Annotated in this window: 116 protein-coding genes and 2 tRNA genes (2 of these 118 cut by a window edge); 53 read left to right on the top strand and 65 right to left on the bottom strand. The window is 59.8% G+C overall.

All coding sequences use genetic code 11. The features are described from left to right. The 5 genes from QD357_RS16505 to QD357_RS16485 all read right to left on the bottom strand — a co-directional run. Positions 1-211 carry the beginning of an alpha/beta hydrolase family protein gene (locus QD357_RS16505; protein ID WP_107107443.1) on the bottom strand. It extends 782 nt beyond the left edge of the window, so the window shows 211 of its 993 coding nt (coding positions 1-211); the start codon lies at positions 209-211; the stop codon falls past the left edge of the window. 90 nt (positions 212-301) lie between these two features. Beyond that, positions 302-1,939, bottom strand: coding sequence for a cisplatin damage response ATP-dependent DNA ligase (locus QD357_RS16500; protein ID WP_107107442.1), 1,638 nt, complete (start codon positions 1,937-1,939; stop codon positions 302-304). After that, a complete protein-coding gene (locus QD357_RS16495) occupies positions 1,939-2,949 on the bottom strand; it encodes a ligase-associated DNA damage response exonuclease (RefSeq protein ID WP_107107441.1) in 1,011 nt (336 codons plus the stop codon). Before QD357_RS16495 ends, QD357_RS16500 begins: the two co-directional genes overlap by 1 nt. 72 nt (positions 2,950-3,021) lie before the next feature. Continuing rightward, entirely contained in the window at positions 3,022-3,594 is a 573-nt protein-coding gene (locus QD357_RS16490) for a TMEM175 family protein (RefSeq protein ID WP_107107440.1), read from the bottom strand. A 93-nt stretch (positions 3,595-3,687) separates the two neighbouring features. Then, positions 3,688-6,006: an EAL domain-containing protein gene (locus QD357_RS16485; RefSeq protein ID WP_107107439.1), complete on the bottom strand. Its 2,319-nt coding sequence runs from the start codon at positions 6,004-6,006 to the stop codon at positions 3,688-3,690. A 238-nt stretch (positions 6,007-6,244) separates the two neighbouring features. Here QD357_RS16485 and QD357_RS16480 point away from each other — a divergent pair, with 238 nt between their 5' ends. Further along, positions 6,245-7,618 carry a TIGR03808 family TAT-translocated repetitive protein gene (locus QD357_RS16480; protein ID WP_107107438.1) on the top strand — a complete coding sequence of 458 codons (1,374 nt, stop codon included), beginning with the start codon at positions 6,245-6,247 and terminating at the stop codon, positions 7,616-7,618. A gap of 6 nt (positions 7,619-7,624) precedes the next feature. Here the strand turns inward: QD357_RS16480 and QD357_RS16475 are convergent, their stop codons facing one another. The 7 genes from QD357_RS16475 to QD357_RS16445 form a co-directional block, all read right to left on the bottom strand. Continuing rightward, on the bottom strand, positions 7,625-8,407 hold the full coding sequence (locus tag QD357_RS16475; protein WP_107107437.1) for a crotonase/enoyl-CoA hydratase family protein: 783 nt from the start codon (positions 8,405-8,407) through the stop codon (positions 7,625-7,627). Then, positions 8,404-9,273 carry a hydroxymethylglutaryl-CoA lyase gene (locus QD357_RS16470; RefSeq protein ID WP_107107436.1) on the bottom strand — a complete coding sequence of 290 codons (870 nt, stop codon included), beginning with the start codon at positions 9,271-9,273 and terminating at the stop codon, positions 8,404-8,406. Before QD357_RS16470 ends, QD357_RS16475 begins: the two co-directional genes overlap by 4 nt. Continuing rightward, entirely contained in the window at positions 9,270-11,258 is a 1,989-nt protein-coding gene (locus QD357_RS16465) for an acetyl/propionyl/methylcrotonyl-CoA carboxylase subunit alpha (protein ID WP_107107435.1), read from the bottom strand. Before QD357_RS16465 ends, QD357_RS16470 begins: the two co-directional genes overlap by 4 nt. A 9-nt stretch (positions 11,259-11,267) precedes the next feature. Further along, on the bottom strand, positions 11,268-11,651 hold the full coding sequence (locus QD357_RS16460) for a RidA family protein (RefSeq protein ID WP_107107434.1): 384 nt from the start codon (positions 11,649-11,651) through the stop codon (positions 11,268-11,270). A gap of 10 nt (positions 11,652-11,661) precedes the next feature. Next, a complete protein-coding gene (locus QD357_RS16455) occupies positions 11,662-13,269 on the bottom strand; it encodes a carboxyl transferase domain-containing protein (protein WP_107107433.1) in 1,608 nt (535 codons plus the stop codon). 35 nt (positions 13,270-13,304) lie between these two features. Then, positions 13,305-14,468 (bottom strand): isovaleryl-CoA dehydrogenase, encoded by a 1,164-nt coding sequence (locus QD357_RS16450; RefSeq protein WP_107107432.1) that lies wholly within the window; start codon positions 14,466-14,468, stop codon positions 13,305-13,307. Positions 14,469-14,547: 79 nt separating this feature from the next. Then, positions 14,548-18,021, bottom strand: coding sequence for an indolepyruvate ferredoxin oxidoreductase family protein (locus QD357_RS16445; RefSeq protein ID WP_107107431.1), 3,474 nt, complete (start codon positions 18,019-18,021; stop codon positions 14,548-14,550). 292 nt (positions 18,022-18,313) lie between these two features. Here QD357_RS16445 and QD357_RS16440 point away from each other — a divergent pair, with 292 nt between their 5' ends. Beyond that, positions 18,314-18,973, top strand: coding sequence for a glutathione S-transferase family protein (locus tag QD357_RS16440; protein ID WP_107107430.1), 660 nt, complete (start codon positions 18,314-18,316; stop codon positions 18,971-18,973). A gap of 27 nt (positions 18,974-19,000) precedes the next feature. Here the strand turns inward: QD357_RS16440 and QD357_RS16435 are convergent, their stop codons facing one another. Continuing rightward, entirely contained in the window at positions 19,001-19,897 is an 897-nt protein-coding gene (locus tag QD357_RS16435) for a LysR substrate-binding domain-containing protein (protein WP_107107429.1), read from the bottom strand. Positions 19,898-20,042: 145 nt separating this feature from the next. Between QD357_RS16435 and QD357_RS16430 the strand changes: the two genes are divergently transcribed. Together QD357_RS16430 and QD357_RS16425 are read left to right on the top strand one after the other, a co-directional pair. Then, the gene (locus tag QD357_RS16430) at positions 20,043-20,222 is read left to right on the top strand and encodes a hypothetical protein (RefSeq protein WP_107107428.1); all 180 of its coding nucleotides are present in this window, start codon (positions 20,043-20,045) and stop codon (positions 20,220-20,222) included. A 110-nt stretch (positions 20,223-20,332) separates the two neighbouring features. Next, complete coding sequence (locus tag QD357_RS16425) at positions 20,333-20,695, top strand: MmcQ/YjbR family DNA-binding protein (RefSeq protein ID WP_107107427.1); 363 nt, start codon at positions 20,333-20,335, stop codon at positions 20,693-20,695. Here QD357_RS16425 and QD357_RS16420 read toward each other — a convergent pair whose 3' ends face one another. Continuing rightward, the gene (locus tag QD357_RS16420; RefSeq protein WP_107107426.1) at positions 20,696-21,316 is read right to left on the bottom strand and encodes a glutathione S-transferase family protein; all 621 of its coding nucleotides are present in this window, start codon (positions 21,314-21,316) and stop codon (positions 20,696-20,698) included. Between the two features lie 118 nt (positions 21,317-21,434). After that, positions 21,435-21,791: a DUF4406 domain-containing protein gene (locus tag QD357_RS16415; RefSeq protein WP_107107425.1), complete on the bottom strand. Its 357-nt coding sequence runs from the start codon at positions 21,789-21,791 to the stop codon at positions 21,435-21,437. Positions 21,792-21,914: 123 nt separating this feature from the next. Between QD357_RS16415 and QD357_RS16410 the strand changes: the two genes are divergently transcribed. Next, positions 21,915-22,676, top strand: a complete 762-nt coding sequence (locus tag QD357_RS16410) for a DeoR/GlpR family DNA-binding transcription regulator (protein WP_107107424.1) — start codon at positions 21,915-21,917, stop codon at positions 22,674-22,676. A gap of 23 nt (positions 22,677-22,699) precedes the next feature. On the opposite strand, the gene QD357_RS16405 is transcribed toward QD357_RS16410, so the two are convergent. Further along, positions 22,700-23,290, bottom strand: coding sequence for a phosphatase PAP2 family protein (locus QD357_RS16405; protein ID WP_245407434.1), 591 nt, complete (start codon positions 23,288-23,290; stop codon positions 22,700-22,702). Between QD357_RS16405 and QD357_RS16400 the strand changes: the two genes are divergently transcribed. From QD357_RS16400 to QD357_RS16380, 5 genes are all read left to right on the top strand, one after another. Next, positions 23,289-23,765, top strand: coding sequence for a DUF2127 domain-containing protein (locus QD357_RS16400; RefSeq protein WP_107107423.1), 477 nt, complete (start codon positions 23,289-23,291; stop codon positions 23,763-23,765). The two genes, QD357_RS16405 and QD357_RS16400, sit on opposite strands and share 2 nt — an antisense overlap. Positions 23,766-24,097: 332 nt before the next feature. Then, positions 24,098-24,340, top strand: a complete 243-nt coding sequence (locus QD357_RS16395) for a hypothetical protein (protein WP_146143980.1) — start codon at positions 24,098-24,100, stop codon at positions 24,338-24,340. 241 nt (positions 24,341-24,581) lie between these two features. After that, positions 24,582-25,388: a DUF2092 domain-containing protein gene (locus tag QD357_RS16390; RefSeq protein WP_107107500.1), complete on the top strand. Its 807-nt coding sequence runs from the start codon at positions 24,582-24,584 to the stop codon at positions 25,386-25,388. After that, positions 25,385-25,597 carry a hypothetical protein gene (locus QD357_RS16385; RefSeq protein WP_107107421.1) on the top strand — a complete coding sequence of 71 codons (213 nt, stop codon included), beginning with the start codon at positions 25,385-25,387 and terminating at the stop codon, positions 25,595-25,597. The genes QD357_RS16390 and QD357_RS16385 overlap by 4 nt, the downstream gene beginning before the upstream one ends. Before the next feature lie 99 nt (positions 25,598-25,696). Continuing rightward, positions 25,697-27,019, top strand: coding sequence for a DUF2254 domain-containing protein (locus QD357_RS16380; RefSeq protein WP_107107420.1), 1,323 nt, complete (start codon positions 25,697-25,699; stop codon positions 27,017-27,019). Positions 27,020-27,025: 6 nt separating this feature from the next. On the opposite strand, the gene QD357_RS16375 is transcribed toward QD357_RS16380, so the two are convergent. Both QD357_RS16375 and QD357_RS16370 read right to left on the bottom strand, forming a co-directional pair. Next, positions 27,026-28,033 carry an asparaginase gene (locus QD357_RS16375; protein WP_107107499.1) on the bottom strand — a complete coding sequence of 336 codons (1,008 nt, stop codon included), beginning with the start codon at positions 28,031-28,033 and terminating at the stop codon, positions 27,026-27,028. Positions 28,034-28,143: 110 nt separating this feature from the next. Then, a complete protein-coding gene (locus tag QD357_RS16370) occupies positions 28,144-28,767 on the bottom strand; it encodes a helix-turn-helix transcriptional regulator (RefSeq protein WP_414124614.1) in 624 nt (207 codons plus the stop codon). Positions 28,768-28,867: 100 nt separating this feature from the next. Between QD357_RS16370 and QD357_RS16365 the strand changes: the two genes are divergently transcribed. After that, complete coding sequence (locus QD357_RS16365; RefSeq protein WP_107107418.1) at positions 28,868-30,292, top strand: MFS transporter; 1,425 nt, start codon at positions 28,868-28,870, stop codon at positions 30,290-30,292. Here the strand turns inward: QD357_RS16365 and QD357_RS16360 are convergent. The 4 genes from QD357_RS16360 to QD357_RS16345 all read right to left on the bottom strand — a co-directional run bounded on the left by QD357_RS16360 (position 30,273) and on the right by QD357_RS16345 (position 34,397). Next, positions 30,273-31,271, bottom strand: coding sequence for an NAD(P)H-quinone oxidoreductase (locus tag QD357_RS16360; protein WP_107107417.1), 999 nt, complete (start codon positions 31,269-31,271; stop codon positions 30,273-30,275). The genes QD357_RS16365 and QD357_RS16360 overlap by 20 nt on opposite strands. A gap of 79 nt (positions 31,272-31,350) precedes the next feature. Then, positions 31,351-33,156, bottom strand: coding sequence for a bifunctional diguanylate cyclase/phosphodiesterase (locus QD357_RS16355; protein ID WP_107107416.1), 1,806 nt, complete (start codon positions 33,154-33,156; stop codon positions 31,351-31,353). A 207-nt stretch (positions 33,157-33,363) separates the two neighbouring features. Beyond that, a complete protein-coding gene (locus tag QD357_RS16350; RefSeq protein WP_028750717.1) occupies positions 33,364-33,615 on the bottom strand; it encodes a type II toxin-antitoxin system ParD family antitoxin in 252 nt (83 codons plus the stop codon). Positions 33,616-33,848: 233 nt separating this feature from the next. After that, a complete protein-coding gene (locus tag QD357_RS16345) occupies positions 33,849-34,397 on the bottom strand; it encodes an HdeD family acid-resistance protein (protein WP_107107415.1) in 549 nt (182 codons plus the stop codon). Between the two features lie 147 nt (positions 34,398-34,544). Between QD357_RS16345 and betI the strand changes: the two genes are divergently transcribed. The 3 genes from betI (at position 34,545) to betA (ending at position 38,441) form a co-directional block, all read left to right on the top strand. Further along, a complete protein-coding gene (gene betI / locus QD357_RS16340) occupies positions 34,545-35,162 on the top strand; it encodes a transcriptional regulator BetI (protein ID WP_107107498.1) in 618 nt (205 codons plus the stop codon). Continuing rightward, a complete protein-coding gene (gene betB / locus QD357_RS16335; protein WP_107107414.1) occupies positions 35,159-36,628 on the top strand; it encodes a betaine-aldehyde dehydrogenase in 1,470 nt (489 codons plus the stop codon). Before betI ends, betB begins: the two co-directional genes overlap by 4 nt. A 163-nt stretch (positions 36,629-36,791) precedes the next feature. Beyond that, complete coding sequence (betA, locus tag QD357_RS16330; protein WP_107107413.1) at positions 36,792-38,441, top strand: choline dehydrogenase; 1,650 nt, start codon at positions 36,792-36,794, stop codon at positions 38,439-38,441. Between the two features lie 58 nt (positions 38,442-38,499). Here the strand turns inward: betA and QD357_RS16325 are convergent, their stop codons facing one another. After that, positions 38,500-38,946, bottom strand: coding sequence for an RrF2 family transcriptional regulator (locus QD357_RS16325; RefSeq protein WP_107107412.1), 447 nt, complete (start codon positions 38,944-38,946; stop codon positions 38,500-38,502). 490 nt (positions 38,947-39,436) lie between these two features. Here QD357_RS16325 and QD357_RS16320 point away from each other — a divergent pair, with 490 nt between their 5' ends. The 6 genes from QD357_RS16320 (at position 39,437) to QD357_RS16295 (ending at position 46,424) form a co-directional block, all read left to right on the top strand. Next, entirely contained in the window at positions 39,437-40,168 is a 732-nt protein-coding gene (locus QD357_RS16320; RefSeq protein ID WP_107107411.1) for a phosphoadenylyl-sulfate reductase, read from the top strand. Between the two features lie 128 nt (positions 40,169-40,296). Continuing rightward, entirely contained in the window at positions 40,297-41,250 is a 954-nt protein-coding gene (gene cysD / locus QD357_RS16315; protein WP_107107410.1) for a sulfate adenylyltransferase subunit CysD, read from the top strand. Position 41,251: 1 nt separating this feature from the next. Next, the gene (gene cysN, locus QD357_RS16310) at positions 41,252-42,736 is read left to right on the top strand and encodes a sulfate adenylyltransferase subunit CysN (protein ID WP_107107409.1); all 1,485 of its coding nucleotides are present in this window, start codon (positions 41,252-41,254) and stop codon (positions 42,734-42,736) included. 223 nt (positions 42,737-42,959) lie between these two features. Continuing rightward, complete coding sequence (locus QD357_RS16305; RefSeq protein WP_107107497.1) at positions 42,960-43,307, top strand: hypothetical protein; 348 nt, start codon at positions 42,960-42,962, stop codon at positions 43,305-43,307. Positions 43,308-43,735: 428 nt separating this feature from the next. Continuing rightward, on the top strand, positions 43,736-44,797 hold the full coding sequence (locus QD357_RS16300) for a porin (RefSeq protein WP_107107408.1): 1,062 nt from the start codon (positions 43,736-43,738) through the stop codon (positions 44,795-44,797). A 562-nt stretch (positions 44,798-45,359) separates the two neighbouring features. Beyond that, the gene (locus QD357_RS16295; RefSeq protein ID WP_107107406.1) at positions 45,360-46,424 is read left to right on the top strand and encodes a 3-deoxy-7-phosphoheptulonate synthase; all 1,065 of its coding nucleotides are present in this window, start codon (positions 45,360-45,362) and stop codon (positions 46,422-46,424) included. A gap of 106 nt (positions 46,425-46,530) precedes the next feature. On the opposite strand, the gene QD357_RS16290 is transcribed toward QD357_RS16295, so the two are convergent. Beyond that, positions 46,531-47,310 (bottom strand): class I SAM-dependent methyltransferase, encoded by a 780-nt coding sequence (locus QD357_RS16290; RefSeq protein WP_107107496.1) that lies wholly within the window; start codon positions 47,308-47,310, stop codon positions 46,531-46,533. A gap of 202 nt (positions 47,311-47,512) precedes the next feature. On the opposite strand from QD357_RS16290, the gene QD357_RS16285 reads away from it, so the two are divergent. Further along, positions 47,513-48,403, top strand: coding sequence for a LysR family transcriptional regulator (locus QD357_RS16285; protein WP_107107405.1), 891 nt, complete (start codon positions 47,513-47,515; stop codon positions 48,401-48,403). On the opposite strand, the gene QD357_RS16280 is transcribed toward QD357_RS16285, so the two are convergent. The 7 genes from QD357_RS16280 to QD357_RS16250 all read right to left on the bottom strand — a co-directional run bounded on the left by QD357_RS16280 (position 48,400) and on the right by QD357_RS16250 (position 52,809). Continuing rightward, positions 48,400-48,798 (bottom strand): DUF6314 family protein, encoded by a 399-nt coding sequence (locus QD357_RS16280; RefSeq protein WP_146143979.1) that lies wholly within the window; start codon positions 48,796-48,798, stop codon positions 48,400-48,402. The two genes, QD357_RS16285 and QD357_RS16280, sit on opposite strands and share 4 nt — an antisense overlap. A gap of 31 nt (positions 48,799-48,829) precedes the next feature. Continuing rightward, the gene (gene msrA, locus QD357_RS16275) at positions 48,830-49,360 is read right to left on the bottom strand and encodes a peptide-methionine (S)-S-oxide reductase MsrA (RefSeq protein ID WP_107107403.1); all 531 of its coding nucleotides are present in this window, start codon (positions 49,358-49,360) and stop codon (positions 48,830-48,832) included. Further along, positions 49,357-49,806 (bottom strand): peptide-methionine (R)-S-oxide reductase MsrB, encoded by a 450-nt coding sequence (msrB, locus tag QD357_RS16270; protein ID WP_107107402.1) that lies wholly within the window; start codon positions 49,804-49,806, stop codon positions 49,357-49,359. Before msrB ends, msrA begins: the two co-directional genes overlap by 4 nt. A gap of 188 nt (positions 49,807-49,994) precedes the next feature. Further along, positions 49,995-50,492, bottom strand: a complete 498-nt coding sequence (locus tag QD357_RS16265; protein WP_107107401.1) for a GAF domain-containing protein — start codon at positions 50,490-50,492, stop codon at positions 49,995-49,997. A gap of 44 nt (positions 50,493-50,536) precedes the next feature. Continuing rightward, positions 50,537-51,334, bottom strand: a complete 798-nt coding sequence (locus QD357_RS16260) for a pentapeptide repeat-containing protein (RefSeq protein ID WP_245407433.1) — start codon at positions 51,332-51,334, stop codon at positions 50,537-50,539. A gap of 815 nt (positions 51,335-52,149) precedes the next feature. Continuing rightward, positions 52,150-52,584, bottom strand: coding sequence for an IS200/IS605 family transposase (tnpA, locus tag QD357_RS16255; RefSeq protein ID WP_107107399.1), 435 nt, complete (start codon positions 52,582-52,584; stop codon positions 52,150-52,152). A gap of 148 nt (positions 52,585-52,732) precedes the next feature. Continuing rightward, positions 52,733-52,809, bottom strand: a tRNA-Pro gene (locus QD357_RS16250). A gap of 305 nt (positions 52,810-53,114) precedes the next feature. On the opposite strand from QD357_RS16250, the gene QD357_RS16245 reads away from it, so the two are divergent. After that, the gene (locus QD357_RS16245; RefSeq protein ID WP_107107495.1) at positions 53,115-53,510 is read left to right on the top strand and encodes a hypothetical protein; all 396 of its coding nucleotides are present in this window, start codon (positions 53,115-53,117) and stop codon (positions 53,508-53,510) included. A gap of 191 nt (positions 53,511-53,701) precedes the next feature. On the opposite strand, the gene ftsZ is transcribed toward QD357_RS16245, so the two are convergent. Next, the gene (gene ftsZ, locus QD357_RS16240; protein WP_107107398.1) at positions 53,702-54,724 is read right to left on the bottom strand and encodes a cell division protein FtsZ; all 1,023 of its coding nucleotides are present in this window, start codon (positions 54,722-54,724) and stop codon (positions 53,702-53,704) included. 193 nt (positions 54,725-54,917) lie between these two features. Here ftsZ and QD357_RS16235 point away from each other — a divergent pair, with 193 nt between their 5' ends. The 3 genes from QD357_RS16235 to QD357_RS16225 all read left to right on the top strand — a co-directional run bounded on the left by QD357_RS16235 (position 54,918) and on the right by QD357_RS16225 (position 56,365). Further along, positions 54,918-55,220, top strand: a complete 303-nt coding sequence (locus QD357_RS16235; protein ID WP_107107397.1) for a DUF2293 domain-containing protein — start codon at positions 54,918-54,920, stop codon at positions 55,218-55,220. A gap of 62 nt (positions 55,221-55,282) precedes the next feature. Continuing rightward, positions 55,283-56,011, top strand: a complete 729-nt coding sequence (locus tag QD357_RS16230) for a GIY-YIG nuclease family protein (protein ID WP_107107396.1) — start codon at positions 55,283-55,285, stop codon at positions 56,009-56,011. A 6-nt stretch (positions 56,012-56,017) separates the two neighbouring features. After that, complete coding sequence (locus QD357_RS16225) at positions 56,018-56,365, top strand: hypothetical protein (RefSeq protein ID WP_107107395.1); 348 nt, start codon at positions 56,018-56,020, stop codon at positions 56,363-56,365. A 104-nt stretch (positions 56,366-56,469) separates the two neighbouring features. Here QD357_RS16225 and QD357_RS16220 read toward each other — a convergent pair. Beyond that, positions 56,470-56,544 (bottom strand) — tRNA-Gln (locus QD357_RS16220). 158 nt (positions 56,545-56,702) lie between these two features. On the opposite strand from QD357_RS16220, the gene QD357_RS16215 reads away from it, so the two are divergent. Both QD357_RS16215 and QD357_RS16210 read left to right on the top strand, forming a co-directional pair. After that, a complete protein-coding gene (locus QD357_RS16215; RefSeq protein WP_107107394.1) occupies positions 56,703-57,002 on the top strand; it encodes a cupin domain-containing protein in 300 nt (99 codons plus the stop codon). Further along, positions 56,999-57,907, top strand: a complete 909-nt coding sequence (locus QD357_RS16210; protein WP_414124612.1) for an MBL fold metallo-hydrolase — start codon at positions 56,999-57,001, stop codon at positions 57,905-57,907. Before QD357_RS16215 ends, QD357_RS16210 begins: the two co-directional genes overlap by 4 nt. Before the next feature lie 6 nt (positions 57,908-57,913). Here QD357_RS16210 and QD357_RS16205 read toward each other — a convergent pair whose 3' ends face one another. Next, the gene (locus QD357_RS16205) at positions 57,914-58,846 is read right to left on the bottom strand and encodes a DUF1499 domain-containing protein (protein WP_107107392.1); all 933 of its coding nucleotides are present in this window, start codon (positions 58,844-58,846) and stop codon (positions 57,914-57,916) included. 234 nt (positions 58,847-59,080) lie between these two features. Between QD357_RS16205 and QD357_RS16200 the strand changes: the two genes are divergently transcribed. Both QD357_RS16200 and QD357_RS16195 read left to right on the top strand, forming a co-directional pair. Then, a complete protein-coding gene (locus QD357_RS16200; RefSeq protein WP_107107391.1) occupies positions 59,081-59,506 on the top strand; it encodes a hypothetical protein in 426 nt (141 codons plus the stop codon). Between the two features lie 123 nt (positions 59,507-59,629). Further along, the gene (locus QD357_RS16195) at positions 59,630-59,899 is read left to right on the top strand and encodes a hypothetical protein (protein ID WP_107107390.1); all 270 of its coding nucleotides are present in this window, start codon (positions 59,630-59,632) and stop codon (positions 59,897-59,899) included. Positions 59,900-59,926: 27 nt separating this feature from the next. Here the strand turns inward: QD357_RS16195 and ppdK are convergent, their stop codons facing one another. Then, the gene (ppdK, locus tag QD357_RS16190; RefSeq protein WP_107107389.1) at positions 59,927-62,593 is read right to left on the bottom strand and encodes a pyruvate, phosphate dikinase; all 2,667 of its coding nucleotides are present in this window, start codon (positions 62,591-62,593) and stop codon (positions 59,927-59,929) included. 181 nt (positions 62,594-62,774) lie between these two features. On the opposite strand from ppdK, the gene QD357_RS16185 reads away from it, so the two are divergent. After that, positions 62,775-63,002 carry a type II toxin-antitoxin system RelE/ParE family toxin gene (locus QD357_RS16185; RefSeq protein WP_245407432.1) on the top strand — a complete coding sequence of 76 codons (228 nt, stop codon included), beginning with the start codon at positions 62,775-62,777 and terminating at the stop codon, positions 63,000-63,002. Between the two features lie 71 nt (positions 63,003-63,073). Next, on the top strand, positions 63,074-63,406 hold the full coding sequence (locus QD357_RS16180; RefSeq protein WP_107107388.1) for a HigA family addiction module antitoxin: 333 nt from the start codon (positions 63,074-63,076) through the stop codon (positions 63,404-63,406). Between the two features lie 17 nt (positions 63,407-63,423). Here QD357_RS16180 and QD357_RS16175 read toward each other — a convergent pair whose 3' ends face one another. The 7 genes from QD357_RS16175 to QD357_RS16145 form a co-directional block, all read right to left on the bottom strand. Beyond that, complete coding sequence (locus QD357_RS16175; protein WP_107107387.1) at positions 63,424-64,749, bottom strand: hemolysin family protein; 1,326 nt, start codon at positions 64,747-64,749, stop codon at positions 63,424-63,426. Between the two features lie 142 nt (positions 64,750-64,891). After that, positions 64,892-68,353: a chromosome segregation SMC family protein gene (locus QD357_RS16170; protein WP_107107386.1), complete on the bottom strand. Its 3,462-nt coding sequence runs from the start codon at positions 68,351-68,353 to the stop codon at positions 64,892-64,894. Between the two features lie 102 nt (positions 68,354-68,455). Further along, entirely contained in the window at positions 68,456-69,193 is a 738-nt protein-coding gene (locus QD357_RS16165; protein WP_414124611.1) for a DsbA family protein, read from the bottom strand. Positions 69,194-69,380: 187 nt separating this feature from the next. Beyond that, positions 69,381-69,653 (bottom strand): type II toxin-antitoxin system RelE family toxin, encoded by a 273-nt coding sequence (locus tag QD357_RS16160; RefSeq protein ID WP_107107384.1) that lies wholly within the window; start codon positions 69,651-69,653, stop codon positions 69,381-69,383. Further along, on the bottom strand, positions 69,637-69,861 hold the full coding sequence (locus QD357_RS16155) for a DUF6290 family protein (protein ID WP_028750684.1): 225 nt from the start codon (positions 69,859-69,861) through the stop codon (positions 69,637-69,639). The genes QD357_RS16160 and QD357_RS16155 overlap by 17 nt, the downstream gene beginning before the upstream one ends. Before the next feature lie 77 nt (positions 69,862-69,938). Beyond that, on the bottom strand, positions 69,939-70,457 hold the full coding sequence (locus QD357_RS16150) for a DUF721 domain-containing protein (protein WP_414124610.1): 519 nt from the start codon (positions 70,455-70,457) through the stop codon (positions 69,939-69,941). Between the two features lie 57 nt (positions 70,458-70,514). After that, a complete protein-coding gene (locus tag QD357_RS16145) occupies positions 70,515-70,967 on the bottom strand; it encodes a hypothetical protein (RefSeq protein ID WP_414124609.1) in 453 nt (150 codons plus the stop codon). 112 nt (positions 70,968-71,079) lie between these two features. Here QD357_RS16145 and mutY point away from each other — a divergent pair, with 112 nt between their 5' ends. The 3 genes from mutY to QD357_RS16130 are packed head-to-tail and all read left to right on the top strand — an operon-like array spanning position 71,080 to position 73,172. After that, on the top strand, positions 71,080-72,192 hold the full coding sequence (gene mutY / locus QD357_RS16140) for an A/G-specific adenine glycosylase (RefSeq protein ID WP_107107381.1): 1,113 nt from the start codon (positions 71,080-71,082) through the stop codon (positions 72,190-72,192). Next, the gene (locus QD357_RS16135; RefSeq protein WP_414124608.1) at positions 72,189-72,803 is read left to right on the top strand and encodes an HAD family hydrolase; all 615 of its coding nucleotides are present in this window, start codon (positions 72,189-72,191) and stop codon (positions 72,801-72,803) included. Before mutY ends, QD357_RS16135 begins: the two co-directional genes overlap by 4 nt. Before the next feature lie 3 nt (positions 72,804-72,806). Beyond that, a complete protein-coding gene (locus QD357_RS16130; protein ID WP_107107379.1) occupies positions 72,807-73,172 on the top strand; it encodes a YybH family protein in 366 nt (121 codons plus the stop codon). Between the two features lie 170 nt (positions 73,173-73,342). Here QD357_RS16130 and QD357_RS16125 read toward each other — a convergent pair whose 3' ends face one another. The 3 genes from QD357_RS16125 to QD357_RS16115 form a co-directional block, all read right to left on the bottom strand. Further along, complete coding sequence (locus QD357_RS16125) at positions 73,343-74,473, bottom strand: site-specific DNA-methyltransferase (protein WP_107107378.1); 1,131 nt, start codon at positions 74,471-74,473, stop codon at positions 73,343-73,345. Between the two features lie 101 nt (positions 74,474-74,574). Next, entirely contained in the window at positions 74,575-74,961 is a 387-nt protein-coding gene (locus tag QD357_RS16120; RefSeq protein WP_107107377.1) for an antibiotic biosynthesis monooxygenase family protein, read from the bottom strand. Next, the gene (locus QD357_RS16115) at positions 74,958-75,287 is read right to left on the bottom strand and encodes an NIPSNAP family protein (RefSeq protein ID WP_107107376.1); all 330 of its coding nucleotides are present in this window, start codon (positions 75,285-75,287) and stop codon (positions 74,958-74,960) included. The genes QD357_RS16120 and QD357_RS16115 overlap by 4 nt, the downstream gene beginning before the upstream one ends. Before the next feature lie 71 nt (positions 75,288-75,358). On the opposite strand from QD357_RS16115, the gene QD357_RS16110 reads away from it, so the two are divergent. From QD357_RS16110 to QD357_RS16100, 3 genes are all read left to right on the top strand, one after another. Further along, positions 75,359-76,063 (top strand): ArsR/SmtB family transcription factor, encoded by a 705-nt coding sequence (locus QD357_RS16110; protein WP_107107375.1) that lies wholly within the window; start codon positions 75,359-75,361, stop codon positions 76,061-76,063. 205 nt (positions 76,064-76,268) lie between these two features. Beyond that, positions 76,269-76,610, top strand: a complete 342-nt coding sequence (locus QD357_RS16105; RefSeq protein ID WP_181316018.1) for a MarR family winged helix-turn-helix transcriptional regulator — start codon at positions 76,269-76,271, stop codon at positions 76,608-76,610. Between the two features lie 265 nt (positions 76,611-76,875). Beyond that, positions 76,876-77,568 (top strand): HAD family hydrolase, encoded by a 693-nt coding sequence (locus QD357_RS16100; protein WP_107107373.1) that lies wholly within the window; start codon positions 76,876-76,878, stop codon positions 77,566-77,568. Between the two features lie 651 nt (positions 77,569-78,219). Here the strand turns inward: QD357_RS16100 and QD357_RS16095 are convergent. Next, complete coding sequence (locus QD357_RS16095; protein ID WP_245407430.1) at positions 78,220-78,750, bottom strand: hypothetical protein; 531 nt, start codon at positions 78,748-78,750, stop codon at positions 78,220-78,222. 420 nt (positions 78,751-79,170) lie between these two features. On the opposite strand from QD357_RS16095, the gene thrC reads away from it, so the two are divergent. Genes thrC through QD357_RS16075 form a run of 4 tightly spaced genes read left to right on the top strand, consistent with a single transcriptional unit; the run spans position 79,171 to position 85,461 of the window. Continuing rightward, the gene (gene thrC / locus QD357_RS16090) at positions 79,171-80,568 is read left to right on the top strand and encodes a threonine synthase (RefSeq protein WP_107107370.1); all 1,398 of its coding nucleotides are present in this window, start codon (positions 79,171-79,173) and stop codon (positions 80,566-80,568) included. Positions 80,569-80,588: 20 nt separating this feature from the next. Further along, positions 80,589-81,887, top strand: a complete 1,299-nt coding sequence (locus QD357_RS16085) for a M16 family metallopeptidase (protein WP_107107493.1) — start codon at positions 80,589-80,591, stop codon at positions 81,885-81,887. Between the two features lie 50 nt (positions 81,888-81,937). Further along, positions 81,938-82,552 (top strand): GNAT family N-acetyltransferase, encoded by a 615-nt coding sequence (locus tag QD357_RS16080; protein WP_107107369.1) that lies wholly within the window; start codon positions 81,938-81,940, stop codon positions 82,550-82,552. Further along, a complete protein-coding gene (locus QD357_RS16075) occupies positions 82,549-85,461 on the top strand; it encodes a sensor domain-containing phosphodiesterase (RefSeq protein WP_107107368.1) in 2,913 nt (970 codons plus the stop codon). The genes QD357_RS16080 and QD357_RS16075 overlap by 4 nt, the downstream gene beginning before the upstream one ends. An 81-nt stretch (positions 85,462-85,542) precedes the next feature. On the opposite strand, the gene QD357_RS16070 is transcribed toward QD357_RS16075, so the two are convergent. The 3 genes from QD357_RS16070 to QD357_RS16060 all read right to left on the bottom strand — a co-directional run bounded on the left by QD357_RS16070 (position 85,543) and on the right by QD357_RS16060 (position 87,629). Beyond that, positions 85,543-86,595, bottom strand: coding sequence for a putative zinc-binding metallopeptidase (locus QD357_RS16070; RefSeq protein ID WP_107107367.1), 1,053 nt, complete (start codon positions 86,593-86,595; stop codon positions 85,543-85,545). A gap of 141 nt (positions 86,596-86,736) precedes the next feature. Continuing rightward, the gene (locus QD357_RS16065) at positions 86,737-86,928 is read right to left on the bottom strand and encodes a CsbD family protein (protein WP_414124607.1); all 192 of its coding nucleotides are present in this window, start codon (positions 86,926-86,928) and stop codon (positions 86,737-86,739) included. A 95-nt stretch (positions 86,929-87,023) separates the two neighbouring features. After that, the gene (locus tag QD357_RS16060; RefSeq protein ID WP_107107365.1) at positions 87,024-87,629 is read right to left on the bottom strand and encodes a YqgE/AlgH family protein; all 606 of its coding nucleotides are present in this window, start codon (positions 87,627-87,629) and stop codon (positions 87,024-87,026) included. Between the two features lie 140 nt (positions 87,630-87,769). Between QD357_RS16060 and QD357_RS16055 the strand changes: the two genes are divergently transcribed. Together QD357_RS16055 and QD357_RS16050 are read left to right on the top strand one after the other, a co-directional pair. Continuing rightward, positions 87,770-88,597: a protein-disulfide reductase DsbD domain-containing protein gene (locus QD357_RS16055; RefSeq protein ID WP_414124606.1), complete on the top strand. Its 828-nt coding sequence runs from the start codon at positions 87,770-87,772 to the stop codon at positions 88,595-88,597. Between the two features lie 82 nt (positions 88,598-88,679). After that, positions 88,680-89,165, top strand: a complete 486-nt coding sequence (locus tag QD357_RS16050; protein ID WP_107107363.1) for a peroxiredoxin — start codon at positions 88,680-88,682, stop codon at positions 89,163-89,165. Positions 89,166-89,209: 44 nt separating this feature from the next. Here the strand turns inward: QD357_RS16050 and QD357_RS16045 are convergent, their stop codons facing one another. Both QD357_RS16045 and QD357_RS16040 read right to left on the bottom strand, forming a co-directional pair. After that, complete coding sequence (locus QD357_RS16045) at positions 89,210-89,518, bottom strand: type II toxin-antitoxin system RelE/ParE family toxin (RefSeq protein WP_107107362.1); 309 nt, start codon at positions 89,516-89,518, stop codon at positions 89,210-89,212. Continuing rightward, entirely contained in the window at positions 89,519-89,764 is a 246-nt protein-coding gene (locus QD357_RS16040) for a type II toxin-antitoxin system ParD family antitoxin (RefSeq protein ID WP_107107361.1), read from the bottom strand. 301 nt (positions 89,765-90,065) lie between these two features. On the opposite strand from QD357_RS16040, the gene QD357_RS16035 reads away from it, so the two are divergent. The 5 genes from QD357_RS16035 to QD357_RS16015 all read left to right on the top strand — a co-directional run bounded on the left by QD357_RS16035 (position 90,066) and on the right by QD357_RS16015 (position 93,959). Next, positions 90,066-90,848: a metal ABC transporter ATP-binding protein gene (locus QD357_RS16035; protein WP_414124605.1), complete on the top strand. Its 783-nt coding sequence runs from the start codon at positions 90,066-90,068 to the stop codon at positions 90,846-90,848. Further along, positions 90,845-91,717, top strand: coding sequence for a metal ABC transporter permease (locus tag QD357_RS16030; RefSeq protein ID WP_414124604.1), 873 nt, complete (start codon positions 90,845-90,847; stop codon positions 91,715-91,717). Before QD357_RS16035 ends, QD357_RS16030 begins: the two co-directional genes overlap by 4 nt. Positions 91,718-91,736: 19 nt before the next feature. Next, positions 91,737-92,639 (top strand): metal ABC transporter solute-binding protein, Zn/Mn family, encoded by a 903-nt coding sequence (locus QD357_RS16025; RefSeq protein ID WP_107107358.1) that lies wholly within the window; start codon positions 91,737-91,739, stop codon positions 92,637-92,639. A gap of 142 nt (positions 92,640-92,781) precedes the next feature. Then, on the top strand, positions 92,782-93,276 hold the full coding sequence (locus QD357_RS16020; RefSeq protein ID WP_107107357.1) for a MarR family winged helix-turn-helix transcriptional regulator: 495 nt from the start codon (positions 92,782-92,784) through the stop codon (positions 93,274-93,276). Next, on the top strand, positions 93,273-93,959 hold the full coding sequence (locus QD357_RS16015; protein ID WP_107107356.1) for a GNAT family N-acetyltransferase: 687 nt from the start codon (positions 93,273-93,275) through the stop codon (positions 93,957-93,959). The genes QD357_RS16020 and QD357_RS16015 overlap by 4 nt, the downstream gene beginning before the upstream one ends. A gap of 30 nt (positions 93,960-93,989) precedes the next feature. Here the strand turns inward: QD357_RS16015 and QD357_RS16010 are convergent, their stop codons facing one another. After that, a complete protein-coding gene (locus QD357_RS16010) occupies positions 93,990-94,298 on the bottom strand; it encodes a Dabb family protein (RefSeq protein WP_107107355.1) in 309 nt (102 codons plus the stop codon). A gap of 514 nt (positions 94,299-94,812) precedes the next feature. Here QD357_RS16010 and QD357_RS16005 point away from each other — a divergent pair. Continuing rightward, entirely contained in the window at positions 94,813-96,429 is a 1,617-nt protein-coding gene (locus QD357_RS16005) for an arylsulfatase (protein ID WP_181316021.1), read from the top strand. Between the two features lie 94 nt (positions 96,430-96,523). On the opposite strand, the gene rnhA is transcribed toward QD357_RS16005, so the two are convergent. From rnhA to QD357_RS15980, 5 genes are all read right to left on the bottom strand, one after another. Then, positions 96,524-96,964: a ribonuclease HI gene (gene rnhA / locus QD357_RS16000; protein WP_107107354.1), complete on the bottom strand. Its 441-nt coding sequence runs from the start codon at positions 96,962-96,964 to the stop codon at positions 96,524-96,526. Then, a complete protein-coding gene (locus QD357_RS15995) occupies positions 96,961-97,926 on the bottom strand; it encodes a homoserine kinase (RefSeq protein WP_107107353.1) in 966 nt (321 codons plus the stop codon). The genes rnhA and QD357_RS15995 overlap by 4 nt, the downstream gene beginning before the upstream one ends. A gap of 191 nt (positions 97,927-98,117) precedes the next feature. After that, positions 98,118-99,125 (bottom strand): 4-hydroxy-3-methylbut-2-enyl diphosphate reductase, encoded by a 1,008-nt coding sequence (gene ispH / locus QD357_RS15990; protein WP_107107352.1) that lies wholly within the window; start codon positions 99,123-99,125, stop codon positions 98,118-98,120. 265 nt (positions 99,126-99,390) lie between these two features. Then, a complete protein-coding gene (locus QD357_RS15985; protein WP_107107351.1) occupies positions 99,391-100,137 on the bottom strand; it encodes an SURF1 family protein in 747 nt (248 codons plus the stop codon). A gap of 7 nt (positions 100,138-100,144) precedes the next feature. Beyond that, positions 100,145-100,582, bottom strand: a complete 438-nt coding sequence (locus tag QD357_RS15980) for a DUF983 domain-containing protein (RefSeq protein ID WP_107107491.1) — start codon at positions 100,580-100,582, stop codon at positions 100,145-100,147. Positions 100,583-100,782: 200 nt separating this feature from the next. Here QD357_RS15980 and QD357_RS15975 point away from each other — a divergent pair, with 200 nt between their 5' ends. Beyond that, complete coding sequence (locus QD357_RS15975; RefSeq protein ID WP_107107350.1) at positions 100,783-101,433, top strand: chloramphenicol phosphotransferase CPT family protein; 651 nt, start codon at positions 100,783-100,785, stop codon at positions 101,431-101,433. Between the two features lie 68 nt (positions 101,434-101,501). On the opposite strand, the gene QD357_RS15970 is transcribed toward QD357_RS15975, so the two are convergent. The 6 genes from QD357_RS15970 to coxB all read right to left on the bottom strand — a co-directional run bounded on the left by QD357_RS15970 (position 101,502) and on the right by coxB (position 106,814). Continuing rightward, on the bottom strand, positions 101,502-102,380 hold the full coding sequence (locus tag QD357_RS15970) for a cytochrome c oxidase subunit 3 (protein ID WP_107107349.1): 879 nt from the start codon (positions 102,378-102,380) through the stop codon (positions 101,502-101,504). Positions 102,381-102,442: 62 nt separating this feature from the next. Then, entirely contained in the window at positions 102,443-103,051 is a 609-nt protein-coding gene (locus QD357_RS15965; protein ID WP_107107348.1) for a cytochrome c oxidase assembly protein, read from the bottom strand. A gap of 9 nt (positions 103,052-103,060) precedes the next feature. Beyond that, entirely contained in the window at positions 103,061-103,201 is a 141-nt protein-coding gene (locus QD357_RS15960) for a hypothetical protein (RefSeq protein WP_034488087.1), read from the bottom strand. Beyond that, the gene (locus tag QD357_RS15955; protein ID WP_107107347.1) at positions 103,198-104,157 is read right to left on the bottom strand and encodes a heme o synthase; all 960 of its coding nucleotides are present in this window, start codon (positions 104,155-104,157) and stop codon (positions 103,198-103,200) included. Before QD357_RS15955 ends, QD357_RS15960 begins: the two co-directional genes overlap by 4 nt. 57 nt (positions 104,158-104,214) lie before the next feature. Continuing rightward, positions 104,215-105,909: a cytochrome c oxidase subunit I gene (gene ctaD / locus QD357_RS15950; protein WP_107107346.1), complete on the bottom strand. Its 1,695-nt coding sequence runs from the start codon at positions 105,907-105,909 to the stop codon at positions 104,215-104,217. Between the two features lie 14 nt (positions 105,910-105,923). Beyond that, complete coding sequence (gene coxB / locus QD357_RS15945) at positions 105,924-106,814, bottom strand: cytochrome c oxidase subunit II (protein WP_414124602.1); 891 nt, start codon at positions 106,812-106,814, stop codon at positions 105,924-105,926. A gap of 338 nt (positions 106,815-107,152) precedes the next feature. Here coxB and QD357_RS15940 point away from each other — a divergent pair, with 338 nt between their 5' ends. Together QD357_RS15940 and tldD are read left to right on the top strand one after the other, a co-directional pair. Next, positions 107,153-107,785, top strand: coding sequence for an invasion associated locus B family protein (locus QD357_RS15940; protein ID WP_107107490.1), 633 nt, complete (start codon positions 107,153-107,155; stop codon positions 107,783-107,785). 64 nt (positions 107,786-107,849) lie between these two features. Next, positions 107,850-109,265, top strand: coding sequence for a metalloprotease TldD (gene tldD / locus QD357_RS15935; protein WP_107107344.1), 1,416 nt, complete (start codon positions 107,850-107,852; stop codon positions 109,263-109,265). A gap of 9 nt (positions 109,266-109,274) precedes the next feature. Here the strand turns inward: tldD and QD357_RS15930 are convergent, their stop codons facing one another. Together QD357_RS15930 and QD357_RS15925 are read right to left on the bottom strand one after the other, a co-directional pair. Then, the gene (locus QD357_RS15930; protein WP_107107343.1) at positions 109,275-109,592 is read right to left on the bottom strand and encodes a pyrophosphatase; all 318 of its coding nucleotides are present in this window, start codon (positions 109,590-109,592) and stop codon (positions 109,275-109,277) included. 111 nt (positions 109,593-109,703) lie between these two features. Further along, positions 109,704-110,981 (bottom strand): serine hydrolase, encoded by a 1,278-nt coding sequence (locus tag QD357_RS15925; protein WP_414124601.1) that lies wholly within the window; start codon positions 110,979-110,981, stop codon positions 109,704-109,706. A 228-nt stretch (positions 110,982-111,209) separates the two neighbouring features. Between QD357_RS15925 and QD357_RS15920 the strand changes: the two genes are divergently transcribed. Continuing rightward, positions 111,210-111,901, top strand: the 5' portion of a protein-coding gene (locus QD357_RS15920) for a polysaccharide deacetylase family protein (RefSeq protein ID WP_107107231.1). Its footprint extends 355 nt past the window's final position; the window shows 692 of its 1,047 coding nt (coding positions 1-692); its start codon is at positions 111,210-111,212; its stop codon lies off the right edge, out of view.

Raw genomic sequence — 111,901 nt, 5'->3', positions numbered from 1 at the left:
TGGCATAATCGCCAACCAGAAGCGGAGGCTCGGCCACTGCGACGGCCGGCTTGCTAGTTTGGGGATCTATAACCTTGGCATCAACCGACTTGGCGACAGGAGCCGCGGTTTCGGCAGCCTTTGCGATGTTGGGAGCAAAAAGTGTTACGGCAAGACCGGCAAGAATGGTACGGCGACTGGGGCGAAATGCGTTGTCTTCAGACGTTGTCATATGATCTGTCCAAATATGCCCGGCGAATCGAAATCTGCACGGGTTGAAAGACGAGGCCAACTCACATTGTGGTGAGGAATCAACCAAGATCTATTCATCAACGGCAGGGGCCTTGGCGTCAATCAGCGCCACCAAATTTTCCAGCCGATCCGCCTCGTAGGGCGGCTTGTCGGGCCTGAGACGCGCAATTCGCGGAAAACGCATGGCGACACCGGACTTGTGCCGCGTCGAGCGATTGATCCCTTCGAAAGCGACCTCGAGGACGAAGCCGAAATCGCGATCGGCGCGCACCGCTCTTACTGGGCCAAAACGATCGATCGTATTGTTGCGCACGAACTTGTCGAGCACCTCCAGCTCGGCATCCGTGAAGCCGAAATAGGCCTTGCCGACCGGCACCAGTTGTTCACCCTCCGGTGTCATCGACCAGACGCCGAAGGTGAAATCGGAATAGTAGCTGGAACGTTTGCCATGGCCGCGCTGGGCATACATCAGCACGGCATCGACATTGTATGGGTTCCGCTTCCATTTGAACCACGGCCCCTTGGCGCGGCCAGCGAGGTAGGCGCTGTCGCGGCGCTTGATCATGACGCCTTCGATCACGGGATCCGGCGGCGCCGACCGCAAGCGGTCCAACTCTTCCCAGGAGGTAAAATCGACCAGCGGCGAGAGGTCGAAACGATCGTGGGGTGCGGCTTCGATAATTTCCGTCAGCCGTTCGCGCCGATCAAGAAATCCGCGGGCACGCACATCCTCTTCGCCGTCGAACAGCAGATCATAGGCACGGATAAAGGCCGGGTATTCCTCCAGCATCTTCGCAGTCACCGTCTTGCGGTTCAACCGCTGCTGCAGATCGGAGAAGGTGCGTGTCGGGCTGTTGGAGCGCGCCGTGCCACCGATCAGCAATTCGCCGTCGACGACGCCTTCGAAGCTGATGGCATCGACGATGTCCGGAAAAGCGCCGGAGATATCGTCGCCGGAGCGGGAATAGAGCTTACTCGTCATACCCGCCCGCGAAAGCTGGACGCGGATGCCGTCCCATTTCCACTCGGCGGCATAATCCAGGGGATCGAGCCCAGTGAGATCGCCGGGCTCGACGGCATTGGCGAGCATGACGGAATGAAAGATCGCCGGCGTCGCCAGCACCGGCTTGTCGCCCTTGCCCTCCAGCCACTGAAACAGGCTCTCATAGGGCGGCTGCAACCCATGCCACAGCGTTTCGATCTCGGTCACGTCCTTATCACTCAGCTCCGCCAAAGCCTGCTTGGCAAGCCGCGCCGACACGCCGATACGCAGCGCGCCGGTGGCGAGCTTCAGAAAAGCAAACCGGCCTGACGTATCCAGCCGGTCGAGCAGGTCGCGAACGAAGCTGCGCACCTCGGTACGCCCCAGCGCATTCATCCGACGCACCACCTCGCCGAGCTTCGGCTGCTCGCCCGCCGGGCGGACGATGTCGCTTTCCTTGTCCCAGACCAGCGAGATGGTCTCGGCGAGATCACCGACATAATCATAGGAATAGCGAAACAGCACCTCGTCCATGCGTTCAAGCACGAGCTCGCGCAGCATCGCCGGCTTGACGTTGCGCACCTCGAGCGTGCCGGCGATTGCCGCAAGACCGTAGCCGCGATCCGGGTCGGGCGTATCGCGGAAATAGTCGGTGAGCAGCTTCAGCTTGCCGTTGCGGCTCGGCGTCAGCACCAGGCGATCGAGGAGATCTGCGAAGGCTTTCATCAGTCCCCCTCATCCTCATAGCCGATCAGATGCAGCGGCTTGGCCGGAATGCCCTGCAATTCGCACCAGCGCACAAGCGCTTCTTCGCGTCCATGGGTGACCCAGACTTCTCCCGGCTTCAGCTCCGAAATGGTCTCCGTCAGCTCCGGCCAATCGCAATGATCCGAAATGACGAGCGGCAGCTCGACGCCGAGCTGCTTGGCGCGCTGGCGCACCATCATCCATCCCGACGCAAAGGCGGGCAGAGGTTCATGGAATCGCCGCGCCCAGCGATCGGAAAAAGCCGATGGCGGTCCGACGACGACAGCGCCCTTGAAGATCGACTGATCCCGGCTTTCGATCGTTGCCGGCAATAATTCGCCGAGGACGATGCCCTGCCCGGCATAATAATCGCACAACGTCTCCAACGCGCCGTGAATATAGATCGGCCTGTCGTAACCGGCATCGCGCAGCAGCCGGATGACGCGCTGCGCCTTGCCCAGCGCGTAGGCGCCGATGAGATGGGTGCGCTCGGGAAATTGCCGGAGCGAAGCCAGGAGCTTCGCCGTCTCGTCCAGCGGATCGGGATGATGGAACACCGGCAATCCGAAGGTCGCCTCGGTAATGAAGACATCGCAGGGAACGGGCACATAGGCAGCGCAGGTCGGGTCGGGCCGCCGCTTGTAATCGCCGGATACGACGATGCGCAGCCCATCCTTCTCTACCGCGATCTGCGCGGAACCAAGCACATGACCGGCCGGATGAAACCGCACCCGAACGTCGTTGATGGTCAGCTCCTCGCCGAAACCGACCGCCTGCTCCGATCCGGCAAAATCATCGCCATAGCGTATCCGCATGATGTCCAGGGTCTGGCGGGTGGCGAGCACCCGGCCATGGCCGGCGCGGGCATGGTCGGAATGTCCATGCGTTATCAACGCCCGCTCGACCGGTCGCACCGGATCGACATAGAAGCCACCGATCGGGCAGAACAGCCCCTCAGGGGCGGGATACAGCAATTGATCCGGTCTCATAGGACAAAAGATAGCGTGATTTATGCAATTATGTAGCGATCATTGGCGCTTTTTGAGCGAATTCGCCTTCCACTACTTCAGCATCCGCTCGAAGCGCCGGTCCGGGACCAGCCATATGCAGGCGACGATGAAATAGATGCCGAGGGAGATAAACGGATTGATGGCGGCAAGGATGATCGCGAGGATGTAGAGGCTGACGGAGAGCGCGGCCTTGCCATCCGGGCCGAGTGTGTGGGCAAAATCGGAATCCGTGCCATGCACCCGGATCAGCATCCGTCCGAGGATGTAGTAGGCGAAACCGCACATCAGCAAGACGAAGCCATAAACCATCACCGGGGTCATGGCGAAGTCGTTATCGTCCATCCAGCCGGTGGCGAAGGGCATCAGTGACAGCCAGAACAGCAGATGCAGGTTCGCCCAAAGCACGCCGCCCCTGACATGCTTCACCGCCTGGAACATATGATGGTGATTGTTCCAGTAGATGCCGACGTAGACGAAGCTTAGAACATAGGAAAGCAGCGTCGGGATCAGCGGTATGAGCGCCTGCAGCCCCTCGCCATGCGGCGCTTTCAATTCCAGCACCATGATGGTGATGATGATGGCGATCACGCCATCGGAAAAGGCTTCGATACGCCCCTTGCCCATAAATCGACTTCCCCTCTTCGCGTCAGGCCTCGGACAGAATCAATTTAAGGGCCTGCGTATATGGAGGCAGAATTACAGCGGACAGGGATGGGTTCAAGCGAGGCGATCGCGGGCGTCCGTCAGAATCCTCGAGATTTCCGCCGCCCCGACCGGCCGCGAGAAATAGAAGCCCTGGGCGTCATGGCACTGAGCCTGGCGCAGGAATTCGAGTTGCTCGTCCGTCTCCACGCCTTCGGCGACGACAGCAAGGCGGAGCCGGCGCGCGAGCGAGATGACGGCGGAGGCGATGGCGACGGTCGTCTCGTCGCGCGGTAACGCCTCGACGAAGGAGCGGTCCATTTTGAGACGGTCGAAGGGAAAGGTCTTCAGCGCCGCCAGGCTGGAATAGCCCGTGCCGAAATCGTCGATGGACAGGCGCACGCCAAGCGCCTTCAGCGCCTGCATCACATGCAGGGCGCGCGGCACGTCATGCATCAACGTGCTTTCCGTCAACTCGAGCTCCAGCCATTGCGGGTCGAGGCCGCTCGCCTCCAGAGCTTCGGTGACATGCGCGGCAAGCGCCGGATCGCTGAATTGCCGCGCCGAAACATTGACGGCGATCGTAAGCGGCGGCAGGCCCATCGCCTGCCATTCCTTGGCCTGTCGGCAGGCCTCGTTCAGCACGAATAAGCCGAGGGGGATGATCAGCCCGGATTCTTCCGCAAGCGGGATAAACTGACCGGGCGGCAGCATGCCGTGGCGCGGATGACGCCAGCGCACCAGCGCTTCCAGTCCGACGATGCGGCCGCTCGCGACATCGACCTGCGGCTGGTATTCCAGGAAGAACTGCTTGGCGCCGATGGCGCTGCGCAATTCTTCCTGCTCGCTCAGCGGCATGGTGCCACCCGCGTCCGACCTATGGATATGATATTGCAATCGGTTGCGGCCATGTTCCTTGGCCTTGTACATGGCCGCGTCGGCGCAGGCGATCAACTCATCCGGCGTCTCGCCATCGGCCGGAAAGGCGGCAACGCCGATACTGCTCGTCACGGCGACCTCGATTTCCCCGATCATCACCGGCTGCGTAATCGCCTTCTGCAGTTCGCGCAGCCGCCGCGTGATGCCGGTGTCGTGGCGCGACTGATGGACGATGACCAGCAGGAATTCGTCGCCGCCGAGTCGTACCACCATGTCGGAGGCCCTGAGGCTATCGACCATGCGCGCCGTCAATTCCTTCAACAGCTCGTCGCCGGCGCTGTGGCCGCGGCTGTCATTGACTTGCTTGAAATTGTCGAGATCGACATAGGCGACCGTCACCTTGCGGCCGTTTCGACGCGCCTTGAACAGGATCTTCGCCATGTTCTCCTTGAGAAAGGCACGGTTCGGCAGGCCGGTCAGGTCGTCATGATGGGCCATGAAGTAAATACGGTCTTCGGCGCGCTTGCGCTCGATGGCGATGCCGGCAATGTGGGTCGCCATGGCCACCAGCTCCAGCTCGCGTTCGGTCGGCTCGCGCACGGTGCCGGAATAGAGCGCGAACGTGCCGAGCACATTGCTCTGCGAGGTCACGATCGGCGTCGACCAGCACGAGCGCAGGCCGTACTGCGCGGCTAGAGCACTAAAATCCTCCCAGAGCGGGTCCGTCTGGGTGTCACTAACGAAGACCGGCTTGCCACGCCAGGCGGCCGTACCGCAGGAACCGACCTTCGGGCCGATGGCGATGCCGTCGATCAGGCGGCTATAGGCGGCAGGCAGATTGGGTGACGCACCATGGGAGAGACGGATGCCTTCAGGATCGAGCAGCAGCACCGACCCCTTGATGTCGGTCATCTGATCCTCGACCATTAATACCAGCGCCTCGAGGATCATCTCCAGCGGCTCGCTCTTGGCGATCATTTCCAAAAGTTCGGCCTGGCTGCGGCGCAGATGCTCCTGGCGCTTGCGCTCGGTAATATCGCGCGACGTGCAGATCAGGCCGATCACCTCGCCACGATCGTTGCGCAGCGGTAACTTCGAGGTCAGCCGATAGACCGGCTTGCCGCCGTTCGCGGAGGGAATGACGTCCTCCATATCAAGCCGCGGCTTGCCGGTAGCGATGATTTCCTGCTCGATGCGGTAGTATTTCGTAGCCCGCTCCAGCGGCACCAGATCAAAATCGGTCTTGCCGGTCAGCGCGCTTGCTCTTTCCATGCCGAGACTTTTTGCCGTGGCGGCATTGGCGAAGACGAAGCGGCTTTCCCGATCCTTGACGAAAAGAAAATCCGGCAGTTCATGCACGATCGCCTTGAGGCGTAGTTGCTCGATGCCATCGGCGACATGGTGCGCATTCGCCGCCATCAGCGCCTGCGTCGCTGCCAACAGGCGCTCCGTCTCAATATCAAGCGAACGACTGCGCTCGCCTGACCGGACGTGCTGAAGAGCCGGCTTATTCATGATGTGCATTCTCCCAACCCGGCCGCAGCTTCATCAAATGTCACAACCGAAACGCGATCATTATAGCTCCCGCTTCCTTCGAGGCTCTTAAGCGGATGGGTGAACGAAAGGATAAAACGGCGGAACCTGCGAGAAACGGGCGGCCTAATTCTACGAAAACAGCTCTTTTCGTGCCAAATCGGGACAGGCGCGCATGGCACGGTTCCTGCTTCTGCAAGGTTCGTTTCAGGAGTTGATAATGGTCCAGCGCCGCGCGTTCATTGCCTATATCGCCGCCTCGGCTGCAACCGGCCTGTTTGCCCGAAGCGCCTTTTCTGCGCCGCTCGCCAAGATGGCCGGCGCCGAGATGCGTGGACCGATCGATGCCATCGCCTACAAGGCGACACCGGGCACCAGCGACATCAGAAGCGGCAAGCTTCAGGCGATGATTGACAGCGCCGCGCGCGACAACGCGCCGGTCTTTCTGCCGCCCGGCAATTACAATGTGTCGAACCTTTCGTTGCCCGATAATACGCGCGTTACCGGCATCCCCGGCGCTTCGCGGCTGGTCTATGGCGGCGAAGGCCATCTGATGAGCGCCGACAAGGCGAAACGCATCGAACTGTCCGGCCTCGTCCTTGATGGCGGCAACCGCTGGCTTGCCGACTATGCCGGCGGGTTGCTGCAATTTACCGGCGTCGACCAGGTGCTAATCGACAATTGCGACATCGCCGGCAGCCGCAAACATGCACTGCAATTGGAGCGCTGCGGCGGGCGGATCGAACGCAGCCGCATTTCGGGGGCAGCCGAAGCCGGCCTTTATGCGGTCCAGTCGACCGGATTGACAGTCGCGGGCAATACGGTCGAGGATTGCGGCAATGGCGGCGTCCTCATTCATCGCTGGGACAAGGGCGAAGACGGCAGCATCGTCACCGGCAATCGCATCTCCCGCATCGGCGCCAATGATGGCGGCACCGGCCAGAACGGCAACGGCATCAACATCTTTCGCGCCGACGGCGTTTTGGTCTCCGGCAACCAGATAGCCGATTGCGCCTTCACTGCCGTCCGCGCCAATTCAGCCTCGAGCGTGCAGATCACCGGCAATCAGTGCTTGCGCTCCGGCGAAACGGCGATCTTCTGCGAATTCGAGTTCGAAGGCGCCGTGGTCAGCAACAATCTCGTCGATGGTGCTGCCAACGGTATCGCCATTGCCAATTTCGACAAGGGCGGGCGGCTTGCCAGCGTCACCGGCAATATCATCCGCAACCTGTCCCTGACCGGCCCCTACCCCCAGGAAAGCGGCTTCGGCATCGGGATCTCAGCCGAAGCCGACACGCTGATTGCCTCGAACCTCATCGAAAACGCCCCGCTCTGGGGCCTGAAACTCGGCTGGGGTCCCTATCTCCGCAACATCGTCGCCACCGGCAACATCGTCCGCCAAGCCCCTATCGGCTGCGCCGTTTCCGTCGCCGATGGTGCCGGCGCGGCTGTCATCTCCGACAATCTGTTCCAGCAAATGGAAAAAGGCGCAGTCTTCGGCTTTCGGTGGGACAAACCAGCTTCCGGCGACCTTACGATAACAGAGAGCGGAGAGTTTCCACAACTGACGATAGAGAGAAACAGGCTGATTTAAACGCCGCTATCTCCAGCTTGGCTCCCGCCGCTCGAAGAAGGCCGTAACCCCTTCCCTTGCTTCCTCCGTCTCCCACGTATCGGCCAGTTGAGTGATGACGCGATCAATAAGCTCATCGCTGATCGGCATGCCGAGAGAACGAGCCAGTGCCTTTGCCCGCGCCGCGGCCTGCGGCGAGGCGGCAAGCAGGTGGCGGATTTCGGATTCGATGGCTTCGTCGAGTGCGTCCTCCGGGACGACCCGGGACAGCAGGCCGGCCGCATGGGCCTGCCAGGCGTCAATGATCTTGCCAGACAGGAAGAGCGGGCGAGCCTTGGCCTCGCCGATGCGAGCAATGACATAGGGGCTGATCGTGGCGGGGATGATGCCGAGCCGAACCTCCGTCAGGCCGAAACGAGCCGTCGCCGCGGCAATCGCCATATCGCAGATACTGAGGATGCCGATGCCGCCGCCGAAGGCATTGCCATGCACGCGGGCGATCAGCGGCTTCGGCAATTCGTTCAGTGCCTTGAACATCATGGCAAGCCGCCGGGCTTCGACGATGCGTCCCGCACGGGTGGCATCGAACTGGGCGCGCATCCAACCGAGATCGCCGCCGGCGCAAAAGCTTCCGCCTTCACCCGCAAGAACCACCACGCGCACGCTTGCGTCCCTGCCGAGATCGTAAGCCGCCTCCGTCAGGGCATCGATCATCTCGGCCGACAGGGCGTTGTGCTTTTCCGGGCGCGCCAAGGTCAGGCGGGCGACACCACGTTCCTCGATGGCGATATGGATGGTTTGCGATGTCATGCGACGCTCCTCAGGCTGCGGGCAAAAGCGGCGGCTTGGGCAAGCTTCTCGTCATCGAGGCCTGTTTCGAAACCGTGCAGTGCCAGATAGTGGTGAACCGCCACGGTATCGACATTGCCTTTGGCGCCGGGCGCAAAAGGACAGCCGCCGAGACCGCCGGCAGCGGCATCAAACACCCGGATGCCCCGATCCAGGGCTACGCCGATATTGTCCAATGCCCGGCCCGAAGTATCGTGAAAATGACCGGCCAGCATGGCGGCGGGGAGATCGGCAAGCACGACTTCCAGCATTCTGTCTACCGCCTCCGGTTCGCCCCTGCCGATCGTATCGCCGAGGCTGATCTCGTAACAGCCGAGTTCGCGCAATTGCCGAGCGACGCTTGCGGCATTTGCCGGCGGCACTGCGCCTTCATAGGGGCATTCGACGCCGCAACTGACATAGCCGCGCAGCGGAATGCCACGATCACGGCTCGCCGCGGCCACCGGCCGGAAACGCTCGATGCTTTCGGCGATGGAGCAATTGATATTGCGGAGTGAAAAGCTTTCGGAGGCAGACGCGAAGATCGCCACCTCGTCGGCGCCTGCTGCAAGCGCCGCCTCCAGCCCCTGCATATTCGGCGTCAGCACCGCATAGCGAACACCGGGCTTGCGTTTGATCCCGGCCATGACATCGGCAGCATCGGAGAGCTGAGGCACCCATTTCGGACTGACGAAGCTGGTGACTTCGATGCGCTCGAAACCGCAATCGGACAGCAGATCCACGAGTTCGATCTTGGTGCCCGTGTCGATCAGCCGCTTTTCGTTCTGCAGGCCATCTCGCGGCGCCATTTCTACTATTGTGACATGGTTGGAAGTGCGGTCGGTCATTGCGTGTCCTCCGGCCGGAGCGATAGCAGGACAGCGCTCTCGCTGGTCTGATCCCCTTCGCCGACATGCAGGCTTTCCACCACACCGTCGCGCGTCGCCGTCAGCGTCAGCTCCATCTTCATGGCTTCCATGACGATCAGCGCCTCGCCCTTTGCGACCATGTCGCCTTCCTGCACCCGAACGATCTTGATGAGGCCGGGCATCGGCGCAATCAGCCGGTCGCCGCCAACGGCCGCCTCTTCAGCGCTATCCAGTGGGTCGGCCCGATGGAAATGATGGGTGTGGCCATCGAGGAACAACGTCATGCTGTGCGGCATCTGGAAAAAGTCGGCACGCAATTGCCGCCCGTCGATCTCCACGCGGCAGCAGCCATCATTGCGGCTGATGATCTGAACGGCGAGCGCGCGACCATCGAAATGCACGGAGTATCGATCCTGCCCTTTCGCAATCACGCGGCCGTTCGTGTGGCCGCCACTGTGATGCAAGGTGACAGGGCGGTTCACCTCACCCCAAAGCTGCCAAGCGCCAAGCGCTTGCCACGGGTCGCTCTCCAGGGATCGCGCCATGCCTCCGGCCTCGAAGATGGCGGCAATGGCAAGCGCGATATCGTCCGGTATCGGTGCTGCAGTCAGCCTCTCCGCGTCGCGGTCGATCAGGCCCGTATCCGGATGGCCCGCAACGAAATCCGGCTGCTGGCTCAATCGAACCAGGAAATCGAGATTGCTTGCCGTTCCCGCCGCCTGGGTATCCTGCAGCGCTCGCGTCAGCTTGGCGAGGGCCGCTTGACGGGTTGGCGCATGGACGATGAGCTTGGCGATCAGGGGATCGTAATGCGGTGTAATGCTGTCGCTTTCGCGCACGCCGGTATCGATGCGGACATCGCCCTCCGGAAATCTGAGATGTGAGAGCGTGCCGGTCACCGGCAGGAAACCCCGCGATGGGTCTTCGGCATAAAGCCGTGCCTCGAAGGCCCAACCGTCGATGGAGAGTTCGGCCTGGGTTCTCGGCAAGGGCTCGCCGCCGGCAATCCGCAATTGCCATTCGACCAGATCGACGCCGGCTATCGCCTCGGTGACAGGATGCTCGACCTGCAGGCGGGTGTTCATCTCCATGAAGAAGAAGCGATCCGGCGACAGGCCATCGGAGACATCGGCAATGAATTCGACAGTGCCGGCACCGCGATAATCGATGGCGCGGGCTGCGCGGACGGCAGCTTCGCCCATGGCGCTGCGCATCTCCTCCGTCATGCCGGGGGCCGGCGCCTCCTCGATCACTTTCTGATGACGGCGTTGCAAAGAACAATCGCGCTCGAAAAGATGCACGACATTGCCATGGCTGTCGCCGAAGACCTGGATTTCGATATGCCGGGGCTGGGTCAAATATTTTTCGATCAGCACGGCGTCGTCCCCGAAAGCGGATTTCGCCTCGCGTCTTGCCGCTTCCAGCGAGGCCACAAAATCTTCCGGTCGATCCACCCGCCGCATGCCCTTGCCGCCGCCGCCTGCCCGCGCCTTGATAAGAATAGGAAAGCCGATCTCTGTTGCCCGCTCCGCAAGGAAAGCCGTGTCCTGTTTATCACCATGATAGCCGGGAACGACAGGCACGCCTGCGCGCTCCATCAACGCCTTGGCCGCGTCCTTCAGGCCCATGGCGCGGATCGAGGCCGGCGATGGGCCGGTAAAAACCAGTCCTGCGGCTTCGACGGCCTCGGCGAAATCGGCATTTTCCGAGAGAAAGCCATAGCCGGGGTGAATGGCCTCGGCGCCGGATCGCCGTGCGGCGGCGATGATCCGCTCCCTCGAAAGATAGCTTTCGCTCGCAGCCGCCGGACCGATGTGAACGGCCTCGTCCGCCAACGCCACATGCAACGCATCTCTGTCGGCGTCCGAATAGACGGCGACCGTGCGGATGCCCAGCCGCCTTGCCGTCCGGATGACCCGGCAGGCGATTTCTCCGCGATTGGCGATCAATATCCTTGAAAACATTGGCAAACCCTATTGCGCGGCGACGACCTCGACTTCGAGCAGCCACGCGGTGTCGAAAATCCCCGCGATCACCACCGTCATCGCCGGGGCGAGCGAGCCCAAGTACTCACTGCGGATCTCGCGGTTCTCGAGCGTATGGTGACGATCGGCGAGAAAGGTGGTGACCTTGACGATGTCGGCCTTGCTCATCCCCGCAGCCTTGAGCTGTGCGTCGACATTGAGCCAGACCTGACGCGCCTGCGCCTGAAATCCCTCGGGAAGCGTATCATCGGCGGTCGTCGGAATCTGGCCGCTGACAAACAGCAATCTCTCAAAATTCTCCAGTTTGACGGCCTGGGCGTAGCCGCCGCGCGGCTGCGGTGCGTTCTTGGCATTGACGATGTCGCGTTTCATCTCAATCTCCTCACATCCTGAACAGGCCGAAGCGCGTGTCTTCGACCGGCGCGTTGAGCGCGGCGGAAAGCGACAGAGCCAGCACATCACGGCTCTTGCGCGGGTCAATGATACCGTCGTCCCACAGACGCGCTGAGGCGTAGAGTGGGTGGCTCTGGGTCTCGAACATCTTCAAGGTCGGTTGCTTGAAGGCCGCCTCTTCCTCCTTTGTCCAAGGCTTGCCGGCGCGCGCCAGGGCCTCGCCGCGCACCGTCGCCAGCACGCCGGCCGCCTGCTCTCCGCCCATGACCGAGATACGGCTGTTGGGCCAGGTCCAGAGGAAGCGCGGCGAATAGGCCCGGCCGGCCATACCGTAGTTGCCGGCGCCGAAGGAGCCGCCGATGAGCATGGTGATCTTCGGCACTTTCGTCGTTGCCACCGCCGTCACCAGCTTGGCGCCGTGCTTGGCAATGCCTTCCGTTTCGTATTTCCGGCCGACCATGAAGCCGGTGATATTCTGCAGGAAAACCAGCGGGATTTTGCGCTGCGAGCAAAGCTCGACGAAATGCGCGCCCTTCAATGCCGATTCCGAAAACAGCACGCCATTATTGGCGATGATGCCGACGGGGATGCCGTGAATATGGGCAAAGCCACAGACCAGTGTGGCGCCATAGCGCGCCTTGAATTCGTCAAAGCGTGAGCCATCGACGATACGGGCAATGATTTCACGGACATCGTAGGACGTGCGCAGGTCGGAGGGCACGATGCCGAGTATATCCTCCGGATCGTAGAGCGGCGGCTCCGGCGCGCGCAGTTCGACGGTCGTCGGTTTGTGGCGATTGAGATTGGCCACGGCCTGCCGCGCCAAGGCAAGCGCATGCGCATCGTCGCGCGCCAAATGGTCGGCGACGCCGGATAGACGCGTGTGCACATCGCCGCCGCCAAGATCTTCGGCAGACACCACCTCGCCGGTTGCGGCCTTGACCAGCGGCGGCCCGGCGAGAAAGATCGTCCCCTGCCCCTCGACGATGATGGTCTCGTCGGACATGGCCGGCACATAAGCGCCCCCCGCCGTGCACGACCCCATGACCACGGCGATCTGCGGAATGCCCGCCGCCGACATATTGGCCTGATTGTAGAAGATGCGGCCGAAATGTTCGCGATCTGGAAAGACCTCATCTTGGTTCGGCAGGTTGGCCCCGCCGGAATCCACAAGATAGAGGCAGGGAAGATTGTTTTCAGCCGCGATCTCCTGCGCCCTCAAATGCTTCTTCACCGTGATCGGATAATAGGTGCCGCCTTTGACGGTGGCATCGTTGCAGACGATCATGCAGTCGCGGCCGGCAACGCGGCCGATGCCGGCGATCAAACCCGCTCCCGGCGCCTCATCGCCATACATGCCGTGAGCCGCCGTCGCGCCGATTTCGAGGAAAGACGTCGCAGGATCGATCAGCCCCGCCACCCGGTCACGCGGCAGTACCTTGCCGCGACTGACATGACGCTCGCGCGCCTGCACGCCGCCGCCCTCCGCCGCCCGCAACGCCGCCGCCTTAGCCACACCGATCGCCTCCAGCATCGCGGCACGATTGTCCCTGAAACGGTCCGAATGCGTGGAGATTTGGGATTTCAGGACGGTCATGCAGTATCACCAAAATTGGGGGTGAAATTTCAAAATCAGACAGTCTCGGTAAATAGCTCCCGCCCGATCAGCATGCGGCGGATTTCGGAGGTGCCGGCGCCGATTTCGTAGAGCTTGGCGTCGCGCAGCAGCCGGCCGGCGGGGTAGTCGTTGGTATAGCCGTTGCCGCCGAGGGCCTGGATGCATTCGAGCGCCATGCCAGTCGCCTTTTCGGCAGCATAGAGAATGCAGCCCGCGGCGTCCTTGCGGGTCGTTTCGCCGCGATCGCAGGCCGCGGCAACCGCATAGACATAGGCGCGCGCGGCGTTCATCGTCACATACATGTCGGCAAGCTTGCCCTGCATGAGCTGGAATTCGCCGATCGGCTGGCCGAACTGCCGGCGTTCATGCAGATAAGGCAGCACGACGTCCATGCAGGCGGCCATGATGCCGAGCGGGCCTCCCGACAGGACGACGCGCTCGTAGTCGAGGCCAGACATCAGCACGCGGACACCGCCATCGACCTGACCCAGCACATTCTCCGCCGGTACCTCGCAATCGATAAAAACCAGCTCCGAGGTGCTGGACCCACGCATGCCGAGCTTGTCGAGTTTCTGGCCTACGGAGAAACCCTCGAAACCTTTCTCGACCAGGAAAGCGGTGATGCCGCGCGGGCCGGCCTCCGGCGCGGTCTTGGCATAGACCACCAGCACATCGGCATCCGGACCATTGGTGATCCACATCTTGCTGCCGTTCAACACATAGTGGTCGCCGCGCTTTTGCGCGTGCAGCTTCATCGAGACGACGTCGGAACCTGAGCCGGGTTCCGACATGGCGAGCGCACCGATATGTTCGCCAGAGACCAATTTGGGCAGATAGCGTGCTTTCTGCTCGTCGGTGCCGTTGCGATTGATTTGGTTGACGCAGAGATTGGAATGGGCGCCGTAGCTCAGACCGACGGAGGCCGAGGCGCGGCTGATCTCCTCCATGGCGACCGCATGCGCGACGTAGCCGAGACCAGCGCCGCCATAGGCTTCATCGGCGGTGATGCCGAGCAGCCCAAGATCGCCCATTTCCCGCCACAGCTCCATCGGAAAACCATTGTTGCGGTCGAACTCGTCGGCGAGCGGCGCGATGCGCTGGCCGGCAAAGCGGCGCACGCTGTCGCGCAGCGCCTCAATCTCCTCGCCGAGCGCGAAGTTCAATCCCCCTGCAAACATCACCTTCTCCTCCCGCTTCCCCTAGAGCATGATCTTTTCCAAAGCCGCCTTACGGGCTCATGTGCCAATTTTGAGAGCATCACGCCGCATCGGCGGGTACGTGACGCTTCTCTTCCGGCATGTCATAGGTCTTCAGCTTCTCGGCGATCCGCGCCATAACCTTACGAGCCGCCTCCTCCTTGATCGGTCCGAAGCCTCTGATCTCATCGAACAATGTCAGGATGGCAAGAGCCTCCGTCTCATTTCCCGCGCGCAGACCGTTGAGAACGCGGTCGGCAATCACTTGATATTCACCGATCAAGCGGCGCTCCAGCCGGCGCTCCCGCATATAGCCAAACGGATCGAAGACCGTGCCGCGCAACCGCTTCATCGGTGCGAGCCTGCGCAGCAGCGGCAATATCCAGGGGCCGAATTCGCGCTTCTTCGGCCGGCCGTTCGGGTCTTTTCCGCCCAGCATCGGCGGGGCGAGATTGAAGGCCAATTTGAAGTCGCCTTCCATCTCGTCGCGCAAATGGGCCTCGAAGGCCGGATCGGTCAACAGTCGCGCCACCTCATATTCGTCCTTATAGGCCAGCACCCGCGCATAGGTCGCGGCGACGGCGAAGGGCACTTTATCCGAAAGCCGCTCCCTGGCAGCCGCAGCCGTGGCACGCTGGACGAAAGCGGCATAGCCATCGGCAAGCGCGGCATTCTGATAAGCGGTCAGATGCGCCTTGCGGTGGGCGATCAGCTCATCGAGGCTCATCTCCGCCAGCGTCTTGCCGGCATCCGGTTCCGTCATCATTTCCCGCACGGCCTGCGGATCATGCGCCAGCAGACGGCCCCAATGGAAGGCCGAGAGGCTGGCCTTGACGGCCACGCCGTTGAGCTCGATCGCCTTCTCGATCGCTTCCAGCGACAACGGCAGCAAGCCGCGCTGCCAGGCAAAGCCGGTGAGAAGGATATTGGTCGACATGGCATCGCCAGTGACCTCGCTTGCAACATGACCGAAATCAAGGAAGACGGATTTGTCGCTGACGGTCTTGGCGATGGTGTGTTGTACCGAGCCGATCTTGAAATCGAAGTCGCGATTGCGAACGAAATCGGCGACCGGCATCAGGCCGGTATTGACGATGGCCGTCGTGCGGTTCGAGGCGCAGAGCGTAATCGCATCCTTGGAGGCACCGACCACCTCGTCGGCAGCAAGCAGCAGATCGGCGCCGCCATTGACGATGCGCGACGAGGTGACGTCGGCCTCGCTGTAGCCGATACGCAGATGGCTCATGACGGCGCCGCCCTTCTGCGCGAGGCCGGCCATGTCGAGGATCATCGGTACTTTGCCGTCGAGATGGGCAGCCATGCCGAGAATAGCGCCGATCGTCAGGATACCGGTGCCGCCAACGCCGGCGATCGCGATGTTCCAGGGGCGCTCGCCGATGACGGGCACCTCGGGCATCGGCACTTCGGCATCCGCATGCTCCAGCGCCTTGCGCTTGCGGCGCTTACCGCCATGCACGGTCACGAAAGACGGGCAGAAGCCTTTGACGCAAGAGAAATCCTTGTTGCAGCTCGACTGGTTGATCTGCCGTTTGCGGCCGAACTCCGTCTCCAGCGGCTCGACGGAAATGCAATTGGATTGCACCGAGCAATCGCCGCAGCCTTCACAAACGGCGGGGTTGATGAAGACGCGCTTGGCCGGATCCTCCAGCAAGCCGCGGCTCCGACGGCGGCGCTTCTCGGCCGCACAGGTCTGGACATAGACAATGGCCGAGCAGCCTTCGGTCTCGCGCAGCGTCAGCATCACCTGATCGATATTGTCGCGGTGCAGCACTTTAACGCCGGGGGCCAGATCCGATGCCGCGTAGGCGGCGGGATTTTCCGCGAGCAGGTAGATCGGCGAAACGCCCTCGCCGTGCAACTGGCGGGTCAAGAGCTGTGGCGTCAGATAGCCATCGATCGGCTGGCCGCCGGTCATGGCGACAGCATCATTGTAGAGCAGCTTGTAGGTAACGTTGACCTTGGCGGCGACCGATTGGCGGATGGCGAGAATGCCGGAATGGAAATAGGTGCCGTCACCGAGATTGACGAACATATGCTTTTCGTCGGTGTAGCGGGCGATCGCTGTCCAAGGCACGCCCTCGCCGCCCATCTGCGTGAAGGTCTGAGTGTTTCGGTCCATCCAGGTGACCATGTAATGGCAGCCAATGCCGGCCATAGCGCGGCTGCCTTCGGGCACGCGGGTGGATGTGTTGTGCGGACAGCCGGAGCAGAAGAACGGCGTGCGGTTGAGCGGCGCGACGTGCGTGCGGCTGATCTGGCCGCGTTCGGCGAGATAGGCAAGCTTGGCAGCGATCTGGTCGTGCAGCGAAGGATCGAGATCGAGTTTGACGATGCGCCCGGCAATGGCTCTCGCCACCGAGCCGACGGTCAAAGCGGCCGAGAGGCTGAGATAGGGTTTGTCGTGCTCATCGAACTTGCCGACGATGCGTGGGCGGACATCGGCGCGCCAATTGAAGAGCTGCTGCTTGATCTGGTTTTCGATGATCTCGCGCCGCTCCTCGACGACAAGCACCTCGTCCAAACCTTCGGAGAAATGCCGGACGGTCTCGGGCTCCAGCGGCCAGGGCATGCGGATCTTCAGGATACGCAGGCCAATGGCGGCCATTTCCCTGGGGCCGATTTCGAGTTCGCGCAGCGCCTGTAATACGTCCTCATAGGCCTTGCCGGAGGAGATGATGCCGAAGCGGGCGTTGGGCACATCATGGGTGATTTCATCGACGCGATTGGCGCGGGCGAAAGCGATGGCGGCATAGGCCTTGTAGGTTTGCAGACGGTCGTCCTGCACCAGCGGCGGATCGGGCCAACGCAGGTTCAGGCCGCCGGGCGGCAGCTCGAAATCGGTCGGCAGCACGAATTGCCGCCTCTCGCCCGAGAGGTCGACGGCGGCCGTCGTCTCGATGGTGTCGGCAATGAACTTCATGCCGACCCAGCAGCCGGAATAGCGCGACATGGCGATACCGAGCAGGCCGTATTCGAGGAATTCGTGGATTGAGGACGGATAGATGACCGGAATGACCGCCGACATGAAATCATGGTCGGTTTGGTGCGGGATCGTGGAAGATTTGGCGGAATGATCGTCGCCAGCGAAACAGAGGACACCGCCATGCTTGGAGGTGCCGGCCGCGTTGCCGTGTTTCAGCACATCGCCGGAACGATCGACGCCGGGACCCTTGCCGTACCAGATGCCGAGCACGCCGTCCTTGCGGACGCCGGGCGACAGGCCGACTTGCTGCGTACCCCAGATGGCCGTGGCGGCAAGGTCTTCGTTGATGCCTGGCTGGAAGGTGACGTCATGCGCGTCGAGATAGGTCTTGGCTTTCAAAAGCTGTTGATCGTAGCCGCCGAGCGGCGAGCCGCGATAGCCGGATATGAAGGCTGCGGTGTTGAGACCGGCAGCGCGGTCGCGGCGCATCTGCGTCATCGGCAGACGCACGAGGGTCTGCAGTCCGGTCATGAAGACGCGGCCTTCATCTGCTGTATATTTATCGTCAAGCGATACGCTGGTCGCTAGCATCTGCTCTCCTCCCGAGATCGCAGTCACCGAATGCGTAAGAACATCTCCGCCGAATGCCTCCTACCGCACCGGAGAAAATCTAAATCGATATTAGCATGCACCATCGCTAATTTCCGAACGAAGGCGGTGCGCAGCCGGCACGATTCGCAAAGATTGGAGGGCTTGGCGGATATTTTCGTGCTTGATCCTGTACACTCATCAAAAGCTTTCATTGCAGATATAAGCCGGAGCCTCTTCCGCTTGGCGAAAGCCGCCCATAACCTCGCTTCGACTCGATTTTTGGAGACCGACCATGCTGACGATTTACGGCGTCTATCGCTCACGCGCATCGCGCAACTACTGGATGGCGGAGGAGCTTGGCATCCCCTTTCAATCCGTGCCCGTGATACAGGCAAGTCGGCTCGAAAATCCGCTAAGCCCGGAAGCGCCTATCAATACGATAACGCCCGAATTCCTGGCCGTGAATCCGATGGGCATGATCCCCGCTGTCAAGGACGGCGATCTCGTCATGCATGAATCGCTCGCCATCAATCTCTATCTCGCCCGCAAGTATGGCGGGCCGCTATCCGGGAAGACGGTGGAAGAAGAGGGTCTGCTCGGCATGTGGACCATGTGGGCAGCTACGGAGGTAGAGCCCTACTCCGTGGCCCTCGTCCGCATCTACGACCGTTCGCAGGAGAACACCGATGCCGGCAAGGCCGGGATCGCGGTTGCCTGCCGGTCGCTGAAGCGGCCATTGGACGTGCTGGAAAAGCACCTGACGGGCCAGGATTACCTCCTGGGCGATCGCTTCACCGTCGCCGACCTCAATCTCGCGGAGGTGCTGCGCTACGCTCAGACCGAGCAGGCATTGTTCGATAGCCATCCGAATTTGAAGACCTGGATCGAGCGCTGTCAGTCGCGCGATGCCTATAAGGCGATGCAGGCGACACGCGGCAAGGAGCCGGTGTAAAAACCGCGCGTTTTCCCTGGAATTGCCTTAGCGAAAGAGCTTCATGCTCTCTTCCATCTCGTCGCGCATCCAGGTCTTGAAAGCAGTCACCTTCTTGGCTTCACGCACGCCTTCCGCCGTGATGAAATAATGGCCGAAACCGTTTTTGGCACGAATGCCAAAGGGATCGACGAGGCATTTCTGTTGTAGTGCATAGGCGGCCAGCGTCTGCCAAGCGAGCATGACGCCCTGGCCCGCCATGGCGGCGTCGAGGCAAAGCGAGGCGTCGTTGAAGATATGCCGCTCTTCCATGCATTTGCCGGAGAGGCCGGCCTTGCTCAGCCAGACCTCCCACGTGAACATAGCCCTACTGTCGATGACGGCGGGAACCTGCAGGAGATCGGCCGGTTCCTTCAATCGGCTGGCGATCTGCGGCGTCACCACCGGAAAGATCTCCTGTTCCAGCAGTAGCTCGGACTTGACGCCCGCCCATTGGCCATCGCCGACGCGGATGCCGATATCGACATCCGACGTTGCCGGATTGATGAGTTGCATGGTCGCATCGATACGCAGCCTGATATCCGGATGACGTTTGGCGAAACGATCGAGCCGATGCACCAGCCATCGCGCCGCAAGAACCGGAGCCACGGAAATAGTGAGAATATTGTCATCACGGTGCTGCGCGGCTGTCACCGCCGCCGACAGTGCCTGAAAGCCTTCGCCGAGGCGTGCCAAGACCGAAAGGCCTGCCTCGGTCACGATCATGCCCTTCGGCGTACGCTCGAAAACCGGCCGCCCCAACTGCGCCTCAGCCTTGATCACCTGCTGGCTGACGGCGCCGATGGTCACGCCAAGCTCGTCGGCAGCCGCCTGCAACGACCCAAGCCGGCCCACGGCCTCCAATGCCCGGAGGCCATTCAGATGAACGCTGTTGAGATTCTTCATATAGAATATCTATATCAGCATCCCGGCATTCTCAATTGAAAAGCTGGGCGATGCGCGCGATCATTGCGGCATAAAACCACAACCGCCACCATCCCGTCGACTGATACACCACAAGCGCATCGTTGCGGTAGCGAGGAGGCATGCCATGTCGATACTGAAGCTTTTCTTCAATCACCTGCCGCGCGATAACAACGAGCGTGACGACCCGTTGCAACATCCGGCACTGGCGGCCATGTCGCTGGAGGAACTGGCCGACCTGCCGCTCATGCCCGAGAATTTGGGGCGGAAGGAAGGCCCAGATCAAAGATTGAAAGAATGCGTGTAACGAAAGAGCAAGCCCTTTCACACGCTGAACCTTCCCAACCGGCTCTTCGGCTATCTCTTCCACTGGTGTATGATTGTGGACGACATACGACCGGAACGGGAAAGCGCAGTATGGCCGTCAGCATCGAAACCGACGCGATATCCCAACGCCTTCAACGCGTTGCTGCGCAAGCCGGCCTGCCCGAAGTCGAGGTCAGCACCCACTATGGCACGCCGGCGCTGAAGGTCGGCGGCAAGGCTTTCGTTTCGGTCAAGAATGGCGAGACGATCGTGCTGGCGCTGCCGATCGACCGCAAGGAGCAGCTCATCGAGATGGCGCCCGAGATCTATTTCCAGTCGGATCACTATGTCGGCTGGCCGGCGCTGCCAACGCGTATCGACGCCATCGGTGACGAAGAACTGCAACTGCGGCTGATCGAGGCCTGGCAGTTTCGGGCGCCGAAGACATTGCGGGCTGCCTTCGACGCCTGTTGATCAAGCCCGCTCGGCGGCGATGGCTCTTTGCACGGCAGGGCGTTCCAGCATCCGCGCGTGGTGGGCGCTGACCTTCTCAAAGCGGGTCGGATCGACGCTATCGCCCGGCAACCAATTTGTCAGCGTGAAGAGATAGCCGTCGGCAACGGTATATTGCTCGCCCATCACCCATGGCCCTTCCAGCATCTTTTCCTCGATCAGCGTGAAACACTCACCCATATTCTGCGGCACCTTGGCCTTCATCGCTTCGATCGCCGCCTCATCGTCGGTCCAGCGATAGCCGCGCCCTTTGTGAGCATGGTTCACATGCACGGTCGAGGCGAGGTAGCTGTTGAAGGCCTGCATGCGGGCAAAATCGAAGGGATCATCGAGCGGCGCCAGCCGGGCGGCCGGCGCGATCTGGGCGACATAGGCGAGGATCGCAACGTTTTCCGTGATGACGCCTTTGTCTGTCACCAGCGCCGGAACACGACCCTTGGGATTGATCGCCAGATAGTCCGGCGACCGCTGCTCTCCGTTGGCAAAATTGAGGCGCCGCGGCTCGTAGGCAAGGCCCGACTCTTCAAGCGCTATCAGACTGGCGAGTGCACAACTGCCCGGTGCGAAATACAAATTCAGCATATCCGTTTCCTCCGCTCTGATTTCGTCAGACGTTAACGGCGACCGGAGGAATACGGAAGTGGCTGGCATCGATATCGGTTATGAAAGCTTTTGATGTATGCCGCCTGCGCACCGCACCTTAGGCACAGCCCGGCACATCTTCCAGCCGATACCAGACGGGAATGCCGCGTTCGCCGGCGATGCGGACGTCGTTGTCGGCTCCCTTGGACTCGCCGGGAAGCCGGAGAACGCCCTCGCACAGTTGCAGCAACCGGCCTGCGGTCGGGTGGAATATCTCTTCGTAGAGATCGTCGCCGATGCTCTTGCCGCCGGCGGCATGCCAGACCGGCAAGGCGACCCATTCGCCGATCATCGGCAGATGCCCTGCCTTGAACAAGGCATAGGACGGCTCTTCCAGCCGCTTGAGATTCTCCGCCATCTTTTGCGGATCGTCTCCGGTTCCCGAACGATACGGCCCGGCAATCAAGATCAACATGTCACATCTCCTCTTCCTCATGCATCATGCATGGATTTGCACGAATATGCGTTAAAGTTCTTGATTGTCGACTCATTTTTGATAAATTCACGATATTTCATGAATTATCGTGCGGAAACAGGCATGCTTACAGGCCAGCGAAAGACCCTCATCCTCGATATCCTGCGGCGCGACGGCCAGGTGATCGCCAAGAAGATCGCAGACGATTTCGGCCTGTCCGAAGACACGATCCGCAGGGATCTGAGGGAAATGGCGGCGGAGCGGCTGCTGAAACGCGTGCATGGCGGCGCGCTGCCGCTCGCACCGGAGCTACCGGATTTCTCCACGCGACGGGGTGTAGCGCCGGATGTGAAGCGGCAACTCGGCGCCTTTGTGGCGAAGATGGTTCAACCGGGACGAACGGTGTTTCTCGATGGCGGGACGACGACGGCGGAGATCGCCCGCCATCTTCCCAGGAACTTTGCCTTTACCGTCGTCACGCATAGCCCGACGATCGCGGGCGAGTTGGAACATCATCCGACAGCCGACGTGATCCTGATCGGCGGCAAGCTCTACAAGCACTCGATGGTGGCGACAGGCGCGGCGGCTATGGCGGCAATCTCATTGGTGCGGCCAGATATCTTCTTCCTGGGCGTAACCGCCATCCACCCCGTTCACGGCCTTTCGACCGGCGATTTCGAGGAGGCGGCAATCAAGCGGCATATCGCGCAATGCTCGGCGGAAACCTATGTGATGGTGACCCAGGAAAAGCTGGATGCCGCCTCTCCATGCCATATCCTGCCCATCACGGCGGTTTCGGGCATGGTCGTGCCGCCTGACATCACCGAGGCGAGCCTGGCGCCCTATCGGAGCGCACAGGTTCCCATTTTCACGGTCAGCGACTGAAGCAAGCTGCGATACAGATGCATTCAAAGCAGGCCAGTAATCCACCTGTCCAGCTTCGAATCCTGACGATAGGCTATGTTTATAACAGCCGCCGAAACGATGGCTGTCGCGGCGCCACCGAGAATGTCGGTGATATAGTGCGTCCCGACATAGATTCTGGACAGACAGACCAACAGAGCGACAACGAGGAAGGCGATACCTCTCCGCCACAGGCCACATAGCAGGAAAGCCGCAACAATGGCGAACGTCGCGGTCGCGTGATCGGACGGAAACGACCAATCGGCGGAGCGATCGATAATCAGGTGCGTGATACCTGCATCATATGGACGAATCCGGTGCACGAACAGCAGGATGATTTGATTGACGCCTAACCCAATAAGAAAAGACAACCCCGCCACAATACAGGCATGCCGCACATGAGTTTTGGAGGCGCCCCCACTCCACCATTGCAGCACAATCGCCAGAATGAGGAGTGGAACCCCGAATTGCGTGATCATGATCATGATCCGGTCCAACATTGGACTTATGCCTGCGAAACTATTGATCCATTGTGTGACTGCTTGATCCATGTGGTCATTCATCCAAAATTGTTGACGGGGATTGCGATCGAGCATGAATGAACGCCGGATTCATCAGCTCTTTGAGATCAGCGTGTTGCTAAAGGGCGCTCATGCGCTCATCGAATGTATTGGGGGAATAGCGCTTGCGCTGGTGAGTACCGCTTCGATCGTTCGTCTCGTGAATGCACTCACCCAAGAGGAATTGATCGGAGATCCCAAAGACTTCATCGCCACTCACCTTCTCGCCTGGTCGCATGACTTCTCCCTCGCGACCAAGAACTTCTATGCGTACTATCTCCTGAGCCATGGCCTGGTGAAAGTGCTGCTCGTCATCGGCCTTCTCAGGGGCAAGCTATGGGCATATCCAGCATCTTTGGCGGCTTTGGGGCTTTTCATCGTCTATCAGCTCTACCGTTTCACCGACACGCATGGCATCGGGCTTCTGGTGCTGACGGCCTTCGATGTGGTCGTCATGGGCTTGATCTGGCATGAGTACAGGCTCGTGCGGCAGCATCTGCCGACAAGGTAGTAAACAGGCGGCGCCATGTTGCTGTCGCATGTTGTCCTCCGACATGGAGGGACAAAGTCTGATTTCTGAATCTGTTTGCAATTGAACGCGGCGTTGAGCGGGCGGTATATGCGGCGTGCAATACAGTAATATACGCCCTCTATGCGATTGCTTCGCGTATAATCCAAATTCGATCTCTGAGACACGGGATAGAAGGAGGCGCGAAATGCTGAAACGCGATCTCCTACAAGTATCCGTATCACAGCGTGCTTTAGCGTATCGATCATCGACTACGCGACCGACTCGTTGTAGGGCGGCGGGGATATCGAGCCGCGCTGATCGAGGTGGCAATCGTGTTGAACGCCGCCGTCACTGCCTACGGCATCCGTCCAAGCCTGAATCTTGGTGAGCGCGGTGCAATTGATGTCGTCTTCGGGGTCTATCTTCTGGAGGAACGGCTGGTTTGGTCGCCGGGGCATGCGGGTCCGGACTGGTTCGGCCTCGCGCCTACGCCGCGCGACGCTAACGAATTCGTTGCGTTATGCGGCCTCCTGGTGTCGTGCCCTCGGATACAAGCTTTGCTTGATGGCGTCTGAAGAAGTTCCGGCGCTCGTTTCGATTTGGTCTTGAGACCTTTGATTTGGGCGAATTCGTAGCTCGAACCAATCGTCGACGTGCTCAACCAGAATTTTTTCGCGGAGGAAATCATGTGGAGCGACCAGCGCATAGGCCAGCCGGATTGACCAGTTCTTCGCGGGTGCCGGGCTCGATTTGAAATAGCCCCCGCCAGGCAGTGCGCCATGACCAATCATGAGCAACCAGAAGGAGGATACACCGATGAGGAGAAAAGAGCGAAAGGCCACATGGTCGACCGGAGTGGCGTTTTCGTCGGCACTGGCGCTGATCTTTGTGATAGGAGCGTCGCAGGGAGCAAGCGCTGGCGAAGCGGAAGCCAAGGCGCTACTTAAGGCGATGTCGGACTATATGGCGGCTCAGAAGACCATTTCGTTCGCGTATGACAGTAATCTCGAAGTCGTCACCAAGGACCACCAAAAGCTGCTGCTGGCGAGTTCGGGCAACATTGAACTCGGCAGGCCCGACAAGATCCGCGTTGCCCGGACCGGCGGATTCGCCGATGTCGAAATGCTTTTCGACGGCAAGACGCTCACCCTGCTGGGCAAGAACCACAATCTCTACACGCAGATGGAGGTGCCTGGCACGGTCGAGCATCTTGTCGATGAATTAAGGGAAAAGCTCCACAAACCCGTACCCGGCGCTGATCTGCTTTTGCCCAATGTCTACAATGAATTGATCGCAGATGTGGTCAATGTGAAGGATCTCGGCAGCGGCGTGATCGGCGGTACCGAATGCGATCATCTCGCATTTCGCAACAAGGATGTTGATTGGCAGATATGGATCGCCCAAGGCGACCACCCCTATCCCTGCAGGTATGTAGTCACCGCCAACAAGGTTGACCAGGCACCGCAGTACAGCATCCAGATCAGGGATTGGAAAGCAGGCGCTGACGCTGCCGCGGATGATTTCGCCTTCAACAACGCAACTGGAGCCAAGAAGACCGACATCGAGGAACTGAAAGATATCGACGAACTACCCGCTCATTTTGTCAAAGGAGGTGGCCAATGACCATGATCAGGAAACTGGGAATTCTTTTGATGGCTGCAGGCATGGGATTGTCCGGGCTTGAGGCGGGCGAAAGACTGTCGGTCCCCGGCATCCATGGCTTTGTCTCGACAGCGGAGGCAAGAGTCGGGCGTCCCTTGACGCCGGTTAGTGTGGCAGGCGTGGCACGGCGCACCTCACGGCGCTGCGCCGCAGGAGTGTACGCGTGCTAGGATCTCGCTGATTGTAGTAGATCGAACCACCGATATGCCTATTTTGGCGTAATCTGTGATGCGGCGATGGTATCCCGCTCGGATACCGAGGAACAAAAGATGAGCTGGAGCCGATTATATAGCTTGAAAAGCTACATAAAATCTTCGCTATGGCTCGTGCCGTTCATCGCCTTACTTATGTATATCATAGCAATTCGCATGGCCTATCTATTTGAACCGTGGTTAATCTGGATCGAACCATGGCCATGGGGTGTTGCGGGCTCGCAGAGGCTGCTGGAAACGATCATTACGATGACGCTGACCTTCGTCGTCTTTACGTTTGGGTCGCTGCTGGTGGCGATCCAAATCGCAGGCGGTCAACTGACGCCCCGGATCATTGCGACTACCTTGCTGCGCGACAATGCCATCCGATTCACCGTCGGACTTTTCATATTCACGCTGCTGTTCGCAACGGGCGCACTCGCAAGGCTGGAAACCGACACCCACCATGCCATCATAGGTGTCGCGGGCTTTTTGGGTTTTCTGTCCATCGCCGCCTTCCTTTATTTGATCGACTATGCCGCCCGTCTCCTACGACCGGTCAGCATTGTCTTGCGAGTGAGCGAGCAGGGTCGCGCGGTCATCGAGGACGTGTTTCCGACAATGGCGACAAGAGAAGCGGACGCCGCTACTAGAGATCCGAGACCAAGTACTCGGCCCGACAAAACTATCCTCTACAAGGGGCGACCCGCCATCATCGTGGCCATCAACAAAAGTGCCTTATTGAAGTTGGCCGAGAAAACGCAGTCAGTGATCGAATTGGTCCCGAGGATCGGTGATTTTGTGGCATCTGGCGAGCCCCTCTTTCGATTGTACGGCAACCGATTTCCCGAGGAATCCGTCCTGAAGGCGATGATCGCCTTCGGGCCGGAACGGACCCTTGAACAGGACGCGACATTCGCGTTCAGGATCATCGTGGATATTGCCATCAAGGCTCTCTCGAAGGCGATAAATGATCCGACGACCGCGGTGCCCGCGATCGATCAGTTGCAGCGCCTGCTCTGCTTCGTGGGTAAGCGCAACCTAACGGGAAAAACGATCCTGAACCAATCTGGAGAACTACGGGTCATCTGCAGGACGCCGGACTGGGAAGATTTCGTAAAATTGACCTTCAGCGAAATTCGGTTTTATGGCGCGGAAAATTTCCAGATCGCGCGCCGCCTGCGCGCCGTACTGGAATATGGCTTGCAGGTGCTGCCCGATTTCCGCCGGCCGGCTTTGGAGGCGGAACTGGCATTGTTGGATCGGCGGCTGGCAGAGCTATACGACTTTCCGGAGGACTTGGCGCTGGCCCAAATGGCGGATTCGCAAGGCTTGGGCGGCTCGACGCCTTCAACCGTACGACCGCTGTCCGGCACATCTCAGATTCGGAATAGTGGCTAAGCAGCCTTATGCCGTCAGCGCTTCCGCCGCTCTGATATCGCCGACATGGATGCCGTTCCAGTTGCTGAGCGTCCTGTTGGCCATCGCCATCAAACCGGCATGGACGTCCCCGCCCTTTTCAAAGAAGCGGGCGAGTACGGCGGCAACCATGGTTTCGGCGCCGCGGCCGCTGCCATCATCGCATTTGACCGCAATCGCGACGCCTTGTTCGGGAATTGCAGCGCAGAAGACGCCTTCGGCGCCGGTCTTGGCGAAGATGCGGCCCGGGGCCACCTGCATCAGCTTGGTGCAGGCCCGGCCGGTGCCGGCAACATAGAAGGGCTCGGCCATGCAGGCTTCGAACAGTCGGCGCGAGGCCTTGCCGCGCAGCGGCTCCAGGCCAACGCCCGTCGCCATCTTGGCGAAACCATGTGCCAGGCTTCTGAGCGGCACGGCGTAATTCGGGATCGAGCAGCCATCGGTGCCGCAATTGTCGTGGCCTAGCGGCGTTCCCGTCAGGTTTTGCATCGTTACGCGGATCTGCTGCTGCAGCGGATGGTCGTAGCCGACATAGCCCTTGGGATCGATGTCCTGATGGCAGCAAGCGCACACGAAGCCGGAGTGCTTGCCGGAGCAGTTGTTGTGCAGCGCCGTCGGCTTTCCGACAGTGCGCGCCTGGTGGATGATCGCTTTCTGCTCGAAGGACCAATGTGCGCCGCATTCCAGCGTGCCGACATCCCGGCCGGCGCGGGCAAGCATGGAGGCAGCCAGAGCCACATGCGCGTCCTCGCCGCTATGCGAGGAGCAGGCCAGCGCCAATTCCATGTCACCGAAGCCATAGGCATCCGCCGCACCGCTTTCGACCAGCGGCAAGGCCTGCATCGCCTTGCAGGCCGAGCGCGGAAACACTCCACTCTCGATATCGCCAAGCGACAGCACCAACGTCCCATCACCATCGACGACGGCAACCGAACCGCGATGACGGCTTTCAACGAGATTTCCACGGGTGACTTCGACACAGACGGGATTGGACATGATGGGAAGCACTCTTTGATTTGCGAGATACGCTACTGATAGCCGGTGAGCGGGGGATTGCCAACCGCCTCAGGAATCTATGGCCATGGTGACCACATAGCCGTTTCGCTTCAGATCGCCCGAATCCGATAGGCACAACGGCGCGCGCCGAGAAGGATGTGCTCCTCTCGCTCCACGTCTGCCCCAAGTGTCGCACGAAACGTTTCGAGTTCGGACCGACAGAAACCGGCGCATACCGTTGCGGCGGCGCAGATCGGGCAATGGTTCTCCACCAGCACAAGCGAACCGTCCTCTTCCTGCCAATGATCCGCCATATAGCCTTCGCGCGTGCGGATGGCGTCGAGGGTGGCGACGCGCGACGGCAGGTCGGCGGTGACCTCGATCTCGCTACGGTAGCGCTTGAGCGTCTCCGTTTCGCGGGCGGAAATGACCGCATCGACCGCACCCTGCCCCAACTGTTCGGCCATGGTCGCTAGAAGCGTCGCGGTCAAGTCGGCATGGCCATCGGGAAATTGGCGGTTGCCGGCCGCCGTCAGGTGCCAGAATTGCCGCGGTCGCCCCCGGCCCGATGCGGCTTCCGTCACAGGCTCGACCAGGCCCTCCTCTCCCATCTTCGTCAATTGTTGGCGCGCCGCTTCAGACGATATGCCGAGCGCACCACCGATCGTCGATGCGAGCTGCGGCCCGTCGGTTTTCAGCAGGATCAGAATGCGGTTTGCCGGCGATTGGCGCATTTTTCCAAGTTTTCTCTTGTTTTAATTTCGGCACGATGTAATTTCCAATTCATAACTTGGAAAATAATTATTCGCTAGGGAAAATGCCGAGGATCATCCGATGTCGAGCATCCAGAACGCAGATACGTCCCACTCCACCTCCATCTTCACACTCTTCTCGCCCCAGCTTCTGCCGGCAACCTTGATGCTCGGCGGCGGTGTCGTCCTCTATGCCGTCGAATCCTACATCACCGCGACGATCGCACCTTCCGTCGTTCGCGATATCGGTGGTCTGGAGCTGTTTTCCTGGATGACCACGCTTTTCGTCGCGGCCGGCGTTCTCGGCTCGATCACCGTTGCGACACGGCCGAGAGGCATAGGCCTGCGCACGGTCTACATCGCGGCGGCGCTGATATTCGGCTTGGGAAACCTGATCTGTGCCATGGCGCCGGCGATTCAGGTCGTGCTTGCCGGTCGTGCGGTGCAGGGTTTCGGCGCCGGCATGCTGGGCGCGCTTGGCTATGCTTTCATCCGTTTCGTCTATCCGGAGCCGCTGTGGCGGAAAGCGTCAACACTTTACGCCGCCATATGGGGTGTCGCGACGGTGCTCGGGCCGACATTGGGCGGGCTGTTTTCCCAAGGCAGCGCCTGGCGCGAGGCCTTCATCATTCTCGTGCCGTTGGCGGGCGTTATGGCGCTCTCGGCCCCGTGGCTGCTGCCGCGCGTCGAGGATGATCGAGCGCAACAGAAGACGCCGTTCCTTCAGATTGCCCTTCTGCTCGGCGCGGTCTTGTTGGTAAGCCTCGCCGGAACCATCGGAAATATGTCGAGCAAGGTCATGCTCGTTGCTATTTCAGTGGCTTCCGTTTCCGCCATGCTCACCGTCGAGCGAAAAAGCGCGAGCCGGCTTCTGCCGCAAGGCGCGGTCATGCTCAGCAAGCCGATATCCCGGCTCTATCTGACGATGTTCACGATGATGATGGTGCTGACCAGCGATATCTATATTCCGTATTTCCTGCAGACGCTGCATGGCGTGGCGCCGCTGGTTTCGGGCTATCTGGTCGCCCTGGTCGCGCTGGGTTGGACTTTCGCCGCCTTTTTTAGTGCGCCATTTTCCGGAAACCGGGCGGGCGCTGCAATCATAGTCGGCTGTATACTTGAAGCCGTGGCCACGGCTTCACTCATCCCGTTTCTGGCGAGGGATAATCCGTCCGGCGATCTTATTCTGCTCGGCCCGGCTGTCGTCGCCATGTTCCTGATGGGTTTCGGCGTCGGTCTCGGCTGGGCGCATCTGGTGACCAAGGTCATCTGCCTTGTCGGCCCTGACGAGCAGGACAAGGCGTCGGCTGCCATTTCCACGGTTCAGTCGCTGGGTGGCGCCTTTGGCTCTTCCTTTGCGGGCGTCATCGTCAACGGCGCCGGTCTTGCCGATCCCGGCGGCGTCCCAGGCGGCCTGTCGGCGGCCACATGGCTCTATGCGTTGATGGCCCTGCCCGGCTTCGTTGCCATTGCGATGTCGTTGACCCTCAAACGAGCTTCAGCATGATCTTGCCGATGTGATTGCTGGTCTCCATCAGCTTGTGCGCCTCGACGACGTCTTCGAAGGCAAATGTGCGATAGATAACGGGAGCGATGGTGCCTTCGTCGAGCAACGGCCAAACCTGGGAAAGGAGATCATCGCGGATGGCGCGTTTTTCTTCCGCCGTGCGCGGGCGCATGGTCGATCCCGTCACCGTCAGGCGTTTGACCATGATCGGCTGCAGATTGACCTTATCGGCCACCGCACCGCCGAGGAAGGCGATGATCGACAGGCAGCCGTCCTTGGCGAGCGAGGCCAGGTTCTTTTCAAAATAAGCGGCGCCGATCATATCGAGGACGGCATCGACACCATGGCCGGTTTCCGCCTTGATGACCTCGGCAAAGTCTTCCTCTTTATAGTTGATGGCCCGCTTCGCGCCGAGCTTCTCGCAGGCTTCGCATTTCTCCTTTGAGCCGGCAGTGGCGTAGACCGTGGCGCCGAAGGCTTTGGCAAGCTGGATTGCCGTCGTGCCGATGCCGCTGGAACCGCCGTGGATCAAGACGCTTTCGCCTTCGGTGAGGCCAGCCATTTGGAAGAGATTGGCCCAGACGGTGAAGAAGGTCTCGGGCAGTGCGGCCGCGCGAACGGCATCATAGCCATTCGGAAACCGCAATGCCTGGCCAGCCGGGAGAACACAATATTCGGCGTAAGCGCCGCCATTGGCGAGGCCGCAAACCTTGTTGCCGATGGCGAATTCTGTGACGCCGCGTGCGACATCGACAACTTCGCCGGCGACTTCCAGACCGAGAATAGGGCTTGCGTCCTTCGGCGGCGGATAAATGCCCTGGCGCTGGGCTACATCGGGCCGGTTGACGCCGGTCGCCTCGACGCGAACGAGGATTTCACCGTCTTTGAGGACGGGCAGAGGCCTGCGGGCGATCGTCATGACCTCGGGAGCGCCGAAAGACGGCAAATCCACAAAACGCATTTCAGACGGCAAGGGCATGACTCACTCTCCTCTCCCAGCAAAGCAATGGAGATAGTTTAGCGCATGCCGATTGAAAAGAAGCCGGTATGGGAGGGCGTCAATTAGTCTCGCCCAGACTCAGGAAGGCAACGCCGGTTTCGTCTTCCTTCGCCCTTGTCTTGATGCCGGCGATCGAGGTGCTGACGCGATTGATATTGTCGATAACCAGCCCTTCGGGCATTTCGAGAATGCCGATGGAGCAACGCATCAGCGGGAACATCGTCTCCGCGCCGCTGCGGTCGTGCCCGCGGATGCGGCCGGCGGCGCGGTCTTCGGCCGAATAGAACTCCAAGACGTCGGCATGGAAATCGGCCAGCAGCCGATCCAGAACCTCGCGCAATTCGTCAAGATTCCAGCCGGTCACGCCGATGAAGAAATCATCGCCGCCGACATGGCCGAGGAAATGGCGCTCGGCAAAAAAGTAACGCCGCATCAGCGCCGCAAACAGCGAGATGGCATGGTCGCCGAGGTGGAAGCCGTAGGCATCGTTGAACGGCTTGAAATTATCGAAATCGCAATAGCAGAAGTGCCTGATCTCGTCGCCGTCGCGACCGGCATTCTGCATGAAATCATGAATGGCGCGATTGCCCGGCAGGCCGGTCAGTGGGTTCTGATCCTGCGCGATCTTGAGCTGCTTCTCGTTGATGACCTTGATCAGCGAAGCCGCCGAGACGATGCCGGCATAGTGCGTGCCCTCGGTGACGATCAGACAATTGCTGCTTTCCATATTGGCGAAGATCGTCATCAGCGTATCGGCGTCAGAATCCAGACCCACGATCGGCGCCATCTCGACGAAATGCGAGATCGAGCGTTCATAAACCTTGTTCTTCAACAGGTCGCGGCCGAAGGGCTGGTAGATATATTCCTTGAGCCGGTATTCGTGGATGATGCCGCGCGGCTCGCCATTGGCGTTGACGACCGGGAAATAGGCCCGCCGCGGATTGCGGCGGAAGAGTTCGAAAACGCTGTCGATGCTGTCATTCTCGCGGATGGTCGGCAGCACTTCGATCTGCTTGCGGATGAGAATTTCGTCCAGCGATTGGCTGTTGCGAGCCATTTTGCCGAGATCCTGCAGATGCGGAAAGCTGGGCTTCAGCTCGTTGATCAGCGTCGTCGGACGGGCAATGAACCAGCCCTGGACAAGATCGACCCCGAATTCGCGGCAGATCAGGAACTCCGCCTCCGTCTCGATGCCTTCGGCGATGACGCGGGTACCAAGGACATGGGCGATATGGACGAGGTTTCTCAGAATGTGGCGCTTGCGGGCGTTGCGATCGATATTGGAGACGAAATGCCGGTCGATCTTGAGATAGTCGACAGGATAGTCCGACAGCAGCTTCATCTCGCCGTGACCGACACCGAAATCATCGATCGCCAGCTTGAAGCCGGCGCCGCGCAGCTTGGCGACCAGATCGCCGAATTCCGGCACGCTGGTGTTGTCGAAGCGCTCGGAAAATTCGAAGCAGACGGAGGACGGTGCGATACCGGCCTTCTTCATGTGCTGCAGCAAACCGCCGACCAGCGTTTCGCCCTGCGGGATCAGCCGGACGTCGAGATTGAGGAAGAGGGTCGCGGTTCGAACATTGGCAAGGGTCGCAAACTTCGCCAGCGCCCGGCTCATTGTCATCTGTTCTAGGCCGAAGAGCTGGCCGGTGCGCTCGGCCTCGTCGAGGATTTGGATCGGGCTGTCGAAGCCGATGCGTTCTTGCCCGCGCATCAAGGATTCATAACCGAAAACCGCGCCGGTACCCACCTCGACAATCGCCTGGAAAGCATTTTCGATGACGAGTTTGGCAAGCATGACAATCTGGTCGCTGGCATACCGGCGCAATACGCCCGGCTCGATGGCGGCAGTCAGGGACATGCCCATCTCCACTTAAGAATTTTGACTAAGTTTTGGGTAAAACTTTGGATTTGGCGCGTTTTCGGCTCAAGATGCGTCACAAGCGTCAAGGAAATCTTTCCCGGATGTGAAAGTTTCGTGAATGGTAAAAGGGCATTAACCGTAGCTTAGCCGCCTCTATCCAGGGGCGGCGGCCGGTCATCTCGTCAAGGATGTTGTATTCGCCGCTCAGTTATGCCGGCGTCTTTCCGCCTCGTAATCAGCAAACATGTCGGCAACACAGCGGCTGCTTTTCGCCACGCTCTCAGGATCGTTGGCTGCACGGGGTACATCGCAGATCTCACCACGCTTGCGCGCGGCATCCCACATGCGCAACGCCTCGCGCACTACCTCGCTGCTCGAAGCATATGTTCCGGTGTCGACAGCCGCGCGGATGCCAGCAGCCTGAAGCGGAGAGATGGAAACCGTTACCATCGGCATGATATTTCTCCCTTTTTTAGTTCTTAAGAAAAACTGTTTGCTGGAGATATATTCAAATGCATGTCGTTGGAGCTTCGAAGGCGCGTCTTGATAGATACGCATGCTCCAGATAACGGCGCCTACCGTTACGTCAGTCAGCGCCACTCCGTCCTCGACGGAAGCCCTCAAAGAGTAACGCCGCTCACGCCTCTTGTCAAAAAGTAGTAGTTCGTTAGCCCCTCTTTACCCGCCCGCTACTGCCTAAGAGCGAGGCCAAAGGCCATCAGCGTCCAGCCTTGAAAAATCAGGTCGAGCGCCAGGAACAGGCCAAGAATCCAGAGACTATTGACCGGCCAACCGACAGCGATCGCAATGCCGGCGAGCGCCGTCACCACACCGCCGATGACGATCCATATCCAGCCCCGTTCCGGCTTTACCTTGCGGCCGACCCAGACGCGAAATGTGCCCGCAATCAGCAATGCAATGGCAAGAAACATCGTCAAAGCTTCGGAGACGAGCAAGGGATTGGCAAAAGCAAGAATGCCGGCGAGCGTATAGAGCAGGCCGCTGAGCACCCAGAAGAGAATATGCTCCCATCCGCGGACCTGAAAGGCATGCGCCAGGTGAATGACCCCGCCGATCAGCATCAGCATGCCGATGTAATAGACCGATACGACCGTGGCGATGAAGAGATTGCCGAGTGCGATCCCGCCGCAAATGAGCAGAAACACACCGAGCGCAACGAACCATCCCCACTTGTCCCGCATGGCGGATGGCGGAACTTCATCCAGAACATTGACCATGACTGCACCTCCTCGTTCCCGGGGGCATGATACAGGATGTATCTCGGAAAGCGGCAGGAGATTCAGAAGTCGATCAAATCGGCCATCACTTTTTTGTTGATTGATCAGTCAATCAAAAATACAATGCCTCAAACTCCGAGGTGGTATATGCCGAAAGTCGGAATGGAACCGGTGCGCCGCAAGGCGCTTGTGGATGCGGCGATGCGCGTGATCGGCGATCACGGCTCGCTGACCGTCACCATGTCCGAAATCGCCAAGCAGGCTGGGGTATCTCCTGCCCTCGCCCATCACTACTTCGGCAGCAAAGAACAGTTGCTGATCGAAACCGTCCGGAGTCACTTACAGCGGCTGCGCGACAGCGTGGTGATGGAGCTGAGCGCCGCAAAGACGCCGCGAGAAAAACTGTCCGCCATCATCCGCGTCAGTTTCCAGGCCGATCAATTCGCGCCGGAGACGATTGCCGCGTGGCTCGCCTTCTATGCCGAGGCGCAGCGTTCCGAGGAAACGCGCCGCTTCCTTGTGATCTACGCGAGACGGCTGCGCTCCAATCTGCTTGCCAACCTCAAGGCACTGTGTCCGCACGAAGACGCAGAACGTATTGCCGAAGGCGCAGCCGCGATGATCGACGGCCTCTATATCCGTCAAAGTCTGAGATCGGCGCCGATCAGCATCGAAGCTTCGATCGCGCTCACTGAAGATTACATCAACGCTCTGCTCGCGCCGCTTTCCAAAAAAGGCCGCCCTTCAAAAGGACAGATAAAATGACCCTCAAAGCCCAGCCGAAAGCCTCGCATTTCATCGATGGGGAATATGTCGAGGATACCGATGGCACCGCCATCGAAAGCATCTATCCCGCGACGGGTGAAGTCATTGCTCGGCTGCATGCGGCAACTCCCGCCATCGTCGAGAAGGCGATCGCCAGCGCGAAGCGCGCGCAGCCGGAATGGGCGGCGATGAGCCCGACGGCGCGTGGCCGCATCCTGAAGCGCGCCGCCGAGATCATGCGCGAGCGCAACCGTGAGCTTTCCGAACTGGAAACACTCGACACCGGCAAGCCGATCCAGGAAACGATCGTCGCCGATCCGACCTCGGGCGCCGACAGCTTCGAATTCTTCGGCGGCGTGGCCGCAGCCGGCCTCAACGGTTCCTACATCCCGCTCGGCGGCGATTTTGCCTATACCAAACGTGTGCCGCTCGGCGTCTGCGTCGGCATCGGCGCCTGGAACTATCCGCAGCAGATCGCCTGCTGGAAGGGTGCGCCTGCCCTCGTCGCCGGCAATGCCATGGTGTTCAAGCCTTCCGAAAACACGCCGCTCGGCGCGCTGAAGATCGCCGAGATCCTGATCGAGGCCGGCCTGCCGAAGGGGCTCTACAACGTCATCCAGGGCGACCGCGAAACCGGACCGCTGCTCATCAACCACCCTGATGTTGCCAAGGTGTCGCTGACCGGCTCGGTACCGACCGGCCGCAAGGTCGCCGCATCCGCCGCGGGAAGCCTGAAGCACGTCACCATGGAGCTCGGCGGCAAGTCGCCCCTGATCGTCTTTGACGATGCCGATCTCGACAGCGCCATCGGCGGGGCCATGCTCGGCAATTTCTATTCGACCGGCCAGGTCTGCTCGAACGGCACGCGCGTCTTCGTCAACAGGAAGATCAAGTCCGAATTCCTGAAGCGCCTGAAGGCCCGCACCGAGGCCATGGTGATCGGCGACCCCATGGACGAGGCAACGCAAATCGGCCCGATGGTGTCCTGGGCGCAGCGCGAGAAGGTGCTGTCCTATATCGAGAAGGGCAAGGCGGAGGGCGCCACGCTGGTGGCCGGCGGCGGCATTCCCAACAATGTCGCCGGCGAAGGCTATTACGTTCAGCCGACCGTCTTTGCAGACGTGACCGACGAAATGACCATCGCCCGCGAGGAGATCTTTGGCCCGGTCATGTGCGTGCTGGATTTCGATGACGAGGCAGAGGTGATCGCTCGCGCCAATGCCACCGAATTCGGCCTGTCCGGCGGCGTCTTCACCGCCGATCTCACCCGCGCGCATCGCGTCGTCGACCAGCTCGAAGCCGGCACGCTGTGGATCAACTCGTACAACCTTGCCCCGGTCGAAATCCCCTTCGGCGGCTCCAAGCAATCCGGCTTCGGCCGCGAAAATTCGCTGGCCGCGCTCGAGCATTATTCCGAACTGAAGACGGTCTATGTGGGGATGAGCCCGGTGCAGGCACCTTACTAACGCAACCTCGGGGCTCGACCTCGCCTTTCGAGGTCGCCAACAGCGGCACCTCAGGGTGAGGTCGAGAACGACCAACCGCAAGCGCGAACGATGATCCGCCTCATCCTGAGGTGCTCGCCAAAGGCGGGCCTCGAAGGATCGAGGCGGCCACAGGGAGACAAAAATGCAGGCAGATTTCGTCATCATCGGCTCAGGTTCCGCCGGCTCCGCCATGGCCTACCGGCTGTCGGAGGATGGTAAGAATTCAGTCATCGTGCTTGAATTCGGCGGCAGCGACATCGGCCCGTTCATCCAGATGCCGGCGGCGCTTGCCTGGCCGATGAGCATGAGCCGCTACAATTGGGGTTACCTTTCCGAGCCGGAGCCGCAGCTCAACAACCGGCGCATCACCGCGCCGCGCGGCAAGGTCATCGGCGGCTCGTCCTCGATCAACGGCATGGTCTACGTCAGAGGTCACGCGGAGGATTTCAACCGCTGGGAAGAGCTCGGCGCTCAAGGCTGGGCCTATGCCGACGTACTCCCTTATTTCAAGCGGATGGAGCATTCGCATGGCGGCGAAGAGGGCTGGCGCGGGACCGACGGTCCTCTGCATGTCCGGCGCGGCGATGCCCGCAATCCGCTGTTCCACGCTTTCATCGAAGCCGGCAAGCAGGCGGGCTTTGAGGCGACCGAGGATTATAACGGCGGCAAGCAGGAAGGCTTCGGCCTGATGGAGCAGACGACATGGGCCGGTCGGCGCTGGTCCGCGGCGACGGCCTATCTGAAGCCGGCGCTGAAACGGCCGAATGTCCAACTGATCCGTTGCCTCGCCCGCAAGGTGGTGATCGAAAACGGCCGTGCGACCGGCGTCGAGATCGAGCGCGGCGGCAAGGTCGAGATCGTCAAGGCGAACCGCGAGGTCATCGTTTCGGCCTCCTCCTTCAACTCGCCGAAGCTGCTGATGCTCTCAGGCATCGGCCCCGGCGCGCATCTGCAGGAGATGGGCATCGAGGTGAAGGTGAACCGGCCGGGCGTCGGCGCCAATCTGCAGGACCACATGGAATTCTATTTCCAGCAGACCAGCCTGAAGCCGGTTTCGCTGTATTCCTGGCTGCCCTGGTACATGCAGGGCATTGCCGGGGCGCAATGGATGTTCTTCAAATCCGGCCTCGGAACCTCCAACCAGTTCGAAGCCTGCGCTTTCGTGCGATCCGCACCAGGAGTCAAGCAGCCCGATATCCAATATCACTTCCTGCCGGTCGCTATCAGCTATGACGGCAAGGCGGCGGCGAAGAGCCACGGATTCCAGGCGCATGTCGGCTATAACCTGTCGAAATCACGCGGCGCTGTGACGCTGCGCTCCTCAGATCCCAAGGCCGATCCCGTCATCCGCTTCAACTATATGAGCCATCCGGAGGACTGGGAAAAATTCCGCCACTGCGTGCGGCTCACGCGCGAAATCTTCGGGCAGGAGGCTTTCAACGAATATCGCGGCCCGGAAATCCAGCCCGGACCGGACGTCCAGACCGACGATCAGATCGACGCCTTCCTCCGCGAGCATCTGGAGAGCGCCTATCATCCCTGCGGCACCTGCAAGATGGGCTCGAAGGACGATCCGATGGCCGTGGTCGACCCGGACACGCGCGTTATCGGCGTCGATGGCCTGCGCGTCGCCGACAGCTCGATCTTCCCACATGTCACCTACGGCAATCTCAATGGCCCCTCTATCATGACCGGCGAAAAAGCCGCCGACCATATTCTCGGCAAGCCAAGGCTGGCGCGATCGAACCAGGAGCCCTGGATCAACCCGCGCTGGACGGTGAGCGATCGGTAAGTTCCGCGGGCGATCGAGAAGGAAGCCGGCGAGGAGCATACCGCCAGCCGAAGCCTCATCAAGCCAGCAGCCGAGCGACTTCCGTGGTATTGGGCAGCGCCACTGCATCGGCGATGGTGGTCGAGAACAGGACCTTGCGGGTGGCATCGGCAACCCTGGCGAAAACGTGGCGGATTTCGCAGGTTTGCTCGCCGTCGCAATCGTCGCAGCGACGATAGGCGGTAATGGAAAGACAGGGCAATGGCGCGATCGGCCCGTCGATGATGCGCAGGATCTCGCCGAAGGTGATTTCGTTCGCAGGCTTGCGCAGGAGATAACCGCCCTGTTTGCCGCGACGGCTGATGACGATGCCCTGATGTTTCAGGTCGAGAAGGATCTGCTCCAGAAATTTCTTCGGGATTTTCTGCTGCGCGGCAATATCGGAAATCATAACCGGCTCTCCCGCTTCGGCCTGAGCCAGAGCAGACAGCGCCCGCAACGCATATTTTGCTTTCTGAGTGATCATTTCGAACCGTCTACACACACATACGATGCGCTTACCCGATACATCCGGCCACATCGTTTCGGAACTCTCAATACTTTTACCAAGCTTCCATCCCGCATTTACACGCAGATAATGAAAAGCTTGGGTCGTGCCGGCAACCCAGCCTTGTTTTCATTCTTATCGCTATGCCCACAGTTTAGGGCAAAATTCGGCGTTCCGCATCTTTTTGGCCATCACTTCCGATTTCCGTTTGACAAGCCGCGTGTAACCCTACTATTTCTATAGACATTAAAGCAAGCACTTAGATATGACTAGTCTTATCGGTGCCGCTGCGCCGACCGGCCTCAGAGGGCAAAACGTCTTGGTTAACAGCCGAGGCGGTCGCTTTTCCGCATGGGCGCGGCTTCATGGAGATATTTGCTCTCTATTCCCTCGCTTTCGAAATCCATTTTTCTGTCCGCCCCCCTGACAAGCTGCGATACTCCGGTCCAATATCAGGACAGGATTCTCCATGACTGCCATCAATCTTATCGAAGAAGCCGGAACGCTGAACAGCCGGTTGGCGGCGCTCGATCTCGCGGGCCGTCTGTCTCTGGTCGCCGGCCTCGGCGGCCATGCCGTCTTTACGACCTCCCTCGGGATCGAAGATCAGGTTATCACCGCAGAGATCGGCAATCATCGCCTGCCGATCGAAGTTGCGACGCTGCAGACCGGCCGTCTTTTTCCGGAAACGCTGGCGCTGATCGATGAAACCGAAAGCCAATACGATATCCGCATCACCCGTTACGAGCCGGAACAGGCCGACATCGATGCCTATGCAGAGAAATATGGTCTCAACGGTTTCTATGAGAGCGTCGAAGCCCGTCATGCCTGTTGTGGCGTGCGCAAGCTGAAGCCGCTTGCGCGCGCACTTTCCGGCGCAACGATCTGGGTCACCGGCCTGCGTCGCGGCCAGTCGGCCAATCGTGCCGATACGCCTTTTGCCGAATACGACCCCGAGCGCAATCTCATCAAGGTCAACCCGCTTGCCGACTGGGACATCGACGTGATCCGCGCCTATGTCGCCGACAACAGCGTGCCGGTGAACCCATTGCATCAGCGCGGTTATCCCTCTATCGGCTGTGAACCCTGCACCCGCGCCATCAAACCGGGCGAGCCCGAGCGGGCCGGTCGCTGGTGGTGGGAAAACGACGAGAAGCGCGAATGCGGCCTGCATGTTCATGAGGAAACCGCTGCACAGTGACATCTCCCGCCGGTTCCCGGCACCGGTGTGAGGCGCAGCTAGACCTGCCGCCAGCCTACCGGGAACCAACACATCCTGTTCTTCCGGCCAGCCTCCCGGTCGGAACTATCTGAATTCTGGAGTTAGAAATGCCTGATAGCCGTCCGGATACGGAACTCTCCAATCCGCAGAGCACCAAGCCGCCGCTCGACCCGCATTTGAAGGCGCTAGAAAACGAGTCGATTCACATCTTCCGCGAAGTGGCGGCCGAATTCGAGCGTCCGGTGATGCTGTATTCGATCGGCAAGGATTCCTCGGTGCTGCTGCATCTGGCCCGCAAGGCCTTCTATCCTGGCCGCGTGCCCTTCCCGCTGCTGCATGTGAACACCGGCTGGAAGTTTGCCGAGATGATCACCTTCCGCGACGAGATCGTGAAGAAGTACGACCTCGACCTGATCGAACACATCAATCCGCGCGGCAAGGCCGAAAACGTCACGCCGTTCACCCATGGCTCGGCACGCTATACCGACATCATGAAGACGGAAGCGCTGCGCCAGGCGCTCGATGCAGGTCAGTACGACGCCGCTTTCGGTGGTGCGCGCCGCGACGAAGAGGCCTCGCGCGCCAAGGAACGCATCTATTCCTTCCGCACGCCGGACCATCGCTGGGATCCGCGCAATCAACGGCCGGAACTCTGGAACGTCTATAACGGCCAGATCCGCAAGGGCGAGAGCGTCCGCGTCTTCCCGCTGTCCAACTGGACCGAGGTCGATATCTGGCGCTACATCCAGGCCGAGGACATTCCCATCGTGCCGCTCTATTTCGCCGAAAAGCGTCCGATCGTTGAGCGCGACGGCATGATGATCATGGCCGCCGATCCGCGGCTCGAACTGCTGCCCGGCGAGGTCAAGCGCGAGGAAGTCATCCGCTTCCGTACGCTCGGCTGCTTCCCGCTGACGGGCGCGATCCGCTCGACTGCCACCACCCTCGAAGACGTTATTGCAGAGCTGGAAATCGCCACGGTTTCCGAACGACAGGGCCGCGCCATCGACCGCGACCAATCCGGCTCCATGGAAAAGAAGAAGCGTGAAGGATATTTCTGAGATGACCGCAGCCGCAACCGCAAACGTCGTCACCCTGCCGGCCGCCGAGCCCGCCAAGGCAGTGCGCGACTCGCGCCCGCTTCGCCTGATCACATGCGGCAGCGTCGACGACGGCAAATCCACGCTGATCGGCCGTCTGCTCTGGGACACCAAGGCCGTCAAGGAAGACCAGGCCGCCACGCTGCAGCGCGATTCCACCGGCAAGCAGAACGATCTCGGCCTGCCCGACTTCGCACTTCTGCTCGACGGCCTGCAGGCCGAGCGCGAACAGGGCATCACCATCGATGTCGCCTATCGCTATTTCTCGACCGATAAGCGCTCCTTCATCGTCGCCGACACGCCCGGCCATGAGCAATATACCCGCAACATGGCGACCGGCGCCTCCACCGCCGATCTCGCCGTGCTGCTGGTCGACGCGCGCATGGGCATCCTCGAACAGACGCGCCGCCATGCGACGATCGCTTCGCTGCTCGGCATCAAGCAGTTCGTACTTGCCATCAACAAGATCGACCTGACGAACTACGACCGCGCCGGTTTCGAGAAGATTTCGCATGATTTCCGCGAATTCGCTCTGTCGCTCGGCGTCAAGCAGATCACCGCAATCCCCATGTCGGCGCTGAAGGGCGAGAACGTCGTCTATTCCGGCCAGGCCGCCATGCCCTGGTACACCGGCCCGACGCTGGTCGAGACGCTGGAACTCGCCACCGTGCGTTCGGCACAGGCGGTCGGCTTCCGCCTTTCCGTCCAGCGCGTGTCACGACCGGGCGAAAGCTTCCGCGGCTATCAAGGCACCGTTGCCGGCGGCTCGGTGAAGCCGGGCGACAGCGTCATGATCCTGCCGTCGGGCATGGTCGCCAATGTCTCCAAGATCGTCACCTTCGATCTCGTCCGTAACGCTGCCGTCGCAGGAGACGCGATCACGCTCGTGCTCGACCGGCAGGTGGACGTATCGCGCGGTGACATGATCGTCGCCATCGACAGCCAGCCGCAATCCGGCCTCTCCTTCGACGCGCAGATCGTCGCGCTGCAGCCGGAGGGCATCGAGCCCGGCAAGCGTTACTGGCTGAAGAGCGGCAGCCGTCGCCAGCGCGTGCAGGTGCAGCCGATCGCTCAGCTCGAGCTGAAGACCGGCGCCTGGGCACCTGCACAGGCGCTCTGGATGAACGCGATCGGCAAGGTCCGCCTCTCCTTCGACGAAGCTGCGGTCTTCGATCCCTACGAGCAGAACCGCTCGACCGGCTCCTTCATCCTGATCGACCCCGAAACCAACAACACGGTTGCGGGCGGCATGATCACCGGCAAGCGCGCCGACGTCGGCGGCATTCATAAGGATGGCCAACGGGTACTCCTGTCGCTGCCGGCCGATCTTGCCGACCAGATCATGGCCAGCGAACTCTTCAGCAGCCGCCGCGACGAAACCGAAGTTCGTCGCGTCACCGCAGCACAGGCCGCGGAGATTTGGGCGAACGCCGCCAGCGATATTTGATCGACGGTAAATTGGTGATGGAAAAAGGGGCCGAACGGCCCCTTTTTTTTAGAAAATATTAGCCATAAGCGCCGTTAGCTTTTCGTCGTGCGCAACAATATATTTCCCGAACACATAAAATGTGTGCATCGCAAGATGGTGATCACAACTCATAGCAAACGCGGGAGACTGGAGTTTCAGTCCGCCGCTGCTATACAATAGCCCCATGATATCAGGTCGGTTTTTGAAAATTATCGCGTGGAGCTATATCGCGGCACTGGTTGCCGTGACCCTCGCGCATCTCAATTTACAGGCCGAACTGGGCAATCCCTTCAACATGTATCGTGCCGGCGCACTCTGCGTCGCGGGCATGCTGGCGCGCCTTGCTTATCCGCAATCGCCCTCCTTCACCTGCCTGTTGATGATCGGCAGCGTCTCGGTGCTCGGCTTCTCGCATTTCGTGGCGAATGGAAGTTACGGTTCTCCGATGGATATCATCGTGGACATGTCCGGTGGCCTCTGGGGCATCGCGATCGGCGCCGTCCTTAGCAAGCTGATATCGCCGTCCTCGAAGCGAACCGTTCTGTATTAGTCGGACGGCCCTTCACCTTACATCAATCCAGTTCGCGATGTCGTCAACGGCGTCGACTTGGTCTGCGTGCCGCACACGCACGTTCAGCATTGAACTTCCGCGACTTCCAAGAGCGCGCTGCAGCCGGAACAGATTTCCTAATCCGAAGTGATTATTACGTAGATAGCATTACGGGAACCTTACATTTCGGTAACCTTACTATCTGTATTTGCAGATGTGGCTTTCCTGCAACTTAAAATGAAAAATCAAGAAAACGTCATTCTGTGAAAAATATATCATATTACTTTGAAGGAATTCGGTCTTAATGACGAACAGAAGCGGGTGGGGCCCGTTTCTCCCGAGTCGGGGTTTTTAACAGGGATAGGGTGAGGCACGTCGGTTTTTCGGCGCGATGGCCTGTGCCCAATCTATATTGGATTGGAGTTTTTATGAATATCAAGAGCCTTCTTCTCGGCTCCGCTGCTGCCCTCGCAGTAGTTTCAGGCGCACACGCTGCTGACGCTGTTGTTGCTGCTGAGCCGGAACCGCTCGAATACGTCCGCATCTGCGACGCATACGGCGCCGGCTATTTCTTTATCCCGGGCACTGAGACCTGCCTCAAGATCGGCGGCATGGTCCGTACCGAAGGCAAGTGGTACAACGCCTACAACCCGGCTGACCGTTTCGGCACGCTGTGGCACACCCGCGCTCAGTTGAGCGTTGACACCGCAAGCGACACCGAATTCGGTCCGCTGAAGACCAACACCATCTACCGTTGGGATTGGCAGGAAGGTGGCTCGACCACCACGAAGCTCCTGTTCGCCAACATCAGCCTCGCTGGCTTCACCGTTGGTAAGCTCGACTCGCAGTATAACCTGTACATGGGTTATGCCGGCAACGTCATCAACGACGACGTGGTCTATGACGGCCCGTACGAACTCAACCAGTTGACCTACAACTACGACGCAGGCAACGGCTTCACCGCTGTTATCTCGCTCGAAGACTCCAACTCCGGTTCGGGCGCCAAGGGCGTCAACGGCGAAGACAGCTCCGACCATTACGCTCCGGACGTTGTTGCCGGTGCTGGTTATAAGGCTGGCAACTTCGGCTTCAAGATCGTCGGCGGTTATGACTCGATCGTTGAAGAAGGCGCTATCAAGGCTCGCGCCGATGCCGACTTCGGCGTCTTCAAGGCGTTCGTCATGGGCGGCTGGAACACGGACGGCGACAAGCTGAACAAGTACGCCAGCGCAAACGGCGCCGGCCCGGCCAAGGGCATCGGCTGGGGCGATTGGGCTGTTTGGGGCGGCGTCACCGTTCCGTTCAACGACAAGCTCCAGGCCAACGCTCAGGTTGCTTACACCGACTCGAAGATCTTCGCAGCTACCGCCAACCTTCGTTGGAACCCGGTCAAGAACCTGCTGGTTCAGCCGGAAGTTTCCTACACCAACTGGGACTCCATCAACCAGGACCAGTGGGCTGGCGTTCTGCGCTTCCAGCGTAGCTTCTAAGACCTCGTTTCTGAGATCTGATCTGACTTGACCCCTGATCGGATGGGGGCCGGTCCAACTTCCAGCGAAGTTGGGCCGGTCCTTCCGAGTTAGGGTATTCTTACATTTTAGAGCAACTACCAACCGGATGCATCACATCCGGAGGTAGATTTTTATTTTCGTCATATTATATATAATGATATTCTCATTTGCATGACCTGACCTCTCCAATGCCAGGACAATGGCATTGTTTCGGGGGCACTGTCCGCAGAGGGCCAAGAAGCTGCAAGCAGTTCTCGGAAGGTCTTGAAGCAAAAGCGAGAAGCCTCCGCCCACAACGAAGGTTGTGATGATGCGCTGCGAAAGTATCAACATTATCGACAAGCCGTCTTTTTTGTCGTAGAGAGGCCGCATGTCATTCACCTGCGCAAATGCCTCGCGATTTTATTCGTACCGCTGCTCTCAGCGGAGGCGGGCGCGTGCGTAGGTAAAATCGACGCAACGACATAGACCCGAACAGCCGCTAGTCCTACCTGGCGGCTTTTTTGTCGGCACGGTATGACCCCAAAAAGGAACCGATACCGTGTTGAATTCCACTGATGATTTGCGAATTGTCGAGATCACTGCCCTCACCTCGCCCTCCCGTATCATAGAGGAGATCCCGCGGGATGAGGCCGTCACCACAACCGTGACGGAAGCGCGTAGCGCCGTCCATCGCATCCTGAACAATGACGACGATCGATTGATCGTGGTGATCGGCCCCTGCTCCATCCACGACCCTGTCGCAGCGCGCGACTATGCCGCCCGCCTGAAAGAACAGCGCGACCGGTTCGCCGACGATCTCGAAATCATCATGCGGGTCTATTTCGAGAAGCCTCGCACCACGGTCGGCTGGAAGGGCCTCATCAACGATCCTCATCTCGACGGAAGCTACCGCATCGAAGAGGGATTGCGCATCGCCAGAAGCCTTTTGATCGACGTCAACGAGATCGGGCTGCCCGCCGGCTGCGAATATCTCGACACGATCACGCCGCAGTACATTTCCGATCTGGTAAGCTGGGGTGCGATCGGTGCAAGGACGACCGAGAGCCAAGTGCATCGCCAACTCGCGTCTGGCCTTTCATGCCCGGTCGGCTTCAAGAATGGCACGAATGGCGATGCAAGGATCGCGCTCGATGCGATCGTGGCGGCCTCGCAGCCGCATCATTTCCCGGCGGTGACCAAGGAAGGCCTTGCAGCGATTGCCTCGACACGCGGCAACGAGGATTGCCACCTCATTCTGCGCGGCGGCAAGCAACCCAACTACGACGCGGCCAGCGTGCAGGCAGTATCGGCGCAGGCTCAGCAGGCCGGACTTGATCCGCGGATCATCATCGATGCCAGCCATGCCAATAGCGGCAAGAACCCCGAGAACCAGCCGATGGTCGTCAGCTCCGTCGCAGAGCAGATATCTGCCGGCGACCGTCGCATCAAAGGCATGATGATGGAGAGCAATATCGTCGGCGGCCGCCAGGATCTGGTGCCCGGTAAAGCGCTGGTCTATGGCCAAAGCATCACCGACGGCTGCATTGATTGGCCAACGTCCGTCCGCACGCTGGAGGAACTGGCCCGAGCCGCACAAACACGGCGGCGGATGGCCCGCCAATAGCATTTCCGATCAAGGGGTCGTTCACCGATATACATTGGTGAACGACCACCGGTCGCTTTCAAGCTTGCCCTCACCAGGCGCCTCAGGACAAGCCTCCTCCTCCGTTTCAGGATCGCCTACCGACAATCAGTTTTAGCGATCCCTCGAATTCCGGCTGCGCACGCAGATGCCCGTATTTGGCATCCCATGTACCGTCCTTGAGATCGCGTCCGAGATCGAAGGCGAAGCGGTCGCCGATCGAAGCATCGACGAAACTCCAGGCCGAGTTGGCGAGACGGGCACCCGGCTCCAGCAGGCGTTCCGGGCGCCCGTAATAGGCCTCGCCGAAACCGTCCGTGCAATGGAGCGGGATCGGCACCGGAATGACTTTGGCATTGCCTCCCAACCCCTCGCTGATGGTCGCTATCTGCGGGTAGCGGCGTGCCTCCACCGCGATCACTTCCGGCGCATAGTCAACGAGCCAGAAGCGATCGAGTTCGTCCGGATCGGCGGTGAGGATCAGGACGGGACCGCGCGTCACCCGCCGCATCTCAGCAAGCCCTGCCGCCAGATCGGACCACTGATGCACGGTGAATGTCGCCATGCAGGCATCGAAACTGCCATCAGCAAAGGGAAGCTTCTCGCCAGTGGCGTCAATGGCTGCAGGCAGATGCACCGGCCGCTGCGCCCGCATCGATGCAGACGGCTCAACCGCCGTCACCGCGCGATCAACGGGCTCATAGGAGCCGGCGCCAGCACCGACATTGAGGACGCTGCGGGCATCGCCCAAGGCGGCCTGGATGAACGCCGCAATATGCGGATCCGGCTGGCGATATTTTGCGTAATTCGTGCCGATCACGCCGTAGTTCGCGTCACCTGCGCTGCCGTCCTGATGTCTGCTGGCCATCATCTCTTCATCCTCATTGTCTGGCTGGGCTGAGCAGCCTCGCGGTTCGTCAAGCATAGCGTTGCCATCGCCGAAAATGCTCGCGCATTCCGAACGTCATTGTTCCCTCAATGGGAAAATTTACATTGTAAGCAGGACAAAACATTATGGCGCACAGGAAGAAAACCGATATGATCGAACAAAAGCTGTTCGGAAATCTCACATGGCCCGCCGCATCCCATCCCTTAACGCCTTACGTGCCTTCGAAGCCGCCGGCCGGCATGGACGGATGACGCTGGCGGCGGACGAGCTAAACGTGACGCATAGCGCCGTCAGCCGGCAGATCCAGCATCTCGAGGATGTGCTGGGTGTGCCGCTATTCGAGGGGCCGAAGAACAAACTACGGTTGACGGAGGCAGGCTCGACCCTGTTGTCGGGCTTGGTCTCCGCTTTCGATCAGATCGATATGTCGGTGCGGTCGGTAGCCGATACGGAAGACGGATCACTCGACGTCTCCTGCCCCGGCACCTTTACCATGCGCTGGCTGATCCCGCGGCTTTATCGATTTCAGGCCGAGTATCCCAATATCGAAGTCCGCCTGACGGCATCGTCCCGTCCTGTCGATTTTGCGCGCGACGGCTTCGATGTTGCGATCCGGGTCGGGGCGGCACCCTGGCCGCAGGGCGCGGAGGTCATCGCGTTGTTTCCGGAGCAGACAGGCCCCGTTCTTTCCCCTTCCCTCGAAAGAACCGCCTCCGAAAATTTCGCTGGCGTTCCGCAGCTTCATACCAGAACCCGCCTTCGCGCCTGGGGTGACTGGCTGTCGCGGTCTGGCGCGCCGGTCGAGGCCGGAGGGCGCGTGGAATATGAGCATTTCTACTTCATGCTGGAGGCTGCCAGTGCCGGCCTTGGCGTCTGCGTAGCACCTTGGCCCTATGTGACCGACGACATCCGCTTCGGCCGCCTCGCCGCGCCCCTGGGCTTCATCGACAGCGGACATCATTACGTGGCGCTGCGGCGTGCCCGGCGCAATCGAAAATCGGTCCTGTTCTGCGAATGGCTGCAGAAGGAAGCGCAGGCATTTTCAGCCTCGCATCCCGCCCTGACGAGTTAGGCGCGGCGATAGTGAGCCAGACTCACATAGTGCTTTCGTGGCCCTTGCACATGCCATATCTCGGCCCAGGCATCCGGCCCGCGAAAGAAGAGACGGCCGCGATAGAGATCGGGGCCACATTGATGGACAAAGCGCTGCGAGGCGCCATTTCCGATGCGAATGAATTCGGTGAGGTCGGGGAAATTGACGGTGACATGCCCGGCCTCGCTATCCAGCCGGTAGGTACGGCTGCTCCTAAGCGTCGCATGGTCCATCATCGTGTCGCCATGCTCCTCGAACTGGTGCGGCGTGACGAATGCCTGTCCTTCGAAGAGGATAAGGGAGGCGTTGAGGCGGTCGATGACCTTCCGCCTCACGTCCCACGTGCCGAGATAGGGTCTCAGCCGTTCATCCATGACCGCCCCCGGCGGCCAACGCATCCGTCATTCAGGAAGCCGCGCGCTGCGTAGTAGCATCGGACTGCCGGGCCGGCAGCTTCCAGCCGGGGCGAACGAAATGGCAGGTATAGCCGTTCGGGATGCGCTCCAGATAATCCTGGTGCTCCGGTTCGGCTTCCCAGAAATCGCTTACCGGCGTCACTTCGGTGACGACCTTGCCCGGCCAGAGACCGGAAGCGTCGACATCGGCGATCGTGTCCAGGGCGACCCGCTTCTGCTCGTCGCTCGTATAGAAGATCGCCGATCGATAGCTCAGGCCGACATCGTTACCCTGGCGGTTGCGTGTGCTCGGATCATGGATCTGGAAGAAGAATTCCAGAAGGTCGCGATAGCTGATCTTCTCGGGATCGAAGGTGATCTCGATCGCTTCCGCATGGGTGCCGTGGTTGCGATAGGTCGCATTGCGGACGTCGCCGCCGGTATAGCCGACGCGCGTCGATATGACGCCGTTATAGCGGCGGATGAGGTCCTGCATGCCCCAGAAACAACCGCCGGCGAGAACTGCACGTTCCGTAGTCATCGGATATCCTCCACTTGGTCGAGATAGGCGCCATAACCCTCGGTTTCCATGCGATCACGATGCACGAAACGGAGGGAGGCGGAGTTGATGCAATAGCGCAAACCGCCGCGATCCTCCGGCCCATCCGGGAAGACATGGCCGAGATGGCTGTCGCCATGGATAGAGCGCACCTCGGTGCGCAGCATGCCGTGCGAGATGTCGGTAAGCTCGTTGATATAGGCAGCTTCGATCGGCTTGGTGAAGCTCGGCCAGCCGCAACCCGAATCGAACTTGTCGGACGAGGCAAACAGCGGCTCGCCCGATACGATGTCGACATAGATGCCGGGCTGCTTATTGTTCAGATATTCGCCCGTGCCCGGACGCTCGGTACCGCTTTGCTGCGTCACGCGGTACTGCTCGGGAGACAGCTTCGCTATAGCCTCGGAAGTCTTGCTGTAGTTCTGCATTCCTGTTCTCCTTACCCTCAGACGCATATTTCGAACTCAGCCAGGTACTACGAGAGAACACTGGATATCGTTACAGACATCAAGCTCGATGAGCGTCGCGGGAGTGGTTGCGACGGAAATATAGGTATGGAGCAAGGGATTTGCCATATCGCACACAGCAGCGTGATGCGCCGGCCATCTAGCGGCGATCATTCATCCCAGTCGCAGGCAGCGGTAAAAATAGCCGCCAAGGCCTCAATGCCGGCCTGGTCGTCGGCGTCGAAGCGGCGGGGGAGCGGGCTGTCCAGATCGATGACGCCGAAGACATAGCCTTCGCGAAACAGCGGCACCACCAGCTCCGACCGGGAGGCGGCATCGCAGGCGATATGACCCGGGAAAGCATGCACGTCTTCGACAAGGATCGACCGCTCCTCCTCGACCGCCGTCCCGCAGACGCCGCGGCCGACGGCAATGCGCACGCAGGCCGGCTTGCCCTGGAACGGCCCGAGCACGAGTTCGTCATCCGACTGCAGGAAATAGAAGCCGGCCCAGTTGAGGTCCGGTAGCATCTGATAGATCAGCGCCGAGGTGTTGGCGGCGTTGGCGATCGGATCGGACTCACCGTCAAGCAGCGCCTGCAACTGGCCGGCAAGTTCGCGGTAGAATTCAGGTTTGCTGCCGTGCTGGATCGTCTTTTCTGTAAACATCGGATTGCTGCCTTTCGGTTATGTCGTTACCGGCCGGATTGTTTTCAGTCCTTGTCGTCGGGCGGACAGGGCCAGCCTTCCGGCGTTTTCAGCCCGGCGGGCAACTTGGTCGCTTGATCGCCGCAGGCAAGATTGATCTGCTGTTGCTCCAGGCCGGTGGCGGCCGAGAGATCGAGCCCTTCGATACGCGTCAGATACATGAAGGCGCCGCTAAAGGCGACCGGACCCTTGATCGTCGCGCCGCTCAGAGCGGCGCGGGAAAGATTGGCGAGTGAAAAATTGCTCCCCGTCAGCACCGCCTTGTCGAAATCAGCGCGGCCAAGCTCGGCCTTCTGAAAATCCGCGTTGGTAAGCTGCGCGCCGCTAAATTCCGCCCGTTGCAGCTCGGCACTGGCGAATCTGGCGCCGTTGGCCAGGACATTGGTGAAATCGGAGCGGTATGCTTCGATTCTCGAGAAATTCGCCGCCTCAGCCCGCGCATTCTTCAACCACGTGCGCACCAGCGTTGCCTTCTCCAGATTTGCCAGTGTGAGATTGGCGTTGCTAAGGTCGGTGCTGTCGAAATGAGCACCGACAAGATTGGCTCCGTGCAGGTCGGCGCCCTGCAGCATAATATTGTTTTTGCTGCATTCGCTCCAATCGAGACCGGGCGAAGCCACGCTGCCGCAATCGCCGGCTCGTGCAGAATTGTGGGCGCCGGATGCGAGCAGGATTGTCACTGCCAGCGCCAGCCCGGAAAGACCGGCAACGACGCCCCTATCCCTCGCTGCAAACCAATTCAAAGCCGCGCCGCCGGCATTTCGTCCCCGCCAAGACCGCATCCTTGTCCCTCGCTTCTTCATGCGGGCGCCTCCTCAGCATCGAGTCAACCACCCCGCTCCAATTTTGTATATAGGTGTTTTTCGCCCACGAAAAACGCCCCTGCCACAAAAGGATATCTGTTGCCGCAGCCGTTATCAGCGGTTCGTTGCGAGGATAAAAACCCGTGAGCCACGGATAAGCAAAATCGGCAAATTCGGGAACAGCGCCGCGCCCAGGGAGCAAAGCTGCCCGAAACGAGAAGTGGCCTGGTCGAGGGAAACGACCAGGCCACCATGGGCGCAGATTGGAGGTCAATCTAATCTAGCAAGCTAATAGTAAGTCAGACTTAGCTTTTGTCAACAAGCATGTGGTGGGGCGTTCCTATCGCCGCCACACAGGCAATTCTCACATCGGTAAACTCAAATAGTGACAAAAAATTGGGCCGCCTTTCGGGGACGAGGGGGCGGCCCAGTGGCTACCGGAGCAGCCACGTAGGCGGAGAGTCGCCTAACGGTTAGATAATATCATTAAATTTTTGAATCTCAACGAAACTATTTTAATTAGTTGAATTGAATTTTAACTAAAGAGCCTAGACCTAAACGTCTAAACCATTCGGCCTCAGAACCGGTCGGACAAACTATTCTCACCGACAGCTCATCCGAAAAGCACCGCATCAAGGCTGGCCAAGTCTCTTACCTCCTGATCAGGCCGCATAGCGCCACGCCCAGACGAGCCGGACGTTAAAAGAAATAATCGGTGAAGAATTCGGCTCTGACGTCCGAAAAGTCATGACCTCCACCAGAGGTGGAGGTTTGAAACGCTGCGCTTGAACCGCTAGAAGCGGTTTTGCTATAGGTTAGTAGCTAGGATTAAAGAGGTCGGCAAAGTCGGAAGCTTTGTCGGCCTTTTCTTGATTACGGATATAGCGTCTGACGACCTGCTCATCGTAGCCAGTCGTGGACACGAAGTACCCACGCGCCCAAAAGTGATATCCCTTGTAGCGCCGCTTGCGGGCACATTTGTTGGCAACGTAAAGCGCCGTCTTGCCCTTCAAGAAGCCGACAATGTGCGACACCGAATATTTCGGCGGGATCGATATCAGCATATGCACATGGTCGGGCATCAGGTGCCCTTCCTCGATCCGGCAATCCTTTTGCAGAGCAAGCCTATGCAAAAGGTCACCCAACTCACGGCGCACGTCCCCGTAGAGTCTTTTCGTGCGGTATTTACTCGCGAAGACCACGTGATATTTGCAGTCCCACGTCGCATGTGATTGCGAGCGTTCATCCATAAAACCTCCGTTTCATGTCTCGGCCAGCCTAGCGGTCCAAGCACGGAGGTCTCTCAATTACTATGTAGAACTCGTCCAGTCCTCCACCGAAGGTGGAGGTTTATCTTGCTCACAACGAAAAAAGCCCGCGAATGCGGGCTTTTCAAGCTGGTCGGAGTGGAGTGATTCGAACACTCGACCCCCACGTCCCGAACGTGGTGCGCTACCAGACTGCGCTACACTCCGTGACCAGCGGCGCTTCTATAGACCAGCCATTTTTGATGCACAAGCACCAAAATCAAAAAAACCATTCGATTTTTGACGAAAAGATTACAAAGGCAATTGCTTAGAAAATCGGCAGGAAAACAGGTGGCAAACCGGCCGACGTGCGTAAGACGCAACACATTCAGCAAAATCCCACTTTGTACACGCGGATGGGAATTTTCTTTTGCCGGCTTTGGCGCTAAAGCCTTAGCGGGACAGGCGGAAAGGTCGTGGGACAGCGGCGCTTCCGCAGCCGATTGCGAGACAGAAGCTTCAAGGACGATACGATGAATATCCGCATGATTACCGCGGCGGGGCTGTTGCTGGCCCTGGCCGGCTGCACGACCACAAGCACAGCTCTTCCGACGATTGCGAGCAACCCGGTTCAGGACCGTTGGGAAGGCCAGTCGGCCGGCCGGTTCTTCGCCTCCTTTGGTCCGCCGCTTTCCGACCGCGACGAAGGCGGCAACCGCGTCTACACCTGGCGCGGCGGCTACAAGACGGTCAGCGTTGGCGGCAAGAAGGGTGCAAAGAAGGGCAAGCTCTATCTTAGCTGCAAGGCCGATATCGTCACCAACCAGAGCTATGTCATCCGCTCGATCCACATCCTCGGCGACCAGCCTGGCACCAACGGCTCCTCTTACTGCGCCGAACTGCTGGCACCGCCGGAAAAGGCAAGCTGAGCCTCGAAATATCGAGGACGGAATATCGCAGGCGGCTCGAAAGGGTCGCCTGTTTTCGTTTGGTGAACTCGAGCGGTTCAGCGTTCCACGGAATCGCTTTCCCGCTCTATCCCATTGTTTTGACGCATTCCGGATGGAAAGCGGCTCACGCACTTTTCCTGGAACTGCTCTCGGCATCGAAATTACGCGTGCTATTGCAGCGTAGGCTTTGGCTCCATATCCAGAGCGAAAACTCCCATCGGATCAGGGAGTGAGCTACCTTCCAATCCGGTCGCCACGACGGAGAGCCGGAACCTGCCGTCAAGATTGGGGTCGAAGATCGCACCGATGACGATTTCCGCGTCACTTTGCACCTCGTCGCGAATGCGGCTCGCGGCTTCGTCGACCTCGAAGAGCGTCATATCCGAACCGCCGGAGATCGAGACCAAGACACCCTTGGCGCCTCGCATCGAAACGTCATTCAGCAACGGGTTCGCGATTGCAGCCTCAGCCGCTCTCATCGCCCGGTCGTCCCCCGTGGCTTCGCCCGTGCCCATCATCGCGCGGCCCATGCCACGCATGACCGATTTCACATCGGCGAAATCTAGATTGATCAGGCCTTCCTTGACGATGAGATCGGTGATGCATCCGACGCCGGAATAAAGCACGCGATCAGCAGTCATGAAGGCATCCGCGAACGTGGTCTTTGCATCGGCAATGCGAAACAGATTTTGATTGGGAATGACGATGACCGTATCGGCTGCCTGCCGCAGCGCCTCGATGCCGAGTTCCGCTGTCTTCATGCGGCGATTGCCTTCGAATGTAAACGGTTTCGTGACAACGCCGACGGTCAGGATGCCGGCCGAGCGGGCAGCATGAGCGATGACCGGTGCGGCACCGGTCCCTGTTCCGCCGCCCATTCCGGCGGTGACGAAGCACATGTGCGAGCCGCTGAGATGATCCATGATCTCATCGATCGACTCCTCGGCAGCCGCGTGGCCAACTTCCGGCAGCGAACCGGCACCGAGACCTTCCGTTACATTTGCTCCGAGTTGGATGCGGCGTGATGCCTTCGATGTCGCGAGGACCTGAGCGTCCGTGTTGGCCGCGATGAAGTCTACACCCGCCAAATTTTCAGCAATCATATTGTTGATCGCGTTACCGCCACCACCGCCCACGCCAATGACAGTAATGTGTGGTCTTAGGCCTGCAATGGCGCTCTTGGCATCCGTCATGTTCCACTCCCCTCATTCGTCTTGATCGCACGTCTGTCGCTTCGAACAGCGATTCGCGCGTCATCGTAGAGTCGCAACAAGGCGTTGGCGGGGCAATGGAGTTTGCGCAGCCGAATGCGAGACGGAAGCTCAAGGGCGCTACGATGAATGATATTTCTTAGCTGCGAAGTCGATATTGTCACCAACCAGAGCCATGTCATCGCGCGGCCCACATGCGCGAGCATTTTCGAGGTTGTCCCGAGGTGGCGATCTTTTTCTACGCATACAAAATCTGCGCAGTCCCGAAGAATTGGCAGGCGCTACGATTGCAGAAGCAGTCGATCTGACGATGCAGAACCATCTACGCCACGAGTTCACCGACCATGATCAACTGCTAATGGTAGGTATCCGGCGAAAGGAGGCTCGCCGCAGGGGGCCAGCCGAAGATAGACGCGATGATAGCATTGTGGAGGAAGCTCGACATCCTTACCCACTAATTGCGGCTCGACCGCTTTGATCGGCGGGCTTTTCTTTTGTCTCGCAACAGGCACAATGCGCGTGTAAGGAGAGTCGTCGCGCATGAACGATCATATCAAACAAGACATTCTCTTAAAGATAAGGCAAGTTGCCGCCACTAATGGCGGCAAGCCTCCCGGTGTTGCCCGCTTTGAAGCGACTACCGGCGTAAAGCGCCACGCGTGGCAAGGGAAAATTTGGCGCAATTGGAGCGATGCAGTTGTCGAAGCCGGTTTCACTCCGAATGAACTTCAGGGTGCCTGGCGCGCGGAAGAGATACTTCGGATAGTTGCGGATATCGCGAAGGCCCTCGGTAAATTCCCGACAAGTAATGATCTCAAATATGAGCTTCATCAACGCCCGAACAGCCCCGATGCAAAGACGGTTCTCGCAAAATGGAACATGTCGGATTTAGCGTTTGCGCTCGCCGAGTATGCCGACCGGCAGGGCGAAAATGAGGTTTCGGTCTACGCCCGAGCTTATGCTCCTCGCCAGCGCAATCGTGATGACGACGCCGAAAAAGCAGATAACTCGCTGGGCTACGTCTATATGCAACGCCACGGCACCGACTACAAGATCGGCTACACTACGTCGCTCAATAAGCGCGGCCGACAAATCCAGATCGAGCTTCCTCAGGAAATAGAGCTTATTCACTCAATCCTCACCGATGATCCTACAGGCGTTGAAGCCTACTGGCACAAACGATTCGCTGCGAAGCGGACGCGCGGCGAATGGTTCAGGCTAACGAAAGCCGATGTCACTGCTTTCAAACGATGGTCAAAGATTTGGTGAAGTATCATGGAATGGGTTTTGCCGCTCATCGGTGGCCTTGGTCTCGGATCGCTATTGAAGTCGGTTATTGACAATTTCAATAGTCGTAGGGCGGTGATGAAGGACCGCCTTTATCAAGAGAAGCGTGAAGCCTACCTTGGGCTACTCGCCGCACTTCATAAAGCAGCAGTGAGCCACTCAGACGAGAATTCGAAAGAGTTTGCCCTTTGGCAGACCCGTTGCCATCTATTCGGATCGCCGGACGTGTCGAAATTTGCCCAAGACATCATTGATACGAACGACCGGCCACGAATCGAACGGGAAGAGGCGTTTAAGGGCTTGCTACAAGCCATGCGGAAAGACCTTCAGCCATGACGCCGAAGGCAGCCTAAAGGCCCATATGGAACATCCACAAGGATGTCACACTTAGGGGTTCTTAAACCGCTATAATCTACTGATTTTATTGGCAAAATAAGCAATGGCTGGGGCGCCTGGATTCGAACCAGGGGATGGCGGTACCAAAAACCGCTGCCTTACCGCTTGGCTACGCCCCAACAGTGCGACATGGCGACTATTCGCGCCAAATCGGCGTCTGATTAGCAAAGGTCGCATCCGGTCACAATCATTAAGTTATGCGTGAGCGCATATTTCTGTGTGCTTCCGGCAGGGCTATGATAGGGCTTGCTGTTCCAAAATCCACTCAGGAGATCCAATGAGCCAGTTTCGCGCCCGCCCTCCGGCCGTCCCTTCGGTGCTTGTCGATGACGCCATGGTGCGCATTACCCGTTGGGATTTCGAGCCGGGCGCCGATACAGGGCATCATGTGCATGGTCTCGGCTATGTCGTGGTGCCGATGACGGATTGCCAGTTCCTGATCGAGGAAGGGCCGGAAAGCCGGCGCGTCGATCTCGCCAAGGGTGCTGCCTACCGGCGCGATGCCGGCGTCGAGCATAATGTGGTCAATGCCGGCTCCGAACCGATGTCCTTCATTGAAATTGAATACAAACGATGAGCGTTCCTGAATTCGATCTTGCCTTCGAGCCCGCCTATGGGCGCGCCGTGCCCATTGCGCCCGGTGTCGAACGGCTGACGGTCAACAATCCCAGCGCTTTCACCTTCCACGGCACCAACAGCTATATCGTCGGCGGTTCGTCGGTGGCGGTCATCGATCCCGGCCCGGAGGATGAGGCGCATTTCGCGGCGCTGATGGCGGCGCTGAAGGGGCGCGAGGTGACGCATATCTTCGTCAGCCACACCCACCGCGACCATTCTCCGCTCGCCAAGCGGCTGAAGGAGGCAACGGGTGCCCTGACGGTCGGCGAAGGGCCACACCGCGCGGCGCGGCCGCTGCACGAGGGAGAGATCAATCCCTTCGCCGAAAGCTCCGATACGGATTTCCGGCCGGATATCGCGCTTGCCGACGGCGAAAGCGTCTTGGGAGACGGTTGGCAATTAACTGCATTGCTGACGCCGGGCCACACGGCCAATCACGCCTGTTTTGCGCTGGAAGGCAGCGGCATCGTCTTTTCCGCCGATCATGTCATGGCCTGGGCAACGACGATCGTCGCGCCGCCCGATGGCTCCATGGCCGACTATATGGCGTCGCTCGAGCGGCTGCTTGCCCGCGATGACCGCCGGTTCTTTCCCGGCCATGGCGGGCCGGTGATGGAACCCGCCTCCTTCATGCGCGGCCTCAGGACCCATCGGCGCATGCGTGAGCGCGCCGTGCTGGAGCGGATCAAGGCCGGCGATCGTGTGATCCCCGACATGGTGAAAGCCATCTATCGCGACACAGACCCCCGCCTGCATGGCGCAGCCGCGCTCTCGGTGCTGGCGCATCTGGAGGATCTGGTGGGAAAAGGCCAGGTGGAGACGGACGGGCCGCCGGCTCTCTTCGGAACGTATCGGCTGGCGTGAGCGGCTTCAGCTTCCGGCGATGCCAAGGAGTTCGGCATCCAGCGCCTTCAGATAGGTTTCGGCTATATTGGCGCTGATGCCGAGATCGTCCTGGCCATAGCGGGAGGCGACGCGGACATCGACAAGCGTCGTCTCCGCCTCTTCACGCAGGCGGATCAGCACATCGAAATTCAGGCCAAGAAGGCGGGTGCGGATCTCGCCCTGCAGGACGACGTCGGAATTCTGGCGGATCAGGTCCGCCACGCCATCGCGAAAGGGGCGCGGCGTCGGCACGGGGACGACATCGGGCATGTCGGTGACGGCAGTGTCGTCCGGTGTCGGAGTCTGATTCTGCCGCGGCGCACGACGCTTCGGCTTTTCATAGCCATTCGGATCAACGACATCGGCGCCTTCTGCCTTGACGATGGTGATATGGTTGTCCTTGGCGACTTTGCGCACCGCTTCGAGCACGCGGTCGATAGCGCCTTCGTAGCGACGCCCGGTCAGGGCCGGATAGGCGGCATATTGCGCCTCGCGGTCCTCTGCCGTCACAAAATGCCTTGCCGGCAGCCAGATCTGCTTGGCCTGCGGCGCCGCCAGCCATTCCGGAGCGTCAACGAGATCGGTGGAGACGTCATAAATGGCGGGCCGTGTCCAATAGCGCTCCACGCCGATGCCGACGATCACCAGCGGCAGCGCGGCATAGATCAGCGCCCTGAAGGCCGAAACGCCACCTATGGCGGCAACCCGCCAGAGCTGCGTCAAGCCAATGACGGCGAGCAGCACCGCCACCGCGGCAAAGCCAGCGGAAATCAGCATCAGCAGGACGAAATAGGGCGTTTCCAGCGGCCCGAATCGATGGCCGACCAGAATTACCCCGCACAGCACCAGCGCAAAGGATGCAATCAGGCGCGCGGCACGGGCGGCATGCGAAACGGGACGGTCGAAGCGAATGGTCATCAAGAACTCGTCGGCACGTCGGATCGGAAGGCGGATGCACTCCAATCCCGAAGGTCGACCCCATGTTTAGAACAAGAAATGGCGAAAATAAATCAGATCTCGATGGGGATGATTAACACGCGAACGCAAGCCAATTGCAGGGGTAGCCGACGCAAAATGTGAGTACTTGCTTAAATTCTGAAAAAGGGCCATGCTTTTTAAGGTTTTACTGAGGCCATGAAAGGACTTGAGGAGATGGAAACGACGCAATCGCCGGACATCGCCGCCAAGCCGTTGCCTGCAGCCGCCGGCACGGTCGCCGATGCCGCCGATCCCACCCTGCCGCTCGAACTCCTTGAGCTGGAACTATCGCTCGAAGGTTTTTCCGGTGGCGAGGAAGCCTTTTGCGAAGCAGTGCGACATGCCGCCCGGGCTGCCCATGGCGAATTCCTGTTCGATCTCCCCGCAACGGGATTGATATCGGATTGCCGCCGGCTTGCGGTTCTGCGGATCCCCGAGGATAGCGAGACCATGCGCGTCATCTTCGCGGTGCTCGACGAGGACGATGCGGAAATCCGCCTGCTGCAGCCGGATGAGGAAACCGAGCCCCTGCTCCGCTTCGCCGATGCCTTCGTCAATCTGCTGCAGCGCCTGCCGGAAAGGCCGCGCGGCGACGCTTGAGCGGCCAAGCCCCTCCCCACGCCGTTCAACGGTTCGTGATGAACCGGCGGCAATATACCTTTCGCACCTCATTGCGGGAGATTATAATTCCTGCGTGCATATTTGTGCCGAGGATATCGAGTCATGCGTATTTTTCCCGCACTCTCCCTCATTGTCATGGTTCTGACGCTGTCAGCCTGTCAGACAGCTGAGGAGATTCGCGCGGCGGATGAAGCGAGATGCAGCAGCTACGGCTTCCGCCGCGGCACTGAGAATTTCGCCAACTGCCTGATGAATCAGGACCTAAGCCGGCGCGCCGATCAGCGTGCTTTCATGGAAAGCAATGATGATTTCTTCTGGGGGCCGTCCGTCGTGGTCGGGCCGGGATACTATCACCGCCGTTGGTATCATTGACCGCTTCGCTTCTCCCGGCGACGAAAGCTATGCCTTGCCTCTGATCGCCGCCTGCGCTGCCGCAAGCCTTGCGATCGGCACGCGGAAAGGCGAACAGGACACATAATCCAGCCCGATCTCCTCGCAAAAGTGGATCGAGGCCGGATCGCCGCCATGTTCGCCGCAAATGCCGAGCTTCATATCATTGCGCGTGCGGCGCCCGCGCTCCGCAGCGATACGGATCAGCTCTCCCACGCCATCGAAATCGAGCGAGATGAAGGGATCATGCTCTATGATCCCCTTGCGCTGATAGGTGGGGATGAAGGCGGCGGCATCGTCGCGCGACATGCCGAAGGTAGTCTGCGTCAGGTCGTTCGTGCCGAATGAGAAGAATTCGGCCGCCTCGGCGATGATGTGCGCGCGCAGGGCAGCGCGCGGCAGCTCGATCATCGTGCCTACGAGATAATCGATCTTCATCTTGGCTTCCGTCATGACAGCGCGGGCCACCTCATCGATACATGTCTTGACGTAATCAAGCTCCGAGCGCAGGCCGACCAGTGGCACCATGATCTCCGGCACAACCGCTGCACCTGTCTCCTTTGCCGCGGAGACCGCCGCCTCGAAGATGGCGCGAGCCTGCATTTCGACGATTTCGGGATAGGAAATCGCCAGGCGGCAGCCGCGATGACCGAGCATGGGATTGAATTCATGCAGCGCATCGACGCGCTGGCGCAGCATGGCCGGCTCCATACCCATGATGCCGGCCACTTCGGCGATTTCCTCGTCCGTCTTTGGCAGGAACTCGTGCAATGGCGGGTCCAGCAGACGGATGGTCACCGGCAAGCCGTGCATGATGGTGAACATGCCGGTGAAATCGAGGCGCTGCATCGGCAGGAGCTTGGCGAGTGCGGCACGCCGGCCCTCCTCGCCTTCCGCGAGGATCATCTCGCGCATGACATGGATACGGTCGCCTTCGAAGAACATATGTTCGGTGCGGCAAAGGCCGATGCCTTCGGCGCCGAAGGAACGGGCAGCACGGGCATCTGCCGGCGTATCCGCATTCGTGCGCACCGTCATGCGGCGCGAATGATCGGCCCAGGCCATGATACGGCCGAAATCGCCGGACAGTTCCGGCTGGATCATCGGCACCTCGCCCTTCAGCACCTGACCGGTGGAGCCATCGATCGTGACGATGTCTCCCTTTTTCAGGGTGACTCCGATGCCGATCAGCTTTTCGTTGCGCATGTCGATGCGCATGGTGCCGGCGCCGACGACGCAGGGAATGCCCATGCCGCGGGCAACCACCGCCGCATGGCTGGTCATGCCGCCGCGCGTGGTGAGAATCCCTTCCGCGGCATGCATGCCGTGAATATCTTCCGGGCTCGTCTCGATGCGCACGAGAATGACCTTGCGGCCTTCCTCTTCGGCAATGATCGCCTCCTCGGCGGTGAAGACGACCTCGCCGGTCGCTGCCCCCGGCGAGGCGGGCAAGCCGGAGCCGATGACCTCGCGGTGCACGCGCGGATCGATCGTCGGGTGAAGGAGCTGGTCAAGAGTCGAGGGTTCGATGCGCGAAACGGCCTCCTCCTGGGTGATCACACCTTCGTCGACCATGTCGACAGCGACCTTCATCGCCGCCTTGGTGGTGCGCTTGCCGGCGCGGGTCTGCAGCATCCAGAGCTTGCCGCGCTCGATGGTGAATTCCAGATCCTGCATATCGCGATAATGCGATTCCAGCTCAGCGCAGATGCGGCGGAATTCGCCGAAGGCTTCCGGCATCAGCTTTTCCATCGACGGTCGGTCGTAGCCGGAGGCGATGCGGGCCGCCTCTGTGATGCTCTGCGGGGTGCGAATGCCGGCGACGACATCCTCGCCTTGCGCATTGACCAGGAATTCGCCGTAGAGTTCCTTCTCGCCCGTCGAGGGATTGCGGGTGAAGGCAACGCCGGTGGCAGACGAATTGCCGAGATTGCCGAAGACCATGGCTTGGATATTGACCGCCGTGCCCCAGGCCTCCGGAATATTGTGCAAATGCCGATAGGTGACCGCGCGCGGGTTCATCCAACTGGAAAACACCGCACCGACGGCGCCCCAGAGCTGCACCTCAGGCTCCTGCGGAAAGGCCTCGTCCAACTCGTCTTCGATGACGGCCTTGTAGAGCGAGACAACATGCTGCCATTCGACGGCGGAAAGATCGGTATCGAACTCGTGGCCGAGGCGGGCCTTTTCATCCTCCAGGATTTCCTCAAAAATCTCGTTGTCGAGACCCATGACGACATCAGCATACATCTGGATGAAGCGGCGATAGCTGTCCCAGGCGAACCGGGCGTCGCCGGCATCATGGCCGAGCGCCTGAACCGTGTCGTCGTTGAGGCCGAGATTGAGGACGGTATCCATCATGCCGGGCATGGAGGCGCGTCCGCCGGAGCGCACGGAAACGAGCAACGGGCGAGCCGTATCGCCAAACTTGCGCCCGGTGATCGTCTCCATCTGCTTCAGCCCTTGCATTACCTGCGGCTTCAGATCTTCCGGAACGTTGCGACCGTTCTTGTAGTAGAAAGCGCAGGCTTCGCTGACGATCGTCAAGCCAGGGGGAACCGGCAGGCCTAAGCTGCACATTTCAGCAAGATTGGCGCCCTTCCCCCCGAGCCGCTCATAATCCTTGGCGCGACCCTCGGCCTTCCCGTCGCCGAATGTATAAACCCACTTCGTCATTTTCCCCCGTCCAACTCCCAAGGTTGAACTTAATTCATTGAGGCGGAAATGAAAATCGACAAATGCGGCAAAATGTTGCGTCGCACAATAAATATCGGATCACAGCGTTGAAAATCACGCCATCGCAATGGATGCGTAAAGCGGCACCTGACGCAAGACACCCGCCCCACTAACTAAAATCATGAAGATCAGAAACGTGATTCATAAGGGGCTGCGCCGGTTCATCGATGAGGATGATGCCTCCGGCTTGCAACCGGCGTTCGTGCCGAAACTGCGACGAATTATTTCGTTCCTCCAGGACATGGAACAGGAGGAGGAATTGCGGACGGTGCCGAGTTGGAAAGCGCATCTGCTCACCAGCGACCGCAAAGGCACCTGGAGCCTCTTGTCACGAAAAACTGGCGGCTGACGTTTCGGATAGACCGGATAGAAATTGAGATCATCGACCTCGATTATGAAGATTATCACTAGGAGGCGGCAATGAACGCTGCACAGGGCATCCGCATGAAAAATCCAGCCCATCCGGGCGGGTTCGTCAAAAGCGAGATTATTGAAGCTCTTGAGCTTTCCGTCACCGACGCGGCCAAGGCGCTAGGCGTTACACGCCCAGCCTTGTCCGCGCTTCTCAACGAAAGAGCCCACCTATCGCCAGAAATGGCGCTCAGAATCGAGAAGGCGTTTGGCGTATCTATGGATACCCTGATGCGGATGCAGAATAGCTACGACATTGCTCAAGCCCGCAAGCGGGAGGGAGAAATCAAGGTGGCACCATTCAAAGGCAAACCAAACGATCCGCCATCGACCGCGACCTAACGGCCGGATACAGGCGACTAAGCCCCCGCCTCCCGCTTTGCCAGAATCTTGTCAATCCGCATGCCGTCCAGATCGACGATCTCGAAGTGCCAGCCATCGAATATGAAGCTCTCGCCGACCTCCGGGATATGGCCAAGCTGGTAGAGGGCAAAGCCGGCGAAGGTATGGAAATTGCTGTCTTCGGAGCGCTCCCGCAGGCCGAGCCGCTGGAAGGCGTCATAGGCTGGCATCATGCCTTCGATCAGCAATGAGCCGTCGGCACGCTCGACGATATCCGGCCCCTCGTTCTCCATATTCGGCAAGTCGCCGGCGATGGCTTCCAACAGGTCCGTCTGCGTAACGATACCCTCCAGGCTGCCATATTCATCGATGACCATGGCGAGACGGACGGGCGCGCGCTTGAAGCTTTCGAGCACCTTGAAAACGGCCGTCGCTTCGTGAACGATAAGGGGCTGACGCATGACCGCTATCGGATCGAGCGATTGGCCGTTCAGGAGCTGATCGAGAAGATCCCTCTTCAGGATCATGCCGATCGGTTCGTCGATCGTCCCGCGACCGACGAGGAGCTGTTCGAACCGGCTTTCGCGAATGGCCTTCAGCATCTCCTCCGGCGTGTCTTCAGCGTCGATCCAATCGACCTCCAGCCTCGGCGTCATGATATCGGAGACATCGCGATCGCCGATGTTGAAGACACGTTCGACCAGTTCCTGCTGCGCCTGTTCCAACAGGCCTGCCTCCTGGCTTTCGGCCACCAGCATTTTAATTTCGGCAGGGGAATGCAGCGAGCCTTCGCCGGCGCCCGGCCGCAGCCCGAAGAGGCGCAGAACCAGATTACCGAGACCATTCAGCACCACAATCGCCGGGCGCAGCAGAAATAGGAACAGGCCAAGCGGCCGCACGACGCCGAGCGCGGTGCCTTCGCTGCGCTGCAATGCCAGGCTCTTCGGCGCCAGTTCGCCAAGAACGATGTGCAGGGCGGTGATGATAACAAAGGAAATCGCGACGGCGACGGCGTGCGACCCGGCAGCAGCCCAGGTGCCAGGCAGAAAATCGAGAAGCGGCTGCAACAGATGGGCAAGCGCCGGCTCACCCACCCAACCGAGAGCGAGCGAAGATATGGTGATGCCGAGCTGAGTGGCCGCGAGGTTGGCGTCGAGATTGTCGACCGCCCGTTGCAAGGCGGTTGCGTTCGTCCGCCCTTCGGAGACCAGTTCGGCCACGCGGCTGCGCCGAACGGAGACAAGCGAAAATTCGGCCGCAACGAAGAAACCATTGGCGGCGACGAGGAACAACACGGCGAATATTCCGAGGAAATCGAAAATACCGCCATCAAATCCAGACATGCTTCCCTTCCGGGCGGATTAGCGCCACGTATTATTGATCGAAAAGAAATCTAACACGCTTTCCGGCTGTGCGGCAGCCGAAGCAGCAATTTCTTGTCGATATGGAAATAGTTTTTCTTTTTTCCAATCGGAAAAAGGCGCCTCAAGCGATTTCCCGCAGCTGCTCCGCAGTCTGCAAATCAACGGAAACAAGCTGTGAGACACCCTGTTCGGCCATGGTCACGCCGAAGAGGCGGTCCATGCGCGCCATGGTAATGGGATTGTGGGTAATGACCACGAAACGCGTCTCGGTCGAGGCGGCCATCTCGTCCATGAGATTGCAATAGCGCTCGACATTGTGATCGTCGAGCGGCGCGTCCACTTCGTCCAGCACGCAGATCGGCGCCGGGTTGGTGAGGAAGACGGCAAAGATCAGCGCCATCGCCGTCAGCGCCTGTTCGCCACCGGAAAGCAGCGTCATGGTCTGCGGCTTCTTGCCCGGCGGGCGGGCGAGGATTTCGAGGCCCGCCTCCAGCGGATCGTCGGATTCGATCAGTTGCAGCTCGGCCGTGCCGCCGCTGAAGAGATGGGTAAACAGCCGCTGGAACTGCACATTGACCACGTCGAAAGCTGCGATCAGCCGCTCGCGGCCTTCGCGGTTGAGGCTCTGGATCGCACCGCGGAGCTTACGAATAGCGTCGATGACATCGTCGCGCTCCTTGATCAGGGCGCGCAGCCGCTCGGTCAGTTCCCTGCTTTCCTCCTCGGCACGCAGGTTGACGGCACCGAGGCGCTCGCGTTCGATCCTCAGCCGCTCCAGCTCGCGCTCGACCTCACGCAAATCAGGGACGTTTTGCCCCGCCGACAGGCCGGCAAGCCGCAACACCTCGTGCGGTTCGACATTCAGCGCCTGACGGATGCGCAACTCGCTTTCCTGGCGACGCTCGCGGGCAGAAACCAGCCGCTCCTCGATGCGGCCGCGCTTTTCACGGCTTTCCGCCAGTTCTGACAGTGCTGTGGCCGCCTGGCGATCGGCCTCGCGCTGAACGATTTCCGCCTCGACCAAGCGGTCGGCCGCGGCGCGGCGTGCCTCCTCGGCCCTCTGCAATTCATTCATCAGGCCACGACGCTTGTCATCAAATTCATCCGGAGCGAGGTCCAGCTCGGCGGCCTCATCACGCGCCTCTTCCTCGCGGTCGCGCAAGGTCTGGATATGCTCTTCGGCACTGGCGGCGCGCTGGCGCCAACCGTCACGCTCCTGCCGGATCGCCAGGATGCGGCGCTGCCGCGCCTCGTTTTCCCGATTCAGCCCTTCGTAACGGGCACGCGCCTCGGCGAGCGCGCCGCGATCTGTCGCGACATCCACCTGCTGATCGCGCAGCCTGAGATCGATGGCCGCCAGATCGGGTGCATCCTCCAGTTCGATGCGAGCATTTTCATCCCGCACCGTTACCTCTTCCATCTGCGCCTGCAGATGGCTGGCGGCTTCCGAAATGACGTCGCGACGGCGGATGAGATCGCCGGAGGCACGCTCCGCCATCGCCAATGCTTCGCGAGCCTCCGCGAGCTGGCGGGCAGCAAGCCGGCTGGTATCGCGAGCGGCAACAAGACGGCCTTCCTCGGCTCGGATCGCATCACCGGCAATCGCCAAGCGCTCCTCGGCCTCGGCCAGGACATCGCGCGCCATTTCGGCTTCGGCCTCGAGCTCAGCAAGACGATTTTTCTGTGCCAGCCGCAAAGCCGCCGCGCTGGGGGCGTCTGCCCCGGTCACATGCCCGTCCCAACGAAATACGGCGCCGTCCTTCGTCACCAGCCGCTGGCCCGGCTTCAACGCCGGCATGAGATGCAGGGCATCTTCGGCAGCGACAAGGCCAATCTGGCGAAGACGTCGCGTCAATGCCGCCGGTGCCCCAACATGCGAGATCAGCGGCACGACGCCTTCCGGCAAGGCGGGATCGGTTGCGCCGCTGCCATTGTCGGACCAATAGACCGGCGCCTGCGGATCCAGCGGCGATTCCAGATCGTCGCCAAGCGCTGCGCCGAGCGCGATCTCGAAGCCACGATCGACGCGCAGCTCTTCCGCAACAGGTGCAAATGTGGCCGCGGTAGCTCCCGCCGCCAGCATATTGGCGATCGTACGCGCTTCCGTCTCCAAGGCATTCAACCGCGAACGGGCTTGATCGACCGGCGTGCGCGACAAAGCTTCGGTTTCACGGGCCCTGGAAAGGGCCGCCTCGACGAGCTGGATCGCCGCCTCGGCATCGACCACGACGGTTTCGGCAGCTTCGACCACATCGCGCTTTTCGCCGGGGTCCGGCAGGGCAGCTATCTTTTCCTCGATCGCGTCAAGCTCGCGGCTGGCCTCGTCCATCTGGCGTTCCAGCCGCATCTTGCGGTCGGCGAGATCGCGGATGGCGCGCTCGAGCTGATTGCGGGCGGCAGCGGCCTCGGCGCGCTCGGCAGTCAGCGTGGCAAAGATACGCTCGCTGTCGGCCAGCTTGGCGGCTGCCTCATCGAAAGCCTCGCGTGTCTCCTCGGCAAGCCGACCGGAATCGGCGAGGATGTCGGCAATATCGGCTTCCTCCGCATCGAGCCCGCCCAGAATCTCCGCATTGTCGGCAACAAGGCGCTCTTCACGGCTGATATCTTCAGCCAGTTGCGCCAACCGCCGGGTCAGCTCGTCTCGACGGCGCAAAATGCGGTTGGCATCCTCTTCAAGCTGGGTGCGAGCGATCTGCAGACGCTGCAATGCGGCAGCGGCTTTCGCCTCCTCGTCGCGCAGATCCGGCAGCTTGAAGCTGGCGATACCCTGCGCCTTTGCCGCCTCCATCTGTATCTGCGCCTTTTCGGCGACCAGAACAGTTGCCTGGTTGAGGGCGCTGTCAGCCTCCGCTTCCGCTTCCTTGGCCTGTTTCCAGTGGATATGCAGGAGCATGGCCTCACGGGCACGGATGTCGGCGGAGAGCATCTTGAAGCGGTTGGCCTGACGCGCCTGGCGTTTCAGGCTCTCGATCTGGCTTTCAAGCTGCGAGGTTACGTCGTCGAGACGCTCGAGATTGCCCTCGGCAGCGCGCAAACGGAGTTCCGCCTCATGCCGGCGCGAATGCAGGCCGGAAATGCCGGCCGCTTCTTCAAGAAGCTGCCGGCGCGCCTGGGGCTTGGCCTGGATCAGCTCGCCGATACGCCCCTGCCCGACCATCGACGGCGAACGCGCTCCGGTCGAGGCATCGGCGAACAGCAGTTGCACATCCTTGGCGCGGGCCTCTTTGCCATTGATGCGATAGAGCGAGCCCTGCTCGCGCTCGATGCGACGGGTCACCTGGATTTCGTCGCTGTCATTAAAGGCGGCGGGCGCCGTGCGGTCGCTGTTGTCGAGATAGAGCCCGACTTCCGCGGTGTTGCGCGCCGGGCGATTGCCGGAACCGGAGAAGATGATATCATCCATGCCGGAAGCGCGCATGTTCTTGTAGGAATTCTCGCCCATCACCCAGCGCAGCGCTTCGACCAGGTTGGACTTGCCGCAGCCGTTCGGCCCGACGACGCCGGTCAAACCGCGCTCGATGACGAATTCCGCCGGCTCCACGAAGGACTTAAAGCCGACCAGACGAAGCCTGTTGAACTTCATGGGTCAGACCTCCTTCTCCCCGAGCGGGAGAAGGTAACAGGCGGGCACAAAAAGGCGGGCGCGCAGGTTTCCCCGCCGCCCGCCGTTTCTAAAAGGCGCGGATCAGAGAAGGCTATCGATGAGCTTCGACATGGCACCAACCGACATGTCCCCTGCATAACGCTTGCCGTTGATCAAGAAGGTCGGCGTAGCATTGACGCCGAAGTCTTTGGCTGCACGTTCCCTAACTGAGTTGACATCATCCAGAAGCTTCTGGTTCGTCAAGCATTTCGTAAAGCTATCCTCAGTAAAACCGGCAAGTTTCGACATTTGCAGCAGTGCGGCGCGACCATCGACATCCGGCGACGCCCAGGCGATCTGCTGCTTGAACAGCATATCGACCATCGGCAGGTACTGTTCCTGCGGCGCGCAACGGGCCAGCATGAAGGCAGCAGCAGCGCGCGGATCGAAGGGGAATTCGCGGATAATGAAGCGGACCTTGCCGGTGTCGACGTATTTCTGCTTGATCGCATCGAAGGTGGTCGTGGCGAAATGCGCGCAGTGCGGGCAGGTCAGCGACATGTATTCCACGATCTTGACCGGGGCGTCTTCCTTGCCGAGCGCGATTTCCGGCAGCGGGCCGGGCTTCAGCACCTCGTTCATGTCGACGTTGCCTTCCGACGACGGAATTGCATCCTCCGGCGAAGCAGCGCTGTTGGTGGTCTCCTGGGCGCCGCCGACCGTAGTGGCATTGGCGGCGGATGCGGTGTCGGCAAAGGCAGCGAACGCCAGGGAGAGGGCTGTGACGGCGGTGCCGCCCAGCAAGTGGCGTTTGGTCAAGAGCATGTCAGACATCGGCATAAAGTCACCCGTCGTTTAAGAGGTCTTTGAATGGTTCACTGCGATATAACGGCTAGTTGCTACTAACAAGGCACGCTTGGCCAACTTTCTTCAAAGAATTGTGACCTACCGAAGACAAAGAGATTAAATTATCGTCAGAATTGACGGGGATGAGCGGTCGATCCTGAAGATGAACCGCTATGTGAGACTATCTTCGATAAACCTCGCGGCGATTTCCGACTCGGACAATCAGAATTCGTATGGCGCTATCTTCGATGTGCGCTATGACTCGGCAGTCTCCGACCCGATATTTCCAGAAATCACCGAGATCAGAACCCTTCAAAGCCTCTCCGATGGAGCGCGGATTGTCCAGCTTAGCAACACGCTCATGAAGAAATTTAAGAATGCGGCGCGCAGTCTCATGTCCAAGCTTTTCGAGTTCGCGCTCCGCAGATCGCTGAAACTCAATCGTCCACGCCATAGCGTGCCATTAACTCAGCCAGGGAAACGGTATCGCTCTCGCCCCGGCGAAACTCTTCCAAGCGCTTCTCCGCGAGATAGATATCCTCAAGGTCGTCCAGGTGCTCCAGGATCGCCTCACGGGCATAAAAGCTTTTACTACGCCCGGTACGCTTGGCGAGCTCATCGAGCCTTGCTTCAATTTCCGGCGGAAGCCGTAGGGCCAACATCATCTTCTCTCCAAAGTGCTATACAAATATAGCATTCCGGAACCCACCGACCAACCGCTTTCGTCATTACAATAGAACTATCTCTTGCCCCGCTTCCACGCCATCGCGGTGCCCAACCTCTGAATTGCCGCACGCAGCTTGTCGTCCTCGATGCCGTCCATCATGTCTTCCAGCTTTCGCGCCGCCTCGCCCTTCAGCGGCGGCGGCGTGCGCGAGCGTTTGGAGGCAATGGAGACCGGCTTCTGAACGATGCGGATTTGGCTGACGGCGTGGAAGCCAAAGAAACCATTGATGCGCTGGATGAGTTCGCCCTGCGCATGGGTCAGAAACAAGGCGCGGGCGCCCTCGCAGGCTATGGTCAGCACACCGGGCTGGTAACCGCCATCGTCGCCCGAGCCGCCACGCTTGGCCCAGGCGATCTTTTCCGGCCGCGTACATTCGGCGAAATCCTCGCCGGCGATCTCGTCCCAGGAACCGAGCAGCGCGGTATTAATTCCCGCACGCTTCGCCAGAACGGGATCAATGATACCGTTGGTCAGCTCGGAAATCTGTTTTTCGCCGCGACGCGGCATTTTTGACAGACGATATTCGCTCATTTTGAGGTTATAGGTCGCTTCCCAGCGTCAGAACGAAGCATTGGCGCGGCAGGAATGTCAAAGAGAACTGCCTTTTCTGTTTTGCAAAAGAGCACGAAATAATCTCCACTCTTTCACTGCATTGTTGCGCATCAGTTGCGTTGCAACAAGACCAAGAAGGAAAAATCCCAAGGCCAGTAGCTGTAGGGGAAATGCGCCCTTCTCACCTGTGTGCCAAGCTGCAACGAGCAACACAACCGACGACGCGGCGTAGACGCTTAGCGCCATTACAAAGAAGATGAGCGCACCGAAAGCATGATAAAGCATTTGAGAGCGATCCGAGCGCTTCTCTTGCTGCGGCCGCAATTCTTGTTTGAGATAAGCGATGACAACCTTAAATGGTTGTGTGTGCGATAACTTCCACATCATACAATAGACGAGCGACAAGAAAAGAATTTCTAAGACGCAGATATTCAGAAGCCCCAGGTTGGGACTCGCATTCAATAGACGATCGAAAAGCTCGATAAGCATGGTGAATTCTCCTTCATCTCCAGCGTTTAGGGGGTCTCATATTTTCCGACTTTCACTTCTCGAGCAATTGCGTCTAGAGAGTTGGATGTAATCGCTTCACCGATAGGAAATTATGGATATTTTACCGCAGATATCGTCCCTGAGCGGAGAGCTTCTTTCCTGGTACGACCGTCATCACCGCGACCTGCCCTGGCGGATTTCGCCGCCGATGGCTGCGCGCGGCATCCGGCCCGATCCTTATCATATCTGGCTGTCGGAGGTGATGCTGCAGCAGACCACGGTGCCGGCGGTCAAAGCCTATTTCGCCAAATTCCTGAAACGCTGGCCGACGGTTCGTGATCTTGCGACGGCGCCTACCGACGATGTCATGGCCGCCTGGGCCGGGCTTGGCTATTATGCCCGCGCCCGCAATCTCAAGAAATGCGCGGAGGCCGTGGCGGCAGAGCATGGCGGGCAGTTTCCTGAAACCGAGGATGGGCTGCGGGCCTTGCCGGGGATCGGCGACTATACGGCTGCGGCGGTCGCGGCCATCGCATTCAACCGGCAAGTGGCTGTCATGGACGGCAATGTCGAGCGCGTCATCTCCCGCCTTTACGCCATCGCCACACCCTTGCCGGCCGCCAAACCATTGATGAAGCAGAAAGTGGCGCTGCTAACGCCAGCCGATCGCCCCGGTGATTTCGCGCAGGCGATGATGGATCTGGGCGCGACGATCTGCACCCCGAAACGGCCGGCCTGTTCGCTCTGTCCCTTCAACAATGCCTGCGAGGCATTGCGGCTGCATGATCCCGAACATTTTCCGGTCAAAGCGGCAAAGAAGGAAAGGCCGGTACGCCAGGGTGCCGCTTTCGTGGCGGTGAATGGCGATGGCGAGATTTACCTGCGCCGGCGCATCGCCAGCGGCCTTCTCGGCGGTATGACCGAAGTGCCGACGACCGGCTGGACGGCACGTATCGACGGCGAGACCAGCGCCACCGCCGCTCCCTTTCCGGCTGATTGGCAGGTAGCAGGCACCGTTACGCATGTCTTCACCCACTTCGAATTACGGCTATCGATCTATCGCGCCCAGGTGGCATCGAAGATTGCCAGCAATGACGGATGGTGGGAGCCGGTTACAAATCTTGAAGCGCAGGCCTTGCCGACCGTCATGAAAAAAGCGATCGCACAGGCTATTCCACGCGCATTCAGTAAAGCCAGCACTTACATATCAGGGCATAATTCATGACCACGGAAATCCGGCACATCGTCTTCGACATCGGCAAGGTGCTTGTTCACTACGATCCGAGCATCCCCTTTAACCGCATCATCCCGGATGACGCGGAGCGAGCCTGGTTCCTCGCCAATGTTTGCACAAATGAATGGAATATCGAGCAGGATCGTGGCCGGACGTGGGAAGAGGCCGAAGCGTTGCTGATTGCTGAGCATCCCGAGCGGGAAGAACATATCCGCGCCTTCCGCAAGAATTGGCACGATATGGTGCCGCATGCCTACGACGATAGCGTCGCCATCCTGGAGAAGCTGATTGCCGAGGGCCGTGACGTCACGATGCTCACCAATTTTGCCTCCGACACGTTTCGCGAAGCGCAGACACGCTTTGATTTCCTCTCCAAGCCGCGCGGCGTCACCGTGTCCGGCGACATTGGCCTGATCAAGCCGGATGTTGCAATCTACGAGGCGCATGTGAAAAGTTTCGGTCTGGACCCGGCCTCCACCATTTTTATCGACGATTCGCTCGCCAACGTCGAAGGTGCAAAAGCCGCGGGTTGGAATGCAGTCCATTTCACCGGCGCCGAGAAGTTGCGCAGCGATCTCGCCGCCTACGGCATCGAGGTTTGAGCTATGGTTTTCGATCCGGCAGAACGCATCACCCTCTTTCATGACGCGATCAACAGGCTCGACTACGAAGCAATCGAGAACTTCTTCGAGGAGAATGCCACCTATGTCTCCAACGGCGTCGGCAGCCTTGCCGGCCGCGAGGCGATCATGGAGGCATTTCGGGGATACTTCGACACCTATCCGGATCAAACCGCCGTCAATTCCTTGGTGGAAACGCTGACGCCGCTTTCCGGCCGCTCTGTCTGGTCCGTCCGGGCGACAAACAGCAAGACCGGCAAACCACTCATCCGCGAGGGCGAGGAGACGATCACTTTCGATGAAGACGGACGCGTCATCCGGGTCGAGGTGACGGACTATCAGGAATTCTGAGCCAGAAGGCCCAAAAAAGCGCCCAGAGTTCGTAAACTCTGGGCGTCTCGCCTTCCTCCCTAACTGGAGGTACTCGACGGAAGAAGGCGGATGTGCGGATCCGGCTGCGGCATGATTCCGAAAACCGGGAAAGGCTTTCGGATAAGATCATGCCGCGCAAATAGTTGGGATTATTCAGCCTTGGCCAGATCGTTGCGGACGATCGAACGCAGCTCGTCGATCGGGCGCAGAGACTGCCCGTCGTCGAAGTGCCAGAACGTCCATCCGTTGCATGCATCAAGGCCCTGGACTTTCGCACCGAGGCGATGAATGGAGCCGGCCTCGCCGCCGGAGGCGACCGTGCCGTCGGCGCGCACGATGGCGCTATAGCGGCGCCTCGCATCCGTCAGCACCTGGCCGGGCTTGATGAGGCCGCTTTCGATCAGCACGTTGAAGGCGACGCGAACTTCAGCCTTCTTGCCGGTCATGACGGTCAGTTCCGCCTTGCCGAGCGGCTCGACAGCGGCGATGCGGGCGCTGGCCGCATCGATGTAATCCTGCTCACGCTCGATGCCGACGAAGTGGCGGCCAAGACGCTTGGCAACGGCGCCGGTGGTGCCCGAGCCGAAGAAGGGATCGAGAATGATGTCACCGGGTTTGGAAGACGCCATGATGACGCGGGCAAGCAGGGCTTCCGGCTTCTGTGTCGGATGGGCCTTCTTGCCATCCTGATCCTTCAAGCGCTCGCCGCCGCTGCAGATCGGGAACAGCCAGTCGGAGCGCATCTGCACATCGTCATTGGCTGCTTTCATGGCATCGTAGTTGAAGGTGTAGCCCTTGGCCTTGGCGTTTGGGCTCGCCCAGATCATCGTTTCATGGGCGTTCTGGAAACGGCGGCCCTTGAAATTCGGCATCGGATTGGTCTTGCGCCAGACGATGTCGTTGAGGATCCAGAAGTTCAGATCCTGCATCGTCGCGCCGACGCGGAAGATATTGTGATAGGAGCCGATGACCCAGATCGTGCCCGTCGGCTTCAGCACGCGACGGCAGGCAAGCAGCCAGGCGCGGGTAAAGGCATCATAAGCTTCGAAGGAGGCAAACTGGTCCCATTCGTCATCGACGGCGTCGACCAGCGACTGGTCGGGACGATGCAGCGTGCCGCCGAGTTGCAGATTGTACGGCGGGTCCGCGAAGATAACGTCGACGGAATGGGTGGGCAGTGCTTCAAGAGCGGCCACGCAATCGCCCTTGATGATCGTGTCGACCCAAGAGCCCGGCGTTGCGGAAGTCCTGAGGTCGGCAAGCGGGAAAACTGACGCCATGTGATACTCGCTGTTACACTTACTCGATACGATTAACTGAGTGTTATGGTTACCTAAGTTGGTTACCAAAGGCTAAAGCGAGCACCACATTTTGCAAATTCTCAAGCTTGCGCCGATTGTCCGTCGTCGCTTACGGTCCCCGATCCGTCATGTACCGCCCTGCTGTCCGCCGGTGCCTCGTCCCGCTCATTCATCCCGTAATCGCGCACCACATGCGCTATGCGCAGCCGATAGTCGGCAAATATCGCCCCTCGCCCGGCCTTCTGTGCCGCACGATGAGCTTCGCGATTGCGCCACTCCTTCACCGCCGCCTCGTCGCGCCAGAAGGACAGCGAGAGAAGCTTGCCGCGTTGCGTCAGGCTCTCGAAGCGCTCGATGGAGATGAAACCGTCGATCGTTTCAAGCTCCGCGCGCAGCTTGCCGGCAAGATCGAGATAGTGATGACGCTCGCCGAGATAGGGAACGACCTCGAAAATGACAGCGATCATGGCGTCACCTTCGGACCGTGCGGCAGCGACACGTTTTTCAGGAAGATGCGATCTTCCCTGAGGATGAAGCGTTCGCGGCAGGAGAAATCGTAGTTCGCCTTGCCGAGCGGGTCGGCTGCGAGGCGCGCGCGATAGGCTTCGTAAGCAGCCAGGCTTTCGATGTTGTAGACGCCGTAAGCGGTCGTCGCCGAACCCTCATGTGGGGCGAAATAGCCGATGAGATCAGCGCCGTTGCGTGGAATGACCTGGCCCCAGGCCTTGGCGTATTCGGCAAAGGCCTCCTTCTTGAACGGATCGATTTCGTAGCGGATGAAACAGGTGATCATGGTTTTCTCCTTTCGTGATGAAGATGTTCTCGCATATTGCGTGACGTCGATGCTTCGGTTACGATCGAAGTATGAAGGAAGGTCCTGACATAGCGCAGATCGGCGCACTCATCGGCGACCCGGCGCGGGCGAACATGCTCACCGCGCTGATGGGCGGCCGTGCTCTGACGGCAACGGAGCTGGCGGAGGTCGGCGGCATCACGCTGCAGACGGCGAGCACGCATTTGTCGAAACTCGAAGCAGGCGGGTTGCTTGCGCAACGAAAGCAGGGCCGACACCGCTATTTCGCGCTGGCCGACGATGGCGTCGGCAAGCTGCTCGAAAATATCATGGGCTTCGCCGCCACGCGGGGACACCTGCGCCATCGCCCCGGTCCGAAAGAACCGGCGCTGCGCAAAGCGCGCATCTGCTACGACCATCTTGCCGGCGATTACGGCGTGCGCATGCTTGACAGCCTGATCGCATCCGGCGCGATCTCGGCGCTTGATGACGGCTTGAGCCTGACGGAACGCGGCGAAACACAGCTTACCTCGATCGGCATAGACGTGACCGGGCTGCGCTCGACGCGGCGTCCGCTCTGCCGCTCCTGCCTCGACTGGAGCGAACGCCGAGCCCATCTCGCCGGCAGCCTTGGCAAGGCGCTGCTTTCCAATTTCTTCGACAAGGGCTGGGCGCGACGAACGGAAAACAGCCGTTCGATCCTGTTTACCTCGGAGGGCGAACGCCGGTTTCTGGCGCTATTTCCGATCGAAGCCGGCGAGATGGATAGAGGATAGGACAGCGCCTGCCTCTAGCCGCCGGAATGGTCACGTACCGGCGCATGGCTGGCACCGAGGGCAAGTGCAACTGCAACTTGACTTAGTGCATATGCACAAGCATAGTGTACCCATGCAAACCGAAGACGATCTTGGTCCCCTTGCGTGCCATTGCCTGATGACTAGGCAACTGGCGAGGCACGTCTCGAAACTTTACGAGCGGCATATGGCGCCGACCGGCATAACCAGCACCCAGTTTTCGCTCCTGAATTTCCTCCACCAGAATGGCCACCTGACCATGAACGAACTGGCGGCCGCGATGCTGATGGACCGCACGACCCTGCTGCGGGCCGTGAAGCCGCTGCAGCGACAGGGACTGATCATCAGCGTGCCGGAAACGGAAGGGAGTCGTCGGCTGATGTTGGAGCTATCGCCGGCGGGGCAAGGCAAGATCGCGGAGGTAGAGCCTTTCTGGCAGGCGGCTCAAGAGGAATATGAGGCGCAGGTCGGCCCATTGCATGCCAAAAGCCTGCGCAGCGACTTTTTCAACATGACCCATCACGGCTGACTCATTCTCAGTGAGGCCGGATAGGCTGTCGGCGGAATTGGGAGCAGATTCGTCCCGATAACCTCCCCGGAAGCCGACTTCGGGCCTTAAACTTTGGCCTATCCCTTCCGTCAGCGCACTTCTGCCATGCCTGCTGATTGGTTGAGCTTTGCCGGAGCATCGTGTAAAGCCGCACGATCCTTTTCAGAGCAGGCCCCAAAAGCGCTAAGCGGCTTTTGGATAAGGCATGCCAAATCCAGAGCTCCTTCAAAGGCAGTGTATTCTTATGGGCAATGGCTTCGACCTCATCATCTTCGACTGCGACGGCGTTCTGGTCGATTCGGAAATCATCGCGGCGGAAGTTGAATCCAAGCTCCTGACGGAAGCGGGTTACCCGATCAGCGCCGAAGAAATGGGCGAGCGTTTTTCCGGCATGACCTGGCAGAACATTCTGTTCGAAGTCGAGCGTGAGGCGAGCATTCCGCTGTCGGCATCGCTGCTCGACAAGTCAGAGAAGCTTCTGGACCTGAGGCTCGCCAATGACGTCAAGGCTATCCCGGGCGTTCCCCTCGCCCTGTCGCGCCTGCCGATCCCGCGTTGCGTCTGCTCGAACTCCAGCTCCGCGCGGCTCGAGATGATGCTCACCAAGGTCGGCTACAAGGAACTCTTTGCACCGCATATCTATTCCGCCAAGGATCTCGGCGCCGATCGCGTCAAGCCGAAGCCGGATATTTTCCTGCATGGCGCCAAGCAGTCGAACGTTTCGCCGGCCAACGTTATCGTCGTCGAAGACTCGGTCCATGGCGTCCAGGCGGCGCGCGCCGCCGGCATGCGCGTCATCGGCTTCACCGGCGCTTCGCACACCTACCCTTCACATGCCGACCGGCTGACAGATGCGGGTGCGGAAACGGTCATCTCCCGGATGGCAGATCTGCCCGGCGTGGTCATGGCGCTGGCGGAGTGGGAAGGCGTTTTGTGAGGCAATAGGCTCGGTCTTGCCTAGCTTCGTGCGAACGACTTTTTGTCGTTTTGAATCCTTAACGAGGCCAAATGGTATAAGAACGCGGGTTTACCAAAGGTGTTTTCGCCCCTGCTAGAAACAGGCCCCGTACGCACCGTATAGCGAGCCAAGCCAATGGCACGTAGCCTGCAAAGGTGGTGAAGACCAACCAAGTCCGAAGGCTCGTTACTTCGGCGGAAATTTTTCCGTGCATTAGGAATAACGTCGCCGCCTTGATGCCGAATACAGCGGCTTCTATCACCAGATAGGCCGCTGCACTGCGATACTGCATTTGATAATGAGACCTTTCCCAGTCATCTCCTTCGTGGAGCCTCCTCTTGGCGAAGAGCATCGCGACTATCTGAATAGGAAAGAAAAGTAATCCGAACAATATGATAGCGTAGTTCGATGGGACCCCACCCGTTTTCTTGACTACCGCTTCGATCATAAGCAGGGAACTTTCTTAGTTTTGGTCAAGCAATGCAGTTCAATATAACTTCGAGATCAATTTTAAATATTGGTATCTAATTTCAGCGAAGTTGCCCTCGCTAAATCACAGCTCGCGGTATCTGTTGCCGAAATCCGCAGACTTGAAACCAAGCCTGCAATCCTACTGCCTAAATCTCAGCCTTACTTATGCTTCTTATGAACAGGCTTCTGGCCTTTTTCCGGCTTCTGCGGCCCTTGATCGAATCCGACCTGGACCACGGTGAAACCGCCGGAGCCGCCAGCGACGTTGATGTCGTCATCGGTGAAGAGGAATTGCGTCGTGGTTTCGCCCGGCGGGATTTCGGCGGTGAAATTGACGGTCTTGCTATAGAGCGCGGTGCTGTTGTCCATGACGGCGACATGGATCGGTATGGTCACCTTGCCAGGGCCGCCCATCGGGCCGGCAACAAGGCGGCCCTGCGCAACGATATGGATGCTAAGGCTGGTGCCATCGGTCGTGCACTGGCGCGTCGCCTGGGCGAGCGATGCCTGATAGGTCAACTGGTTCGGATCATCCTTGGCGCCCTTGGCGTAGGTGCGATAGCTGGATGCCTCGTCGCGGATTACGACTTGCGGGCATTTGCCGGCGATATAGGCCTGGCCACCGGTCACCTGTGGCGCGGGGCTGGCAGATGACGCGTTGGCCGCCGTTGCCTGCGGCGCTACCGTCACATCCGTTCCGGACGGCTTGTCGCTACCGCCAAAACCAAGAGAATTACAACCTGCCAACAATGCCATAAGCGAAGCGGAGAAAAGACGACGCGAAACCTTGCCAAACACTATTATTCCACCCTCTGCAATAATTTACATTATCGGCCTGCAGCCTGTTCGACGGGCCTTTTATGACACTTGGCGATGGTCTATACCAGCGGCGCAGCGAAAAATCGATTGGGTAGGCACCGTTTTGGCTCACTTTTCGACGTCCACAGATTGGCGCAAGCCGCCGCCCGCCAGACTGAGCTGGGCGGGCATTGCACAAACGCGAAAACCACGCGGCTGATCCGACGCAAAAAGACGGGCTGCCATCGCTTCGTTCTTTTATTCTCTCACCCCACCACTCCGGCAATTTTGCGACCAAAGGAATTATAGACCGTGGACTATATCTCAACGCGGGGAGAAGCCCCTGCCCTTGGCTTCTGCGATGCCCTTCTGGCCGGCCTTGCGCGCGATGGCGGGCTCTATGTGCCCCGTGAATGGCCGACTCTTACGAAAAAAGAGATCCGCGCCTTCCGCGGCAAGAGCTATCAGGACGTCGCCTTCGCCGTGCTGTCGCCTTTCACCAACGGCGAAATTCCGGACGATGTCTTCCGGGGCATGATCGACGAGGCCTATGCCACCTTCCGCCATCCGGCCGTCGCGCCGCTGGTGCAGACAGGTCCGAATAGCTTCGTGATTGAGCTGTTCCACGGCACGACGCTTGCCTTCAAAGATGTCGCCATGCAGTTGCTCGCCCGGCTGATGGATTATGCGCTGGAAAAGCGCGGGCAGAGGGCGACCATCGTCGGCGCGACCTCGGGCGATACCGGCGGCGCGGCGATCGACGCCTTTGCCGGACGCGGACGCACCGACATCTTCATCCTCTTCCCGCATGGCAAGGTCTCGCCGGTGCAGCAACGGCAGATGACCACCTCAACGGCGGCCAATGTGCATGCGCTGGCGCTCAACGGCAATTTCGATGATTGCCAGAACCTGGTCAAAGCCATGTTCAACGACACCGCTTTCCGCGACCGCGTCAAACTTTCGGGCGTCAATTCCATCAACTGGGCGCGCATCATGGCGCAGGTGGTCTATTACTTCACCACGGCCGTCGCCCTCGGCGGTCCGGACAGGAAGATTTCCTTCACCGTTCCGACCGGCAATTTCGGCGATATTTTCGCCGGCTACGTCGCCAAGCGCATGGGTCTGCCCATCGACCGGCTGGTGATCGCCACCAATGAAAACGACATTCTCGCACGCACCTTGAAGACCGGCCGCTACGAGATGCGCGAGGTCAAGGCCACTACCGCGCCGTCGATGGACATTCAGATCTCCTCCAACTTCGAGCGGCTGCTGTTCGAAGCCTATGGCCGTGACGCATCGAAGGTGCGCGCAGCGATGGAAAGCCTGAAACAATCGAAGGGTTTTTCGATCGGCGAAGATGCCCTGAAGTTCATCAAGAGGGATTTCCGCGCCGGCCGCGCCAGCGAGAAGCAGGTCGCTGCGACGATCCGCGAAACACTCGACAACACCGGCTATCTCATCGATCCGCACACGGCCATCGGCGTCTTCGTGGCGGAGAAAAACGAGAAGTCATCAAGCCCGATGGTGACGCTTGCGACCGCGCATCCGGCAAAATTCCCCGCGGCAGTAAAATCCGCATGTGGTATTGACCCGGCGCTTCCGACGTGGCTTGCTGGATTGATGAACAGGGAGGAGCGTTTCGATGTCCTCGATCCCGAGCTGAAAGCCGTTGAAACTTTTATCGGCAAGCATGCCCGGGCCGGGGAATGATAGACGCAGAAAGACAGACGATGACAGTGGAGTGCACCCGGCTTGCGTCCGGGCTGACAATAGCGACCCAGACGATGCCACACCTCGAAAGCGTGGCACTCGGCGTCTGGATCAAATCGGGTTCGCGCAACGAAACCGAAGCGGAACACGGCATCGCGCATCTGCTCGAACACATGGCGTTCAAGGGTACGGCCCGTCGCACGGCGCGTGAGATCGCCGAGGAAATCGAAAATGTCGGCGGCGAAGTCAATGCCGCCACATCGACCGAGACGACCTCCTATTATGCCCGCGTGCTGAAGGATCATGTGCCGCTCGCCGTCGATATCCTCGCTGATATCCTGACCGAATCCGCCTTCGACGAAGATGAGCTGCAGCGCGAAAAGCAGGTCATCCTGCAGGAAATCAACGCTGCGAACGACACGCCCGACGACGTGGTCTTCGACAAATTTTCCGAAGTCGCCTATCGCGGCCAGACGCTCGGCCGGGCGATTCTCGGCACGCCGGAGACCGTCGTCTCCTTCTCGCCCGATCAAATTCGCGGTTATCTCAGCCGGAATTACACGACCGACCGCATGTTCGTGGTGGCCGCCGGCGCCGTCGATCATGAAAGCTTCGTGCGCCAGGTCGAAGAGCGCTTCTCCTCCCTGCCGACCAAACCGTCGGCGCCGCCCGTCATCGAGCCAGCCCGCTATATCGGCGGCAATATCCGCGAGACGCGCGACCTGATGGATGCACAGATCCTGCTCGGCTTCGAGGGACGCGCCTATCACACCCGCGATTTCTATTGCTCGCAGATCCTCGCCAACATCCTCGGCGGCGGCATGTCCTCGCGGCTGTTTCAGGAAGTGCGCGAGTTCCGCGGCCTCTGCTATTCCGTCTATGCCTTCCATTGGGGCTTTTCCGACACCGGCATTTTCGGCATCCATGCCGCGACCGGTGGCGAGAACCTGCCGGAACTGCTGCCGGTCATCGTTGACGAGCTGCATAAGTCCTCGCACAAGATCGAACAGCAGGAAATCGAGCGTGCCCGCGCCCAGATCCGCGCGCAGTTGCTAATGGGGCAGGAAAGCCCGGCGGCCCGCGCCGGCCAGATCGCGCGGCAAATGATGCTTTACGGCCGGCCGATTCCAAATCAGGAGATGCTGGAACGGCTGCAGGGCATTACCATCGACCGGCTGACCGATCTTGCCGGCCGCCTGTTCTTCGACACGGTGCCGACGCTGTCGGCGATCGGTCCGCTGGAGCAGTTGGCGCCGATGGAAGATATCGTCACATCCTTGTCATCGTCGACCCCCGCCTCCAAAAGCGCGAGTGGCTAAGACCGCATCGCGAGCCGATGGGTTCAATCTTTTGGGGAGTACTGGGCGGAATGCAAAAATCGGTCTTTCGGTTTCTGTCACGTCATCCGGACGCGGTCGAACTCGAAAACGCGACCTATCTGCTGCGTCTGCCGCGCTATTCCGACTTCAATCAATGGCACCGGTTGCGGGCCGAAAGCCGGCGCTTCCTGGAACCCTGGGAGCCTACCTGGCGACATGACGAACTGACCGAGGGCGCCTATCGGGCCCGTGTCATCCGGGGAAAGCAGGAATACAGTTCCGGCCAGGCGATTCCCCTTTTCATTTTTCTTAAAGAGAATATGACCTTGCTCGGCGGCATTACCATCGGTTACATCCGTCGTGGTGCTGCACAAAGCTGCATGATTGGCTATTGGATGGGCGAGCGGCATTCGGGCCAGGGCCATATGTTCGCCGCACTTCAGTTGGTTATACCCTATATCTTTTCGGGACTTGAGTTGCACCGTATTGAAGCAGCCTGTATTCCGGATAATGAGCGTAGCATGCGGCTTTTGGAAAAGGCCGGTTTCCAACGGGAAGGTCATTTGCGCGGTTATCTAAAAATTAACGGTCAGTGGCGTGATCACGTGATGTTTTCCCGGTTGGCGTCCGACGTCGACCCGAGCAGAAAATCCGACAAACGATGACCGCCGATCTCACGCCGACCCCGCCATTGGCCAAATGGTTGTCCGCGATCCTCGCGACGCTCACGGCTGTGCTGTTGTTCTTCCTTGCCGGCATGGCGCACGCAGCCGAACCCGTGAAGATTTCGCGCGACGACACCGCGCTTGACCTGACAGCGACGACCGAGATCTACACCAATCAGGGCGAGGCCTTTCAGGTTTCCACCGCAGCCGGCGCCGACGGCATTCGCCGCCGTATTGAGGTACGCTCTTCTTCGCCGAACCATCAGGGCGACTGGGCCGTCTTTGCACTCGCCAATGTCTCGGAAGAGCAGCTCGAACGCGTCATCGTCGCGCCCCACTTCCGTCTGGTGAACTCGAAATTGTTCTGGCCGGATCTCGGCTCGCAACGCATTATCGCGATCACGCCGAGCGAAGGCTTTGCCCTCGACCGGCAGCCGAGCGACGAGGCGGATGTTTTCCGCATCACGCTGAACCCCGGCGCGGTCGTGACTTTCGTCGCCGAACTCTCCTCACCCAGCCTGCCGCAGCTCTATCTCTGGGAGCCGAATGCCTACAAGGATACGGTCAACGCCTTCACGCTCTATCGCGGCATCGTGCTTGGCATTGCCGGTCTGCTGGCGGTGTTCCTGACCATTCTCTTCGTCGTCAAAGGCACCTCGATGCTGCCGGCGACGGCCGCGCTTGCCTGGGCGGTGCTCGGCTATATCTGCGTCGACTTCGGTTTCCTCGGCAAACTTATCAGCATCACTTCCAGCGATCAGCGAATATGGCGCGCCTGTGCGGAGGTGGCGCTCGCTTCGAGCCTGGTGATCTTCCTATTCACCTATCTGAACCTCAATCGCTGGCATGCGCATCTGGGCTATGTGACCCTTGCCTGGGTACTCGGTCTCGCCCTTCTCTTCGGCGTCGCGATCTATGATCCGTCGATCGCGGCCGGTGTCGCGCGGCTGTCGTTGGCACTGACGGCAACCGCGGGCCTGCTGCTGATCATCTATCTCGGCTTCAGCCGCTATGACCGCGCCATTCTGCTGGTGCCCGCCTGGGCGCTGATCCTGGTCTGGCTGTTCGGCGCCTGGATGACGATCACCGGCAAGCTCGACAACGACATCATCCAGCCGGCGCTCGGCGGCGGCCTCGTTCTGATCGTGCTGCTGATCGGGTTTACGGTGATGCAGCACGCCTTTGCCGGCGGCGCATTTCAGCAGGGCCTGTTTTCCGATCTCGAGCGGCAATCCTTGGCGCTCACCGGCTCCGGCGATACGGTTTGGGATTGGGACGTGGCACGCGACCGCGTGGTGACGACACCGGATATCTCGATGAAACTCGGCCTGTCGCCCGGCACCATGCATGGCGCGGCGCGCAACTGGCTGCCGCGCTTGCACCCCGACGACCGCGACCGCTTCCGCGCGACGCTCGACGTGCTCCTCGAACACCGCCGAGGCCGGCTGAACCATGAGTTCCGGATTCGCGCCGAAGACGGGCATTTCCACTGGCTGTCGATCCGCGCCCGGCCGGTGCTCGGCTCGAACGGCGAAATCATCCGCTGCGTCGGCACCGTCGTCGACGTCACCGAGCAGAAGAATTCGATCGAGCGGCTGCTGCACGACGCGCTGCACGACAATCTGACTGGCCTGCCGAACCGCCAGGTCTTCATCGACCGCCTGCAGGCCGTTCTCACCTTGGCACCGGAAGGCAATCAGGTGCGTCCGACTGTGATGGTGATCGACATCGACCGCTATAAGCTGGTTAACGATACACTCGGTGTCGCTGCCGGCGACAATATCCTGATCGCGCTGACGCGGCGCCTGCGCCGCCTGATGAAGCCGCAGGACACGCTGGCGCGGCTTTCCGGCGATCAGTTCGGCCTTATTCTAGTTTCCGAACGCGACCCGGCGAAGGTTGCCGATTTCGCCGATGCGATCAGCAAGGCGATCATGGTGCCAATCAATTTCGCCAATCGCGAAATCATCCTGACGGCTTCGATCGGGCTGACCTCCTGGGTCGACCAGCAGGAGAGCGCGACCGGTCTCATGAGTGACGCCGAGCTTGCCATGTACCGCGCCAAGCGCGCTGGCGGCAATCGCGTCGAACCTTTCCAGCCTGCGTTCCGCAGCTTCGGTACCGACCGCCTGCAGCTTGAAACGGACCTTCGCCGCGCCGTCGAGCGCAAGGAACTGTCGCTGGTTTATCAACCGATCGTTCGGCTGGAAGATGCCGAAATCGCCGGTTTCGAGGCGCTGATGCGCTGGGAGCATCCGAAACGCGGCAATATTCCGCCGTCGGAATTCATCCCGATCGCCGAGGCTTCCGACATTATCGGCCCGCTCGGCATGTTTGCGATGGAGCAGGCGACCAATGACCTGATGGGCTGGCAGCGCCAGACCGGCGACCTGCCGCTCTTCGTTTCCATCAACCTGTCCAGCGTGCAGCTCCTCAACAATGAGCTCTATGACGATATCCGCGCCCTGCTCGCCAAAACCCATTGCGAGCCGAACCGCATCAAGCTCGAATTGACGGAATCGCAGGTGATGGAGAATCCGGAACAGGCCCGCCTTGTGCTGGGCAAGCTGCGCGAAGCAGGCATCGGCCTGGCGCTTGACGATTTCGGCACCGGTTACTCCTCGCTCTCCTATCTCACCCGCTTCCCGTTCGACACGATCAAGCTCGACAAGGCGATGGTGCGTGATGAAAGCGACAAGAAGGCCGTGCTTCTGCGCTCGGTGATTTCCATGGCGCGCGAGCTCAACATGCGTGTCGTCGCCGAAGGCATCGAGTCGGAAGAGGATGCGCTCGAACTCGCCAAGATGGGCTGTGCCTATGGCCAGAGCTTCATCTTCGGTCCGCCGATGGGCTCGGATTCAGTGGTGCGCCTGCTGAAGGAACGCTTTCCGCTGACGAAGCGGGCGTAGCCGGCGCCCTCGCCTATCAGTGAGAGGCCTGTACGGCGCTTGCGCTTCGGGCCTCCTTTCCTCGTTTGCAGAGAAGGCAGATCATGCCTCTGCAATCACCTGTCGGATATATTCCAGCTTGGTGACGACCGGCGGCGACAGGATGAAGGGATAGGAATCCGGCTGCCCCATGCTGCGCTGGATGGAATTGATCGCGACGCTCAGCGGAATCCAGGCGCTGACGAGTTGTTCGGCGCTCTCAGCTTTATAGGGATTGAAATCCACCTCCGCCGCCATTTCGTGATAGCCGCGAGGATCGACCGCAAGACCGAAGGAGCGGGCGGTCTCAAGCGTGTCGACGATGTGGAGGTAATGCGCGAAACACTCGGCAAAATCTTCCCAGGGGTGGGCACTCGCATAGGCGCTGATGAAATTGTCCTGCCAGTTTGGCGGCGGGCCGTTGTCGTAGTGTTGCTGTAGCGCCGCGCCGTATTCCACCCGCTCATCGCCGAACACGACGCGAAAGGCATCGAACCGATTGCGGTCGCGGATCAACTTGTTCCAGATGAAGTGGCCGGTCTCGTGGCGGAAATGGCCGAGCAGCGTGCGGTAGGGCTCGTTCATCGACGTGCGGGCCTGTTCGCGCGTCACATCATCGGCCTCGGCGGCGCGGATGGTGATCAGCCCCTCCTCGTGGCCGGTCCTGGCCGGCACAACAGTGCCGCCCTGCACCTCGTCCTCGAGGAAGTCGAAGACCAGGCCACCCTCGGGATCCTGCCGGCAATCGGGGTGCGGCAGATGCCAACGCAACAGCGAATAGAACAGATGCCGCTCGGCCTGGCCGATGCGCCGCCAGCGGTCTACGCCTTGCCGCGTGTCGGTATTCGGCACCAGCCGGTTGTGACGGCAGGCGATGCAAAAGGGTTCTGGGTCACCGGCCTCAACCATCCAATTGCAGATATCGAGTGCGGCATTGGCGCAGAAGCGGACGAGACGGGTCGGGTCGGCGACTAGGCGCCAATTCGATCCATCCGCCTCCAGCGCATACATCGCAAGACGTTCGGGAACAAAGCCGAGCTGATAGCCGCAGCGCACGCATTGCCGGTTATCGAAATGGACCGGCTGGCCACAATGGTCGCAGGCGAAAAGCCTCATGCAAAGCGCTCCAAAACTTGGCCATGACGAACAGAAAAAGAGCCCGTCGCGAGTTTCGTGACAGGCTCTTTCACTGCGCCGCGCATGCGACAGCACGCGAAAGGACGCAGCACTTAACTTGGCGCGTAGCGAACTATCGGATCAAATCCGGTGTGCCGCGCCCTTGGCTTTCTCCTTGGCCTTGCCAACGGCCACTTGGGCCTTACCTTTAGCCTTCTGGGCCGTGCCTTCGGCGTGCATGCTCTTGCTCTTCGTGGCCTTGCCGGCAACCTGTTTGGCCTTACCAGCGGCCTCGTTGGCTTTGCCGGATCCCTTGTCACTCATGCTGCCCATAGCGAACGCCTCCTCATTCGGCACCGGCGGGCTTGCCGGTGCGGTGACAGGGAAACGTCACTATCAATATTTCGTTCCACAAGGGCGTGGACGGCTCAGGCGTGCCCCGCATGCGGCGACAGCATGGCGGCGTTGATGCCCATCAATGCCAGCGCTCGTTCATACTTGTCGTCGAGGCTGCGGTCGAAGATCAGCTCTTCATTGGCTGGGCAATTGAGCCAGCCGTTATTGCTGATTTCCGCCTCCAACTGACCTGCGCCCCAGCCGGCATAGCCGAGCAGCATGGTGGCGCGCTTCGGCCCGCCGCCCTTGGAAATGGCGCGCACGATATCCAATGTCGCCGTCAGGCTGATATCGTCGCTCACCGGAATACTGCTGTCGCTGATGTAGTCGTCGGAATGCAGGACGAAGCCACGGCCGCTTTCGACCGGCCCCCCCGTTTGGATCGGGAAATCACGGGCGACCGGCGGCAGAAGAATAGCATCGTCATCCTTGATCATTTCAAGATGCAGCAGCACATCGGTAAAGGTCAGGTTCTGCGCGCGGTTGATGACGAAGCCCATGGCGCCGGCAGCGGAATGAGCACAGATATAGATCACTGTGCGATGGAAATTCCGGTCTTCCATACCCGGCATGGCAATCAGGAACTGGCCGTCGAGAAAACCTCTTTCGCTCTTATTCTTCAGCGTCGATAGGGACATCGTACCTCCTGACTGCAGTCTGTAACTGCGCCCCTCGAAGAGAAGATGGGGCAATGTCATAAATCAATCAACTGAAAATGATCATTTCTTTTTCGCGTCGTTCTGGCACAGGCCTGCGCCATCCGGTAAATCCTTGTTCCATGATCGGAAAACTCTTTTTTATCCCACTGTTAACAACACTGGCCGCCGCAACACTGGCTGGAGGCACCGCCCATGCCGCCATGAGCGACTGGGCAAACAATGAGGGCGGTCGCATGCGGCTGGTGGCGCTGGCGCCGGATGCTCAGGGTCATATCCGCGCCGCTCTGCAGATCGAGCCTGCACCCGGCTGGATCACCTATTGGCGCGAGCCCGGCGAAAGCGGAATTCCGCCGCAGGTGAGCCCGACGCCCGATAGCGGCGTTGCGCTGGAAAAGACGAGCTTTCCCACGCCCAAACCGATCACCGTCGGCGCGATCCAGGAAATCGGCTATGATGCGCCAGTGACATTGCCGCTTGACTTCCGTCTCACCGGCAAACAGCCATCGACACTCCACCTCACCGCCTTTATCGGGCTCTGCAAGGACATCTGCATTCCCTTCCAGGCCGAATTTTCGCTGCCGCTATCGGCGGCCGGCCAATCGACGCCGCATGAACAAGCCTTGCTGGACGCTGCCAACGCCTCGCTGCCGCAGGCTCCTTCTGCGGATTTTGCCGTCGAAAATCACCGACTTTCGCCCGATGCGAAGACCCTTTCGCTGCGCCTGACGCTGCCGGAGACAACAGGAAGCGCTCCATCGATCTACGTGACCGGCCCGACCGGCTATGTCTTTTTCAAACAGGCCAACGGCACACGCGACGGCAAGACTTTTGCGACCGACATCGCGATTGGAAAGCTTCCTAAAAATTACGATATCAAGGGCAAAAGCTGGGGCATCCTTGTCATCGACGGTGAACGCGCCATGGAAACCACGCTTGCGTTCGAATAGCGCGGATCTATAGTTTCGCCCAACCATTTTCATTCAAAGGGCGGCGGTTCGGCCGCCTAAATTGTGACCCAAGGAGAATGCCATGACCATCGCTGTTGGCGATAAACTGCCTGCCGCCACCTTCAAGGAAAAGACCGCCGACGGCCCGGTCGAGATCAGCACCGAGCAGCTTTTTGCCGGCAAGCGCGTCGTGCTTTTCGCCGTTCCCGGCGCCTTTACGCCGACCTGCTCGCTGAACCATCTGCCGGGCTATCTGGAAAACCGTGACACCATTCTCGCCAAGGGTGTCGACGACATCGCTGTCGTTGCGGTCAATGATTGGCATGTCATGGGTGCCTGGGCGCAATCCTCAGGCGGCATGGGCAAGATCCACTTCCTTGCCGACTGGGACGCCTCTTTCGCCAAAGCCCTCGGCCTCGACATCGACCTCTCCGCCGGCGGCCTCGGCATCCGCTCCAAGCGCTATTCCATGCTGGTGGAAGACGGCGTGGTGAAGTCGCTCAACATCGAGGAAAGCCCCGGCCAGGCAACGGTTTCCGGCGCGGCAGCGATGATCGAGCAGCTTTAGGTTTCGACAGAGGGGCAAAGGAGTGCGAGGAGCGCTGCTTTGCCTCAATCATCATGATGAAAATGGCTGTCGAGATCGCGATGGCCTTCGAGTACCTTTAAGACCTCAAAAACATCGCCGACATAGTGAAAGAAGATTACGTAGCCCCGGAAGGCATAGCTACGTATGTCATGCCGGAGTTCTGGTCTGGGACGTCCCATATGGCCAGGTAGCGACGCAAGATCAGAGCACTTACCGCGCAACGCGGTCGTAAATTTCAGAGCTATTTTCTGACTGCCGCTCTCATGTGCGATGAATGTCAGGATATTGAGAATGTCGTTTTGCGCGTCTCTCGTGTAACGCAGCCGAGCCACTCAATACCCCTCTTTGGCGAGTTCTGCAGCTCTAGCATCCAAAGCGGCCCCGAGCTCCTCATCGGAGATGTCGCCGCCTGCAGCAATCGACGCCTCCAAAGTGCGGCGTAGCGAAGCAAGTTTTGCTTCGCGCTCCTCGACGAGTCGCAAACCTTCGCGCACCACCTCGCTCGCAGAACTGTAGCGCCCTTCTTTAACGGCTTTCTCCACGAACTTTTCCAAACGCTCTCCGATAGAGACATTCATGAGTTTGCTCCGGTAATCTCGATATCCGATAACAATATATGCCCTATATATAGCATTCCTGCCAGATTTCACAGTTTCGGATTGCGTTGCAACGGCTCGAACCCTGTCATCGCCACTTTTTTGCCGTATTCCCTTCGCAACAAGACGTAATGTTATTACATTATGCGAGTTGCCACATGCCTTTCCGAAATAATCCCTTTGCCTCCTCCTTAATTGGCCGTTCTGCAATGACGCGTCTCGCGTTCGTTGCGATCGGTATCGCAATCCTCTGGGCGACGATCGGCTGGGCGGTGGCGCTGGCATGAGTGCTTCGATCCGCCTCAACAATCTCACCGTGACCTATGATCGCCATCCCGCCGTGCATCACGTTTCCGGCGCCTTCCAGGCCGGCAGCCTGACGGCGATTGCTGGGCCGAACGGGGCCGGAAAATCGACGCTCTTGAAGGCGATCATCGGCGAATTGAGACCGGCGGAAGGGACTATCGATCGTGGTGGGCTGACGCGCAACGATTTCGGCTATCTGCCGCAGGCGGCTGACATCATCAGGCGTTTTCCGATCTCGGTCGCCGATACCATCATGCTCGGCGCCTGGAAAAATTCCGGCGCCTTCGGCCGCTTCTCGCGTGCGGATGCGGAGCACGCCCGGGATGCGCTCGCGGCGGTGGGGCTCACCGGCTTCGAGCGCCGGCATATCGGCTCGCTTTCGGCCGGGCAATTCCAGCGCGTACTCTTCGCGCGGCTGCTGCTGCAAGACGCCCGCGTCATCCTTCTCGACGAGCCCTTTACCGCCATCGACCAGCGCACGACACGCGACCTCCTCGACATTGTCCTGCGGTGGCATGGCGACGGGCGCACGGTGATTGCCGTGCTGCATGATTTTGATCAGGTGCGCGCGCATTTTCCGCAGACGCTGCTGATCGCGCGCGAACTCGTCGGCTGGGGCCGGACAGAGGACATCATGAGCCCTGACAATCTCATCAAGGCGCGAGCCATGGCCGAGCGTTGGGACGAGGATGCTGAGGATTGCCTGCCGGAGCGGGGGCTTATCCAGCGGGAATTGGCGAAGCGGGAGCCCGCCGAATGACGGCTTATGATATCTTCCTCGCGCCCTTCGCCGACTATGGCTTCATGCGGCGCGCACTCATCGCGTGCCTTTGCCTCGGGCTTGGCTCCGGACCGATCGGTGTCTTTCTGATGCTGAGGCGGATGAGCCTGATGGGCGACGCCATGAGCCATGCCGTACTGCCGGGGGCGGCCATCGGCTATCTGATCGCCGGTTCGCTGTCGCTGACGGCCATGGGGCTTGGCGGGCTTGTGGCCGGCCTGTCGGTGGCACTGCTCTCCGGGCTCGTCAGCCGCATGACGGTACTGCAGGAGGATGCGAGTTTCGCCAGCTTCTATCTGACCTCACTCGCGCTCGGCGTACTCATCGTATCGCTGCGCGGCTCCAATATCGATCTCCTGCATGTGCTCTTCGGCACCATCCTCGCGATCGATGCCCCTGCCCTCTTCCAGATCGGCGCGATCACCACGGCGACGCTCCTGGCGCTCGCCGTCATCTACCGGCCATTGGTGATGGAGTGCTTCGATCCCGGTTTTCTGCGCGCTGTGGGCGGTCGAGGCCCGGTCTATCATTTCCTCTTCCTGCTGCTGGTGGTGCTCAATCTCGTCGCCAGCTTCCAGGCGCTCGGGACGCTGATGGCAGTCGGGCTGATGATGCTGCCGGCGGCGATCGCGCAACTCTGTTCGCGCAGCCTGCCCGCAATGATGGCGATCGCGGCGGCAACCGCGACCGCGTCGGGCTATATCGGGCTCATCGCCTCCTATCACCTCGAATTTGCTTCCGGCCCGACCATCATCATCACGGCGAGCCTGATCTACGGCTTTTCCATTCTCTTCGCACCTTCGGGCCTGGCCCGACGGTTTATTCCCCATCCCCATCTTAGGGGCTAATTTGATCAAGGAGATTTTTATGATCAGACGCAGACTGCTTCTCTCGGCGGCGCTGCCGGCCTTCATCGCCTTCGGCATTGCGGCGCCCGCTTCGGCCGAAACCTTGGACGTCGTCGCCTCTTTCACCGTGCTGGCCGATGTCGTCAAACAGGTCGGAGGCGACCATGTGAAGGTGTCGAGCCTCGTCGGCCCGAACGGCGATCCCCATGAATTCGAGCCCTCGCCGACGGACGCCAAGAAGCTCAATACGGCCAAGGTCACCTTCGTTAGCGGCGAAGGTCTGGAAGGCTGGATGGATAGACTGATCAGCGCTTCCGGCTATAAGGGCACGCCGGTCGTCGTCTCCGAAGGCATCAATACCCGCACCATGGTCGACGACGGCAAGACCGTCACCGATCCGCATGTCTGGAACAGCCCGGTCAATGTGAAGATCTGGGTTGCCAATATCGAAAAAGCGCTTTCCGCCGCCGATCCGGCCGATGCCGCCGATTTCAAGGCCAATGCCGAGCGCTATACCAAGACGCTGACCGACCTCGACGCCTATGCGCACAGCAAGTTCGACAAGATCGCCGGGGATCGCCGCAAGATCCTGACCAGCCATGACGCTTTCGGCTATTTCGGCCGCGAATACGACGTCACCTTCCTGTCGCCGCTCGGCGTTTCCACCGAAACCGAAGCTTCGGCCGCCGGCGTCGCCAAGCTGATCGAGCAGATCAAGGCCGAGCATGTGAAGACTTATTTCTTCGAGAACTCGAACGATCCACGCCTGGTCAAGCAGGTCGCCAAGGCAACCGGCGCCGAGCCCGGCGGCGAACTCTATGTCGAGGCCCTCTCCAAGGCCAACGGCCCGGCTCCGACATATGAAAAAATGTTCCGTTATAACGTTGATCAGCTTGCCGCCGCGATGGCGAAGTCGAGCTGAGGAAGCCGTACAAATATGGCCGTGGGCATGTGCCTGCGGCCTTTTCATTTAGAGATCGAGAGCGAAAACCAGCGGGCAGAATTGACAGAATTTACATAATAAGTTATATAATGCATTATATAAACAAGGACTGGAAAGCGCTGTGGTTGAAGATATCGTGAAATCGCTTGGTTTCCTCTGCCTCGGCAGCCGCTTCCGCCGTATCGGCGAACGCCTTCAGGCCGATACACAGCAGATTATGGATGAGCTTGGCGTCTCTCTCCAGTCCGCTCAATATCCCTTCCTCGCGGCGATCGATCGCGCCGGTCCGCTGACCATCGGCGAACTTGCCCAGGCAGTCGGCATCACCCAGCCGGGTGCCACGCGCACTGTTTCGCAGCTTCTGGAACTGGGTTACGTCAACATGCAGGCCTCACCGGAGGATCAGCGGCGAAGACTGGTCTCGCTGACGCCGAAAGGGCAGGAACTCGTCGATTATTCGAAACGATCGGTCTGGCCGCGCGTCGAACGGGCGGTTATCGAACTCTGCGGCGAAATATCCGGGCCGATCCTGGAACAGCTCGCTGCAATCGAGAATGGGCTTGCCGAAGCGCCGCTTGCCCGTCGTGGCCGTCTCGACAAGGAGCAGACACCATGAGCCATATTCTCGACCGTCCCGCCTGGAACGCCCTTCGAACTGCCCACGCGACGTTGGCAGAAGGCAGCGAGCGCGCCCGCCGCTATCTGCCGTCCATCGTGCCCTTCGCAGCCCCCGCCGATGATACGGCTGAAAGCCTCGAGGCTCTGGCGAGCCTGCCGGTGGCCGACGAGGTCATGGCCCTCGTCGAAGTCAATCCTTTCTCGATCCCTGAAGGACTGGCGATCGTCACTGAAGGCAGACTGGTGCAGATGATCGCCGAACGGCCCTATGAGCGCATCTCGGACAGCCGGATCGAGCCGCTGACGGAAGCCGATGCAGCGGAAATGCTCGCGTTGGCTACGCTGACCAAACCCGGTCCCTTCACACTGCGCGCCCAGAGCCTCGGCACCTTTTGGGGCGTGAAGATCGATGGCCGCCTCGTCGCCATGGCCGGCCAGCGCATGCGGCAGCCCGGTTTTACCGAACTCAGCGGTCTCTGCACCCATCCCGATTTTCAGGGACGCGGCCTTGGCACCCTGCTCTTCCGCTTCGTTGCCGGCGAGATCTCGGCGAGAAACGAAACCGTCTACCTACACGCCTACGCCACGAACACACCGGCCATCTCGCTTTACAAGACGATGGGTTTCCGCTTGCGCTCGGAGATGAATCTCCGCGTCGTTACGCGCAGGCGACCAGTATAACGAGGCCTACGGGTGTATGTCAGCGGCCCTTTAAAGATTGAGATCGAAAACCAGCAGGCCGGCAAGGCCACCATCGGTCGAGGACACGATGCGCCCCCCAACGGCAACGTGTTCGGGATGCACGAGATAGGCATCGCGCACTTCAGGGCTCTCGAACGTCACCACGAAGCCATCGACGAAGCCACCATGCAGCCCCTCCGGCGAGACATTCGGCCCATATTTGACATCGATGATGCCGGGGATGACCTGCTGCAAGGCGGCGATGGATTCGAAAAGCGCTTTCTTCTCGTCCTGTGTCATGGCGGATTTCAGCCGCATGAAAACGCAATGCAGGATCATATTCATCTCCCTAGCTGTTTTGGCGCAGCATAGAGGGAAAGGGGGATGGGGCAAGATGCGGGGTTGCTATGTTTGGGCTTTTTGGTGAGCACCTACCATGACGCCTTTCGGCTCGAAGCGGTCCTCGCCGCAGCGCATTCTATCACGGGCTAGCAGGAACGGCAGTCGTTGCTACCGAATTGCGGACGCCTCGCGAGAAACGTGTTATGTTACCTTCCAGCAGCTATAGCGATCGGTCGCCGCAGTCCGCGTGGCTGCATATGGTGGTGGCTGAGCGCCTAATCGACTTCGTTAGGCCGTAAAGAGGCGATTTCCCGCATCTTTGGGTCAAGTCATGCGCTCAGCGCGTAATACTCCTTGGTAAATCGCATGCATCGTCCCGAGGGGGCGAACTTGACGTTGGTTGCGGATTTGAGGGACCGCGGTCCGGCTATCGGCGCTGGCGTATGTGGTGGCCATCACAGCGAGCATGCCCAATTCACAAACCATGCTCGCCCAACAGAGGGAGATTAACATGAACTGGAGTAGTTTGGCGCGCCAACTGCTTGGCGCTTCCTGTGTCGGATTATGTTTTGCGGCGTCGCCGGCAATCACGCCTTCGGCCTCCGCGCAGCAGCCACAAAAGCCCAATATCGTGTTCATCATGGGCGACGATATCGGTTGGTTCAATATCGGCGCCTACAATCAGGGCATCATGGCTGGCAGGACGCCGAACCTGGACCGACTGGCATCTGATGGCATGCGGTTTACCGACTATTACGCTGAGGCGAGCTGCACGGCGGGTCGAGCGAACTTCATCACCGGCGAGCTGCCGATCCGTACCGGGCTGACGACCGTCGGACAGGCCGGTGCTACCCTTGGCATGCCCGACGAGGCGCCGACAATTGCCACCGTGCTCAAATCGATGGGATACGCCACCGGCCAGTTCGGCAAGAACCACCTGGGGGACCTCAACCAGTTCCTGCCCACGGCGCATGGATTTGATGAATTCTTCGGCTACCTCTATCACCTCGATGCGATGGAGGACCCCTGCCATTCTACATACCCGCCGGCGGTGAAGGACATGGTCGGTCCCCGGAACATGGTTCATAGCTATGCGACCGACGGGGATGATCCAACCGTACAGCCGCGCTGGGGCAAGATCGGGAAGCAGAGAATCGAGGATGCCGGCGAGCTTTGCCCGGACCGCATGACGACAGTTGACGATGAGATACTGGCGAATGCCCTCAAGTTCGTCGACAAGGCAAGGCAGGACGATAAGCCGTTTTTCCTCTGGCTCAATCCCACGCGCATGCACGTGGTTACGCATCTCTCGGAGAAGTACGAGAAAATGCGAACACCCGAGAACGGCTGGTCTCTTGAGGAAGCCGGCATGGCGCAGCTTGACGACATCGTCGGTTCTGTCATGAAGTACCTGAAGGACAACGGACTCGAGAACAACACGATCCTTGCCTTCTCCACTGACAACGGCACCGAGAACTTCACTTGGCCTGACGGCGGGCAGACCCCGTTTGCGGGTGGCAAGGGAACTGTCATGGAAGGCGGCTTCCGCGTACCGATGATCATCCGCTGGCCCGGCCACGTACCGGCAGGCAAGGTGGAAAATTCGATTGTCTCAGGGCTGGATTGGTTTCCAACTTTCGTCGCTGCTGCCGGCGATCCGAACATCGTCGGCGAGCTCCAGAAGGGCAAGCAGATCGGTGATCGGACTTACAAGGTGCATCTCGATGGTTATGACCAGACCGACCTCATCACTGGCAAGGGCCCGTCGCAACGGCATGAAGTCTTCTATTTTGCCGAGTCCACGCTAGGTGCGGTGCGCATCGACGACTTCAAGTACCGGCTTACAGATCAGCCGAATGGCTGGTTCGGCGCCACCGTCAAGGTCGACTGGCCGATCCTCCTTAACCTCCGCTTGGACCCGTTCGAGCGCACGGGCCTCGGCCAGTCGCTCTTCGCGAAGGATTGGTGGGCTTACGAATTCTGGCGCTACGTCTTCCTGCAGCAGGAGATGGGAAAAGCCGCCCAGACCTTCCTCGAATTCCCGCCCATGCAGAAGGGCGCAAGCTTCAATCTGGAGGCTTTGAAAGAGGAGCTGGACAAGAAGATGGCCAGTCAAGCTGCTCATTAACTGGCGATTGTGCGCGCTAGATCGAGGCGGACGCCATTAAGGCGCCCGCCGTTGGCGTAGCGCGACCATCCAACCATCGGCCCACAGCCACCCCCTACTTCCTCTTAAACGGCTCCATGCCCTTGCGCGCCAGCTCGTCGGCGCGTTCGTTTTCCGGGTGTCCGGCATGGCCCTTGACCCAATGCAGGGTCACCTGATGCCGGCTGCGGGCTTCTTCCAGGGCTTGCCAGAGTTCGGCGTTTTTCACCGGCTTTTTGTCGGCAGTTTTCCAGCCGTTTTTCTTCCAGCCGAAAATCCACTTGGAGATGCCGTCCTTGACATAGACGCTGTCGGTATAGAGATCGACTTCGCAGGGCGTTTTCAGGGCGCCGAGCGCCGAGATCGCCGCCATCAGCTCCATACGATTGTTGGTCGTCTCCTGTTCGCCGCCGAAAAGCTCCTTTTCGACATCGCCATAGCGCAGCACCGCCCCCCAGCCGCCGGGACCGGGATTGCCGGAGCAAGCGCCGTCGGTAAAGATATCGACGTGTTTCATGCCTTCAGCCCATATTCGGCGCTAGAGGCGATCTGGCGATGGAAGCGCAGCTTGCGCAGATATTCGAGCGGGTCTTTCTTGGTGACCAAGGCGCCGGCTGGCGTCGTCAGCCAATCATAGAGGCGGGTCAGGAAGAAGCGCAGCGCCGAGCCGCGCGACAGTGTCGGCAGCGCGGCGATTTCGGCGGCGTCCAACGGCCGAACGCTCTGATAACCTTCCAGAAGCGCCATGCCCTTGGTGATGTTGTAGGCGCCGTCCTTCTCGAAGCACCAGGCGTTGAGGCAGATCGAGACATCATAGGCGAGCAGATCGTTGCAGGCGAAATAGAAGTCGATCAGCCCCGAAAGCGCGTCGCCGAGAAAGAAGACGTTGTCCGGAAACAGATCCGCATGGATGACGCCATCCGGCAAGCCCTTCGGCCAATGGCGCTTCAGGAAATCCAGTTCGCCGCGGATCTCGTCCTGCAAGCCTGGTTCAACCTCGTCGGCGCGCGCTTCGGATTTTTCCCAAAGCCCCTGCCAGCCTTCAAGCGACAGCGCGTTCGGCCGCTTGATGGCGAAGTCTTCGCCGGCGACATGCATCGCGGCCAGCGCCTTGCCGACTTCGCGGCAATGTTTTGCCTCGGGCTTGCGCAACCACATCCCTTCGAGAAAGGAAATCAGCGCGGCCGGACGGCCCGAGAGATGGCCGAGCAACGCGCCATCCTTGCGCGGCAATGGCAGCGGGCAGGAAAGGCCGCGGCTTGCCAGATGCTGCATCAGGCCGAGGAAAAACGGCAGGTCGCCCTTCTCGACGCGCTTCTCATAGAGCGTCAGGATCAAAGGCTCGCGCGACGTGTGCAGCAGGAAGTTGGAGTTTTCGACGCCCTCGGCGATGCCCTTGTAGGAGAGCAACGTGCCGACATCATATTCCGTCAGGAACCACTTGAGATCGTCTTCGGTAATATCGGTATAAACGGCCACGAATTATTCCCTTTGATACATGCCGGCCACCGCAACCACCCGCCCTCGCCCTTCGAGGGCCCTTTGGGCCACCTCAGGGTGGGGACTGATTTTTGGCACCTGGCGACGAAACTCTCTCCACCTCATCCTGAGGTGCCTTGTCGATGCAGCGTCAGCGCAAGCGGCAAGGCCTCGAAGGACGAGGTGGCCCTTCAATCTCCATTGACGAAGGCCATGTCGGCCACCGTCAGTTCGATATTGCGCAGCTCGCGATTGACGAGGAAATTCTCGGTCTCCTTGACCGTTTCGGCAAGCTCCACCACGGCATTGTAGCGCGCGCGGAAGGCTTCGATGATCTCGTTGACGATGACCTCCGGCGCCGATGCGCCGGCGGAGAGGCCGACGGTTTTGATATCGCCGATATCGTCCCAATCGATTTCCGAGGCGCGCTGGACAAGCACGGATTTCTTGGCCCCTGCTCTCAGCGCCACTTCGACGAGACGCTTGGAATTGGACGAATTCGGTGCGCCGACGACGATGAAAAGATCGCAGCCCGGAGCGGCTTCCTTTACCACTTCCTGGCGGTTGGTGGTGGCGTAGCAGATCGAGTCGGCGGCCGGCGCGGTGAGATTCGGGAATCTCTGCTGCAGCCGCGCGATGACGCCGGCGGTGTCGTCGACCGAGAGCGTCGTCTGCGTGACGAAACCGAGATTGTCCGGGTCAGCAGGTTCATAGGCGTCGACATCCTCCACCGTCTCGATCAACGACACCGAACCCTCCGGAAGCTGGCCCATGGTGCCGATCACTTCCGGGTGGCCGGCATGGCCGATGAGGATGACGTGGCGGCCGAGACGGTTATGCCGCATGGCCTGCTTATGCACCTTGGACACCAGCGGGCAGGTGGCATCGAGATAGAAGAGATTGCGCGCGTCGGCATCTGCCGGCACGGACTTCGGAACGCCATGGGCGGAAAAGACGACAGGCTGGGCGCGATGTTCCGCCGGGATCTCGTTGAGCTCCTCGACGAAGACGGCACCCTTGGCCTCCAGCCCTTCCACGACATAGCGATTATGCACGATCTCATGGCGGACATAGACCGGCGCACCATAGGCTTTCAACGCCAGCACGACGATCTGGATGGCGCGATCGACGCCGGCGCAGAAGCCGCGCGGGCCGCAGAGCCGGATGGTCAGGTCAGGTTTGGAAACCGCTATGTTCATGTCTCTTCCGAAATTCGGGGCGATGGCAAGGCTACAGATATAGGTTCGCCCCGCCGCTTGCTCCATTTAATGCATGTCGCGCAAAAGTGTGCGGCGGTTTTGCGAAAACGACATGCAAAAATAAAGAGCTAAAGCGTGGGAGCGAATCTGAAAGATCCCGACGAGCTTTAGTCCGCATGATCTTATCCAAAAACCGCTGCGCACTTTTTGGGACCATGCTCTAGCCGAATATTCCATCGAAATGAAGCTATTCTATTGCGCGAAACTATTGCCGGGGTGCGTCCGGATGACGTTTGCGCCACCAGGAGATAGCGACGATGGCAACCAGCGCCGCCGCAAGGCCATACCAGGTCACGGCATATTGCAGATGGTTGTTCGGCAGATCGACGATGGTGACGCCGCCGATCGGCAAGCCGGCAGGATTGAGCGTCTTGTCGGCATCGACGAAGAAGGGCAGCACCTTATCCCGTGGAAGCCCATCGCTGTCAGCCATGGCGTCCAGGTCTTTCCAATAGAATATGTTCTTCGCCAGATCATTGTCCGGCATGCCCGAGGGCTGGCCGGCGAGCTTGGCGCGGGCAAGGCCGGTGACGGTCTGTTCGTCCGTCAACTGCCCCTGCACGCGCATTTCCGGCTCCTTGGCGTCGTAGGGCACGAAGCCTCTGTTGACGAAGAGATAGCGCCCGTCCGCAAGCTGCAGCGGCGTATAAATATCGAAGCCGGAAGCGCCAGCGAAAGTCGCGAAGAAATGCCGTTCCTTGTTGTTGAGATATCGACCCGTCGCGGTGACGACGCGATATTCGATATCGCCGCCGGATGCGGCCATGGTCTCGATCGTCGATAGCGGCACGGGCGCAGCGGCCTGACGCTCGGCTATGTCGGCCAGCAAGCCTTCCTTCCAATGCAGCCGTTCGACCTGCCAAGTGCCGAGGACCAGCAGAATGCCGAGCGCCGTAAGCAGGATCAGCGCCTTGCCGATCTGCCAGAAAAGATTGGCGCGGCGAGCGGGCATGATCGCCTCAGTCACGATGAATGCGCCCTTCGCTGGCATTGTTGCGGTATTGCAGCGCGATCAGGATGCCCTTGCACCAGCGTAGCGACAGAAGCGACAGGATGATGGTCAGAGGGCCGAACAGCAGGATATGCACCCAGATCGGCGGCGCATAATTGACCTGCAGCCACAGCACCGAGCCAATCACGATAAAGCCGACGATGAGGATGACGAAGACCGCAGGCCCGTCACCGGCATCGGCAAAGGCATAATCGAGATTGCAGGCAGCGCAGCGCGGTTTCAGCGACAACAGCCCATCGAAGAGCTTGCCGTTGCCGCAGCGCGGGCAGCACCCCTGAATGCCGACCTTGAACGGATCGACGGGTGGAAAGAGGGCGTTGTCGCTGTTTGCCTCTTGATTCGGGCCTGTCCCGTGACCTTCGGGGCTGTCTTGCTCTGGGCTCAAAGTTTGATCTCGATCGATTACCATTCACGACGAGCGTCCGGATCTCGTCCTGTCATCATCAGTAGCCGCGATGCAGCCATCCGTCCAATCGAAAAGCATGGTGACCGCCGCGCCGCGAGCGAACATTGCCCGCAGCATGATGTCGCGGCCGATTTTTCCGTGCCGCTTGAAAATCGTGATCCCGGCCATAGAAAGAGGGTATGGACAATCATCAAGATACGAAGGTCGGTCAGATCATCATCCTGAACGGTGCACCGCGATCCGGAAAATCGAGCATTGTCGAAGCAATTCAGGCCAGTTTCGACGGGCCATGGATGAATCTGGGCGTCGACGCCTATGTGCGGCATATCACTCCGCAGCGTTACCGGCCGGGGATCGGTTTGCGGCCCGGTGGCGAGCGGCCTGATCTGGAGCCGCTGGTTCAGACATTCTATTCGGCGCTCTATGCCTCGATTGCGGCCCACAGCCGTCTTGGGCTCAACGTGGTAGCTGAATTCGGCCATCATGACGCCCATTCAAGGCCGCTCGGAATCCTAGCGGATTGCGCTCGCCAACTCGCGGGCCTGCCCGTTCTTTTCGTCGGGGTGCGCTGCCCGATCGAGACCGTCATTCAGCGGCGTTTGGCGGAAGGCGCTGAAAGGCGCAATGATTATGTCAGCGTTTCCGCCGATGCCCCGATTCCCGCACCGATATCAGCCTGGCAGGCGCAGGTGCATCGGCCCGGTATCTACGATCTCGAGGTCGATACCTCGGTCAAAACCGCGCAAGCCTGCGCCGAGGAGATCAGGCAGCTCATGGATCGGGGTGTTCCGCATCCGACGGCATTCGAGCGGCTTGCGGCAAGCGCTTGAGAGGCCCTTCTCACAATGAAAAAGGCGGGCGCCGAAGCACCCGCCTTTGATATTTCTGCGTCTGCCGCTTAGCCGGCCGCGACCGGCGCGCCCCAGCTTCCCCAGATGTAGATGCAGAAGAACAGGAAGAGCCAGACGACGTCGACGAAGTGCCAATACCAGGCGGCCGCTTCGAATCCGAAATGCTGCTTCGGCGTGAAGTCACCGCGAAGCGCGCGGATGAGGCAGACCAGCAGGAAAATCGTTCCGATCAACACATGGAAACCATGGAAGCCGGTCGCCATGAAAAAGGTTGCGCCGTAGATCGAGTTTTTGAACTCGAAGGGCGCATGCGCATATTCATAGGCCTGGACGCAGGAGAACAGCGCGCCGAGCAGTACCGTCAGGACCAACCCCTGGATCAGGCCCTTGCGGTCATTGTGCAGCAGCGCGTGGTGCGCCCAGGTGACTGTCGTGCCCGAGAGCAGCAGGATGATGGTGTTATAGATCGGCAAATGCCAGGGATTGAGGACTTCAATGCCCTTCGGCGGAAACTGGCCGCCAAGGAAGGCCGTTCGCGAAGCCTGTATCGCCTCGTTCGGAAAGAGGCTGACGTCGAAATAGGCCCAGAACCAGGCAACGAAGAACATCACCTCGGAGGCGATGAACATGATCATGCCATAGCGCAAGTGCAGCGAGACAACGCGGGTATGCGCGCCCTCATGCGCTTCCTTCACCGTATCCGACCACCAGCCGTACATGACATAGAGGATGATGGCCAAACCGATGAAGAACAGCCAAGGCTGCGCCCAATTCAGGCCGAACAGATGCACGGCGCCACCGTTCAGGTAGCGCATGAAGCAGACGCCGCCAAAGGTAATGACAAAGGCACCGAGGGCCGCTGTGATCGGCCACGGGCTGGGGTCGATGATGTGGTAATCGTGTTTCTTCGTATGCGCCTCTGCCATGTCAGCAATTCCCCGAATGACTTTTCCCATATCGCCTCCGGCTGAGCCGGAGGCACTCTCCATCAAAGTTTCTTTTCCGCCACCTTCGCTGCGTCGTTGGAAGCCACAGGCTTCGCGCCGTCGCGCGGATAGAAGGTGTAGGATAGTGTCAGCGCTGTGATCGTCTTGGTTTCTTCCGCCTTAGTGATCTCAGGATCGACGTAGAAAACCACCGGCATCTCGCGCTTTTCCCCCGGTGCCAGATCGGTCTCGTTGAAGCAGAAGCACTGCACCTTGTTGAAATAGGCGCCTGCTTCCACCGGCGAAACGTTGAAGATAGCCTGCCCGCGCGTCGGCTGGTCGGACTTATTTTCGACAAGGAACTTGATCTCGACCGTTTCACCGATCTTGGGGTCAACTTCCTTCTGCATCGGCTTGAAATCCCAGGGCACGCCCGGGGCAACATTGGCGTCGAAGGAGACCTTGATCGGCCTGTCGAGAATAACGCTGGACGCCTGATCGACGCGCTGCGTCGTGCCGTTGAAGCCGGTCACCTCACAGAAGATGCGGTAGAGCGGCACGGCAGCGGCGCACATGGCGCTCATGCCGATCACGAAGCTCAGGCACATGGCAACGACCAGACCGTTGTTGCGGCCGGCACTTCTTGCCTTGTTCGTTGTCCCCTCCTCCATCACGCCTCCTCAAACGTGTCCGGTGCCGACCTTGATGATGGTGATCGCGTAGAACAGGATCACCAGGCCGGCGAGCACCAAACCAAGCGCGATGTTGCGCCCTCGCCGTGATTTCTTTTGCGCTTCCGTGAGCTTGACGAGTTCGATCACAGCCAGCCTCCCGCACCGCCTGACATCAGCACTGCAACGAGCCGGTCGATCAGCAATGCCGAAAAGATTGCAAAGAGATAGAAGATCGAGAAGGCGAAGAGTTTCTTCGCCGGGATCATCTTGATATCGCCATCCGGCATGCGCCGAACAGCGATGGAACAGTATATGAAGACCGCGCCAAGCAGGGCGGCGACAACACCATAGCCGAAGCTTGCCAAACCGATGAACGCCGGCACGACGCCGATGAGGGCCGTCAATACGGCATAAGCGACAATCTGGTTCTTGGTGGTCGGCACGCCGGCGACATTCGGCATCATGGGTACGCCAACGGCTTCGTAGTCGCGCATTTTGAACAGCGCCAGCGCCCAGAAATGGGCCGGCGTCCAGAGGAAGATGATCAGGAAGAGCACGATGCTCTCCATCGTCACGCTACCGGTGACACAGGCCCAGCCGATGACCGGCGGGAAAGCGCCGGCAGCGCCGCCGATGACGATGTTCTGCGGCGTCGAGCGCTTCAGCCACATCGTGTAGATGACGGCGTAGAAGAAAATGGTAAAGGCGAGGATCGCGGCTGAAAGCCAGTTGACGGCCAGACCGAGGATCGTCACCGAAAAGCCCGACAGAACCAAGCCGAAGGCAAGCGCTTCGGAAGCCTTGACGCGGCCGGCGGGGATCGGACGGCGTGCCGTACGGCTCATGACCGCGTCGATATCGGCGTCGTACCACATATTCAGCGCACCGGACGCACCGGCGCCGACGGCAATACAGAGAATGGCGATCAGGCCGAGAACCGGGTTGATATGGCCCGGCGCCAGCACCAGTCCGGCAAAGGCGGTGAAGACGACCAGCGACATGACCCGCGGCTTCAAAAGCTCGAAATAATCGCGCGCACTCGCTTCCGACAGGCCAATTTCGCCTTTCTTCGCGAGCACTTCGTGATTGTCGATGACCGTCATTCTTTCATCCAATGTCCGTTAAGCCGGACGCCGCTTATCACGGCGTCCGGAAATAAGCTACTTGATGCGCGGCAGCTCTTCCCACTGATGGTACGGCGGCGGTGAAGGAAGCTGCCATTCCAGAGTGGTCGCACCCTCGCCCCAGGGATTGTTGCCAGCGACACGCTTCTTCACGAAAGCATCGATGACGCCCCAGAAGAAGAAGCAGAGGCCGACGGCTGCAACATAGGACCCGATGGAGGAAACATAGTTCCAGCCAGCAAAGGCATCCGGATAGTCGATGTAACGGCGCGGCATGCCGGCACGACCGAGGAAGTGCTGCGGGAAGAACACCATGTTGACGCCGACGAAGGTGATCCAGAAGTGCCAGTTGCCGATCTTCTCGCTGTACATGTAGCCGGTCATCTTCGGGAACCAGTAATACCAGGCAGCGAAGATGGCGAAGACGGCGCCGAGCGACAGAACGTAGTGGAAATGCGCGACAACGTAGTAGGTGTCCTGCCATACGCGGTCGAGACCGGCATTGGCGAGCTGCACGCCGGTAACGCCGCCCACCGTGAACAGGAAGATGAAGCCGATCGCCCAGATCATCGGCGTGCGGAACTCGATCGAGCCGCCCCACATCGTCGCGATCCAGGAGAAGACCTTCACGCCGGTCGGAACGGCGATGACCATCGTCGCGAAGACGAAGTAACGCTGCGTGTCGAGCGACAGGCCGACCGTGTACATGTGGTGGGCCCAGACGACGAAGCCGACGGCGCCGATTGCGACCATGGCATAGGCCATGCCGAGATAGCCGAAGATCGGCTTGCGCGAGAAGGTCGAGATGATGTGGCTGATCATGCCGAAGCCCGGCAGGATCAGGATGTAGACTTCCGGGTGACCGAAGAACCAGAACAGATGTTGGTAAAGGATCGGGTCACCGCCGCCTTCCGGCGCGAAGAAGGTCGTGCCGAAGTTGCGGTCGGTCAGCACCATGGTGATGGCACCGGCGAGAACCGGCAGCGACAGGAGCAGCAGGAAGGCCGTGATCAGCACTGACCAGGCAAACAGCGGCATCTTGTGCAGCGTCATGCCCGGAGCGCGCATGTTGAGGATGGTGGTGATGAAGTTGATCGCGCCGAGGATTGACGAGGCGCCGGCGATATGCAGCGCGAAGATCACCAGGTCGACCGCCGGGCCGGGATGGCCGACGATGCCCGACAGCGGCGGATACATCGTCCAGCCGCCGCCCGCGCCATAGGCACCAGCCGGGCCTTCGACGAACATCGACAGGATCAGCAGCAGGAAGGCGGGAACGATCAGCCAGAAGGAAATGTTGTTCAGGCGCGGGAAAGCCATGTCCGGCGCGCCGATCATGATCGGCACCATCCAGTTGGCAAAGCCGCCGATCATCGCCGGCATGACCATGAAGAAGATCATGATCAGCGCGTGGGCGGTGACGAAGACGTTGTACATCTGCTTGCCGCCATCGATGGAGGCGTCGCCCGAATAGCCGTAGACCATGGAGGCCAGACCGCTGAAGATCTGGATGCCCGGCTCCTGCAATTCCATGCGGATCGCGATAGAGAGCAGGAAGCCGACGATACCGGCAAAGATCGCAAAGATCAGATAGAGGGTGCCAATGTCCTTGTGGTTGGTCGAGAAGAACCAACGGTTCACAAAAGTGGGCGTATGAGAGTGATGGTCGTCATGCGCGTGAGCATCATGAAGAGCGTGCGAATGATCGTCGTGTGCCGTAGATCCAGCCATTATCCCTATCCCTCTTACTGAGCCGTGTTTTCAGCGACGTTGACAGTAGCCGGCTGATCGACGGCGGCCATCAGGGCCTTGTTTGCCTTGCTCAGGTCGCCGGCGGCGGTGGTCAGCCACTGCTGGTATTGATCCTGGGAGACGATGTGGATGGCGATCGGCATGAATGCATGGTCCTTGCCGCAAAGCTCGGAACACTGGCCGTAGTAGATGCCTTCATTGTCGGCCTTGAACCAGGTTTCGTTCAAACGGCCGGGAACGGCGTCGATCTTGATGCCGAAGGACGGCATCGCGAAGGAATGGATGACATCTGTCGGTGCGGCGGTAACAAGGACGCGCACGACCTTGCCGACGGGCAGCACCAGCTCGTTGTCGACGGCGAGAAGCCGCGGATATTTCGACCTGTCTTCCTTGCCGGCGGCGGCGCGGTCCTGATCCTTCAGCAGGAAGGAATCGAAGGCCAGCGGTGTGTTACCGCTGTTTTCATATTCATAGTTCCACTGCCACTGCGTGGCGGTCACCTTGACCGTAACGTCAGGATTTTGGGGGAACGTGAGCTGCGTGGTCAGAAGATCGAAGGACGGAACAGCCAGGAACAGAAGAATGAGAACCGGGCCGACGGTCCAGATAACCTCGATCAGCGTATTATGGCTCGTTCTGGAGGGCACCGGATTCTTCGATGCCCGGAACTTGACCATGACGACGATCAAAAGGACGAGCACCAGCAGCGTAATGGGAACGATAAACCAAAGCGTGTATGCTTCGAACCACCGTATTTGATGCATATTGCCGGTGGCTGCCTCTTGCAGGCCGGTTTCCCATGGTTTTGGCTGATCGGCATAGCTGCCGGTCGCAAAAAGCAGACAGGCGATAGCCGCCAGAGCTGCGTAAGCCCTCTTAATCACGATGTCTCTCCCTCCAGCGTTTGATCCCAGATCAATCTCAAACGCAGTATCCCTACATTCCATTGCGCTTCAAACCACAGTTTGGAGCACTCCGCAACAACTCACAACAGTTGTTCGTGCGGCATTTTTGCGCGAAGTGTAGTCCCCCGGCCCGCCGAAACATGGCAAGCATTTCATCATCATACGAAAAATTGCATCACGGTCCATCGCATTGCCGGGGCAAAATGGGATAGAGGTCGTATTTCCGCCGCAGTCGGTTGGAATTCAGCACGCGGGGCTTTTCATTTGCCGGCGTGGGCTTCAACAATAGCGGCACTGATTCGAATCTAGAGGTTTCCATGGGTTTTCGTTCCCTCGCCCGGCTTTGGTTTGTCAGCGCCAGCATCGCTGCCGCGGCCGCAGCACCCGTTCTGGCGCAGCAGGCACAGCAAACACAGCCGGCGCCGCAGGCTCAGCAACTGCAAACCCAGCAACCGCAGCAGCCGGGCCAACAACCGCCGGCGCATACCCAGCAGCTTCCGACCAGCCAGGTTCCACAACCGCCGGGTACGGTGCGTTCGAGCCATGGCGCATGGTCCGTGGTCTGCGACAAGCCGGCGGGCGCATCGACCGAACAATGCGCGCTGATGCAGAACGTCATCGCCGAGGACCGACCGGAAGTCGGTCTTTCGGTTGTTGTGCTGAAAACCGCCGATCGCAAGTCGAAGATTCTTCGCGTGCTGGCGCCGCTCGGAGTGCTGCTGCCGAATGGGCTCGGCCTCAATGTCGACGGCAAGGATATCGGCCGCGCCTATTTCGTGCGCTGCTTCTCGGACGGTTGCTATGCCGAAGTGGTGCTTGAGGACGAGTTGCTGAAAACGCTGCGCAGCGGTGCGACCGCCACCTTCATCGTCTTCCAGTCGCCGGAAGAAGGCATCGGCATTCCCGTCGATCTCAAAGGCTTCGCCGAAGGCTACGACGCGCTTCCGTAAATCGATAGGGCTTGCTCTCTCGTCATCCGAAACCTACATCGGCTCTGAACGGAGCACTTGATCCATGAATACCGATCTCCTTACCTTGTTCGATACCGACGAAACCAAGCTGCGCGGCATCGTCGCCGATGCGCTTTCCGGCGCCGACGACGGCGAGCTTTTCGTCGAGCATGTCCAGGCGGAATCGCTGACCTTCGACAATGGACGCATGAAGGGCGGCAGCTTCAACACCGAGCAGGGTTTTGGCCTGCGCGCCGTTGCCGGCGAAGCGGTGGGCTATGCGCATGCGGGCGATCTCTCCGAAGCGGCTCTCAAGCGCGCCGCCGATGCGGTGCGCGCCGTCACCAGTGGCTATGCCGGTTCCTACGCCGCCGCGCCTCAGCGCACCAACAAGGTGCTCTATAGCGACGAGAACCCGATCGGCAGCCCGAGCTTCGAGGACAAGGCGAAGCTTCTGCAGGAGATCGACAGCTATCTGCGCGACAAGGACAGCAAGGTCCGTCAGGTAACGGCTTCCATTGCTGCGAGCTGGCAGGTGGTCGATATCCTGCGTGCCGACGGTCACCGCGTCCGCGATATCCGGCCGATGACGCGCATCAATATCTCGGTGATGGTCGGCGAAGGTGACCGGCAGGAATCCGGTTCCTTCGGCACTGGCGGCCGCGTCGGCTTCGGCGATTTCGTCACGCAGGAAAATTGGCGCCGCGGTGCCGACGAAGCTTTGCGCCAGGCAATGGTCAATCTCGAGGCAATCGATGCGCCGGCCGGCACGATGGACGTCGTTCTCGGCTCCGGCTGGCCGGGCGTCATGCTGCACGAAGCTGTCGGCCACGGGCTGGAAGGCGATTTCAACCGCAAGAAGACCTCGGCTTTCGCCGGGCTTCTGGGCCAAATGGTGGCCGCTCCCGGCGTCACCGTCGTCGATGACGGGACGATCGAAAACCGCCGCGGTTCGATCACGGTCGACGACGAAGGCACGCCCTCGGCCTACAATGTGCTGATCGAAAATGGCAAGCTGGTCGGCTACATGCAGGACCGGCAGAATGCCCGCCTGATGGGCATGAAGGCAACCGGCAACGGCCGCCGCCAAGGCTATGCCCACACGCCGATGCCGCGCATGACCAACACTTATATGCTCGGCGGCGACAAAACGCCGGAAGAGATCATCGCCTCGGTGAAGAAGGGCATCTATGCCGTTTCCTTCGGTGGCGGCCAGGTGGACATCACCTCCGGCAAATTCGTCTTCGGCTGCACCGAAGCCTACCTGATAGAAGACGGCAAGGTCGGCGCGCCGATCAAGGGCGCCATGCTGATCGGCAATGGCCCGGATGCGATGAAGCGTGTCTCCATGATCGGCAACGACATGAAACTCGACACCGGCATCGGCAATTGCGGCAAGGGCGGCCAATGGGTCCCCGTCGGCGTCGGCCAGCCGCATCTGAGGATGGATCAGGTGACAGTCGGCGGGACGAAGGCGTAGCGGTTCCGACTACGTAGCGTTGCCTTCTTCCGGCCGGAACAGCCATTTCCGCTCTACCGCTGCAGCGAGATCGAGACCGTTGCGGTGGGCAAAGAGAAGGATATGGCCGAGCACGTCAGCCGTCTCGTCGGCGAGCGCGGTCGCCAATTCCTCATCGGTCATGCCCTTGCGTCTTCCCCGACCGGTCGTCTTGTTCCAGATCTGGGTGAGCTCGCCCATCTCTTCCTGCAGCTTTAGAACAAACCAGTCGGCGTCGCGCTCCAATCCATTGGCGGCGGCATAGGTGGCGGAAGCCTTTTCGAACTGCTGGATCAGACCTGACAACATCAATATCGTTCCCTGTATGTTCCTTACAGAAGTGAACGATTCTGCCGGAAATAGCAAGACGGCGGAGTTTATGGCCCCGCCGTCTTGATAGTTTCAAAACTTGATTTCCGCTCAGCCCTTGTTCGGCAGCAGCATGCAATTGAAATCCTTGCGCTTCAGTGCAGCACAGGCGGAATTCGCGTCATCGCGGCTGCCGAAGCCGACAAAGCGGGCGCGATAGACCGTGTTGCTGCCCTTGCCGACGGCTTCGGTATAGGGCGAAGCGTTGGCAAGCGCGCCGCCCGCCTTGGATTGAGCTTCAGACAGCAGGTCCTTGGCCGCCTGCGCCGTCGGAGTAGCCGCAATCTGCACCTGCCAACCGCCGGTCGCCGGCTTGCCGGCATTCTGGATTTCATCCATCGCCATCGGGCGATCCATCGGCACGGTCACATTTGTCGTGGCAGCATAGGCGAGTGGAGCTGAAGAGGGAGTGAACTCGGCCCGTTTGCGTGTCGTCGCCGTGGTTTGCGCATCGACGTCAACATCAACATCATCCTTCGCCGAAGCGACCTGCTTTGCACCGCCAACGCTTGCCATGAGACGCGACGATTCGGCGGAGGTCGCTTTCGGCACATAGCGATTGAGAAGCGAAGCCATGAAGGCATCGCGGCCGCGGGCAGTCGCTCCGCCCATCACAACGCCGATAACGCGGCGGTTACCCTGGCGCACGGCGCTGACGATGTTGAAACCGGAGGCATTGGTGTAGCCGGTCTTGATGCCGTCCATGCCCTCGTAGCGATACATCAGATTGTTATGACCACGAATTCGGCTGCCGCGATAGGTAAAGCCCGACTGTGAAAACAGCCGATATTCCTGCGGATAGTTGTTGATGAGCGCGACGGCGAGCGTGGACATGTCGCGCGCGGTCGTCACCTGCTCCATGCTCGGCAAGCCCGACGGATTGGTGAATACGGTGCGGCGCATACCGATTTCGCGTGCCTTCTGCGTCATCATGCGGGCAAAGCCGCTTTCGCTGCCGCCCAGCGCCTCGCCCATGGCAGTGGCGGCATCGTTGGCGGACTTGACGATCATGCCGTTGACGGCATCGCGGACGATAATGGTGCTGCCCGGTTTCAGGCCGAGCTTGGTCGGGCTCTTACCGGAGGCGTTGCGCGAGACCGGAACCTCTGTGTTCCAACCGATCTTACCGCGATGGATCGCCTCGAAGGTCAGATACAGCGTCATCATCTTCGTCAGCGATGCGGGATGGTTGAGATCATCGGCATTATCGGAAGCCAAGACCTTGCCGGATTTCGCATCCATAATGAAATAGGCGCTGCCCGCAAAGCTCGCCACCGGTGCGCTCAACAGCAAGACGGCCGCAGAAAGGGCCATCAAAAGTTTTTTCATATTCGTCCCCAACTGAAACAAATGCCGATACACCGCATCAACCCAATGTACGCATTTGCGACAAAAGCCTGATTTCGGTGCGATATTGAGGCAACACCCTCGACAGAATTCCCAATTTTGCCTTTGCTGGTAAAATAACGGTTAACGTATTGAAAAGATGATGCAGATTCAGCAAGACTTAACGGCGGATGGGCTACAGCATGGTCATTCGTCAACCGGTTAAATCCCATGGAACAGGGCATCAGAATCCGTCTCAAGCGCGCGGTAATCTCCGGCGGGCTGGAAACCGCCGCAATTCTGAAAAACCTCGGCTTGATGCGCGACGTCGCCGGCCTAGGCGCCATTTTCACCCTGCATCATGTCCGTCCTCCCTTGTGCCGAACCTTCGCACCGAATGCGCATCTGGAAATTTCGCCAGAATTCCTTGACCGCGCGATCAGCCGGCTGAAACGGGATGGTTATGATTTCATCGCCCTCGATGCGCTGCCGGACCGTATCGCAAGTGATCGCAACAAGCCACCCTTTGCTGTTTTCACCCTCGACGACGGCAATCGCGACAATCTCGATCATGCGCTGCCGGTCTTTGCCCGGCACGGTATTCCCTTCACAATCTTCGTCACACAGGGCCTGTCGGAGCGGACACATAGTATTTGGTGGGAAACACTGGCCGACCTGCTCTGCCGGTTGGATCGCCTGACCTTCGATTTCGGGATAGGCCCGGAGAGCTTCGACCTCGACAAAGCCAGCCAGCGGCAAGCCGTCTTTGCCCGCTTCGCCGCCTATGTTCATGCCCATGATGAGACGGAGGCCGTTGGCCGGATCGACGAGCTCGCCCGAACGAACGGCCTGGAGCCACTCGATCTCGTGCGCTCAGCGATCATGGACCGGGAGGAATTGAAGCAGCTTGTCCGTCACCCGCT

The sequence above is a fragment of the Rhizobium sp. BR 317 genome, assembly GCF_047445835.1.
GTDB lineage: Bacteria > Pseudomonadota > Alphaproteobacteria > Rhizobiales > Rhizobiaceae > Rhizobium > Rhizobium paranaense.
The sequence above is the reverse complement of the archived record's forward strand: the minus strand, read 5'-3'. Positions and strand labels throughout refer to the sequence as shown.

Excerpts from the sequence above, each read along its gene's own strand:
- QD357_RS16400 (WP_107107423.1), top strand. The coding sequence starts at position 23,289 with ATGAATGAACGCCGGATTCATCAGCTCTTTGAGATCAGCGTGTTGCTA.
- QD357_RS16185 (WP_245407432.1), top strand. The coding sequence starts at position 62,775 with ATGAAGATCAGAAACGTGATTCATAAGGGGCTGCGCCGGTTCATCGAT.
- QD357_RS16065 (WP_414124607.1), bottom strand. The coding sequence starts at position 86,928 with ATGGGCAGCATGAGTGACAAGGGATCCGGCAAAGCCAACGAGGCCGCT.
- QD357_RS16425 (WP_107107427.1), top strand. The coding sequence starts at position 20,333 with ATGGCCGTCAGCATCGAAACCGACGCGATATCCCAACGCCTTCAACGC.
- QD357_RS16475 (WP_107107437.1), bottom strand. The coding sequence starts at position 8,407 with ATGACATCGCAAACCATCCATATCGCCATCGAGGAACGTGGTGTCGCC.
- QD357_RS16280 (WP_146143979.1), bottom strand. The coding sequence starts at position 48,798 with ATGGATGAACGGCTGAGACCCTATCTCGGCACGTGGGACGTGAGGCGG.
- QD357_RS16085 (WP_107107493.1), top strand. The coding sequence starts at position 80,589 with ATGACAGTGGAGTGCACCCGGCTTGCGTCCGGGCTGACAATAGCGACC.
- QD357_RS15955 (WP_107107347.1), bottom strand. The coding sequence starts at position 104,157 with ATGACGGTCATCGACAATCACGAAGTGCTCGCGAAGAAAGGCGAAATT.
- QD357_RS15985 (WP_107107351.1), bottom strand. The coding sequence starts at position 100,137 with ATGCCCGCTCGCCGCGCCAATCTTTTCTGGCAGATCGGCAAGGCGCTG.
- QD357_RS16145 (WP_414124609.1), bottom strand. The coding sequence starts at position 70,967 with ATGCTTATCGAGCTTTTCGATCGTCTATTGAATGCGAGTCCCAACCTG.
- QD357_RS16080 (WP_107107369.1), top strand. The coding sequence starts at position 81,938 with ATGCAAAAATCGGTCTTTCGGTTTCTGTCACGTCATCCGGACGCGGTC.
- QD357_RS16360 (WP_107107417.1), bottom strand. The coding sequence starts at position 31,271 with ATGCCCTTGCCGTCTGAAATGCGTTTTGTGGATTTGCCGTCTTTCGGC.
- QD357_RS16035 (WP_414124605.1), top strand. The coding sequence starts at position 90,066 with ATGAGTGCTTCGATCCGCCTCAACAATCTCACCGTGACCTATGATCGC.
- QD357_RS16265 (WP_107107401.1), bottom strand. The coding sequence starts at position 50,492 with ATGTTTACAGAAAAGACGATCCAGCACGGCAGCAAACCTGAATTCTAC.
- QD357_RS16455 (WP_107107433.1), bottom strand. The coding sequence starts at position 13,269 with ATGACCGTCCTGAAATCCCAAATCTCCACGCATTCGGACCGTTTCAGG.
- QD357_RS16345 (WP_107107415.1), bottom strand. The coding sequence starts at position 34,397 with ATGGTCAATGTTCTGGATGAAGTTCCGCCATCCGCCATGCGGGACAAG.
- QD357_RS16325 (WP_107107412.1), bottom strand. The coding sequence starts at position 38,946 with ATGATCACTCAGAAAGCAAAATATGCGTTGCGGGCGCTGTCTGCTCTG.
- QD357_RS16120 (WP_107107377.1), bottom strand. The coding sequence starts at position 74,961 with ATGATCGCTGTCATTTTCGAGGTCGTTCCCTATCTCGGCGAGCGTCAT.
- betI (WP_107107498.1), top strand. The coding sequence starts at position 34,545 with ATGCCGAAAGTCGGAATGGAACCGGTGCGCCGCAAGGCGCTTGTGGAT.
- QD357_RS16070 (WP_107107367.1), bottom strand. The coding sequence starts at position 86,595 with ATGAGGCTTTTCGCCTGCGACCATTGTGGCCAGCCGGTCCATTTCGAT.
- QD357_RS16450 (WP_107107432.1), bottom strand. The coding sequence starts at position 14,468 with ATGTTTGCAGGGGGATTGAACTTCGCGCTCGGCGAGGAGATTGAGGCG.
- QD357_RS15965 (WP_107107348.1), bottom strand. The coding sequence starts at position 103,051 with ATGGAGGAGGGGACAACGAACAAGGCAAGAAGTGCCGGCCGCAACAAC.
- msrB (WP_107107402.1), bottom strand. The coding sequence starts at position 49,806 with ATGCAGAACTACAGCAAGACTTCCGAGGCTATAGCGAAGCTGTCTCCC.
- QD357_RS16150 (WP_414124610.1), bottom strand. The coding sequence starts at position 70,457 with ATGAGCGAATATCGTCTGTCAAAAATGCCGCGTCGCGGCGAAAAACAG.
- QD357_RS16495 (WP_107107441.1), bottom strand. The coding sequence starts at position 2,949 with ATGAGACCGGATCAATTGCTGTATCCCGCCCCTGAGGGGCTGTTCTGC.
- QD357_RS16180 (WP_107107388.1), top strand. The coding sequence starts at position 63,074 with ATGAACGCTGCACAGGGCATCCGCATGAAAAATCCAGCCCATCCGGGC.
- QD357_RS16030 (WP_414124604.1), top strand. The coding sequence starts at position 90,845 with ATGACGGCTTATGATATCTTCCTCGCGCCCTTCGCCGACTATGGCTTC.
- mutY (WP_107107381.1), top strand. The coding sequence starts at position 71,080 with ATGGATATTTTACCGCAGATATCGTCCCTGAGCGGAGAGCTTCTTTCC.
- betA (WP_107107413.1), top strand. The coding sequence starts at position 36,792 with ATGCAGGCAGATTTCGTCATCATCGGCTCAGGTTCCGCCGGCTCCGCC.
- QD357_RS16170 (WP_107107386.1), bottom strand. The coding sequence starts at position 68,353 with ATGAAGTTCAACAGGCTTCGTCTGGTCGGCTTTAAGTCCTTCGTGGAG.
- cysN (WP_107107409.1), top strand. The coding sequence starts at position 41,252 with ATGACCGCAGCCGCAACCGCAAACGTCGTCACCCTGCCGGCCGCCGAG.
- QD357_RS16165 (WP_414124611.1), bottom strand. The coding sequence starts at position 69,193 with ATGCCGATGTCTGACATGCTCTTGACCAAACGCCACTTGCTGGGCGGC.
- QD357_RS16260 (WP_245407433.1), bottom strand. The coding sequence starts at position 51,334 with ATGAAGAAGCGAGGGACAAGGATGCGGTCTTGGCGGGGACGAAATGCC.
- QD357_RS16470 (WP_107107436.1), bottom strand. The coding sequence starts at position 9,273 with ATGACCGACCGCACTTCCAACCATGTCACAATAGTAGAAATGGCGCCG.
- QD357_RS16025 (WP_107107358.1), top strand. The coding sequence starts at position 91,737 with ATGATCAGACGCAGACTGCTTCTCTCGGCGGCGCTGCCGGCCTTCATC.
- cysD (WP_107107410.1), top strand. The coding sequence starts at position 40,297 with ATGCCTGATAGCCGTCCGGATACGGAACTCTCCAATCCGCAGAGCACC.
- ispH (WP_107107352.1), bottom strand. The coding sequence starts at position 99,125 with ATGAACATAGCGGTTTCCAAACCTGACCTGACCATCCGGCTCTGCGGC.
- QD357_RS16010 (WP_107107355.1), bottom strand. The coding sequence starts at position 94,298 with ATGATCCTGCATTGCGTTTTCATGCGGCTGAAATCCGCCATGACACAG.
- tnpA (WP_107107399.1), bottom strand. The coding sequence starts at position 52,584 with ATGGATGAACGCTCGCAATCACATGCGACGTGGGACTGCAAATATCAC.
- QD357_RS16485 (WP_107107439.1), bottom strand. The coding sequence starts at position 6,006 with ATGAATAAGCCGGCTCTTCAGCACGTCCGGTCAGGCGAGCGCAGTCGT.
- QD357_RS16100 (WP_107107373.1), top strand. The coding sequence starts at position 76,876 with ATGGGCAATGGCTTCGACCTCATCATCTTCGACTGCGACGGCGTTCTG.
- QD357_RS16205 (WP_107107392.1), bottom strand. The coding sequence starts at position 58,846 with ATGACCATTCGCTTCGACCGTCCCGTTTCGCATGCCGCCCGTGCCGCG.
- QD357_RS16075 (WP_107107368.1), top strand. The coding sequence starts at position 82,549 with ATGACCGCCGATCTCACGCCGACCCCGCCATTGGCCAAATGGTTGTCC.
- QD357_RS16235 (WP_107107397.1), top strand. The coding sequence starts at position 54,918 with ATGTCATCGCGCGGCCCACATGCGCGAGCATTTTCGAGGTTGTCCCGA.
- QD357_RS16105 (WP_181316018.1), top strand. The coding sequence starts at position 76,269 with ATGGCGCCGACCGGCATAACCAGCACCCAGTTTTCGCTCCTGAATTTC.
- rnhA (WP_107107354.1), bottom strand. The coding sequence starts at position 96,964 with ATGAAACACGTCGATATCTTTACCGACGGCGCTTGCTCCGGCAATCCC.
- msrA (WP_107107403.1), bottom strand. The coding sequence starts at position 49,360 with ATGACTACGGAACGTGCAGTTCTCGCCGGCGGTTGTTTCTGGGGCATG.
- QD357_RS16375 (WP_107107499.1), bottom strand. The coding sequence starts at position 28,033 with ATGTCCAATCCCGTCTGTGTCGAAGTCACCCGTGGAAATCTCGTTGAA.
- QD357_RS16385 (WP_107107421.1), top strand. The coding sequence starts at position 25,385 with ATGACCATGATCAGGAAACTGGGAATTCTTTTGATGGCTGCAGGCATG.
- QD357_RS16300 (WP_107107408.1), top strand. The coding sequence starts at position 43,736 with ATGAATATCAAGAGCCTTCTTCTCGGCTCCGCTGCTGCCCTCGCAGTA.
- QD357_RS16155 (WP_028750684.1), bottom strand. The coding sequence starts at position 69,861 with ATGTTGGCCCTACGGCTTCCGCCGGAAATTGAAGCAAGGCTCGATGAG.
- QD357_RS16350 (WP_028750717.1), bottom strand. The coding sequence starts at position 33,615 with ATGCCGATGGTAACGGTTTCCATCTCTCCGCTTCAGGCTGCTGGCATC.
- QD357_RS16125 (WP_107107378.1), bottom strand. The coding sequence starts at position 74,473 with ATGGCGTCAGTTTTCCCGCTTGCCGACCTCAGGACTTCCGCAACGCCG.
- QD357_RS16060 (WP_107107365.1), bottom strand. The coding sequence starts at position 87,629 with ATGTCCCTATCGACGCTGAAGAATAAGAGCGAAAGAGGTTTTCTCGAC.
- QD357_RS16440 (WP_107107430.1), top strand. The coding sequence starts at position 18,314 with ATGCTGACGATTTACGGCGTCTATCGCTCACGCGCATCGCGCAACTAC.
- QD357_RS16040 (WP_107107361.1), bottom strand. The coding sequence starts at position 89,764 with ATGAATGTCTCTATCGGAGAGCGTTTGGAAAAGTTCGTGGAGAAAGCC.
- QD357_RS16480 (WP_107107438.1), top strand. The coding sequence starts at position 6,245 with ATGGTCCAGCGCCGCGCGTTCATTGCCTATATCGCCGCCTCGGCTGCA.
- QD357_RS16245 (WP_107107495.1), top strand. The coding sequence starts at position 53,115 with ATGAATATCCGCATGATTACCGCGGCGGGGCTGTTGCTGGCCCTGGCC.
- tldD (WP_107107344.1), top strand. The coding sequence starts at position 107,850 with ATGAATACCGATCTCCTTACCTTGTTCGATACCGACGAAACCAAGCTG.
- QD357_RS16355 (WP_107107416.1), bottom strand. The coding sequence starts at position 33,156 with ATGTCCCTGACTGCCGCCATCGAGCCGGGCGTATTGCGCCGGTATGCC.
- QD357_RS15970 (WP_107107349.1), bottom strand. The coding sequence starts at position 102,380 with ATGGCAGAGGCGCATACGAAGAAACACGATTACCACATCATCGACCCC.
- QD357_RS16055 (WP_414124606.1), top strand. The coding sequence starts at position 87,770 with ATGATCGGAAAACTCTTTTTTATCCCACTGTTAACAACACTGGCCGCC.
- QD357_RS16175 (WP_107107387.1), bottom strand. The coding sequence starts at position 64,749 with ATGTCTGGATTTGATGGCGGTATTTTCGATTTCCTCGGAATATTCGCC.
- QD357_RS16005 (WP_181316021.1), top strand. The coding sequence starts at position 94,813 with ATGAACTGGAGTAGTTTGGCGCGCCAACTGCTTGGCGCTTCCTGTGTC.
- QD357_RS16430 (WP_107107428.1), top strand. The coding sequence starts at position 20,043 with ATGTCGATACTGAAGCTTTTCTTCAATCACCTGCCGCGCGATAACAAC.
- QD357_RS16320 (WP_107107411.1), top strand. The coding sequence starts at position 39,437 with ATGACTGCCATCAATCTTATCGAAGAAGCCGGAACGCTGAACAGCCGG.
- QD357_RS16465 (WP_107107435.1), bottom strand. The coding sequence starts at position 11,258 with ATGTTTTCAAGGATATTGATCGCCAATCGCGGAGAAATCGCCTGCCGG.
- QD357_RS16365 (WP_107107418.1), top strand. The coding sequence starts at position 28,868 with ATGTCGAGCATCCAGAACGCAGATACGTCCCACTCCACCTCCATCTTC.
- QD357_RS16500 (WP_107107442.1), bottom strand. The coding sequence starts at position 1,939 with ATGAAAGCCTTCGCAGATCTCCTCGATCGCCTGGTGCTGACGCCGAGC.
- QD357_RS16415 (WP_107107425.1), bottom strand. The coding sequence starts at position 21,791 with ATGTTGATCTTGATTGCCGGGCCGTATCGTTCGGGAACCGGAGACGAT.
- QD357_RS16135 (WP_414124608.1), top strand. The coding sequence starts at position 72,189 with ATGACCACGGAAATCCGGCACATCGTCTTCGACATCGGCAAGGTGCTT.
- ppdK (WP_107107389.1), bottom strand. The coding sequence starts at position 62,593 with ATGACGAAGTGGGTTTATACATTCGGCGACGGGAAGGCCGAGGGTCGC.
- QD357_RS15930 (WP_107107343.1), bottom strand. The coding sequence starts at position 109,592 with ATGTTGTCAGGTCTGATCCAGCAGTTCGAAAAGGCTTCCGCCACCTAT.
- QD357_RS16050 (WP_107107363.1), top strand. The coding sequence starts at position 88,680 with ATGACCATCGCTGTTGGCGATAAACTGCCTGCCGCCACCTTCAAGGAA.
- ctaD (WP_107107346.1), bottom strand. The coding sequence starts at position 105,909 with ATGGCTGGATCTACGGCACACGACGATCATTCGCACGCTCTTCATGAT.
- QD357_RS16115 (WP_107107376.1), bottom strand. The coding sequence starts at position 75,287 with ATGATCACCTGTTTCATCCGCTACGAAATCGATCCGTTCAAGAAGGAG.
- QD357_RS16390 (WP_107107500.1), top strand. The coding sequence starts at position 24,582 with ATGAGGAGAAAAGAGCGAAAGGCCACATGGTCGACCGGAGTGGCGTTT.
- QD357_RS16285 (WP_107107405.1), top strand. The coding sequence starts at position 47,513 with ATGGCCCGCCGCATCCCATCCCTTAACGCCTTACGTGCCTTCGAAGCC.
- QD357_RS15975 (WP_107107350.1), top strand. The coding sequence starts at position 100,783 with ATGGACAATCATCAAGATACGAAGGTCGGTCAGATCATCATCCTGAAC.
- betB (WP_107107414.1), top strand. The coding sequence starts at position 35,159 with ATGACCCTCAAAGCCCAGCCGAAAGCCTCGCATTTCATCGATGGGGAA.
- QD357_RS16215 (WP_107107394.1), top strand. The coding sequence starts at position 56,703 with ATGAGCCAGTTTCGCGCCCGCCCTCCGGCCGTCCCTTCGGTGCTTGTC.
- QD357_RS16290 (WP_107107496.1), bottom strand. The coding sequence starts at position 47,310 with ATGGCCAGCAGACATCAGGACGGCAGCGCAGGTGACGCGAACTACGGC.
- QD357_RS16490 (WP_107107440.1), bottom strand. The coding sequence starts at position 3,594 with ATGGGCAAGGGGCGTATCGAAGCCTTTTCCGATGGCGTGATCGCCATC.
- QD357_RS16110 (WP_107107375.1), top strand. The coding sequence starts at position 75,359 with ATGAAGGAAGGTCCTGACATAGCGCAGATCGGCGCACTCATCGGCGAC.
- QD357_RS16200 (WP_107107391.1), top strand. The coding sequence starts at position 59,081 with ATGGAAACGACGCAATCGCCGGACATCGCCGCCAAGCCGTTGCCTGCA.
- QD357_RS16445 (WP_107107431.1), bottom strand. The coding sequence starts at position 18,021 with ATGCTAGCGACCAGCGTATCGCTTGACGATAAATATACAGCAGATGAA.
- QD357_RS16435 (WP_107107429.1), bottom strand. The coding sequence starts at position 19,897 with ATGAAGAATCTCAACAGCGTTCATCTGAATGGCCTCCGGGCATTGGAG.
- QD357_RS15940 (WP_107107490.1), top strand. The coding sequence starts at position 107,153 with ATGGGTTTTCGTTCCCTCGCCCGGCTTTGGTTTGTCAGCGCCAGCATC.
- ftsZ (WP_107107398.1), bottom strand. The coding sequence starts at position 54,724 with ATGACGGATGCCAAGAGCGCCATTGCAGGCCTAAGACCACACATTACT.
- QD357_RS16460 (WP_107107434.1), bottom strand. The coding sequence starts at position 11,651 with ATGAAACGCGACATCGTCAATGCCAAGAACGCACCGCAGCCGCGCGGC.
- QD357_RS16230 (WP_107107396.1), top strand. The coding sequence starts at position 55,283 with ATGAACGATCATATCAAACAAGACATTCTCTTAAAGATAAGGCAAGTT.
- QD357_RS16160 (WP_107107384.1), bottom strand. The coding sequence starts at position 69,653 with ATGGCGTGGACGATTGAGTTTCAGCGATCTGCGGAGCGCGAACTCGAA.
- QD357_RS16210 (WP_414124612.1), top strand. The coding sequence starts at position 56,999 with ATGAGCGTTCCTGAATTCGATCTTGCCTTCGAGCCCGCCTATGGGCGC.
- QD357_RS15925 (WP_414124601.1), bottom strand. The coding sequence starts at position 110,981 with ATGAAAAAACTTTTGATGGCCCTTTCTGCGGCCGTCTTGCTGTTGAGC.
- QD357_RS16225 (WP_107107395.1), top strand. The coding sequence starts at position 56,018 with ATGGAATGGGTTTTGCCGCTCATCGGTGGCCTTGGTCTCGGATCGCTA.
- QD357_RS16405 (WP_245407434.1), bottom strand. The coding sequence starts at position 23,290 with ATGCTCGATCGCAATCCCCGTCAACAATTTTGGATGAATGACCACATG.
- QD357_RS16130 (WP_107107379.1), top strand. The coding sequence starts at position 72,807 with ATGGTTTTCGATCCGGCAGAACGCATCACCCTCTTTCATGACGCGATC.
- QD357_RS16410 (WP_107107424.1), top strand. The coding sequence starts at position 21,915 with ATGCTTACAGGCCAGCGAAAGACCCTCATCCTCGATATCCTGCGGCGC.
- QD357_RS16195 (WP_107107390.1), top strand. The coding sequence starts at position 59,630 with ATGCGTATTTTTCCCGCACTCTCCCTCATTGTCATGGTTCTGACGCTG.
- QD357_RS16370 (WP_414124614.1), bottom strand. The coding sequence starts at position 28,767 with ATGCGCCAATCGCCGGCAAACCGCATTCTGATCCTGCTGAAAACCGAC.
- QD357_RS16380 (WP_107107420.1), top strand. The coding sequence starts at position 25,697 with ATGAGCTGGAGCCGATTATATAGCTTGAAAAGCTACATAAAATCTTCG.
- QD357_RS16015 (WP_107107356.1), top strand. The coding sequence starts at position 93,273 with ATGAGCCATATTCTCGACCGTCCCGCCTGGAACGCCCTTCGAACTGCC.
- QD357_RS16420 (WP_107107426.1), bottom strand. The coding sequence starts at position 21,316 with ATGCTGAATTTGTATTTCGCACCGGGCAGTTGTGCACTCGCCAGTCTG.